A 113,082-nucleotide genomic window follows, 5' to 3' on the forward strand; every position below is an offset into this window, starting at 1 on the left:
ATTTCATTCTCCTCTTGTACACTTTTGAGCTCTTTCTCATAGGCTGCCAGTTTCTTTTTATACTCCGACGGAGTGAGCGGTATGTCTTCTTCCGGCAGGGCATTTTTCTTTTTTCGATCATTCTCTATCCATCTCATCATGGTCCCGTAAGGAATCTCCAGCTCGCGTGATACCTGTTTCGCTGGTCTTCCTTCTTCTCTCACCAGCTTGATCACATATTGTTTATACTCCGGTGTATAACTTTTTCCCATCGTGGACACGTCCTTTTTTGTAGTATATTCAGTATACTCATTTTTGAGGCGTTACTGTCCACTTTTAAGACTAACTCTAGCTTTACTCCGAACCGCCTATACTTTCATACCTTCCCTCTATTCTTTATTCCGAACGGCGTATGCTTTACTGACCACCCCATTAAATTTCACGCCAAAGCGTGAAAAAGCCATCTTCTGCTTGCAGAAGATGACCCGTAATCTTTATTCCTCTATCTCTTCTTCCTCCACATTTTCGCCGAATTCATCTTCAATCGAATCTACTCCTTCTTCGACTTCCGTGTAATAAAGGGTAGACCATTCTCCTGTTTCATAATCAAAGCGGTCGTAGGTTAATTCATCGAGCGTGCCGCGCCTTGCAATGCCGTAGCCGTCAAACATGTAGATGGAATCATACCCGTCCAGTTCCACCGGCTCGTCATCACCCTCTGCAGACATGTAATACATTTGCAGCTCTTCCCCCTCTTCTTCCGGAAAAGGAGAATAAAAAATATGATCATCCCTGGCATTAAAGTAAGCAATCGGCTCCTCAGAGAGCTGGGTCATTTCTTCCTCCTGCATGTTATAGCGCATCATTCCTTCAAAACCGTTGAAGTATAAGTCATGCCCATCTAAAAATACAGGTGCAGTAGCTTCATCCGTAATTGCATCTTCCTCATCAAACCCTCCACCATTCGCTTCATGCAGGTAAATTTCATACTGGTGGATTTCATACTGATTATTTACAGCAAAGTTCACTTCATGTACTTCCATGTTTTCGACTTCCCCGCTGTCTAAATCATATCGGTGAATGGCCATCGGGCTTCCTTCTTCTTCATCTATCACCGTCAAAAACCAGAGGCCTTCCTCTGTCATCTGCGGATTTCTTACCGGGCCATCTACAATTTCTTCAACGTCCCCGGTGCCGAAATCATAAAAATGAAGCCCGGTCGGTTCAAACATTTCTGCATGGTCAATATAAAACAGTCCATCTTCCACCGCATGAATGTGGGAGGCAAACACTTCAAGCAGTTTTTCCGGCTCTTCCTCCCCGTCCAGCGGCATTTCGAAGATTCCATATTCATTTTCGAAAAAATCTATCGTATAAAGCGTGTCATCCAGCACTGCCATATGACCGCCCTGCGCAATGTTTCCTGCGTAATTCCCGATTGGCGTTGCTTCTTCGGCACTCATCTCGTTTTCTTCCGGCTGATTGTTTTCCTCATTATTTTCATTCTCACCTGCGCTATTTTCCGCTTCAGATTCCTGCTCTTCGTTTTCCGGTGCATTGTTTTCTGCATTTCCTGGAGTATCTTCTGTTTCTGTTGCTTCGGTATTATTTTCTTCCGGCACTGTATTATTTTCTTCTGTGTCAGCACATCCGGCCAGAACGATTACACCGGCTGTGAAAAGCAGTCGTTTCATAAAAATAACTCCTCATTTCCTTATGTATTTCCGCTTCCGTTCTTAGAAAGCGGACCAAAGATTTCAGGACAAATTATCTTTCTTTTTATTCTAACATGAAAACATACAGCTTCCATTTGCTGCTTCACTTTCGCAAACGCTAACTGGAGGGCTTGTGCTAACGGGACACAAACCGGTTGCCTGTTTCCCAGTAGCGCCAGGGATAATCCTTTGCTTCTCCGCTGTTATCTATGCCGATCCGCGGACCGGCAGAAATGGAAACCGGCTGGTCGCCTGCTGCAATATAAATATCACTGTCCGTCAGTGCTTTCCCATAATCATCCATCGTAATTCCCAGCGCCTTAGTGAGTTTCCCCGGGCCGCTGGTCAGGTTTATTTCTTTATGGTGATGCCCTCTCCGCTCAAACATTAACTCCTTTCCAAGCACCGGCTCCACCCCGCGGACAAGGATCGCTTCCGGTATGCCTTCTGCGGCACTCACAACATTAAAAAGGCAGTGCGTATGCATAACATAGGTGTAGGTATGGCCGCACGGGCCGAACATCACTTCTGTGCGTTTGGTTCTTCGGTTGCGGTAGCTGTGCGCCGCCTGATCGAGCGGCCCTTTATAGGCTTCTGTTTCGATAATTCTTCCAGCCGCAGTCCCCGCTGGTGTTTCTTTTATAAGTATCTTTCCTAACAACGCCTGCGCAAGGTCTAACGTTTCCTGATGATAAAATGCTGCCGGCAGCGGCTTAAGTGCCATGCTATCTCTCCTGTTCCTGAAAAACCTGTTGAATTGAACGGTTCTATTATACGATAATCTATGCACAATTTACCAACCAGAACCGGTTTCTCCGCTTTAAAAAGCATCAAAAAAGCTGTCCCCTGTTTCTTCACCGCGGAACAGCTGAGGGTTTATTCTGTTTTTTGTGTAATTGCAAACGTAAGCATCCCGCTTTCCTCTACGCGGATAAACAGCTCCTGAAAATCATTGATTTCAATGCGGGAATTTTTCATCTCTTTCTCGGACGGAAGAATCTCCTCCCACCAGGCCTCCTCCAGAATTTCTTCATCGGCAGTCACAGTGATGGTATGTGCATCTCCTGTCTGGGAAAGATAGTACACGGACATATTTTCATATATATGACGGATAGCTCGCGTTTCTTCCTCTCCCGTAAGCGGGACAAAATCCTCGTATATCTCTGTCTCCTCGGGTGCACCAATCTGTTCCGTCACCTGATCCGGATTCATCCGCAGCGCAATTTCTCCATCTTTCCACTGCAGCTGCAGGTGTTCCTCATGAAACTGCAGACGAAAATCCTGCGTCACCGTGCTTTCACTTTCCTCTGATGTGCTATGTAACGCGGCTGCTCCAGTGTCCCCTGTTTCTGCAGTTGCCGCTTCGTTCGCTGCAATTTCGTTCCATAATGTTGGCCAAAGCCATAGATTTATTCCTATGAGTCCTGTGATCATGAGAATTCCTGTTGTCTTTTTCATGTTCCACCTGCTTTAGTAAAATTAAACCAGGTTTTATTATACAATAAAAAACCTATTCGGATAATGATTGAATATACAAGTGTATATTCCCCGGTTGTTTTATGGAAGCTAGCTGTATATACGGTCTCTCTGCCTCGTTCATAATATATTTTTCATGTCACCTATGCGTTTTTCTCGCTTAATTCCTGCCAGCAGACTACTTGATTCTTGCCGCTCTGCTTGCCAAGATACATTGCCTGGTCCGCCATTTTAATTGCATCTTCAATAGATGCAGCATTTGTCAGCTTCGCTAAACCCCCGGTAATTGTAATGTTCACAGTTGATTTGTCATAAGTGAATGCTTCTTCCTCACTCATCTCTGAGATAATCTTCCGGCTGAATGCAAGTGCTTCATACTCGTTCTCCCTGTATATCAGCGCCAAGAATTCTTCGCCGCCCCAGCGGGAGATATATCCACTTACTTTCACTTTTTGGTGAAGAGAGTTCGCTGTCTGCACCAGCACTTTGTCGCCGCACTCATGTCCGTAATTATCATTAATTTTCTTAAAGTCATCGATATCCAGCAGCAACACGTAGCTTTCCTGGCCTCCAGAGTATGCTTTTTCCAGCTCCTCATACATCGTCCGGCGGTTATATAAACCTGTAAGCGTGTCGTGAGTTGCCAGATTCTCCAGCTGCGTAGCGATTTTCACTCTTGTCCGGTGGTACAGGGAACTGATAAAGGTAAGGACGAATAAAAACACAATGAAATTAACGAAGTGAAAGATTTCAGTCATCTGCCCACTTAATAAGTCTGTTGTCTGCTGGCTGTAATGGTAAAGCCACAAATACAGCCCTGCGCTGCTTGCAATCACTGTATATTTTATTGTTCCAGTAACTACAATAAACACGAGCAGCGGAAATAAAAGCAGATAGTAGTGGAATCCTGCAGCCCATCCCATAAAATTTGTTGCAAGTATAATGTGAATACTTGTCTGCAGATAAACTGCAAAATAAAACAGCTGGAATTGATGGTGTGCAAGCAGCTTGCTATAAGCAAAATGCAGTGCCACTGTAACAATATTAGCCCAGATCATCAGCGGAACATCCAGCACTGTGAAAATAAAAATCCACATTACGTGCTGAAGTGCTATAATTTTATTGATTTTTTGCAGGTCAATGCTGATAAGATTATTGTATTTTTTCAACTGTTTAAATGGATATTCCATTCTTTCCGCCCCCCAGCGCAGATAAATTCCCTAATGAATTGTCCACTATAATGCATAAATTTACTATACCATTTTACCTACCTAATCCCTAGTGTTTTTTTCCATATTTTTCTGTAAATTTATGTGCAAGTGCAGTTGCTTTATCTTCTGCGTTATTTCCTATATTCTAAATATTAGAACGCTTACATAATGGAGGTATAACATGGAGAATTTTGTATTTCAAAATGGCACGAAGATTCTTTTCGGAAAAGACGAAGAACACCAGACTGGGATAGAGACTGCGGCATATGGAAAAAATGTACTGCTGCATTTCGGCGGCGGCAGTATTAAAAAAAGCGGCCTGTATGATACAGTCGTTGCTTCTTTAAAGGAACAGGACGCAAATATTGTCGAGCTCGGCGGTGTAAAACCGAATCCGAGTATTGATTTGGTCCGTGAAGGCGTTTCACTGTGCAGGGAGCATAATATTGATATTATTTTAGCTGTTGGCGGCGGCAGTGTGATTGATTCTGCGAAAGCGATCGGTATCGGTGCCTACCATGACGGAGATGCATGGGACTTTTTCACAGGTGACGCGCAGGTAACAGACTGCCTGCCGATCGGTGTCGTGCTGACAATTCCTGCAGCAGGCAGTGAAACGAGCGGCGGCAGCGTGATCACAAATGAAGAAGGAGAATACAAGAGAGCTGTAGGACACGGAACAATGCGTCCGGCCTTTGCGATTTTAAATCCGGTGCTTACTTATACACTTCCGGCGTATCAGACGGCATGCGGCATTACAGATATGTCCTCTCATATTTTCGAGCGCTATTTTACCAATGAAAAAAATGTAGATCTTACCGACCGTTTATGCGAAGCCACGCTGAAAACTATTATTCAACAGGCGCCCCTCGTGCTGGAGGATCCGGAAAACTATGCAGCGAGAGCGGAGATTATGTGGGCAGGTACGATTGCGCACAACGATTCTCTCGGAGTAGGAAGATCCGAAGACTGGGCGAGCCACGACATTGAGCACGAAGTGAGCGGTATTTATGATATTGCACACGGTGCAGGTCTCGCAATTATTTTCCCTGCCTGGATGAAATATGTGTACAAGCACGATGTAAATCGATTTGCGCAGTTTGCGAACCGCGTCTGGGACGTGGAAATTGATTTGAATGACCTGGAAAAAACAGCACTGGAAGGCATCCGGAAAACGGAGGAATTCTTCTCCTCGATCGGTATGCCGGTGCGTCTGAGTGAAATCGATATTGATGAAAAACACTTTGAAGAAATGGCGAAGAAAGCAACAGACCGCGGTCCACTCGGCGGTTTTGTGAAGCTCCAGGATGAAGACGTGAAGGAGATTTATCAGCTTGCGAAGTAAAAGAGAGTAGTAATTTCTCAGTAATATTCATTAAAAATAATTTCTCTAAGAGAGATACTTAGAATATGCTACTAAGATCAATTAGTCGATCTCCGTGTCAAAAATGCGCAGACATGTAAACATAGAAAGAGAAGATTGGCGCAAATGCGTCGATCTCCTCTTTTTTCTATTTATAAAGTGATTAAGATTTAACTAGATTCTTTCAAAAACAATGAAAGTCTAAAGTTACTTTGAAGAACGTAACATATTGTTCATGATAGCTTATTAGAATATCCATAGATTATACCTTCACCTACTGATAAAGGCAGTGAAAATATCCTCTTTTCATTCAAGATGGATCTTTTATTTGGGACGGGTTATTTTAGATGATTCTCAATCAAATAGTAAGTTCTATCTTTCGTTTCAAATGCCAGATAGTCCATTCCACTCGCTCTTTCTGATGCTGGTTCCTTAGGTCGTTCAGCAAAATTCTGCTCTTTCATCTGAATCCATTCAATCTGTTCCTGTTTTAAAGTCTCAAATTCACTTTCTGGCATGTTGGTTTTTAATTCGCCCCAGACTTCGTTTAATAAATCATCCCAGTCTTGATAATATTGTCCATAGAAACCGAGCTGTGTATCTTGTTCAAATAACTCTTTTGCTTCATTGTTTATCTTTTCCGTGAGGTTGTTTCCTTTTTGTAAATACTCATTTTTACTGCTTGCTGAAGCAATTTTTTGTTCAGCTTCTGCTTCTTCCACGATTTCACTTTCTACTGTATCCTGTGCCTCGTTTTCTTCTGTCTTTGCCATTTGCTGTTCTTTCTCTTCCTGAAGCCTCTCCTCTTCTTTTTCTCGTTCTATCTTCTTTTGCTCTTCTTTCTCCGCCCGTTCTTTCTTCTTTTCTTCCTCATGTTTCCTTTGTTCTTCTCTTGCCAATTCTTCTTCTTTTTCTTCCTGCAATCTTTTTTCTTCCTCTATCGCAAATTCCTTATCTCTTTCTTCCTGCAGTTTTTCCTCTTCTTCTTGTTTCCGCTTCTCATCGTTTGCCATTTCTGCTGCTAAATTATCAACTCTCACTAATTTAGCGTTTTCCGCTTCCTCCTCGCTTACTATTGCTATTGTGTCTTTATTTTCAAAGAATCCTTCGAACAAAAATTCAATAGTGCCATCTGGATTTATGATTTCTATCATAAAGTTATCATCCTGCATCTTTGTTAAGATATACTCTACAGATTCTGGAGTTTCGTCAGTTCCAGCTCTCGCAGTGAATCTGTCTTCGTTTATAATAAAGTAGGAAGATATTATTTCATTTCCGGAAACAGCTTTCCAGCTGCCAAGTATCGCTTTTTCTGGAGATTTGCCACAGGCTGATAAAAGTAAAAGGGTAATCATCATTATCCAAAACGCGATTTTTCTTTTGTTTAATAACATTTTTTCATCTCCTGAATTCATCTTTTTAGAATTAGTGCTATATTGCATATTTTTAAAAGTTTCATGAGTCTATAGGCAATAATTATCTTTGAAACATACAACCTGAATCTTGCCAGCCTGTTCAGTACTTTAAAGGGAGAGTATCGTTACCAATATTAATGTGTTTCCGGACTTTCGAAATATAGAGAGCTATTTTCTCCTGTGTTATAGTCTTCCAGCTGATAATCAATAACGTTCTGCCCGGTGAAGATAGGAATCATAAAGTCTTCAAAAAGGTAAATCTCACTCCATGGTTCTTCTGTTTGTTGCGCTTCTCCCTGGCTAGAAATATGATACATTTCCCGCTCCATCATAGTGTCTGTTACAGGAACGTAATAAATATCATCTCCCTTTACGTTAAAGGTTTCGATCTCATCTTCCACAAGCAAGGTCGTTTCTTCAGTTAACAGATTGATCTGCTTCAACCCGTTCCAGGAGGCATAGTAGAAATTGTCACCGTCGATAAAGGTTTCGCCTGATACATCATCTGCCAGAATCGCCCCTTCTTCTTCCAAACTGGCGTGGTCATGAATAATAAATGACTCTATCTGAACAATATGGTAATCATCAGTGATAGTATATTTCACACTATGATCATTTAAATCTGTCAGCTCTTCTGTATGAATGTCGTAAGTATAGTTAGAGAGAACACCGCCCTCTCCACCATGGGGTCCGGGGAACCACAGCAACCCTCTTGCCATTTGCAAGTGCTCGACTTGCCCTTCCATAATCGTTTCTGTCTCACCGGTTTCAAAAGAATACGCTTTGACCGCTCCACCTTTAAAAGTTTCTATATCCTGTTCTATGTAGTAAAGTTTGTCATCGGTAGCATGTAGGTGAGATACATCTCCTTCTACTAAAAGCTGAGGATTCTCTGTCCCTTCTAGAGGAAGCTCATATATTCCAAAAGTATCGTTAATTAAATTAGAAATGTAAACAGTGTCATTCTGCACTTCCACCCTTCCTCCTTGCGCGAGGTTGCCTCCGGAGTTACCAACTGAAATTGCTGCAGAACTCTCTGTTTGCTCCGCAGATTCCTCTTTCTCAAGTACTTCACTTTCATTCGTTTCATTATTATTGGCTGCCTCTACTTCGTTGTTGTGAATACGTTCCTCTTCAGAAGACGATATTTCCTTATATGTTTCCAGTTCTGCATTAATGTTTGCTTCAGTATTTCCTTGAACTTCTTCTGTCTGATTACTGCTTTCTACTTCCTGCTCTGGCTCATTTACAGGCTCTGCTTCAGAAGCCTGTTCCAACACATTATCTAAGACCCCGCACCCGCTTATTAATAATAAAATGCTTAATCCAATTGTTTTCTTCATTATTCTCCTCTTTTCTATCTTCAGTAAATAATGCAAGGTAACTGCCTACTATATATTTTTATTACCTCGATTATTCTTCCAGAATTATTCCACTTTAAAATATACCATAAATAGATAATTATAACTAGGTTAAAATGCTTAAAGTGACATTTTTTCAGTTAATTATTTTGTTTATTCATATGATAATTCCATAAATTATAAATATATAGGGTATAAATATTTACGAACTTAAGTTCTCATAATATAATTGTATTTATAAATAAAGGAGGTGTTTCTTTATGAACTCATTAGAAGAATTAAATGAAGTGCAGCAAAATGTTTTAATCGCAAGTATTTTAGGTGATGGAGAAATTACGAAAATTTACAAAGGAAGCAGAAGAAAACAAAACAGCTATCGAGAGCATTTTAGTATAGCACAACTGGAATACAGGCAATGGAAACAGAAGATTCTTGATCCGCTTATCTATTTTACTGCCAAAAATAATGTACTTCTCTCAAAATCCAATCCTCTTTTTACAGCTCTTTTTCATGACTTTTATGACGTGAAAGGAAACAAACAAATTCCTGGAGTACATCTTAAAAGATGCACACACCTTTCTTTTCTCACCACCCTGTACCTAGATGACGGATCCCTCTCTATCTCTAAAAGAATCAACCACCGTCTTAAGAAAATCTATCTTGTACCGAATATCTATTTATATCTCCAGTCCTTCCAATTAAAAGATCTGAAACTTCTCCAAAAACATATTGAAGTTCACTTCGGCTTTTCATTCACAATCAGTAAAAGAAGTGATGGCTTTCACCATATTCTGCGTTTTACTTCTGTTGGAAATACGTATCGTTTTCTAAAAAGTATTCATTCTCATACCAGGATGATATCTTCCATGAGATATAAAACCGACTGGAACTGGAGATTCACGCAGGAAAAAGAAAAATTCAAAGCTCTTTATCCTGATTACGAATTGTTTGCCGGTTCCGCTGAAAGAACAAAACCCTACAGTGAACTGGAAATCGCCAGGATTATTGATTTACTAAGAGATGGAACAAAAGTGAAGGATATTGCTGTAAAAACTGGTCGTACCTATTGGTCACTTGTTTATAAGATAAGAGAATTGAAACTAAAAGGAATTATATAAAAAAGATCCCAGCCAAAGGCTGGGATCCAGAATGAAATTTAATATTAACCAAGAAGCTGAAGTACGCTTTGTGGCTGTTGGTTGGCCTGCACTGCCGCAATGTCTTTCGATCATTGGTCAGACTATATCTTCACCCTGCAGTTTCTCAGGGGCTGGGCACTTCGAACAGCGTTAGCTGCCCTACGGATTTCATCATCGTAGCTCTCGCCTTAGATGGTTTATCCTAGTCGTTGAACCTTCTCCACGCTTTCGCGACAGGAGCTTGGCTGCTGATTATCCATACTATCCTCATCATTTTCAAACCGTGGCGTCTGCCGTTTCCAGCTCCGCGGTGGTTGACCAGGCTTTAGGAAGTTCCAGCAATTCACCCAGTGGTCCTCTTATCCGTTACCGGATAAGACGCCCGTGTCAATCATTATCCCAGTAGCTGTAACACGGACTGAGGCGCCTGATTGGCTTGAGCTAACATAGACTGAGATGCTTGAGAAAGGATGTTGTTTTTTGTCATTTCCATCATTTCTTTCGCCATATCAACGTCACGGATACGGGATTCCGCAGCAGATAGGTTCTCAGAAGAGTTGTCCAGGTTAGAGATAGTGTGCTCTAAACGGTTTTGGAAAGCACCTAATTCAGAGCGTTGTGCTGAAACATCTTCAATAGCTTGATTGATAACTGAGATAGCAGAAGCAGCTCCTTGAGCAGTTGTTAAGTCAACTCCTTCTACATTTAATGCACTAGCACTCATATTTCCAATTCCTACATTAATTGTTTGAGAAGAGTTAGCTCCAATTTGGAAAGAAAGTGCTTTATTTTCCGTATCAGCCACAGCTGCTCTAGTAGTAAAAGTAAGTTCTTGACCTACAAGCTTATTAGCTTCAGAAGCGTCAGTAAATGATGCTGTTGAAATTGTAATAGCACCGTCTTCCAATTCGATGTCTTCCCCAACATCAATCGCATCGTCACCTTCGAAAAGAGTCTCTACACCTTTAGAGTCAACAACTTTTACATTGTAACTTGCAATTGCTCCATCTTCGTCAACATTTACTCCAGTAATCTTCACATTATAAGTATTATTTGTTAATTCTGCATCTTCTCCGATAGCAACTTCAGTGAAGACCTTTGAATCATTATTATTGACAATCAATGATTGATCTTTAATTTTAGCTGTTGCTAGATCTCCATTCAATAATTTCTTAGTATTAAATTCTGTTGTATCAGAAATTCTATTAATTTCCGAAGTTAACTGGTTTACTTCTTTTTGAATTTCGTCACGATCTGCGTCAGTATTAGTATCGTTCGCTGATTGTACAGCTAGTTCTCTCATACGTTGCAGAATAGAATGAGTCTCATCAAGAGCACCCTCTGCAGTTTGAATTAGAGAAATACCATCCTGCGCGTTACGGCTTGCCTGATCTAGACCATTGATCTGGGCACGCATTTTTTCAGAAATTGCTAGACCTGCTGCGTCATCTCCAGCACGGTTAATACGTAGACCCGAGGAAAGCTTCTCCATTGAAGATTGCATTGCATTTTGGTTTGCACCTAACTGACGATGAGAATTTAGTGCGCTGATGTTAGTGTTGATAATCATGATTACATGACCTCCATGTGTTTTTTTGGTGAGCATACATCCGTTTATGCTCGCGTGAATAAACGACGGACAACTGTTTTCTGCTGTTACTTTTATTTAAGGAACGAGCAGAGGGATAATTAGAATTTATTATTCTACATATTCCTCTACTCATTCATCAGCAGCTTTAAGTAAGAGGAAGCTTTTCCTTCCCTATACTTTCATGCGTTGCAAGGAATTCAAGCGTTTTTTTCTGCTCTTCGTAAACTTCTCCACGTGTAATTGTCATTTCTCTTGGTGCATCTATGGCAAGCCTAAGCTGTCCGCCGGCTCCTCTTACTACTTTGACTGTAATTTCATCATTGATTACTACGTACTCTCCTGGCTTTCTTCCTAAAACTAACATGATATATACCCTCCTTGGCATGGTGAAAACAAAAAACGAGCAAACAAGTATAAGCCTACTGCATCCTGCAGTATCCTATGATCTCATTTGCTCGTCCTGAGCTTTCGTGTATCCTATTTAATTTTTAACACCTAAAAACGAAAACACCAGCATTATCTAGCTAACTAATGGCTTATTGGTATCTTGGCGCTTAATGGCTATTTCTCTTGGCGCGTCGAACGCCAGTCGTAACTGCCCTTGTTTGCCTTGAACCACTCGCACGGTGATATCATCACCAATTACAATAGAGTCTCCTACTCTGCATTGCATAACGAGCACGGGACAGCTCCTCCTTCCATGGAAGTTAAACAGCCGAATAAATGTTAAAATTTGACATTATAAGGTTATAAAAAACGAGAAACGATTGAACATTCATTGCGTCCTGCAATAAATAACAAACGAAACTCGTCCTGAGTTCTACGTCGTTATGTTGTTTTGCTGTTCTAATAGTATTATCGGAGGTAGTTGAAAGATGTTTAGCATTATTTAAAAGTTTTTTAAGAAAATATTTAATTATTTTAGTGTCCTTATTATTTTTTGTTCGTCATGCTGATGCTTCTGCCTGCTTTCTCCGGCCATTCGTCTTTTGATATAAGCAATTCTTTCACTTTATTCTCAACCTCTATTGGTAAAACAGCTGCTTTTCTGCTGCTTGCACTCACTCCAAGCAGCATCATTTCACAAGAAGCTGTTATTTCTCCAAGATTATTTTTCATTTCAAAAAATGCATGAATTCTTTTACTGTCATAATCCAGCAAATAAAATTCAATATATATGCTTTCCCCTACTTTCATTTCCTTTGTATACAATATATGTGATTCCAAGGTGAATATCGTATAATCCTTTTCATTTCTTCCTGTTTCATCAAGCGCTATTTGATCCATCATACTTTCCATTGCATTGCTGAATTCTTTCGCATAAACTGCATCATTCATATGATTATTAAAGTCGACTTTTGACTTTTCAACAATACTTTCATAACTTCCAGTAATCATATAGCTTCCATTCCTTTTTCTTCTTTCAATTTCTCCTGATTTTTAACCGTAAAAGAAGTTTCCGGGTTTTTAATATTTTTTATCAGTAAAAACAAGCTTTCCAAAGCAATAAGAAGAAAACTAATAGGAAGAAATACTAACACCGGCCAAATTGGATAATTGGCCCCGCCTGCAGAGAAGGCAATGCTGTCGATAATGCTCTGGGTAAAATAGTTAAAGCCGTATACAGCCAGCAGAGTAAACAGAAGGCACTCGACCGTATATATAACAACAGCTGTAGTTTTCTGAATAGAATTTCTTACTCTTGATATGAGCAGTTCAATTCTTGGCATGATGCCTCTGCCATAAGCATAAGCCAACGCCGGAAAGACTGCCATCGGCATAAAATAATTTTGAGAGAATTCATACGTGTTAAGTGAACCAAAATTAAATAAATTTCGAAGCAGCACATCTAAACACGTATAAGTCATCATTATAAAAATTGAAATTCCACTGAGCAGCATCCCTGCATATTTTACTTTCTCCAATAATTCATACATTGAATCATAACGCTTTGACATTGCTGACACCTCCTCTTATCTACATTCTTTCCGGCAGCCAGGTAACAAGCTGAGGAAATAAAATTAACAATCCGCATACTACGACAGCAATTATTATGGAGTAAGGGAGTGCGTACTGAAATATTTTTTCACTTTTGATCCCAGTAACCCCGGAGACAGAATAAATGCTTAGGCCGACCGGTGGAGTAAGCAAGCCAATCGTACACAGAATTCCTACGATGACCCCAAACCAGACTGTATCAACCTGCATCGTATTTATTAACGGAAGTACAATAGGTGCTGTCATAAGAATTACCGCCGCGCCTTCAATAAACATAAATAAAACAAAATAAATTAAACATAGAATGATGAGAATCAGTACAGGATATTCAATCAAGCCACTCAATAAATTGATAATTTCTCTTGGTAGCAGAGAAAGAGAGACGAACCTGCCGAAAATTTGCGCACCGATCATAATTAAAAGAATCATCGCAGTTAATTTTACTGTTTCACTAAATGACCTTACAATAAAGGAAATATTTACTCTTCTTAGCAGCAGTGCTGTAATAAAACTTACCATAGCACCGACAGCTCCAGCTTCCGTTGGGGTAAAAATGCCTGCATAAATACCATAAAAAACTGATACTGCAATAAGACCGATTAAAATAATCGCTAACGAAGCCCTTTTAACAGGAACTGATTCTTTTTCAAATGGCTTAATATCTTCTGAAGAAACGTGTTTATCCGCTCTTTTCAAAAATATCAGCATGCTCACACTGATAACTACCATAATAATAATTCCTGGTATTAAAGAAGCGATAAAAAGCTGTCCAATTGGAGTTTCTGTAGCTACTCCCCAAAGAATTAATACAATACTAGGGGGGATTACACTCGATAAAGAGCCGGCTGCGGCTGCAGTCGCTCCAGCTATTCCTTCGCTGTAGCCTCTTTTTATCAATTGCGGCACTGCAACCTGTCCCATTGCTGCAGCTGAAGCATTTGATGAACCCGATACTGCTCCAAGCATCCCGCCTGAAAATACTGTAAGAATCCCAAGAATACCTTTTCTGCCTTTGGAGATGTTATATATAATTGTAAATAGATCCTCAATGATGCCGGATCTGACTATAAACTGTGCCATCAATACAAACAGGGGAATCGTTGTTAATGAATAACTGGCTACTCTTATAAAAGGGTCTGACTGAAGAAACCCTGTAACGTAACCTGGACTTTCCAGTAACACAATACCGATGATCCCTGAAAGCAGGAGTATCGAATGAATATATAACCCCAGTGCTAAAAAAGATATCATCAGTAACCCTACAATAAGAAAAATTAACTCAACTGGCACAACTTGTCCCACCTTTCCATAGAATGGGGCGCTTAAAATATCGCTTTTTCCATTCCTTCTCTCTGCACTTACTGTTGAATGCCTTACTTCCCCAATTACTATAATATGCTCGCATAAATTTCTGTAGAAGAATTTAATTGGTAAGGAAAGCGGGAGCTGCCGCTTTCCTCCTATCTGCAGATAATCGTACTATTCTAATTCCATAATCGATTCGTGCACCGTTCCACCCTGCTCTATGATCAAATCTCTCCATAGAATCGCTGCTTCTTTCCCCGGCAGCCCTTCTTCTTCTTTTGCTTCAATCCAAATTTCCCATGTGTTCAGTACAGCTTGTTCAATATGCTCCTGTGCTTCGGGCTCCATATCTGCTACATCTGTAAATTCAATTCCCTGCTCTTCCGCATTCTCGTAAGCTGCTTCCATCGCTTCCAGCTTTGTAGTGCTTTCTGCCAGTTCATATGCTGCATCTTCCATTACTTCCTGCACATCAGCCGGCAGCTCATTCCATCTTTCTTCAGACATCAGCCATACGAATGGAAAGTGTCCTAAACTAACTCCTTCCAAGGCGTTTGTAATCATTTCATCAAAGCCATATGGTTCATAGTCGGAAATAGCTCGTACTGTTCCTTCAATCGCTCCTCGGCTCATTGCTTCAAATTCTTCGGAGAACGGCATGGATACAGAAGATGAGCCCAGCTGATCTACAAGAATTTCATGTGCCCGCCCTGAAGTTCTGAGCTGAAGGTTTTGCAGGCTTTCTACATCGCTGAATTCATGATCAATAACACCGATCGTATATTCAGGTACCGGCTGTACTGGTAACGCTTTCATTCCATGGGTGCCATATTCCATTTCCGTAAAAGTCTGTCCATCCTGCAGCTCTTCCTCACTTTTAATAAGTTCTGCGAAAGCCATTGCAGAGATTTGTGCATCCGACGATTCCAATGGTAAAAGTACTACATCAGAAAGCGGATATCGTGCTGGTTCATATGTTGGGAGAATTGGAGCTGCTACATCTACAGTTCCATCGTTTAATGCTGGAATTTCTTCTCCCATAGGAACCAGTTCCTGAGAGAAAAACGCGTCAAATGTGACTTGTCCATCTGTTCTTTCCTCTACCATCTCCATCCACGGGTGTGTAAATGCTGCTGTGTTTGCATCGGAAGGACTGAGCCCGGTAGTCAGTCGAAGGTTAATTTCTTCCCCATTATTGGTTCCTTCGGCAGATGCTTCGCTGTTGTTTGCCTCATTATTATTTGTTTGTGCACCTGATGCCTCTTCATCATTATTATTGTTGCCGCATGCTGTTAAAACAAGAACAGATCCCAATACAGATAACACCATTGATTTTTTCATTACCTTCACTCCTGCCTTTATATTTTTTGTATCCTTGTTTCTACCGTTAACTTTACTTAACGTTCCAGACGACCAGCTTTTCCTCTGTCATTTCCTGCATCGAATATTTAATTCCTTCTTTTCCGACTCCACTATCTTTCACCCCGCCGTAAGGCATATTATCGACTCTGAAGGTGGGGATATCATTGATAATAACGCCTCCTACTTCTAATGATCGAACTGCTTGAAACGCCGTTTGAATATCAGTTGTATAAATGCCTGCCTGGAGCCCATAGCTAGAAGCATTGATGGCTTCTATTCCTGCTTCCACAGATGCCACGGGATTAATTACCACAAGCGGAGCGAAAGCTTCCTGACAGGAGACACGGGCAGTTTCTTCTACTTTCGTTAATACCGTGGGTTCAAGGACTGCATTAGCAGTTTTTCCTCCGCTGACAATTTCCGCGCCCATTGCGGCTGCTTCCTCTATCCACGACAGGCTTCTTTCTGCTTCTGTTAAGGAGATAAGCGCTGAAATATCTGTATCTTCTTCCTGCGGATCTCCAATTACCAGCTTTTCTGTTTCTGCGGCTACTGCTTTTAACAATTCTTCGTATATATCCTTATGAGCATACACCCGCTGCAGTGAGATACAGACCTGGCCCTGGTTATAAAAAGCTCCGAATACACAGCGTGCTGCTGCAGCTTTAATATCAGTATGCTTATCAATAATTACCCCAGCATTCGAACCTAGTTCCAACGTAATTTTTTTCAACCCCGCTTTTTTCTGAATGCTTTTTCCTACTTCCGGACTTCCGGTAAACGTAATCATATCAACTTTATCACTGGTTACTATTTTATCGCCGACTATCCTTCCGCTTCCGGTAACGACGTTGATCCCCCCGGCAGGAAGCCCAGCCTCCTCAAACAGTTCAGCTAAAAAGTAAGCACTTAACGGTGTCTGGGATGCCGGCTTCAGAACCACCGCGTTTCCACAGGCAATTGCCGGACCAACTTTATGTGCTACCAGATTCATCGGAAAGTTAAAAGGAGTAATGGCCCCAATTACTCCTACAGGTTCACGTAGGGTATAGCCGATTTTTCCTCTTCCTCCTGCTGCGGCTTCCAATGGAACCATTTCTCCGGAAAGCCTTTTGGCTTCTTCCGCTGCGAACTGATACGTTTCTATCGTGCGGTTCATTTCATCTCTCGCATACTTTATTGGCTTTGCTGCTTCAGAAGCAATGATTCTTGCACCTTCTTCTTTGCGCTTGGTGAGCAATGTAACGAGATTGCTTAAAATTTCCGACCTCTCAAATGCAGTGAGATGTTCCATTTTCTTCCGGCACTGATAGGCTGCTTCTATAGCCTCCTCCACCTCTTGTTCATCAGCCACCGGAATCTCCGCAATTATTTCCCCGCTATAGGGAGAGCGCAGCTCAGTATAGGAACGCGCCTGTCTCCATTTACCGTTTATATACATATCTTTTCTCATACAGCAGATTCCTTTCCGGGTGTTCAGGTTTTAATATTTCCGTTTGTTTTCAACAGTCTGCGCAGCAGCTTTCCTGTAGTCGTTTTAGGCAGGGCCTCTGTAAATTCTATTTCCCGCGGATACTTATAAGCGGACATTTTTTCACGCGCCCACTGGATCAGCTCTTCTTCTGTAATAAAAGCTGCCTGCTCTTCCAAAACAATAAAAGCTTTTACAGATTCTCCTCTCTTGGCGTCCGGGATTCCCACGACCGCTACTTCTCCCACAGCTGGATGCTGCACCAGCATTTTTTCTACTTCTTCCGGGAAAACACTGTAGCCGGAGCTCTTGATCATTTCTTTGTTTCTGCCAAGGAAATGCAGATAGCCCTCTTCATCCATCAGCCCAATGTCCCCAGTGTAAAAAAAGGAATCGTGAAAACTTCGCTGCGTAGCTTCCTGTTTATTAAGATATCCTTTAAACACACTTGGACTTTTCACTACTATTTCTCCCTGTTTTCCTTGAGGCATTTCTTTTTCCGGTTCTTCCAGATCCATTATTTTTATTTCTGTCTCATAGGTAGGTTTTCCCACAGTACCGTATTTGACATTATCAGGAGGCATCAGCGCATCCCCTGTGTGAGTTTCACTCATTCCATAAGCAAATTCGAAGAGCGGAACACCTGAAACTTTCTCCCACTTATTTGAAATTTCTTCGCTTACCTGAATACCGAAGCTGGTCCCTAGATTCAATCGTAGAGAAGTGAGGTCATTCTTTTCCTGTTGCGTTTCAGACCGCTTTATCAGATCCAGATTCATCGGGGGTGTCGTATATAGAATTGTAGCTTTGTACTTCTCCACTGCCTGCAGGAAAGCTGCTGGATCAAATCTGGTAAGCAGCACGATTGTTCCACCGGCCATCAGCGGACTGTTAAGACCAACGAGCATACCGGCGATATGAAATACAGGCATCACACTTAAAAATATGTCCTCCGAAGTAAACGAATAAGTGTTCAGCATACATTTCGTTTTAAACTCTGCGTTATTAAACGTGAGCATCGCTCCTTTAGGGGCGCCTGTACTTCCCGAGGTATAAACAATTAAGCTGACATCCTCTTTCATCTCCACCGCTGGATATTTCGATATACTCAAGGAAGCATCTGTAATCAATTTAAACAAATCTACTGATTCAACAATTTCTTTTTTTGCCTTCAGCGGTTCCGGGAATACTGGATAAGGCTCTTCCGGCAGAAAATCTGCATAGCTTGTCGTAATCACCATTTCAACTTTTGTATTCGTGCGGATGTTATTGAATATCGGATACAGCGCATCAAGCATGACGATCACTTTCGCTTCCAGATCATTTAATTGATATTCCAGCTCCCACTCTTTAAACATTGGATTACAGGGACTTGTTACAGCACCCGCTTTCTGAATTCCCAGATTCGCAATAATGTACTGGGGGGAATTCTGCAGATACAGAGCCACTTTGTCTCCTTTTTTAATCCCTTTCTCCATCAGATACGCAGCAAACCGGTCAGAATATTGATCCAGCTCGTGGTAGGTGATTTCTCTGCCGTAGTAATTGATTGCCGCTTTTTCAGGGGTTTTTCCCGCATGTTCCTGTACGTATTTGTAAATCGGCTGTCTTTTGCTGCCTAATTTCATCACGGATCCCTCCTTCTTTACAGTCCTTTAAATACCGACTCCCTTTTTTGAGTAAAAGCTTCTTTGCCTTCCGAAAAATCTTCAGTATGGAAAGATAATGTTGTGAGATAAGACTGTTCATCAAAGGCTTCTTCCATTGTTTTATTCAATGAACGGTTCAGTCCCAGCTTCATCAGCCCAATTGCTCTCGTTGCAGCGGAAGATAAATTTCCCGTCAGCTTATCTACGCTTTCTTTCAATTTTTCATCTGAAGTTACTTCATTCACTATCCCGAGGCTTTCCGCTTCTTTTGCAGTTAGCATTTTTCCGGTAAATAACAGCTCACTCGTTTTGTGATAACCAATGATCTGCGGCAGCAGTGATGTTCCGGCTGCAATGCCACGTAATACAAACGGCAGACCAAGCTTTGTTTTTTCAGCAGCAATGATAATGTCCGCCCCTAACGCAATTTCCAGCCCGGCTCCGAGTGCGTGCCCATGAATCTTTGCGATAATCGGCTTTTCTGTCTTTCTCATCGCCAGGACGACTTCCGGATATCCTCTTCTAAATTCCGTCAGTTTTTCCTTGGGATTCGGGTGTTTTTCTGTGCCCATATCAATTAAATCATCCCCTGCGCAGAAAGACCTGCCTTTTCCTTCTAATACGATGACTCTTACGTGCTCATCTAAATTAAACTGCTGGAAAAGATGAATCAGATCGGCAATCATATCATTGTTCAGTGCATTGAGACTGTCCGGCCGGTTCAGTGCAATAGTAGCAATCCCTTTATTCAGTGAGTGCTGTACGAGTGCTTCCTTCATTATTTTCCTCCTCCACGGTGTGTTCGCTGAGCTTTCTTTTTATCACTTCAGGAATTGCTGCTGATTTTTGTGCAGCCAGGTCAAAGTTTACGTATACTGCTTCATTTTGCGCACAGAGTGTTTCATTCTGCCAAAGTTCTTCATACAGCTCCAGACTGGAGTTTCCTATTCTCTTCACCCAGGTTCTTACTTCTGCATCAGTTCCAAAGTGAACTTGATGCTTGAACTGAAGCGTAGTTTTTACAATAATCATCTTCCATTGGTGAAAGGATAAGTCCGGTGTAAACAGCTTGAAAATTTCCAGACGGCCTGCTTCAAACCAGACCGGCAGGGTGGCATTGTTGATATGGCCTACGCCATCTGTCTCGGAAACTCTCGGGACTATCACAGTTGTATACATACTCTTCCTCCTTTCTCTGCTTATGGGATATAGGACGTTTTCGGTGCTGCTTTCTCTGCGCCTTCCCAGGCACTCTTATATATAGAATAAATATCTTCTTTCGCAAGCGGATAAGGGCTTCTCTGCAGCAATCGCTGCTGCTCCATTGCATTTTCTGTCAGTCCCTTTAAGTCCTCCAGCTTTATACCGTAATGCTTGAGAGAGGCAGGAATATGAATTCTTCCAGTGAATTGTTTTAATAATGATAAATAATCGCTGGATGAATACTGTTTTTCTTCGGCAAAATAAGGATCAATCAGAGATGCTACTTTTTTCATTTTTTCGGGACAGCTTCCACTGATGTAGGAGATCACATACGGTAGTAAAACGGCATTGGACTCTCCGTGCGCCACTTGAAATTTACTTCCCAGTGGGTAAGCAAGCGCATGAACACCGGCCACACCGGCGTGAAAAAATGCCATTCCAGCAAGAAAGCTTCCTTCACTTAATGCTGCCCTTGCCTCCCGGTCATTTCCGTTTATTACTGCCGCTTCCAGTGATCCATGGATCAGTTCAATTGCTTTCAGCGCAAGTGCATCTGTTACAGTATTTGCCTGATTTGATAAGTATGCTTCAATTGCGTGTGTAATTGCATCCGCACCGGTAGCTCCTGTGATCGCGGGCGGCACTGACATTGTTAATGCCGGATCTACAAGTGCTACATCTGCCAGCATATGTTCATGTACAATGACATCCTTTGTCCCATCCAGCGACAATACAGAAATGTTGGTAACTTCACTGCCCGTACCTGAAGTAGTCGGTATTAAAATTTTAGGAAGTCCTTTATGCTTAATGCTCCGTTCTCCGCTTATGTTGAGATAATCTTTTACTTCTCCTTCGTGCGCTGATAAGACCGCTGCAATTTTTGCAATGTCCAGTATACTCCCTCCTCCCAGCCCGATCACGCAGTCCACACGCTGTTCTTTTGTGTAATCTACAATCGACTGGGCACATGCCAGAGATGGTTCTGCTTCTACATCGGAATAAATTTTCACTTCAAATTGTTTTTCCAGATGTTGAATTATTTCTTTAATTACATGTAATTCTTTTAAAATTTCATCTGTAATAATCAGTACTTTTGAAGCTTTCAGAGCATCCACTTCCTGATGGAGACTATCAGTAATGCTCCAGCCAAATTTCGAAACTGCAGGAAACTTAAGTTCATATGTCATTTTCTTCACCTTTTCTGCCTGTTTTTAATGTCCTTGGAAAACTGCCTTTCTTTTTTCAAGAAATGCCTCTATTCCTTCCTGCTTATCTTTCGTTTCAAACAAAACAGCCTGTGCCATTTTTTCTATTAACAATCCCTGTGCTCCCTCCCCCTGTTTCACAGCCAGTTTCGTTAACTCCGCGGCAAGAGGGCCTTTACTGGAGATTTTTTCAGTTAATTTCTTTACCCGGTCCTCTATGCTTTCCAGGGGATGAAGCTCACTTACGATTCCCCATTCCAGCGCTGTCTGTGCATTTACAATTTCACCGGTTAAACACAAATATAAGGCACGTCCTTCTCCAGCAACTTTGGTTAAGCGCTGGGTCCCTCCTGCTCCGGGAAGAATGGCGAGATTCAGCTCCGGAAACCCAAACTTCGCATTTTCTGCAGCAATCCGGATATCACAGGCAAGCGCTAATTCAAATCCTCCGCCAAGCGCATAGCCTTTTACTTTTGCAATGGTAGGCTTTCTGCACTGATAAATTGCTGTAAAAATTTCCTGCATACCACCCGGCTCCATCATTTCCTGCGATTTTTTATTTTTCAGTTCTTCAATGTCGGCTCCTGCAGCAAAAGCCTTTTCTCCTTCTCCCGAAATAACGATGCATTGCACATCTTCTCTCTTGTCACACTGCCTGACAGCATCTGCAATTTCTTCTGCCACTTTCAAGCTGAGAGCGTTCAATACTTCGGGACGGTGGATCGTAATATAGGCGGCAGTCTCTTTTATCTCACAGGTAACTTCCGATTGATTCATATGCATCCTCTTTTCTAATATTGATAAAAGCCTTCTCCACTTTTTTTGCCTAATTTACCTTCTTCATATTTCTGCACTAACGTTTTCTGCGGATAATCTTTTTCTTCACCGGTTTCTTCATATTTAATTTTTCTAATATGATAGTTCACATCGATGCCGGTGAGATCCATTAATTTAAAAGGCCCGATCGGATAATTTAATCCTTTCGTACACGCCAGGTCTATTTCTTCGATCGTTGCTATTCCTTCCTCCATTAAGTAGATCGCTTCATCGAATACTGCATTTAAAATCCGGTTGACTGTAAAACCGTAAATTTCCTTTTTAAGAAGTATGGGCGTTTTTCCGATATCTTCTGCAAATTTCATTGCTTTGGAAACTGTTTCTTCCGAAGTCTGCGGGTTCTTTACTACTTCTACCAGTTCCATTACCAGGGCCGGATTAAAAAAGTGGATGTTGCACACTTTCTCTGCTCTCGAAGTAGCATCCGCTAACTGGGAACTCACAATCGTAGAGCTGTTGGTAGCGAGTATCGCAGTGGCAGGTGCCGCCTTATCAAGTGCAGAAAATACTTTCCTTTTGATTTCTAAATTTTCTATCACGGCTTCTATTACCAGGTCCGCTTCCGCCACAGCTTCCTCCAGGTCTGTAGAGAAATTCAGCTTCTGAAAAGCTTTCTCTACTATTTCTTTAGGCATTCTTTTTTTCTCTACTTTTCGGTTAAGTATATTTTGCAGCTCTGCCTCGGCTTTTTTTAACTGTTCTTCTTTTATGTCATGCAGTGTGACTTCACATCCTCCTAAGGCAGCACTCATTGCAATCTGTGCTCCCATCGCTCCTGCACCGATAACACTTACCTTTTCAATATAGTTATTCATGCTTCTCCCCCTCCGGTCTCTTTAGAATCATTGCAATCCCCTGACCACCGCCGATACAGGCACTGACAATTGCCGTGCTTAAATTCTGCCTTTTTAATTCGTAAAGCACTTTGGTAATTAAGATAGCACCTGTCGCTGCAATTGGATGACCGTGTGCTATTGCGCCACCGGAAACATTCAGCATCTCCGGGGCTATCTTTAATTCACGCTGACAGGCGAGCACCTGAGCCGCAAAAGCTTCATTTATTTCTACCAGATCTATTTCCTCCAGCGTCATTTCTGCTTCCTCAAGCACTTTTTGAATCGCAGGCACCGGCCCGATGCCCATGTAATCGGGTGCTACTCCTACCACAGCCGTATGGATGATTTCACCTAAAACATCCAGATTTCTATTTTCTGCTTCTTTTTCAGACATTACTACGAGCGCCGCTGCCGCATCATTTAATCCAGAGGAAGAACCTGCCGTTACAGATCCTTCCTTTTTAAATACCGCCTTAAGATTATTTAACTGTTCTATGTTTATGTCGGGTCTCGGATGTTCATCGATTTGAAAATGGTTCACATTGCCTTTTCTATCTGTTACTGCAATTGGCAGGATCTGTTCCTTAAATCGTTCCTCTTCCATCGCTTTTTTCATTTTCTGCTGACTTTCATAAGCAAATTTGTCTTGTTCTTCTTTAGATATATGATATTTTTCTGCAAGATTTTCTGCAGTAAGCCCCATCGGCGTGTCGTTCCATTCTGGAGGTGTCAGCGCACGCGGCAGAAATTCCGGCGGCCTGGTATCGAAAGGTTTCGCTGACGGAGCAAGTAAATAGGGAGTGTGCGTCATACTTTCCGTTCCTCCTGCTACTGCAATTTTTCCGCTCGTCTGTACAAACTGCGCCGCGAGAAATACTGCATTGATTCCAGAACCGCACTGCCTGTCGATCGTAAGCCCCGGAGTGGTCTCCTCGAGCCCCGCGTGAAGTGCTGAAACTCTGGCAATGTTTCCATAGCTGGATAACGTATTTCCGAAAATAACATCTGCGACATCCTTATTTTCTATATTTACCCGGTTCAACGCTTCCCGGATGACGGATCCGCTGTATTCATAAGGCTGTTGCGAAGACAGGCTTCCTCCTTTTTTTGCGATAGCAGTTCTTACTGCAGATACGATTACGGGTTTATTCACCTGTATCGCTCCCTTCTTTTAAACTGTACTCTTAATATACGCAAGACCCGTGCCAACTTTTAAAAACGTGCACAGCGCCATTTCAATTTCGTCTGTGGTGTTTTTTTTAACCACTAAATATGGTATTTTAAATATAACAATCAAATTGATAGCGCTTACAAAGAGTTTTTCAGCTACGGTTATAAAAATAACCATGTGGTGTATTTAATAACCACGAGAAAGGAAAGCTATGAAAACACTTCTTTCGAAAGATTATATTAATATTCTCGAACTGCTGCAGGAAGGAATTTATGTTGTTGATGGTAAGGCGAACACGTTGATGGTGAATAAAGCTTATGAAAAGCTTTCGGGGTTAAATAGGGCTCAGCTGGTAGGAAGGAACATGAAGGACCTGGAAAAAGAAGGCTACATCAGCCGTTCAGTTTCCCTGTTGGTTTTCAAAGAACGTAAAATAGTTTCTCTCGTCCAGCAAATTAACGACCGGGTGGAAGCTTCGGTCACAGGACACCCTATTTGGAATGATAAAAACGAAATTGAAATGGTGATCACCACAATAAACGATGTTACGCAGTTGAATTCCGCTTCAAGAAAGCTGGAGAAAGCGCAGGGTATGCTTGAGCTGCAAAATAATGAATACGCTGTTACACAGAAAAACTTCGATCATCATTTAATTTTTAAAAGTAAAACTATGCGTGACCTTTACAGAATGATTGTACAGATAGCACCTTACCCTACCAGCGTCCTGATTACCGGCCCCACAGGAGCGGGTAAAGAAGTAGTTTCCAACGCGATTCAGGAATTAAGCCCATTAAAGGAAGGTCCTTTTATAAAAGTAAACTGCGGGGCCATACCCCATAGTTTAATGGAATCAGAGTTTTTCGGATATGAACCAGGTACATTTACCGGAGCAAAAAAAGAAGGGAAATTCGGTCTGCTGGAGCTGGCGCATGGAGGAACGCTGCTGCTTGATGAAATAGGAGAAATGCCGCTCGATATTCAAATAAAACTGCTCCGTGTCCTGCAGGAAAAACAGGTGCAGCGTCTCGGCAGCAGTGAAGCCAGGAAAGCTGATTTTCGATTAATATCTTCTACCAATAGAAATTTACCCAAGCTGATAGAAGAAAATAAATTCCGCGAAGATTTTTATTATCGGATTGCCGTAATTACGTTAGAAGTGCCTCCTCTGGCAGAAAGATTTGATGACGTAAATGAATTACTCCACACCTTTATGCGGCTCTTCTGTGAAAAGTACAAAATCCATAAACAGTTAACTGATAATGCATTTCAGGCACTGCTTCATTACCCTTGGCCGGGAAACGTAAGAGAACTAAAGAATACCATTGAAAATCTAGTTGTTTCCACTCCCGGGAAACGGATCGATATCACTGCGCTTCCCAGCCACTTCGTTTCCGTTCCATATGAAAATACTGACCTGAAAAACCGTGTCGGTCGCTATGAATCCCAACTTATTAAAGAAGCACTCCATCAGCACGGCTCCATCAGAAAAACAGCCAAAAGTTTAGGAATACACCATGCAACGCTCTTAAAAAAGATGCAGAACTACCAAATACATGCGGAAGACCACCAAAAAAGAGACTCCAGCTGAAGCTGGAGTCTCTAAATATGAAAAGAATATTAACCAAGAAGCTGAAGTACGCTTTGTGGCTGTTGGTTGGCCTGCACTGCCGCAATGTCTTTCGATCATTGGTTAGACTATATCTTCACCCTGCATTTTTGCAGGGGCTGGGCACTTCGAACAGCGGTAGCTGCCCTACGGATTTCATCATCGTAGCTCTCACCTTAGATGGTTTATCCTAGTCGTTGAACCTTCTCCACACTTTCGCGACAGGAGCTTGGCTGCTGATTATCCATCTATCCTCGTCATTTTCAAACCTTGACGTCTGCTGTTTCCAGCTCCGCTGTGGTTGACCAGGCTTTAGGAAGTTCCAGCAATTCACCCAGTGGTCCTCTTACCCGTTACCGGATAAGACGCCCGTGTCAATCATTATCCCAGTAGCTGTAACACCGACTGAGGCGCCTGATTGGCTTGAGCTAACATAGACTGAGACGCCTGAGAAAGGATGTTCGCACGAGTCATCTCCATCATTTCTGCAGCCATATCTACGTCACGGATACGAGATTCCGCAGCGGATAGGTTTTCAGAAGAGTTGTCCAGGTTAGAGATAGTATGCTCTAAACGATTTTGAGTAGCTCCTAGATTAGAACGTTCGGCTGAAACTGTTTCAATAGCATCATTGATAGCAGAGAGAGCAGCTCCTGCACCAGCTGCAGTTGTTAAATCCACGTTATCAACATGAAGAGCTGAAGAACTCATGTCATTAATACCTACATTAATCGTTTGAGAAGAATTTGCTCCGATTTGGAATGAAAGTGCATTGCTTCCACCTTCAGCTACAGCTTCTCTGGTAGTAACTGTAGCTTCTTGTCCTACTAGAGCACTTCCTGCTTCTGCGTTATCAGTACCATTAAATGCAAATGTAATGCCATTATGTTCGAAGTCTTCTTCGTCATGAGCAACAGTAACTGTATCAGAATTACCGTTGGAATCAGTAATATTAACTTGATACGACTCAACACTACCATCTTCCTCACTAACGGTTAAGCCTTCTACTTTCACATTGTAAGTTCCATTGACGATATCTTCAGTATCCGCTGTAATTGACATTTCACCGAAAGCTTGAGAATCATTATTATTTACTTTAATGGATTCATCGGAAAACTTCGCAGACCCAATATCTCCATTTAAAAGGTTTTGTGTATTAAATTCAGTCGTATCAGAAATACGATCTAGTTCAGAAGTTAACTGATTAACTTCTTTTTGAATTTCATTTCTATCTGATTCAGTATTAGTATCATTCGCTGACTGAACTGCAAGTTCACGCATACGCTGTAAGATAGAATGTGATTCATCTAAAGCACCTTCTGCAGTCTGGATTAAAGAAATACCATCCTGGGCGTTACGACTAGCCTGATCAAGACCATTGATCTGTGCACGCATTTTCACGGAAATTGCTAAACCTGCCGCATCATCACCTGCACGGTTGATACGAAGTCCAGAAGAGAGTTTCTCCATAGAGTTTTGCATTGCATTTTGGTTTTGTCCTAGCTGACGATGCGTGTTCATTGCAGAAATATTGTTGTTAATAATCATAATAAAATATCCTCCTTGATATTTGCTTCCTGTCACATCCTTGTGATGGAAGTTTGTGTATTTAGACATACGTAGTAACTGTCGGCCGCCAGTACTTTGTGTGCCTTCCTCACTAATATCGGAGGGCGAAATAAAATGTTTAGGGATTTAGGATTATTTATTTAAAAATATTTTGATAAAGATTTGTTTAAACTTATAATTGTTAATTGAAAAGTTGAGAGAATGCTTAGCACAGGGATAAAACACCTGAAGAAATGCGTAATTTTCTAAAAATCTCCATCCAGAAAGTGGAATTGAAGATCAACTATATAAATTATGGCTAACCGAAGCTGACCTGAACAACTTGATAACTCTCCAAAAATGAAACAACCGACACTCCATTCACAATGAAATGCAATAACTCTTTAATATCAAACAAAAAAATACACCAGAGTATTTTCACTCCAGTGTATTTTTATTCCCTGCGTTGTTTATTATCTGACTGCATCCACCCAGCCGTTTCGGATAATTCTTACCATCGCGTCTGTGCGGTCATTTGCTTCAAGCTTCTTCAGCAGGTGGCTGATCACAGTACTTACTGTAGATGGTGCAAGATACATCAGCTCTGCAATTTTTCGGTTATTGTGTCCGTCTAAAATGTGCTGTAGCACGGTCCGCTCGTTTTTTGTAAGCCGGTACTGTACCTCTTCTTCCCTCAAAATCAAGCGTTTAATCGGACGGTCGCGCAGCTTCTGTTCATGCAGATGCTTTACCAGTTCGGAATGGAGCCCTTGCTCAAGGAATACACCGAATTCGTCGATTGCCTTCAGCACGTTTGCGCCGTGCTTATACAAGCTATGTAAAGAAAGGATTCCGGATAGTTTTTGAGAAAGGTACGGGATAAAAGAAACATTTGGACGCCCTACGGTAACCACCAGTACGCGTGCATCTTTCGCACGGTGCAGGATGCTTTCCACCCATTTTAATACTTCCGTGGAGGTGTTTTCCACTAATAAAAATATGTTTCTCATATTTTCTACAGTGCAGGTGATGTCCTGCTCGATCATGACTCGCTTTGCAGCAAGCGTTTCCAGAAGACGCTTTTCGGACGTCTGGGATAGATAATGATCGTAATCTATAACAAGTACTTGATCATTTACAATGGTTTGTGGGACAGAGTAATTTTCGATCATGGGTAAGGATCCTCCCTTGGTTAATCAGTTCTATGTTAACACTACACGCTTAGAAATAAAGCGACAAGATTCGATAGGCATGATTTTTTCACAATTTTAATAATTAAATGATTAATATCAAGACTTAATACCTATATTTTTTGTTTGTTTCATCCATTTTATTCTTTTATTTGCTACTTTATTATAATTTATTTCCTATTTTAACTGCCGGAGATTCCATTCGACAAATTTTTCAGTATATCAAGATTTGCGTCAGATGCATTCGTGTTTTCTTCTTGTATCGCTAAATATATTTCTTTTCGGTGAATATCGACATTTTTTGGTGCATCGATTCCCAGCTTCACCTGGTCTCCTTCAATGCTGATCACGGTAAGCTCCATATCATCGCCAATTTTAATTGACTGATTTACTTTCCTGGAAAGGACGAGCATTTATTTCCCCTCCTTCACCAGTACCGGCAGTGCGTGCCGTGTCGTGTACTCAGTTTCATTCAGGATAATCTGCTTTCCCAGCTTTTTCACATGATTCATTACAATCGGTCCGCGCAGATTTGCAGATGATTCTTCCCACGTGTCTTTAAGAGTCAGTATAACAAAAAGAGAGACGTCTGTTTCTTCTGCAATTTCCATCGCTTCCACCGTCTGGTCGGAGAGCTTTGCTGCATAGTCCGGGAAAAACTGAAATGGATTCATGAGCACGAAAGCAAGCGCAGGCGTTTCTATCGACTGCAGTATGTAAAACGGTCCGGGTGCATCAGAAAATGGCAGCAGCACAAAAAGCTTTTCCTCTTCAAAGCTCGGAATGCCCTGCGGAAACTTAATGATCTCTGATTCCTCTATAATTAATTCGCCGCTGTATTTTGTATGGATATTCAAAAATAATCCCTCCAAGGGTTAACTCTATATAGTTTAACCTAAAATATGTGATCTGTGTCACTAAAATTTCAAAAGTAACTTACTTTCTACTGGAAATATATTGATATACTTTATTTTCTGTAAATCAATTTCACTATACAGTTTTACCTGCTGCGAAAGAGCACGATAAAAAATATGCTGAATATAAAAAGGGAATGAAGTGATGGCCACCGGTTTAAGGGCAGTTTAAAGAGCCGATTTGGCAATGGATAAGCCTGTTCAGAAGAAGACAGATCGGAAATCCTTTCTCTTTTATTCATCCTTCACTGTCTACATGTGATTTTTACGGTTATGAAAACATTATAAAGAAAGCATTCACATTTGAAAAGGTGAAGTTTTACCTGCAGTTTAACCCCGCAGCAAGTTCTCTGCGAGGTTTAAAGCTGCCGGTTGATACTGCTGCCGGCAACAGAAAATTGTATTTGATTTTTCTGCGCAAGATAGGTATTGATTTCCCAGCGCGGGATATCGGATACCGGCTGATGCTTCTGCACATCAATTTCCACTGCCGGCCAGTCAAAATGAATCGACAGCTCCGCAGGAACATGGCTGATCCGTACTTTGTCCATGCCTGTCGGGATGTTTCTCAGGTCAAACTGGCGCTCCGGCTGCAGGCCGCGTCCTTCGGCAAGCCGGGGAATTACCTCTCCTGGATTTTCAATACGCTTCATCTGCTCGCCGTCCCGGGCCACCTTCGCCACGTATTCCATCACGTTCTGGTTTGCCTTGTCGGCGAACTCTTCATTTCTGCGGAGGATATTTTTCACGTCTGCATCCGCAAATGCTGCGGACTGATCAATGTGAATTTCCGCATCTGTCGTCTGCATGGACAGATTATTATGCAGATCCTGATGAATTTTCATATCGGCACTTCGCTGCTGAATCGACATCTGCGGCTTATGTGACTGCATCCCAATCTTTGCATTCGTCTGGCTTATTTGAATTTTCGGCAGATCCATGCGCCGATCACCCGCTTTCTACATTAGCGGAGGAAGTCCATTAACGATGGCTGCATAATGCGGGAAGAGGAAGCAAGTGCTGCCCGGTGTACATTTTCCTGCGACATCAGCTGTGTAATAACTTCTTCCATGTTTGCGTCTTCGTTATTTGACATGATCCGCTTTGCGATAACTTCCTGCTCCTGCACGCGGCGGTCCATCATTTCCACCCGGTTCACTCTCGCACCAAGCTCCGCCCGCTCATTCACTGCATTATTTACGTGCGTATCTATCACTTCCAGCATTCCTGTCAGTTCTTTTGTCTGTGTCAGTGGATCGTTCAGTGCATTTTCCAGAGCTTTTAAATCACCGAACAGCTGGTTGTTAAACACATTCTGCGGCGAAATACTTACCCCTACCTTTACACCTTTCAGCAGTTCTATTTCGACATTGCGCCCGTTATTTGATACAGCGGTCCTTTCAGAAATCACTGCCTGTGTTTCCGAAAGGTTTTCTGTCCGGCGGACTGTTTCGCCGTCCATGTTCTGTTCATCATACCGGTAAGCAGCTCCGGTTACCGTCCCGCCCTCCATCGTGTACTCGATGGAACTTCCGTTCGGGTTGCTGAATACTGCAGTCCCGCCTTCGTTGCTCTGCAGCTGATACATCCTGCCGCGGAAAGAAACTTCCAGCGGGAACTCCTCCACCGCTCCTTCAAATTCACCCAGCTGATTCTGCAGGACTGTATAGCCTACATCCATCCCTGCGTTGTTTACCGGAGCATTTGTGGTGTTCGTACCGTTAAAAATAAACTTGTTATTATTTTTTGTATTCGCAAGCGATTCCAGATGCTCCCGCAGCTGCGCTACTTCCTTGGCAATGTTTGCGCGTTGACCGGCTTCATAGGAATCGTTCGACGCCTGTACCGTAAGTTCTCTGATCCGGTGCAGGGCCTGCGTTGTCTGATCAAGCGCGGAATCGGCAGAATCCATCCAGTTATACGCCTCGGAAAGGTTCCGCTTAAACTGCTCTGTCTCCGTGACCTGCGTGCGGTAGCGGATGCCGTTCATTGCTACCACGGGATCCTGGGAGGCCCGGGAGATCTTTTTTCCTGTGGAAAGCTGGTCCTGGGATTTTTTCAACTGTTCATAGCTGTTGCTTAAGTGAGATAACGAATTCATCGTAATCATCGATTGCGTCACGCGCATCGGTGCCACCTGCTTTCTTTAATTAAGCTTATAATCCGACTCTGCCCATTCTGTTGATAATACGATCAAGCAGATCGTCCATATTCGTTAAGCTTCTTGCAGCTGCGTTATACGCATGCTGAAACTGAATCATCATCGCCATTTCTTCATCCAGCGATACGCTGCTTACAGAGTGGCGTCTTTCTTCCACCGCGCCGCGGAGGGAAGCTGTATTTCTTTCCATACGTGCCGCTTCATTGGCGTCCACAGCCATTTCCCCGATGACCGCCTGGTAGTAGCTCTGCACATTTGTATTATTTCCATTAAAGTTCAGCGCAGCATCCTTCACTCCTGCGAGTGCCAGTGCACCGGAACCATCTCCGGCAAAAGCCACGCCATTTTCTGCAGTAGCTGCCGCAATATTATCCAGGCTTGCTTTAATGCTGTCGGAAATACCGAAGTTTCTTGCTGCGCCGACAAGATGCTCGCCTTCCGCCAGATCACCAAATGCAGTATTTCCACCAGTAGAAAAGAAATCTATATTTAACGTTTCATTATTCTTAATTTCTGTTAAGCTGTGATTCGCATTGTGCACCGCATTGAACTGCTTCGCGAAACTGGAAACTAAAATGTCCAGCTCCCGCAGCATATCCGGGAAGATTCCTGTAATGTCCCCCGGAGCTGCCGTGCCGCCTGCTTCAATCGGTGCTTCTCCATTGTAGTAGCCATAGGCTTCTGCAGTTCCCAACAGAGAGCCTGGAGAATTAAATTCGGATATTCTTACGCTTTGTTGTTCTCCAGCTGCGTTCGTGAAAGATATAGAATACAGCGGATCAAGCAGTTCGCCGCTTTCAGAAGCACTGTAATTCAAGCTGACCTGGGTGGCAGTTAAATTACTGCCGTTGACGAGAACGACATTCTCTCCATTCACCTGCAGTGGACTACCGTTTTTATCGAGTGCGGTAATCGTATATTTCCCGTCCGCCATATCCTTTGCCATTCCGCCGCTCGGCACACGGTCCACGCGGATATTCATAAAGCTAGACAGTTCATCAACGAGCGTATCCCGCTGATCGTATAAATCATTCGGCAGGTAGCCGTGCGGCTCCACCGAAGCGATCTGTTTATTCAGGCTGTCGATCTGCCGCAGAATAGAGTTCATGGAAGTCTGCTTTACGCCGAGTTCATTCTGGTAATCCTTTTGAATTGCCTGAATCGAAGCGTAGCTAGTGTTAATTGTTTCTGCTAGTGCAATTCCACGCTGGCGCACCACCGAACGGGCACCTGCATCCTCCGGATTCACTGACAGATCCTGCATGGACTGCCAGAACCGGTCCATTGTCTGTGCGATCCCATCAGCCGTCGGCTCGTTCATGATGTCTTCCATTTTCGTCAACGCATCAAGACGGGAATTCCAGTAGCCGTTTTTATGATTTTCCTGACGGAACTGAATATCCAGAAATGATTCCCGTACGCGCTGTATTTCTCCGGCTTTCACGCCGGTGCCCATCTGCCCGGGGATTCCCGGCTGGTTAAAACCAGGTCGCGGAAAAGCCTCCGTCTGCGTGAAATTCACGCGCTGGCGCGAATAGCCCTTCGTATTCGCATTGGCAATATTATGGCCTACTGTCTGAAGTGCCTGCTGATTCGTATGCAGCGCTCGTTTTGCGGTTTCTAATCCGCTGAATGTTGAAAGCATATATTGTTCTTCCTTCCTGGACGGGATTCTTTCGGGTCATTTATGTAATCGTTTATTTATTTCTATATTAAAAAAGGCTATTAGAAGCGGTTTCCTTCTAATAGCCTTGCGGAGAGCGCAGCCATTAATAAGTAACTTCTACTTTCAGGCTTTTGAATCAAATAAAGAGCGCCCCTGCTCGTCATCCTCGCCGCTCTCCCCTTTTCCGGAATAGCTCGCGAAATTTTTCTGCGGCTGCACTGCGTCTAAGGACAGGTTTACAAACCGCAGCGAATCTTCCAGCAGCTGCCGGTTGAGTTCATTCTGCTCCTGCAGCTGTTCCACTTCAGCAATTAATGCTTCCTGCAGTTCGCGGAACATTTCCTGTTCTTCCTGGGAAAAGGCAGGAGAAATCTGTTCCATTGTCGCATCCTCTGCGACAACCCCCTGCTCCTTCAGCCAGCTGCGCACGGTAATCCTGCGCGCATTTTCCAGCTTGGACAGCTGGGTGACGAGCGGCATTTCATCTTTCATCAGCTGATCAAGTGCAGGAATATCACCTTTTTTTACGATTTCTTCTTTTAACAGCGCCTGTTCATTCAGCCGTTTATGCACTACAATGAGTGCCTGAAAAATCTTTTTTAAATCCTCGGTCATGTCCTGCACCCCGCTTTAGCTGTTCCAGAAGTCGTACATTTTACGCGCGACATCCTGAGAATTCACCTGATATTTATCGTTCTCTACCTGTTCCTTTAATTCCTGGACACGTTCATTCCGTGCGGCCTGAAACTCCTGGGACTTGGCCATTTCCTGTGCTGCTTTGGAAATCTCAATGCGATCTGACTTCTGTGGCTGCTGCGTTTCTTTGCTGCGCTGTGTTTCCTGGCTGCGATTATAAGCGTTTAATGAATGCATCGGATTGATTTTCATCGGTTCCGCACCTCCTTTAGTTCCTTTGTTTCCTCCATGATAGCAAAAAATCCGCTCTCGTGCTCCTAATCTATATATCGGCAGTGCTGAAAAAATGTTAAGGGGGCAGAAGAAAAAATTCGTTTTTTAGCATCCAGCGCGAGTCGGGCGGGCTAAATTAAGACTCTTCTCCTTCTACTTTACTGCCGGGCTCCTTAATTTACTGCAACCCTTCTATACTTTACTCCGATCTCTTTATACTTTACTGCAATCCCTCTATATTTTACTTCACCCCCTCTATGCTTTATCCACTTCCTTCTATCAATTAACTTCCACCTGACTTCAACCAGCTTCCATTAATGCGCCACGTTCTATCCGGCGGCGCCCGCTAATTTATCCCTTTTCCCTTCTACTTTACTGCCGGGCTCCTTAATTTACTGCAATCCCTCTATACTTTACTCCGATCTCTTTATACTTTACTGCAATCCCTCTATATTTTACTTCACCCCCTCTATGCTTTACTTCAACCCCTCTATGCTTTACTTCAACCCCTCTATACTCCACTTCTCCTCCAGAAAAAAACACCAGCGAAAGAATCCGCCGGTGCCTGAAGCCTATCTTCTTCTATTCACGCGGTCATCCATTGAATGATACGTGGTGACCCGTCCTTTTTCTTCTGCTTCTTTCCGTTTTGCAAAGGCTCTTTCGCTTTCGTGCTGCTCCAGTCCGCTTTGAATGTTCCCCTTGCAGGCATCGCACAGCCGCCCTTCCTTAATGTCTTCTCCACAGGATTCACATGGATAGGAAAGATTCGGAAACTGGGAGACGAGAATCCGTCCCTCCCGGATAAACTGGAAAATTTGTTCTTTCGGTACTTCTGTCGCTTCCACGACTTCATTAATATCAGCTCTGCGATTATCACGTTTTCGGATAAATCGGTATACTGCATCAAATTGAGTTTCTACTTCCCGCGCACATTTTTCACAAACACTGCGCAGCGCTTTTACAAAAACGCCTCCGCATTTCGGGCAGTTTGCTAGCTCTGCCATAGTAACATCCCCTTCTTTCTCTTCGGCTTACTGTTACTATCGACAAATTTCGTTTTACTTTGAAGAGGACCTTTCTATTTTTTCTGCACTGCCCGTGCTGCCGTCACGCCGCAGACCGCAGAAGCTCCCGCTTCCCACAGCGGAGCCGCAGCGGCGTAAAGTGTTGCCCCCGTTGTATAAATATCGTCCAAGAGTAATATTTTCTTTCCTTGCACTTCTATTCCTTTCTTTAACGAAAAAGCACCGCTGGCATTTTCCTCCCGTGCCCCCGGACGTGATTTACTCTGCTTTTTTGAGGCTTTTGTTTTTTCCAGTATCTCTGCTGTCTGAAAGCTTTCGGCAAGCAGCTCTGCCTGATTAAACCCGCGTTCAAATAAACGGTCCGGATGCAGCGGTATCGGTACGATCAGGTCCGCACGTTTATGTACCTGAAAAGCAAGCTTCCGCAGATCTGCACAAAAAATTTCTGCCAGTGCCGCATCGCCGCGGTATTTAAAAGCCGCAAGCACCTCCTGCAGAAATGGCGTATATGGATAAAGAGAGCGCTGTATCACTACCGGTCCCGCCGCTTCCCGCGTGCTGCAGTCCCCGCATACAGGGGATGCCTCCGGCTGGCCGCAGAAAGCACAGCATCCCTTTAACGGCAGACGTTCCAGCTGACTTCTGCATAAGGAGCAGAGCGGAAGTTTCCGTTTCAGCAGCAGGGTGCTCCAGGAAGCCGGCTCTATTATTTGTTCCTGGCAATATAAGCAGTACTCTTTTGGATACAGCAGCTACCTCCCCTCCCTGTTCAGCGTACGGATCGTCCGTACCGCCCGGTTCATTTCTGTCGTTTTTCCGTAATGAAAAAACGCAACTTCTCCGTCAGGGTATCGGCTGCTTCTCCCGGCACGGCCGGCAATTTGAATCAGTGCCGTATTCGTGAAAATCGGCGCCTCCGCACCGAGCACCCCCACCTGCACATTTTCTATTGTAATACCGCGTTCGAGAATCGTGGTGGTTACCAGTACATCTACTTTCTTTTCCCGAAAAGCCTGGACCCGTTCAGACCGCTCCTCTTCTGCAGAATGCACCGTATCCACCCGGAAGTCCGCTTCCCATGAAAGAAGTGCTTGTTTCACTTCCTCCAGCTGCGTGATTTCAGGAACAAACAGGAGGATCTGTTTTTTCGCATGCCGCCGCAGGAATTGTTTTAGTGCTGCAGGCAGATATCCCTGCTGCAGCCTTTTCTTCCAGTTCCCGCACCAAATCATCCTCGGGAGCGGCAGATCAAAATTATGATAGCGTCTCGCGACTACCGCTGCAGGGAGCTGCTTATGCTTTACGAGTTTCTGCTGCTTCAGGGAAGGTGTCGCCGTCACGAGCACCGTAAATCCCTTCTCTTTCTGGGCTTTTTTGGCAGCGTATTTCAGCTTTTCGTCTACCGTATAAGGAAAAGCGTCCACTTCATCAATGATCAACACTTCAAATGCATCCCGGAAACGAAGCAGCTGATGTGTCGTAGCTACCGCGATGTCCGCATACTGAAACTTTTCCTCCGCCCCTTTACCTCCGTAAAACCCTGCAACTGCAGCTTTGGGAAAAGCTTTTCTCAGCCGGGGCTCCAGCTCCTGCACTACGTCCCGTCTCGGAGTGGCGATCATAACAGGCTTTTCATCAAGCAGCACCTGTGCAATCAGCGGAAAAAGCATTTCTGTTTTCCCTGCGCCGCAAACTGCCCACAAAAGCATTTCCTTATCTTTTCCTTCTTTATAAGCCGCAACTAATTGTTTTGCTGCTCCGGACTGCCGGGCAGAAAGTTCCCCCTCCCAGTGCATCCCGGCTGCTGTTTTTGCCGGCTTTCTCCGGGGTCCGCCCGCAAGCATATACAGCCTGCTGCAGCTCATCATTCTTCCCATCACAAAGCAGTTTCTGCAGTAGCTGCATGCTTTTCCGCAGCGGCCGCATTTTTTTACCAGCCCGAAGTGTTCATTATTGCCGCAGCGCTCGCATTGCAGAGGCTGTGTGGTGAGTGCCGGCATACTCTTCACTTCTCCTGCAGCTTCCAACACTGCCAGTACTTTTTTCACCTGCATATAACGGCCTGTTTCCTGTTCCGGCACTGCCGTAACCAGCTCATCCAGCAGCAGTCTCCGGTACTGCAGCATCGTAAGTATTTGATTTTCAAGCATAAAAAAGCCTCCTCAATAATTTGTATTGGGAGGGTTCTGTGTATTCATATAAGGACTATCTGTATGATAAAAGCAGCTGATGACGCTCCGCGAACCCCGTGCCATCAGCTCATAGGTACCGTATTAGGCTTTCATCCATCCGATGCCGAGACTTCCCGGACCGAGATGTGCTCCGATAACCGGGCCGAAATAGCTCAGATAAATCGTTGCATCCGGATACTTTTCCTCAAGTTCCTGCTTGATTTTTTCCGCCTTCTCCTCACAGTTTCCGTGAATGACTGCGATACTTACCCCTTTTCCGGAATCGAGATCTTCTTCCAGCAGCGATTTTATTTTTGCGACTGCCTTCTTTTCCGTACGCACTTTTTCATATGGAACGATCATCTTATTTTCAAAATGAAGCACCGGTTTGATCTGCAGCATGCTGCCGATAAAGAGCTGTGCCCCGTTCAATCTGCCGCCGCGGTGCAGATGAGATAAGTCGTCTGCCATAAAATACGCGCGCGTCGACTGCTTTAATGCTTCCAGCCGCTCCAGAATTTCTTTGGAGGAAGCTTTATTTTTCACCATCTTCGCTGCTTCCAGCGCATAAAATCCCTGAATCAGGCAGCTCGTTTCTGTATCAAACACATGTATCGGGAGGTCTTCATACATATGTGCAGCAGATACCGCTGTCTGATACGTCCCGCTGATGCCGCTGGAAAGCGTAATGACGATGATTTCATCAAAGTCACTGCCCAGGTCGCGAAAAGTTTCTTCAAACAGGCCGATACTTGGCTGTGAAGTTGTCGGGAGCTGTTCCTGCTGCTGCATTTTATAATAAAAGTCTTCAAATGTAATATCAATCTCTTCTTTGTAGGTTTCTTCACCGAATACCACGTTCAAAGGGATCATACAAATATCTTGCTGCTTCCGCAGGTCCTCTGGAATGTATGAGGTACTGTCAGTTACGATTGCTATTTTGCTCATAGTATTCTCCTTTACCATCCGTATGGCCAACTGATGCCTTCTTCTTATAGTATCAATTCCCTAATAGGGTGTCTATCCTTTCCCATAGATTCCCTGCGAATTAAATTTTTCCTCCTCTTGCTGCGATGTTGGAAAAATATTTTATTATTTGCTGCTTCACTTTCGGCGAAGGCTTGCTCGAGGGTTTCAGCTCCGCTGAACTTCTATCCTCATATATTAAACAGAGGCTTACCCAAGGGCTTAGGCATTGATAAGGTCCTCGTATTCTGTCATCAGCAGCAGTTATCTGTACACGATGGCGTATTATCTGCTTTTAGCAGCGGGTATTCTGTTATTAGTGTGTGTACCTGTTACTAAAAGGGAGGGATCTGATTTTAACAACGCAGTTTCCCTATGTATCTGTCATTAGCAGCTTCGAATCTGTTATTAGTAAATAAGTACTTCCCCTGCCCTCTTTTATCAGTCAGCAAGATACCCACAAAATAGCAACTTATAATGTCGTGCAGAAAGAAAAAAGGCTGCCCCTATAAAGAAGGACAGCCGCTGCTTTCAGCTATTAATTTACTTTTACCCAGCCGTTTTTAATCGCGTCTACAACTGCCTGGGTACGGTCATTCATGCTCATTTTCTGCAGAATGTTACTTACGTGGTTTTTCACTGTTTTTTCACTGATATACAGCGCTTCACCAATCGCCCGGTTGCTCTTTCCGTCTGTCATCAGCTGCAGTACTTCACACTCGCGGCGTGTAAGCAGGTGCAGCGGACGGCGGTATTCCACTTCACGGAAGCCGACTTCTGTTTCGCCGCCTCCATCAGTTGCCAGGCGCCGGTATTCCTTGATCAGGTTGTAAGTGACCTTCGGGTGAATGTAAGCTCCGCCTTCTCCTACGACCTTCACAGCTTCAATCAGTGCTTCTGTATCCATCTCTTTTAAAAGATAGCCGGAAGCGCCGGTTTTCAGCACGTGTGTCACGTAGGATTCATCATCATGTATGGAAAGGATCAGCACTTTTACATTTGGAAAAGTTTCCACCAGTGCTTTCGTCGCTTCCATTCCGTTTACTTCCGGCATGTTAATGTCCATCAGGACTACATCCGGCTGATTTTGACGGACAAGATCAATTACTTCGCTTCCATCATTTCCTTCCGCAACTACATCGAAATTGTCCTCCATTGAAAGAATCCGTTTTACTCCTTCGCGGAAAAGCTGATGGTCGTCTATAAGAACAATGCGCAATGGGTTTTCCATATTATATTCCTCCTGCATTTTTTATCATTTATCAGCATCGATCGGAATTTGAACGATGATGAGTGTACCTCTGCCCGGCTTCGAATCAATATTGATTTTGCCATCGAGCATATTAATACGTTCTTTCATTCCTATCAGTCCGAAACTGCCTTCTTTTTTCTGGGTCATGTCAAAGCCTTTTCCATCATCTTTGATCACTGCGGTAATAAGATCCTGCTTTACATCAATTTTCACTTGGATCAGGGAGGCATCTGCGTGTTTGACTGCGTTGTTTACGGCTTCTTGTACAAATCGAAAAATAGCGACCTCCATCTCCGAGGGATAGCGGATCTCTCTGCCCATCTTGCGCAGTTCTATGATAATGCCGGTCCTTTCTTCCACGTTTTTTAAATATTTCCCCAAAGTGGGAAGAAGACCAAGATCATCGAGTGCCATCGGGCGGAGATCATATATAATACGTCGCACTTCGGCGAGAGAGTCTTTGACCATTTCTTTCATATCACGGATTTCTATGCGGGCCTGTTCAATACCCTGTTTGTCGAGCACCCTTTCCACGATTTCAGAACGAAGCGCCACATTTGCCATCATCTGGGCAGGACCGTCATGAATTTCCCGGGAAAGCCGTTTACGTTCTTCTTCCTGTGCTTTTATAATCTGCAGACCAAATTCCTGCATCTGCTCTGCATTTTCGAGCATTTCCGAAACCTGCTTTAAATCACCGGTGAGGTAGTTTATTACGACATTAATCTGGTTGATCAACTTGTCTGCGCGCTCCATTGTTCCCTGAAGCTTGACTAAGCGGCGCTCAATCTGATCCCGCCTGTTACGCAGCTGCTTTTCTTCCTGCTGCAGGACGGCCAGCTGAACCTGAAACTCGTTCGCCTGTTCATAAGCATCCCTTACCTCTTTGTCTGTATAGCTGTCAAAGTGTTTACTGACTTCGGAAAGCCTGTTTCTGGCAAAACGGGAATTCAGCCGGACTCTTTCAGATTTGTCGATTGCCCTTACTACCTGTTCCTTGATGATTTCCAGCTCGTCTTTTAAGCCTTCGTACTCCTGCCGTGAATCTTCACCGATATCGAAAATCTGTTCTTTGCTTTTCCCTACAGTTTCCATCATACCGGCTAAAATTTGATCAAGTGATTCCAGGGAGCTCATTGTACCACTCACTTTCTCCACCATAAACAACTAGTCCGCAAGCCTCTTTTTTCAAGTATAGGGACCTAAATAGTTTATGAGGGTAAATCCGCATGTTACACTATTACAATAGTATGACATTATTACGCTTACATTAAATCAGTGGAAAAATAATCCATAAAATAAATATGAAGCCTTTTTCCTATTTTCTCTTATAATGACGTAATGGTCAAGCGAGAAGTTATTTTTGAGAAAACCTCGTATTGATAGTATCTCATTAATCATCATACCCTAAAATAAGTCTTTATTATCCACTTTACACAACTTTTATATATTTTTTTACAATCCAACTTAAGGTCTAAATATTAAGTAATTTTTCATAAAAGGAGACTTTCGATGCTTACATCCTATTTTACGGTCCAAACTTCTGGAAATTCCGAAACTGTCATTCAAAAGTCACGCTTTCTTGCATACGTGAAACGAGTGACAACGGAAGAAGAAGCGCAGGCCTTTATTGAAGAAATTAAGAAAAAACACTGGGATGCTTCCCACAACTGCTCTGCTTATTTAATCGGCGAAAATGATTTAATTCAAAAAGCAAATGACGACGGCGAACCTTCCGGAACAGCAGGGGTTCCGATGCTGGAAGTACTGAAAAAAAGAAACCTGAAAGATACGTGCGTAGTAGTAACCCGGTACTTCGGCGGCATTAAACTGGGAGGCGGCGGGCTTATCCGCGCATACAGCGCTGCCTGTTCTGCCGGCATTAATGCAACCGGCGTCGTGGAAAGAAAATTAAGTACGGTATGTTCCGCTGTGTTTGATTACACACTGCTTGGAAAAATAGAAAACGAAGTTCGTTCCTCGAGCTTTTTATTAAAAGAAATTACGTATGAAGAGAAAGTGACGCTCACCTGTTATGTACAGGCCGGTGAAGAAGAAAGTTTCGAAAACTGGATTGCGGATCTATCCAGCGGCCAGGCGGAAACTGCCCGCCTCGGTGTGGAGTATCTCGAAACAGAAGTAAAGCTGACAGGAAAAGAACGCGAATAGTTTCAGATGAAAGAGCCTGATTTATGCAGGCTCTTTTTTTATGTGAAAATGCGTTTCATGAAATTCATTTTCTGCCTGTGGTTTTAGCGATGATTGGAAAGATCATAATAAAGAAGGTGTGCGGACTCGTGCGAGGTGCCGGGGGAAAGTGGCCGTTTACTCTCATTTAAAATGATTTACTGTGCACTAACTGGCAGTTACTCATTTTTCACAGGGGTTTACTCTCAAATGGGCTGCTTACTCTTACGCAAAACTTCTTTACTCATTTTTCTAAAGCCATATTTTCCTTTATTCATCATTTCAGCTCCATTTACTCTCATGAAAAAACCTGCTGCTGCACCGCCCTCCATCCAGAAGCTCCTGCATAAGCCCGCTGCCTGCAAAAATAAGGCATCACGCCTGCACTCCCACACAGACATGATGCCTTTCTTCTATATTATTCTTACAGTCTTTTCGCTCCCATATAATTGCTGCTCCAGTAAGGATTGCTCATGTTGGAAATTGTTACACCGGTAGAAGAACCTGAGTGTACAAACTGGTTGTTTCCTACATAAATCCCAGCGTGGGATGGACCTGTACGAGTTTCAAAGAATACAAGGTCTCCTACAGATGGGCTGGATACATGAGATCCTGCGTTCCACATTTGAGAAACGGTACGCGGAATGCTCTGTCCGTTCTGCGCGAATGCGTACTGAATAAATCCGCTGCAGTCAAATCCTGCTGGGGAAGTGCCTCCCCATACATACGGGCTTCCAGTCAGGCTCTTCGCCGTAGATACAACGCCGCTGGAATTGCTGGATGTGCTCACTCCTGCTACTGCAGAAGATGTATTGGATGAAGTGCTAGTACCTCCAGAAGAAATTCCAAGAGATCCAAGTGTTGCTGGTCCTGCTACGCCAAAGAAGTTTCCTGCCGGGCTGGAAATACCGTTGGAACGCTGGTAATCCTGTACTGCTTTTAATGTAAGTGGACCAAATACGCCATCTACATTCGAAGAGCTGTTATACCCTTCACTTGCAAGTGTTTCCTGAAGCTGTTCTACGTCATTCCCGCGGTCTCCCATGCTTACGGATGCTTCTGATACTGTTGGTGCTGCTAGTAATGCTCCTGCTAATGCGACACTCATAACAAATTTCTTCATAATATAATCTCCCACTTTCTTATATTTTTTATATTTTTTGTTCTTTTCTTGGCTTTTATTTAATTTTTTATTTAGTTTTTGTTTGCTGCAGGTTTCATACTACATAAAAACGGGTATTAAAAAAACCTATTTTAGAAAATGTAATTGAACTTAAATCACATTGTCATTACTGTGTAATATTCTGTTGGTTTTATGGAATAAATTTGTTTAGAACGGTGCATTAAGTAGCATTAACTTTATATGTACTGCTACTTTCCTCTATATACACCTCGTTATTCTATATCCTTTATTGTTAAAATCTTTTTAGAAATTCCCTCCCTCTTTTTAATAAAATTGTTTTTTTATAATAATACTTTCATATTTCCCCTCCCGTGTTTCCTTTCTAAATCTTCTGAAACTGACGATTACACAAAATCACATACATGCTATACTGGAAAATGTACGTTTTATACCTGCTGCAACATGAGAATTGAAATTGATCATATACAACTGGAGGTTATATGCATGTCTTTCTTTCCAAACAGTAATAATGAAGAAATTACCTTGGACGGCCGGGAAACAATTATCTCCTCGAGAAAAGCCAGCCAGTCTGAAGAAGAAAATACAGAGAAAATAAATACGGAATTATCTTTTCACCCCGACTGGGACGTTTCCACTGAAGATGAAAAAGTTTTTCAGAGCCTTCATGAGCAGCTGTCTCCATTAAAACCACATCAGCTCTCTATCGTCGGAATCCAAAAAAGCACCGAGGAAGAAAATCACGTATTTACAGCTTTCATCCGTCATACACTTGAAAAGCAGGCTACCTTTAAAGAAACAACGGTAGAACTTTTAGGAGAAGATGATAAACTTCTCGGCAGAAAAACATTTAATCTGGCAGAAATCGGATCTATTCCGGAAAATATGTGCCGTCCCTGGACGTTTGAGTATTCTGTGAAGGATTTATTTACAGAGGACCTTCCTGAGACGGGCTGGAAGCTCAGATTTAAAAGAAAGCAGCCGGATCACCAGCACGAACTGGCATTAACGAAATCCTGGAACAAGCGCCTGACATCTGAAAACAAACGTCAGCTGCGCAGAATTGTCCGGGAAATGACTCCGCCAAAGCCGGGAGAAATTAATTTCAAAGGCCTGAAAGCGACGTATTTAAAAGAAAGAGATGAACTGCACATTTCACTTCTTATCCGGAATGGCAGCGACAAAAGTATTAACCTGGAAAAACTGCCTTTAATTGTAGAGGACGCAAGCGGGGAGATTGTTGCAAGAGGCGGCTTTACGCTTACTCCCAAGCTGCAGGTAAAAGCGCATACCAGTACACCCTGGAATTTTGTATTCCCATCTTCCATGATAATGAAAAAAGATCCGGACCTTTCCCGATGGAAAGCGTATCCGCCGCGCAAGAAAAAGAAAGACTGACCAAATAGAAAGCAGCCTGCTGAAAATCAGCAGGCTGCTTTTTGTTAAGGCGTATAATACTTTTGCGTATAGAACGGTCTGTCCCCTTCGGAAAAGACGACGCCAATTCCAAGTTCATCATAAGAAGGGTTTAATATATTTTCTCTATGCCCAAGGGAATTCATGAGCCCCTGCTCTGCGAATACAGCACTCGCCTGTCCGGAAGCAAGATTTTCCCCTGCCCGGGAATAGGTAAGTCCCGCTTCATTCATTCGATCGAATGGGGATAACCCTTCCGGTGACTCGTGAGAAAAGTAATTTCTTTCTGCCATATCCTCACTGTGCGCCTTGGCAACCTCGGCAACTTCCCCATTCCAGGCAAGCGGCTCCAGGTCATGCTTTACACGATCCGCATTCACAAGATCGAACATCTGCATTTCTGCGTCTGCCGCGAGATCTTCAGACCCCGGACCGTAAAAGCCCATTAAATTATGCTCTGTGTCCGTTTCAATCAGCTCTGCCGCTGTGACTGAGTGCTCCTCGTGAATATCGTAAAACACTGTTAAATAGCCTTCTTCAAGTTGAAATAAATCGAATTCATCACTTTGGTTCTGTGTATACTGAGTGTTCCCTTTCGTGATATGCTGCTCCGGTTCTCCTAAAGTATTCCTTATCTCGTCCCGGTCCAGCGCAGAAAGACTGCTGTCTTCCATTTTCCATTCATTATTCGTATACAGAGCAACTACTTCTTCATTTTCTATTCCTGCCATGCGATAATTTTCATATTCATCATGATAGGCATGCCAGGAAAATCCATAGTGGCTCATGGTAATGCGTTCCGCTTCGCCCCAGGTGTCTTCTAATTCTCCCTGAGAATCACCGATCGCAATTCCATCTACCTGGACTTTTCCAGAAAGCTCACGCAGCTCCTCTTCTTCCGGAACTTCCTCCGCTTCCTGTTTCTCTTCCTCCGGCTGCATGAAAACAGTAATCTCTTTTCTGCCTTCTTCAATTACAGCAGAATTTTCTTCAAGATCCCAAGTAATTTCAGAACCATATGCAGTGGCAATTAAATTTAATGGTACATATACTGTATCTTCAATTCTTTCCACCGCTTCTTCCAGCGGATAAAATTCCCCATTAATGTTCACTTCTGTATCATTCACTTCAAATTGAAGTAAATCTCCTTCACGGTCTGCCGTGTATATTTCTGAATCTTCGTTCCAGGTAATGTCTGCCTCCAGCTCCTGAAATGTTTCTTCAAATGGAACCATAGGCGTGTCATTTATTAATCGTCCTTCATTAATTGTTACTTCTTCAGAGCTCATCGTCGTTGTTATTTCAGGATCCTTTTCTCTTACTTCACTGATATCCTCAAACGGAAATAACCAGATAAAAGCAATGACTCCTGCGAAGAAAAATACAGAAAAGCCGGGACTTCTTTTATTTCTCATTTACGGTAATCCACCTCCGATTTCCATCTGCTTAATTTAAATTTATCACAGTCTGGATCAGCAGTTTTATATAATGCTTAGTTTCAGAATAAATCATTTGATCCATCTGGAAAGCACCTTTTGAGAATTTCACACAGAAAAAGAGAGCTTCGCGAGAGCTGCACTCTCGGAAGACTCTCTCTATATACCAATTAAATTTTAAAGTATTTTTTTAGATCTTCTAATTTTCTCGGTCCAATTCCTTTTACACGAATCAGGTCATCCACTGATTCAAAATTGCCGTTTGCCTTTCTTTCCGCAATTATTTTTTTAGCAAGATCCAGTCCGAGTCCCGGAATTACTGTTAAATCTTCCGCAATTACTCTATTAGGATTTATTTGCTCTTCTAATTTCTTTTCCGCTTCTGCAATAGCTTCAGGGTTTTCATCTTCATAATCCTCTTCTTCTTCCTGAGAATCTTTTTGTTTCTCTTCCTGTTCTTCCTCTTGCTCTTCTTCTTGTTCCGATTCCTCTTCCTGCTGGTCTTCTTGTTCTTTTTGTTCCGGCTCTTCTTCCTGCTCGTCCTCTTCTTCTTCCGGTTCCTCTTCCTGTTCGTCTTCTTGTTCCGATTCTTCTTCCTGCTCGTCCTCTTGCTCCTCTTCCTCTTGAGAGTCCTCTTCTTCTTCATCCTCTTGTTGTTCTTGTTCTTCTTTATCTTCTGACTGAGGTTTCTCTTCCTGCTGCTCTTCTTTTTCTTCTTTTTCTTCTTTTTCTTCTTCGTTCTCTTCTTCTTGTTCCGTCTCTTCTGCCTGCTCGTCCTCTTGCTCCTCTTGTTCCGGTTCTTCTTCCTGCTCGTCCATTTGCTCTTCTTCCTGGTCTTCTTCTACCTCTGATTCTTCCTGGTCTTCCTCTGACTCTTCTTGGTTTTCTGGTGGTTCCTGTTCTTTTTCTTCTGACTGTTTCTCTTCTTGGTTTTTCTGTTCTTGTTCATCTGAAGCTTCCTGAGAAGACTGTTTTTGTTGTTCCTGGTTTTTCTCCGTATCCAGTCCTTCCAGCTCCATCTGTTCAGATTGCTGTGCTTCTTCTTTTTCTTCTTTATTAGCATTCGTCTTCTTATTTTGGTTTTTCTTTACTACCTCTGTAGAGGCTTGTTTTTTCGTCTTTTTTGGTGCTGCCTTTTTGGGTGCTGTCTTTTTCTTGCCGGCACTCTCAGTCTGTTTACTCTTCTCTGGAGCACTTTTAAGTTTTTTAGATGCAGTGGCACCCTTTTCTTTTTTAGCTGAAGATTTTTTCTTTGACGACTCCTCTTTTCCTTTTGTCGGAGCCTTCGCTTCTTTCTCTTCTTCCTCCAGCCAATTTAATAATGCTTTCCTTACCTGCGGGGCAGCTTTAAATGCGGCAAAACTTGCACCCGCGCCAAGCATCGCAAACCATTTTTTCATCGAAAACGCTCCTCTCCGTTTCTGGACATTTTAGGTCATTATAACAAGAATGTAAGTATATTTACTAATGGATTCATTCAATCCTGCTCACTGCTGCTTAAGGAAAAGGATGCAGAGAGTAAAGCACGTCTCTAGGATTTTCAAAAAAATACAGTCCTATAAAATTATACCCTTACTCCCATTATCAAAACATAATGCGTCACAATCGCAGAATCTTATAGGAAGAAACTTCTTTTGAAGCTTCTGCAGATCTAAACACAGTGAAGAATGCTGAGAGAATCAAGTACTTCCACTTTGACAAGAATAACCCCTAAGGCAAGCCTCTCCGAAAGAGAAGCAATATGATTACTTCTTTTTAGCAAAACTTTTATTTTCAAGGTAGCCTTTGTTTAAATAATACAAGAAAGGTGAATTATTCTTTATTAAGGCAGGGTATGAGTGAAATAGCTTGAAAGAGAAAGGAATGGTTAGATGAAAAAAATCGGCATACTTACTTCAGGAGGAGATTCCCAGGGGATGAACAGTGCCATTCGTGCTGTTGTCAGAACCGGGATTGCCAGAGGATTTGAAATTATAGGAATAAAACGCGGCTATAAAGGACTGATGGAAAAAGAATTTTCCAAGCTTACTTCCAGAGACGTAGGAGATATCCTCTACCGGGGAGGTACTTTTCTGCAGTCGGCCCGTTCGGAAGAATTCCGCACGAAAGAGGGACAGAAAAAAGGAGCCTATAATTTGAAGGAAGCCGGGATTGATACACTCATTGTCATCGGTGGGGACGGCAGCTACCGGGGCGCCGCAGAACTGCAGAAGCTTGGTATCAAAACATACGGCATGCCTGGCACTATTGATAATGACATTCCGCTTACCGATTATACGATCGGATTTGACACTACTTTAAACGTAGTAATGGATGCTATTGGAAATCTGCGGGACACGATGAGCAGTCATGAACGTGTAAGTGTCATTGAAGTAATGGGCAGAAGCAGCGGCGATATCGCGATTCACGCCGGGATTGCCAGCGGTGTCGATGCAATTCTGGTCCCTGAACTTCCCTGGGATCTTAAAGACATCTCCCGTAAGCTGAAAGAAGGCTTTGATCAGGGGAAAACCCACAGTATCGTCGTTGTGGCTGAAGGCGCAGGAAAAGCAGAGGAGATAGCGCCGCTGATTCACGAGTACTGCGGGCTGGACACACGTCCTACAGTACTCGGGCATATCCAGAGAGGCGGTACACCTTCCGCATTCGATAGGGTATTTACAAGCCAGATGGGACACAAGGTTATTGAATTAATTGAAAATGATATTCATGGTGTCGCACTCGGTATAGAAAAAAATGAAATTACCTATCATTCTTTTGAAGACATTTTCACAGCTGATACTGAGCTGAAAGCAGACTTATATCAGATTTTCAAAGATCTTATTTAACACGCCTTATCCTATGATTTCCTTAGGCGCAAATAGGGAAAGTAAATCAAACAGGGAACTTTTTGTATTCCTATTTTAAAATGATACACTGGCGTTAGAACCTTTTAACGTATATAACTACAAAAAAGGAGTGGAATTATGCAAAAAAATCAAATGGAACAAATCAAAAACGGCAAGGGATTTATCGCAGCACTGGACCAAAGCGGTGGAAGCACACCGAAAGCATTGGCAGAGTACGGCGTACCGGAGGATGCTTATTCCAACGAAGAAGAAATGTTCGATCTGGTACACGAAATGCGGACAAGAATTATTACTGCACCGGCTTTTGATTCCGAGCACATTCTAGGTGCCATTCTATTTGAGCAGACGATGGACCGTAAAATTGAAGGTAAATATACCGGCGATTATCTTGCGGAAGAAAAAGGCATCGTTCCCTTTTTAAAAGTGGATAAAGGTCTCGCAGATCTTTCCAACGGCGTACAGCTGATGAAGCCGATTTCTGATTTGGAAGATACACTGAAGCGCGCCAACGAAAGAAAAATTTTCGGCACTAAAATGCGTTCCGTGATTAAAGAAGCAGACCGCCAGGGAATTAAATCCGTCGTAGATCAGCAGTTTGAAGTAGCAAAACAAATTATCTCCGCCGGACTTATTCCGATTATCGAACCGGAAGTTGATATTCACAGTGAAGATAAAGCACAGTCTGAAGAGATTTTAAAAGAAGAAATTATGGAGCATTTAAACAGTTTGCCATCTGACGAAAACGTAATGCTGAAGCTTACTATTCCGAATGAAGCAAATATTTATAAAGAGCTGATTGATCATCCAAGAGTTGTCCGTGTGGTTGCACTTTCCGGCGGATATTCCAGAGAAGAAGCAAATCAGAAGCTGAAGAAAAATGAAGGTTTAATTGCAAGCTTTTCAAGAGCGCTCAGCGCTGACCTGAGTGCGGATCAGAGCGAAGAAGAATTTAATGCAGCGCTGAAAGAAGCGGTCGAAGCAATTTATGATGCAAGTGTGAATAAAAAATAATTCAGTGCGGCTGCCCAAAAATTTTGGGCAGCCTTTTTTATTGTTCTGCCCATATTCCTAGTTGAGGAGAGCAGCAGCAAAAATTCTCTGCTTTTATAATTTTTATTTTCATGCCATATTTTTACATAAAAAAGAAGGACTTTTGTTCTTTATGTAGAATAGTACAAAAGATCATTTTTGCGGCACAGTCTTTAGCATGAGGACTGTATTTAACCACTCCCCGAGCATTCTTCAGATAGAGAGTCATCATTAATCCCATCAGATAAGCTTCAGCAGTCATTTATCATGACTTTTCACTGTAAAGGATGATACAGCAATGCCCCGATTAAAATCTTCCGTTTTCACCTGGCACCTCTATTTACAATCAAAAGACAGCATTCCTATTTTCAAAGATGCAGCAGATCAAGGACAATATCTGGATTTTGTGCTTGAAGCCAAAAAAGTATTTCAGTTTGACCTGCACGCCTATGTAATACTTGATCACAAAGTGCATCTTCTTCTGCATTCACGAACCAGGCAGCCGAGCATTATTATGCAGCGCATACATACGAATTATGCCGTATATTTTAATGACCGCTATAAGAAAAACCCGGAGCTTCCTTCTCTGCAGTTCAAACTGCGTCCGGTATCTTCTCTGCGCTACTTCATGGAAATCACCAAATATATTCACTTATGTCCTCTGTTTTATGCAGCTGCCGACGCTCCGGAAAGTTATCCCTGGAGCAGCTATAAACAGTACACGCAGCAGAACAAAGGACCCGTTGATAATGAGCTGATGCTCCGCTGTTTTCCAAAGGACTCGCAGACATCCTGCAGGCAATTTCACGAACGGGAGCTGGATGCTGTGCCAAGCCTTGCTGATCTGGAAGAAATACTCCAGGCCTACCTGCGCACCCTGGATTTGTTATACACAAAAAAGCAAGGAACCATGATGATCCGGGAGTCTGAGGTGGAAATTCAGACCGATACTTGAGCCTTTCAGCAGCGGGAACTGCTCTTTACCACCGGTTTGGTACCAGTTCCCCGAAAAACGCAAACTGTTTTATTGAAATAATTAAACTGTAATTTTCTCACTTTCTGTATTCTAATCTCAAACTTATTTAAATAGAGAGAACAGTGGGACTATTAACACTTTTTCAAAAGGTATTCATTTTTTAAAAATTTCCTTTTATACTGACGTTATATTAAAATATTAAACGCTTACTTAATACAGCGTCAGAAATGAGGGTTTCTTTTGTCTGAAAAACGTAGAGGTTTGTTTCAAAAGTTTCTGGATGGGATCGAATACACCGGAAATAAGCTGCCGCATCCAGTAACGATTTTTGCCATCCTTGCGCTGGCGGTAATCGGGCTTTCTGCAGTAGTTTCCAACTTGGGAGTGAGCGTCGAGCACCCGGGAGAAGAAGGCGAGATCGTTACCGTCACGAACCTGCTGAATGCAGAAGGGATACAATATCTTTTTTCCAGCATGGTCGATAACTTCATCGGTTTTGCTCCGCTCGGTGTAGTGCTGGCAACTATGCTCGGGATTGGTCTTGCAGAACGCACCGGGCTGATCAGTGCCTGCCTTCGCGGGTTTGTGCTTTCTATTCCGAAAGTATTGATTACCGCCGGGCTGGTATTTGCCGGAATCATGGCGAGTGTTGCTTCTGATGCAGGCTATGTAGTGCTCCCACCGCTTGGGGCTGTTATCTTTGCGGCGCTGGGACGTCATCCGCTCGCAGGTCTCGCAGCAGCGTTCGCCGGAGTTTCTGCAGGATTCAGTGCGAATTTATTTTTATCCGCTACTGATCCCATGCTCGGGGAACTGACAATTTCTGCGGCGGCGATCATTGATCCTGCATATGCAGAAGGCATGAACATTGCAATGAATTATTACTTCATTATTGCTTCTGTATTTCTCCTTACCTTTGTCGGTGCCTTTGTTACAGAAAAGGTAGTAGAACCTCGGCTGGGTGAATATACTGGAGATTACCGCGAAGACCTGAAAGGGTTAAGTGCTGTGGAGAAAAAAGGACTTCTCTGGGCGGGAATTTCTTTCTTCACCGGTATCATTCTGTTTGCATTAACCATTGTTCCTGAAAATGGGGTATTGCGGGCAGAGGACGGACAGATTATCCAGTCACCATTTATGGATTCTCTTGTGCCAATTATTGCAATTCTCTTCTTCATTCCTGGTCTTGCTTATGGTATTGCTACTAAAAATATTAAAAACGATAAAGATGTAGCAAATCAGCTTTCTGATACGATGGCTGCCATGGGAATGTTTATTGTGCTTGCGTTTACAGCAGGTCAGTTTGTTGCTTACTTCGCTGAAACAAACATGGGGCTTGTACTCGGTGTTTACGGTGCAGAAGCACTTGAAGCGATGAATCTGACTGGTATCCCGCTTATATTAGGATTTATTCTTGTCGCTGGATTTATCAACCTGTTTATCGGGAGTGCCTCCGCCAAATGGGCAATGATGGCACCTGTATTTGTTCCTATTATGATGCAGCTCGGCTACTCCCCGGAGCTCACACAGATGGCTTACCGGATTGCGGACTCTACGACAAACATCATTACACCGTTGATGACATATTTTGCGATCATTATCGCTTTTGCTCAGAAATACGATAAGAAAATGGGAATTGGAACATTGATTTCTGTAATGTTCCCGTACTCGATCTTCTTCACTATTATCTGGTCGATTATGCTGATTGTGTGGATGTTCTTCGGTCTGCCGCTCGGACCAGGCTCCCCGATTACCTATTAATATATGCGGTAGCACATCTGGTGATTATCCATTTATTTTTAGGTTAAATTGAAAATAAAAGTTCCGCTAAAAAGAAGTAATACTGCTGCTTCACTTTCGGAGAGGCTTACCCAAGGGCTTGTTCTCCTTCGTTACGCAGCAGTATTAATTTTCGTCTTTCATAGTGCAAAAATTATGCATGAGTGTCTCTGTTAAAGTCTGAGGCTCTTACGTGAAAAAAGTGAATTTATTTTATGGTTATTAATTTCCAGGTGTTCTTAAGCTCAAAAAGCCGTGACTAAAGGCTTGAACAGCTAAAAGTTAATTGATTATAGTTAGGAAATTTGTTAAATAAACCTTAGTTTCACTAAGTTTGCGTAAGAGCCAAGTCTGATGTTGATATAAGAAAAGTACGCCTGCGGCTCCTTTTTCTGCGCTTGCCGCGGAGAAATCCTTCAGCTATCCCTTGGAAATAAGCAGGGGTCCGCACAGCCAATCCAAGTAAGACAAAGATCGACTTTCTTGGATTCAAGATCCCGGCTGGCTTCCCACCTGCCTTACGAGGTCGTCTGCAGTTCGAGACGAACCTTCGATCTTCACGCTTTCTTTTTTCGCAGTCTCGAAATACACCTTACCACTGCGGAACGTCTTTTATTACGAGGAAAATATAATGGTAACTCTTCACTTCATAAAACTACAGTAACACTTTTCTAAAAGTAATAAAAAAGCAATGCAGCCTTTTACAAAAAAAGAGCGGCGCGCAACTGCCGAGAGGAAATAGGACGATTCGAAGATCCGGCTGCCGAAGGCAGACTAGCTGAGAAAGTCCCCTCCGGAAAGCGTGCAGTGGAAGCAAAGCGTCTTTCCGCTTTCCGCCAGCTGGAAAACTCTTTCTTTCGTTCTTAGATTGGAAACACGAGATTTTTTTGGATATATTGGCTAATCAACAAGCGTGATGCGATAAGCTCGATATGTTCAACCTTCCTGCTTGTCAGCAGGGAGGTTTTTACAAAATTTCTTGTAAAGGGTGTTTTCTCCCGGGTATGTTATGTATGATGGAGTTACAAAATCATTACAGCATTGAATCGTGTGATTTGTGACTATGTATTTACATCCTTTTCATGGGATTTTCAGCTGACACAGTGAAAGGAGAGAAAGCAATGAAGAAAGCCATTTATTATATCTGCGTGTGTATCTTCACGTTTTTCGCTTTGTTCTTTTTCTTTATTGAAGAGGCCGAGGCCGATCGCAATCTCCTGGAAACTTTTGTGGAATCCAACTTTTGGACCCACGGAAAAAGTGCGTAATTACAGCTGTCTAAAATTATTAATTACTAATATCGAAAAGGAGCCGCATCCCCGCGGCTCCTTTTCTCATATTATTTCATATCATCCAGAGGATAATAGTCTTCCTCAACTTCAGGCGGTCCAAAGTCAAAATCCTCTTCTTCATCTGCCGGTTTCTTATCTGCAGAACCTGATAAATTCTCCAGCATCTTCTGCACGTCCAGTCCGGAAGCTGCTTTTAAATTTTCCGGCAGCGTCGCCATGAGGTCTGTGACATAGCTGGACATTTTTCCAGCACCGCCGCCTTTTCCTCCGTTACTGCCGCCGGTATCCACGACTGTCACTTTATCGATCGCACTTAATGGCGCTGAAATTTCTTTCGCGTAAGCCGGAAGCATTTCAAGGATCATGCTGAGTTTTGCAGCTTCTCCATAGTGCTCGTAAGCTTCTGCAAGCTTTCTTTTCGCATCTGCTTCCGCTTCCCCTTTTTGACGGATAACTTCTGCTTCCGCTTCCCCGCGCTGACGGGTAACACTTGCTTCTGCTTCCCCCCGGTAGCGTTCTGCATCTGCGTTTGCTTTTGCTTCCGCTTCAATCTGGTACTGAGAAGCTTCGGCTGCACGCATCTGCTGTACCTTGGATGCTTCGGCACGCTGTTCCTGTTCGTAACGGTCTGCATCTGCTTTTTTACGAACTTCTGCGTCGTACTGCTTTTCCCGGCGGACAATCTCGCGCTCTTCCAGTTCAATCTGCCGGTCCCGCTCGATAATGCGGATCTGCATTTCCTCGGAAGTAACCTGCTGCTTCGATTTCGCTGTCTGCAGCTCATACGCCTGATCCGCTTCTGCTTTCGCCTGATCCTGCTCCCGCTTGTACTGGGCAACCTTTAAATCACGTTCCTTTTCAGAGTTCGCAATTTCCGTATCCCGGACAAGCTCCTGCGCTTTCGCTTCCTGCTCCGCACGGGCATTTTCAATCCGTGCTTCTTTTCTTCTCTCTGCTTCTGCAATTGCAGCATTACGCTTTACTTCTGCAATCCGCGGCTTACCTAGGGAATCCAGGTAACCTTCTGCATCTGTTACTTCCTGAAGCGTAAAGGATTTGATTTCCAGTCCCATTTTATTAAAATCCCGGGAAGCGACAGACTGCACTTCCTGATTGAACCTCTCCCGGTTATTGTTTATGTCTTCTACACTCATCGAACCGAGAATTGAACGAAGATGACCGCGCAGTACATCCTGCACTTCTTCTTCAAATTCTTCGGTCGGTTTTCCTAAGTACTGTTCTGCTGCTGTTGCAATTTCTTCCATTGTGGAGCCGACTTTAATAATCGCAACACCATCTACGGAAACAGGCACACCCTGCTCTGTATAAGCGCCGCTTGTGCGTACGTCCAGTGAATAGTTCGCAAGGCTGAACTTTGCATACTGCTGAAACACAGGTACCACAAAAGTACCGCCGCCGCGGATGATCTTCATTTTTTTGCCATCGGAATCCTCCGAGATGTTCCGGCCTTTTCCTAAATAACTACCGGTAACAATCAATGCTTCGTTTGGCCCGGAAGTCTGGTAGCGCGTGAAATAGACACCGAGCAGCACAAGAAATACAGCTGCAATAACGATTGCTACAATAAATATCATTTCCATTATTAATTCCTCCATTGCTTTGTTTTAAATTGTTTTTTACACTTCATACTCTGAAACGAGCAGCACTCCTTCTTCATCGATATCCACGATCAGTACGAAACGCCCCTCTTTTAACGGTTCTCCATCGAAGCTTTTTGCAGGCTTACTGACTGTTCCGTGCGTCCTGCGGATAATTACTTCGCCAAATCCATCTGCCGGGATTGAAGTATACACTTCCCCGACCCTTCCCTTTAAATCCTGAATAGATGAAGACATACTTTTTTCCGTGCGTTTCAGCGGCAGGATAATATAAAAATTTACAAGTACAATAATGACTGCGGAGAGAAGCAGATTCACTATGATTAACAGTCCGCTGGAGACTAGCCCGAGTACTTCTCCGATGTACCCCAGTCCGCCAAAAAGCGTGATGAAACCAATAATCGTAATTGGATTGACGATTCCATCGCCAGCAATGTCAAATAGCCCTTCTAATAATTCACCAACAAATATGTATAAAAATGTTAGAAAGACGCCGCTGACCAGGATGAAAAGGTACATCGCTGTGATCGGCATGCCGAATACTTCCACTATTTCCCCCTCCTTTCCTGCTTCAATTTCTCAAGCTCCTGCTCTACCGCGCTCTGCACGCGTTCCGCGGGAAAATTGAGCGTCTTCTGGTTTAAAGGAACCTCCTCTTTTACGCGATGTTCTTCATGAAAGTTTCGCCTTTCACTGCTTTTCCTGGAAAAAGTTTCTTCTTTTTCCAGCAGTATGCGCAGTTCTTTCAGCTGCTCCTCTGTTTTCTCTATTTCTCTCTCTGTCTCCTCTTCCTGCACCTTTAATTTTTCACGTTCCAGCAGGGCCCGCCGTGCAGCTTCTTCCTTTTCTTCCTCTAAGAAAGCTTTTGCTTTTGTTTTCTGTGCAGTAATTTTTTCCTGGAGTTCCTCTCTGTATTTTTCCAGTCTTTTCTGCGCTGCGAGCCGGCGGTTATATTCGATCCTTGCGTTAACTTCCGGCTCCTTGTTTTCTTCTTTCTCCCAGTCACGTTTTCTGCGGAATCTTTTCCACCAGGAAATCATGCGTCCTCCCTCCCCTTTTGTCTTTCTCTCTATTGTACCTCTTTCTTCACGTGCCAGTGAACTTAAAATGCAAAACTATTCCAATAAAGGGGAAAGCTGCACTTCCTGAAGCACATTGGAAATTGCAGCTGTCACTCTAAAACCGGTATTTCCCAGGAAATACTAAAGAAACCTGCCAAAGTATAAGGCAGGCTTCTTCCTAAGATTTATGCTGTTTTAAAATAATGCTCTGCAGCGGAGCGAGGGTAATCCGCCCTTTACAGTCCTTTTCTTTTCCGGCAGTGTCTTTCCATTTGCCGTCCGGCAGTTCTGCTTCTTCTTTTTTATCTATATTGTGATTGAGTACAGCAAGGTATTTTGTATGTTTCGTTTCTCTCTGCACTAGTTCCACCTTGTTTCTTAACCTGGTAGTTTCGAGCCCTGCATTTTGGAAAATTTCTTCATACAATGGAAGCAGCAAGCCTCTTTCCAGACCGCAGCCGATATAATATACAGTCCCTTTCCCGAAGGAGTTTTTCGTCACCGCAGCTTTATCCTCAAACCATTTCCCTTCATATACTGCTAAAACTTCTGCTTCTGCCGGCTCAATATAGTCTGCCCAGACGCTTCCTGTTCCCGAACGGTTTTTCATAGGGCCTGCAGTTCCTTTTATCTGAGCCGTTCCGTCGCCGGGCAGCGCTTCATATTCATGTATTTCAATACCGCAGAGCGAAGCCAGTTCTCCCGGCAGAGTTTTTTCATGTACCGCATTATCTGAATTTTTTACACCAGTGCGGTAGGTGAAAATAATGGTCCCTCCTTTTTCAGCGAATGACTTTAGTTTTTCATTCAGCGCAGGCTTAGTCAGGAAATATACCGGTACGATGAGCACTTTATACGCTGACAGATTATCTTTTTCCTGAATCATGTCTGTGTGTATATTCAGCGCGTGCGCAGGTTCATAAAAGCGAAGCACTTCTTCTTCATAGGAAAATTGCGCTGACTGCGGCTGAATCTGCCAGGCCCATTCATTTTCCGGATTATGATAAAACCCCACCTCTGCCGGGAAATCACTTGCAATGTATTCATCCGCAAATGTTTGGAGGGAGGCTGTCATCTCTTTTAATTCGTTGTATTTCCTTCTCGGCATTCCATCGTGATCAAGAATGCCCTGGCATAACTGCTCCGTTCCCCGCAGGGCCGCTCTCCAGCGGAAATACACGACTGCCTCTGCTCCCCTGGCAATCGCCTGATATGTCCAGAGCTTCAGATGCCCCGGCCGGGGAAGATAACCTGTCCGGTTATTGGATGGAGCACCAGAAAGCTCTTCTGTGACCCAGTAGCTTTTTCCCTGCTTTGTCCCCCGGCAGAGATCGTGTTTTCTGGCAGCTGCGGCCGGCTGCCTCGGCATCGTTACATCCGCAAGGACAGGATAGGTATGAAACGATGCCACGTCCAGTCCTTCTGCTATTTCCCGGTGCTCCTGCACAGTACCGCTGTATACCAAATTATGCGTAATAAACTGACGGCTGTCAGTCTGCTCCCGCAGCAGTCTCATCAGCTTATTATTAAAATTTGTATGTGTCTCTGCCCAAAAACGGTTAAAATCCAGCTGCATGGAAGGATTATCTTCCTGAGGTATCTCCGCAGGAACATGGATCTGCTCCCACGCTGAGTAGGTCTGATTCCAGAAAACGGTGCCCCAATGCTCATTTAACTTTTCCAGCGTTTCATATTTTCGTTCCAGCCAGGATTGAAAAGCCACCTGGTCTTCCTTTCCATAACTCAGGTGTACAGTTTCATTTCCCAGCTGCCACCCAACTACCGACTCTTCACTACCGTAACGTTCTGCCAGTGCGGAAGCTGTTTTGCTGCAAAAATCTCGATAATTTCTGCTGTTTACCGTATAATGCCGTTGGGCGCCAAAGCCGGTTTTCCTTCCATCACTGGTTACAGGAAGGATATCCGGATATTGATGCAGCATCCAGGCAGGAGGCGCACTTATCGGGAGTTCAAGCACAATGTCCAGATCATAGGAGGATATTACCTTGATTACTTCATCCAGCCAGCTGAAATCATACCTTCCTTCTTCCGGCTCAAGAATGCTCCAGGAAAATCCTCCAACCCTTACTAAATTCAACCCAGCTTCCTTCATCAGCTGAAGATCTGTCTCCCACCGTTCTCTCGGCCACTGCTCCGGATAATAATCCACGCCAAAGTACATTATGTAACCACTCCTTTAATGGAAGTAAAATAAAAAATTCTGATTCCCGAAAAAGATAGGAAAAACACAAGAATTCCCGGACACAAGGGCAGTCTGGGAATTCTATACTTTCGAAAAAAATCATCCGATGCTTCTCTGAAATTCGGTTTCAGCCGGTTTCTTCAGCATCCTGCATCAACTATCGGCGGCATCAATTTTCTTTTCAATATGATTTCCGAGCCTTGCCAGAATAATTGTTGCAATAACTGCTACGAGAACGAGGCCGTAAAATCCCGCCGCAATTCCAATACCGACGCCTCCCACAAAAAAGATCATCGCAGCAGACGTAAGTCCTGTCACGTTAAATCCATCTTTTAATATTACTCCCGCTCCTAAAAAGCCCAGTCCTGACACGATCTGCGCAGCTAAACGCATCGGATCCATCATAATGTTATCCGCTGATTCTGCAAAATGTGTCACGCTGTGTATGGAAACAAGCGTTATTAAGCAGCAGGAAGCACATACATACATATATGTTTTCATTCCTGCCGGTTTACTTTTTGTGTAGCGGTCCATCCCAATGAGAAATCCAATAACAGCACTGCCCAGAATCTGCAGGATCATTTCAAAATAAGGAGTGACATATTGCAAACCGCTTAGTTCAAGCATATGCTGCTCCTTTCTGATTCCTTTTTTATATTACTATACCTGAATTATACATTATTTAAGCATATTTCCTGTGAATTTTTAAGTCTCATATTTTCTTTCACTGTTTCTTTTTAGTATGATATAGATAAAGGAGGTGGCGAGTTATGAGTGATGAAAAACAAGAACTGAAAGACCGGGTTATGGCAGAACTCGAAAAAGTAGTTGATCCTGAGCTTGGCGTGGATATCGTTAATCTCGGTCTCATTTATGAGATTAAACTGGACGAGCAGGATAATGTAACAGTGTTAATGACACTTACCTCCATGGGGTGTCCTCTCGCCGGAACCATTGTCAATGATATTAAAATGGCGTTAAGCGAGCTGCAGGAAATTGGTGAAATCGGCGAAGTGGAAGCTGAAATCACTTTCAGCCCGCCCTGGGATAAAAAAATGATGTCACGGTATGCAAAGCTGGCATTGGGTGTAGCTGACAATTAAGGAAGAACGGCAAAAGCCGCTGTGTGATGGAAATCACGCAGCGGCTTTTCTATAATTTCGGGGGTTGCTTTTTAATATTGAAAGTTCTTCATATTGCCTTCCAGCTCATCAGCAATTCTTGCTAGGTCTTCACTGGAGGAAGCTACTTCCTGCATGGAAGCAGTCTGCTCCTCAATCGATGCTGAAATCTGCTCTGTACTTGCTGCATTTTCTTCAGAGATCGCAGAAAGATTTTCCATAATACGGATTATTTCCTGCTTTTCCTGCTGCAGTTTTTCCCCGGACCCGGTTAACAGCTCTACTTTTTCACGGATTTCCTCGATAGAAACCGCTACTCCTTCAAATGTTTCCGTTGTTTTCTCTACACTCTCTGTCTGCTTTTCAGATACAGATTTTGATTCTTTCATTTTTTCCACTGCCATGCTTGTATTTTGCGCAAGCTCTTGAATAATCGTGGATATTTCTTCTGAAAACTTATTGGACTGCTCCGCAAGCTTGCGGATTTCGTCTGCCACTACTGAAAAACCTTTGCCTGCTTCTCCTGCTCTTGCAGCTTCAATGGAAGCATTTAAAGCAAGCAGATTCGTCTGCTCTGAGATGCTTCGGATCATCCCGCTGGCGTTTTCAATTTTTCCTGTATTAGCATTTGTATCTTCAATCATTTCCTGCACCTGCTGCGTAGTGTTGTTGTTGATCTTCGTTTTTTCAATGAGTTCTTCTACTAAGTGCATGCCGCGGTCTTTCAGTGCCGCTATACTGTCTGTCGCTTTATTCAATTCTGCTACGTACTTCTGCTCCTCTTCAATATAGGAACCTAAATCATGCACGCGGGCTGCCCCGGACTCTGTGTCATTTGCCTGTGCAGAAGCACCTCTGGAAATTTCTTCAATCGTGCCGGCAACTTCTTCTGCCGCTTTGGAAGACTCGGCACTGGTAGCTGTCAGCTGTTCTGAAGAGGAAGCAAGCTGTGAAGAAGCCTGGGAAACCTGTACAAACAGGGTGCGGAGATTGTTTTTCGTCTGCGCAAAACTTGCAGATATCTGCCCTATTTCATCTCCTCCGGTATCTGCTTCGTGCTCCTGGAGATTTCCTTCCCCTGCCTTCTGCAGTTCCGTTAATAAAATCTTAATCCGTCTCTTGATTTTTCTAGTAAAAAAGAATAATACAACGCCGATAATTATTGTTAAAATAAGCACTGCTACTGCTACAAGAAAGATAATTTCCGACATCGTGCTGTTTATCGTTTCCTGGGACGTTGCGAAAAACAGCATTCCTATTACTTCTTCCTGGGGATTAAAAAGCGGCCGGTAAGCTGTCTGCATATCCGTACCTAAAATGTCCGCCTGGCCTGAATACCGCTCTCCCTCTGTAAGAACTGCATCTGACACTTCTCCAGTCGCCGGCATGGAAACAGCACGGTCTCCACCGATTATTAAATTTGTAGTAACCGGCATATCCTCCTGAAAGATCGTAATTAACCCTCCAGTAATATCCGTGATCTCGTCTGCAAGCTGATAATCTTCATTGATTACGTGATCACCTTTCATCAGAAGGCCATTTTGAATCTGCCATTCTCCCTCAAATCTTTCCTCCAGGTATTCATACGTTAAATCAAGATCACTCCGCGCTTTATCAGCGGCAAAGCTTTCTATCCCATTTCTCACCTCTGAAAAAGTAATCGCCATTAAAACTGAGGACAAAACTACTACAACAATAAAAATTACTGCGTAAAACTTTGATACAATCGACATATTCCGAAACATGTTATACCCCTTTCGTCATGAGAACAAACTCATACTAAGGTACCACATGCCACCATTTTCCACAATTGGTTTTTAAATAGTCGTAATCTTTGGATTTTAGCCCTCCTTATGATCATGTTTTATATCCGGAGACCCAGTGATGCATACTCGAGTATTTTTAAATATGTACTTTTTATTAACAGAACTCGGGAAAGTGATACAGGTGACGCGCTTTTTCAGCAGCAAGCTTCGTTTACACAATGATTTTTAAGCATGAGTATAAAAGACTCCAGTATGAACTCCCTCCGCTTTTTGGAGGCTGGAAGGCAAAGTTAGCTATTGAAGTAATTATCTCTTTTGATTTAGGGTATAGATGGAAGGGAGGAGGAGTGAATATGGTAACATCCATACTTGTAGGAATCACCATCGTTTTTCTAATTGGCAGCTTAGTTTATTTTTTTCTTGATAAACGTTTCATGGAGAGTAAGGTTCACGTAGGATTATTATTAAAAATGTTCTTTACACTGCTGGCACTTACCTTTGGTTTTACATTTTTGTATTATTTCTTATCCACTCAGGAAGTAATATTACATATTAATGACCCTTCTGATTCAGTAGTGGATCCTACGTTCATGGACCTTTTATATTTCAGCGGGGTGACACTGCTGTCGGTCGGTTACGGGGACTATGTACCTGTGGGAAGTGCCAGATTTTTCGCTCTGGTACAGGCAGCCCTCGGCCTGATTGTTCCTTCAGCATATTTTTTAACAATACTTGGACAAAAGGCACAGGAAAGAACAAAATAGGCAGTGTGTTCTCTTACCGAAGGAAACATTAGGTAACTATCACTGCGCAGCAAACACCCGTACCGGCAGCTACTGTCAGTACGGGGTTCTTTTTATGTCTGCCTATATGATGCTTCCTGTCTAGGAAGAAGCTTCACTTACGCTTCTTTTTTTTGTGCTGTTTAACATTTTTGTTCTTTTATCCCGTGCCTGCTGAAACAGCAGTTTATGTTCTTCAAGGGACTGGTCAAGAGAAACGACCGGGTAGGGATAATCATGTCCAAGCTCAAGAGCCGCTTCATTTTTTTGTGCCTGATTCATTTTAAAAGGAGCGTATAAATACTGCTTCGGCACATATTTTAACTCCGGGATCCAGAATTTGATAAATTCTCCGGCTGGATCATAGCGCTTTCCCTGCTGGATCACATTAAAGCCTTTCAGCTGGCGTGCATCTGTGCCGATACCGACTACATACTGCCAGTTGCCATAGTTGCTTGCAGGATCATGATCTAGTAAATGTGCTTCAAACCAGGCAGCACCCCATCTCCAGTCTACTCCAAGATTCTTCGTTAAAAAGCTTGCAGTATTCTGCCGTGCCCGGTTAGACATGTAGCCGCAGGCTTTCAGCTGACGCATCGAAGCATCTATTAACGGGTAGCCCGTCCTTCCTTCACTCCAGGCCTCAAATAATTCCGCATCCTGATTCCATTGGATAGGAAGCTGTCGAATTCCGAGCCTGCTGAACATTTTTTCTTTTTGAGACCAGAGAACGAAATGGTAGAAATCACGCCATAAAAGTTCCGTGTAGAGGAGATCTGTAGATTCATTCGCATGGTATTCTGTTTCAAATCGTTTCAGTTCATAATATACACGCCGAGGTGATAAAGAACCGTTCGCGAGCCACGGAGAAAGTTTAGAACTGCTTTCGAAATCAAGCATGCCCTGACGTGCCTCTTTATAACGAAGAATATTCTGAGTTTCAAAGAGGTAATTGTGGAGCCTGCGGAGACCTTCCTGCTCCCCGCCGTTTACTAACGTTTTTGCGCCGAGCTGCCGGAATTCTTTCATCAGGAGCTCCCCTGTGTTCGCATGATCTTCCAAATACAGCGGCTTTTGCTCCTGGGGGAAAGCTGCTTCAGCTTCGGGCTGAATGCCGCTCTTTTCAAACTTTTTCCGAAAACCAGAAAAGCTCTTCGGCATTCGAGAAGGAGAAAAAGGAAGATGCGCAGCTGAGAATAATGTATCGCCTTGATAGAATTCAGTTTCTGCATCAAATTCAGCAGCTGCAGCTTTTATCTGCGCTTCATCCTCGGCTTCTTCTGTGCCCGGATATGTATACGCATGAATTTTGGAAATATGATAATGCTGGATCCAGTTTCTCATTTCCTGGGCCGTGTCTCCATGCGCAATTACAAATGGAACGCCCAACTGCCCCAGCTGCTGATGCATTTCCAGCAGAGACTCTATTAAAAACCGGTATCTTTTTTCGTCCAGCCGTGGAAAGCCAGCTTCTGTAAGTTCATCAAATCTCCGTTCAAAAATAAAACCTGCCATCACCGGCCTGCCTGATGCAAGCGCTTTTTGAAGCGGCTTATGATCATGTACACGTAAATCCTGCCGAAGCCATATGAATTCCATCTTTCTCCTCCTCCCTTATCTCTTTGTTACGTACCGTTATTCCCTTGAAAGCCGCTTAAGAAACCAGCTGTGCTCAATTGAATGGAATCGTGTATACTAACATCAAAGGAGGCAGGAATATGTTACTAAAAACCGCGCTTGTACAAATGAATATTGCCTACGGAGATCCTGAAAAAAATTATAAAACTGTCGAAAGTAAAATTGCAGAAGCAGCAGCGCAGTATGCGGATGTTGTAGTACTGCCTGAACTATGGACCACAGGGTATGACTTTGATTATATGGAAGAAAACCCTGATGCAGAGGCTACGCAGGCGATGACTTTTTTATCTGAACTCGCACGCAGACACCGCGTAAATCTTGTAGCTGGTTCTGTTGCCAAGAAAACAGAAGACGGCCTCTACAATACGATGCTCGTTTTCAACCGTCACGGCGGATTTGTGAAAGAATACAGTAAAGCACATCTTTTTCGATTAATGGAGGAGGAAAAACACCTGTCTCAGGGAGATGCCGGCGGAATGTTTAAACTGGAACACGGTTATGCAGCAGGGTTCATCTGTTATGATATCCGTTTCCCCGAATGGATGCGCACCCACATGCTACACCCGGCACATCAGCCGGACGTTCTTTATGTGGTAGCCGAGTGGCCTAAGCCCCGTATAGAGCAATGGCGCGCACTGCTGATTGCAAGAGCTATTGAAAATCAGTCTTATGTCGTTGCCTGCAACCGTACCGGCGCCGACCCCAACAATACCTTCGGTGGACATTCCATCGTGATCAGCCCGCTTGGAACAGTGCTTGCTGAACTGGAAGAGGAAGATACGATTCTTTACGCAGAATTTGAAACGGAAGAAGTGCATGAAGTCAGAGAAAACATCCCGATTTTCCAGGATCGCCGCACAGATATGTATCGTTTGTAGAAAAACCCCCTTGTGATTTTTACTCACAAGGGGGTTTTGATGAATAATGGTTATTGGAAAAGCAGTAAATTCAGTGCAGCAAGTGCCACCACAGCTCCTGCCACTCTGCGCATGTTTTCCTGGGAAATATATTTAAAACAGATTACCCCAAGCTTTGTACCGATAAGCACAGTTACAACACCTACAAGAAAGTAAAGCAGAAATCCGCTGGTGAAGTCCCGGTTTACAGCGTGCAGCAGGATGGTGATCGCGTTCGTAAACATGAAGGTTACCTGCATATTTGCACTATACGCATATTTGTCATCTGCATAAAGAATCATCAGCACAAACACAAAGAACGGTCCGCCCACAGCAAAAATTCCGCCTACAAATCCACCGAGAAAACCGAAAAGTATCGGCAGCCAGAGGGCTTTGATCGAAACATTTTTTGCTTTTGCTGCCCCGAAAAATAAATAAGCCACGACCATCAGCAGAAATGCACCTAAAATATCTCTCATAATATCAAGTTCCCCGTAACGGGAAAGGACAAAAAATGCCCCTACCCGTCCCACAAGCGCAGCACCCAGCAGCACTCCAAGGGATTTCCACTTAATATGCTTCCACATCTGCAGACCGATGCTCACTGCTACTACGAGCGCCAGAGACACCACAAGCAGTGTGCTTTCCTTAATGGTAAACAGCAGCGGCAGAAAGCTCATGGCAATCAGGCCGAAGCCGAAACCGCTGACTCCCTGAATAAAGCTTCCTGCCAGCAGAATAATAAAAATTAATAACAGTTCTATAATCATAAAATAACCCTGATTTCTCTCTGAAATTCCCAGCGGTCCCTGCTGGTATTAAAGTAAATATTTTCTATTCTTCCCTCGCCGAAAACAGTTCTGTCATGCTATGCTGTGAGAAGCAAAAGTGTGTACGGGAGGTTGTTTTTGTATGGATGTCGCTGTTGTCGCCACCGCCATAACTGTCATGGGAATCATGATATTATTCGGTTATTTTCTTTCAGCAAAGATTCCTGTAAATAAAGAAACGAAGCAGGTTCTTGTAGTGGTTGTTCTGAATATTGCAGTGCCTTCCGTAATATTAAACGGGGTATTCAATACAGAAGTTTCCGGCGATCTGCTTCGGCAGGTAGGAATCATTCTGCTTATATCTATCTGCTTTCACCTGGCAGCAATTGTGTTCGCCCTTCTCTTTGCGAGGATAGCAGGTTTTCAATCTACTTTCGCGAAAAGAATGACAATTCTCGCAGCTCTTGGGAACACTGGGTTTATCGGCATACCGCTTTGTATGACAATCTTTGGGCCGACCGGCGGACTCCTTGCCGCTATATTTGACGCGGGACTGGATTTTGTCATCTTTACCGTCGGTTTGTACTTACTGCAATCAGGAAGCGGATTCCGTCTCCGGCAGCTGAAGTCCCTGGTAAACGTTCCGCTGGCTGCTGTAATTGTCGGCATCACTTCTGCCTTTTTAAACTTTGAACCGCCTGCAGTGCTGCAGCAGCTGGTTGAATTATTATCCGGACTCGCAGCTCCGTTGGCAATGCTCTACATCGGTATTTTACTGCAGCAGCTGTTAAAAAGAAATGGATTCCGCGTATTTCCTCAGATTTGGTTTCCTATAACCATACGGTTACTGCTGATTCCTGCTCTTACTTTAATTGTGCTTTCATTTCTGCCATTGCAGGAGCTTACCCGGAATGTAGTAATTTTATTATCGGGAATGCCTACTTTTATGCTTGCTGCGATTCTTTTCTCGCGCTATACAGATGATGAAGACACAGCAGTAATGACAATATCATTCTCTACGATATTATCGCTGCTGACAATCCCGCTCGTAGCTTATGCAGCTTCTTTTTTCTTTTAACTGACTTGAGTTTAAAAGAAGTAATACCGCTGCTGCACTTTCGAAGAGGCTTACCCAAGGGCTTGTTCTCGACTAATTTCTTTCACCGAGTACGGCTTCCATCGATCCACATCCAGAAGGCCCCCTGCTACCTTGAATACCAGGATCGATTCCGCTCGTGCTTCGTGACCAGGCCACTTGGATTCTCGAACTGCGCTTGCCGTGGAGAAATCCTTCAGCTATCCCTTGGAAATAAGCCGGGCTTCCCACCTGCTTTACTAGTTCGTCTGCAGTTCGAGACGAACCTTCGATCTTCACGCTTTCTTTTTCCGCAGTTCCCTAAACCAATTAGGCTTCGTATTGTTGATAGAAAATCTTGTAATAGAAACAATCTCTTTCTTTTGTTTCGCCAAGAGAAGAACGAAGCGAAAACCGGCGGACGCCTGTGGAAGAACGAGATGGGAAGATCCCGCAGCGCAGCGAGGAAGCTGAGGAGCTCGTCCACGGCAAGCCTGCCGGATTGCAGCGAAGTTTTATCATACCAATATACTACTTTTAAATAAACGCATCTCTCAGGAACCCATTACAGTTTCCATGGAGACGCGTTTATCTATTATTTCTTTTCCGCGCCTTTGTATGTTCCTTTTCTCCATAGGGCTTCCAGTGGCCCAAATTGATATTTATTCAATATGATCGGACTCCAGATCAGTTGCATGCCGATGACAGCCACAACTATCATCATATTCGTAAGCACAGAAATCTGATCAAACAGTCCTGTGACGTGAATAAAGAGAACGATAATCACGGTATGGCTCAGATAATTTGTTAATGCCATGCGCCCCATTGCTCCAAACCGTTGCAGCAGCGGGCTGATCTGTTCTTTCGTCGTCAAAAGCGTAATCACAGAAATATAAAATAGTGCCAGAGGCAGCGCTCCGATACGCAGATAAAAATCGTACGTATAATAAGCCGTTAAACTTCCGGCTACATCATTTGTTACCTGTACATACGCCATTAATCCCCAGAACGGCAGCGTCACAGCCAGAGAAATCAGTGCCAGCTTTTTGAAGAAAGGCCGATTCTCCCGCGCATGCTGAAACCAGCCTTTTTTCGCTGCATAAAAACCAAACAGGAAAATCCCCAGTACATATGGAATCAGCACAGGAAGCTGTCCAAGGATCATCGGAAGCTCTTCTGTCAGCCGGAACTGCCACCATTCTGCAGAAATAAACGGCATGCTGTATGCTTGCACTGCCTGCGCGACAAGTGCTTCCCCCTGTGCCTGCATTCCCTCAAGAAATGCTTCCGGTATCAGCATCTGCGTAGAGTAAAACAGGAAAAACAAGGATAGTAAAATAATCGACCAGGTAAGCAGCGTTTTTTCTTTCGCCTGATAAAAAAGCAGTAAAAAGAAGCCGCTGACTGCGTAAGTAAGCAGGATATCCCCGAGCCAGAATAAAACCAGATGCGCCAGTCCGAACAATGCGAGAATAAAAAGTCTTCGCGTAAAAAGCTTTTTTTCATTCCAGCCTTTTGCCTTTGCTTTTGTCATAAACAAGTAAAAGCCCATTCCAAATAAAAAGGAAAAGGTAGACACAAAAGATCCCTGCACAAAAAATTCAATAAATAAATTCAATATGTAATCCAATTGGCTCTGTGCCTCCGGCTGTATCCCATAGGCGGTTTTGAAAAAAGAGGTGGAAGTCATCATCTGTACATTGACGAGTAAAATCCCTGCGAGTGCTATCCCGCGTATAATATCAAGAGTCTGAATGCGATCTTTATGATCGATTTCTGCCATAACCAACATCCTTCCAAACTATTCTCACTTACCATCATACTACTTTCCGGAAAGCATCTGTCAAAGATTTGTATTTTTTTAGGGAATTAGAGAAACTCCGCTCCAGACCGGCAGGCTTGCCGTGGACGAGCTCCTCAGCTCGTTTTACCACGGGCGTCCGCCGGAGTCCGCTTCGTTCTTACAATTGTAAAACCAAGGCATAGGACCATCCACAGGATCAGCCCAGTTTGAGAATCTATTTTACGAAATTTCTATCCGCTAATATTCACCGAGAAAAATCCCTGGAATCAGCCTTCTCAAAAGTGAAGCAATAGCACAGCTTTTATAATAAAACTTTTATTTTCAAGCAGCTTGGTTCAAAGTGTTTCCAGAAAAATTACGGTTTTCAAAAAAAAAATAAGAAGCTGATCCAGGTTTTACCAGATCAGCTTTAGGTTGTTGATAAAACAAGGAATTATGTATATTGATGATTTATTGAAAAAGGGGTTATCTTCCGCTTTCCAGCGGACATTGTGGAGAAAAGTTATTCTCTTAAAAAAGGTGTGTTCCTACTTCTGCTGTTTCGTATAAAAATTGTTGTCTCACTTATGTATGCTGCAGTCGCAGAAGAGCGACTCCGAAAGGAGATAGAACGATTCGAAGATCCACCTGCCTAGGCAGGTTAGCTGAGAGAGTTCCCTTCGGAAAGCGCCTCTTCGGAGACAAAAGCATAGGACCGTATAACTTATACAGAAAAATCACTTTTTCAACAGCTTGAAGCTGCTCCGGCTTTCACCGGAACAGCTCCTTTAAACGATTACTGTTTTTCCACTTTTACATCATCAATCAGCAGGTGCTCTCCTGCAGTATTTCTTACAGAGAAGATAATTTCCGCTTCACCGTCTCCTGGAGCTTCATACTCCCAGGTTACTTCCTGCCAGTCACTTTCATTCAAGATAGTATAACTGGAGTAATTTGCATAACCATTCCCATGATAGCCTGGAGCATACATCGAGTTTCGTATCTCTCCAGTGCCTTTCACTTGGAACGTTATCGTATAGACCGCACCTTCTTCCATGGAATATTTTTCTGTGGTAAAGCGCTGGTGACCGGTATTATCTCTGATCAGCTGCGCTGAAAAGTCCCCATCGAAAGCTTCATCAGACTGAATCACTCTGCTTTGCGCAGTGTTTGAGGAAGAACCATACCAGTGCACTGGAAGTCCACCTTCCCATTCTTCAAAGCTGCCGTTTGCCAGGTTTTCCAGTCCTTCTGCCGTAGACTGAACAATGACGGTCAATGTCAGCTGCCCGCGGTTTCCGGCCTCGTCTGTCACTTCATAACGGACTTGGTAGGTTCCTGCATTATCGGGATCTACGTTGCTGGTTACCTCCACCTGATCCGTCACATCTCCGTCTACGTTGTCGACTGCAGTTACTTCCGGCACCTCGAATGCATCCCCGGCACTGATTTCCAGTCTCGGATTTTCATTTAAGGCTTCATCTGTAAAAGTAATTACCGGAGGCGTCACATCCCCCATGTCATAGTCCGGGTCAATATCCGGAATCTGGAGCTGTACCATAATCGGGTCATGGTCACTTGCGCGTCCGTGTGTTTCCATGAATTCAGAGTTAATATTCATGGCATCCACTTCCATCCCTTGCTGCAAATGATCTGCAACGAGAATAGAATCCAGCGACTGCGAGCTGCCATTATAATTATACGTGAACTGGCTTTCTCTTGGCAGTTCGTAAATAGCGTTATACAGATTGCCCATTTCCGCTAATGTTTCCACCGGCGGTGACCAAGGGAAATCGTTGAAATCTCCTAATACTACTACGTTCGGATCTTCTACTGCAGCATTCAGCTCACTGACGAATCCGCCGACAAGCGCTGCAATTTCCTCACGCTGCTCCCGGCTTCCCTGAACAGGAGGCTGGACCATGCCGTAAGGTGCGAGATCTCCCCGCTTCGAGTTCCAGTGATTTCCGATCACATATACTGATTCACCTTTAAAGATAAACTCAGATACAACCGGACCGCGGGAACTGCGGAGTGCTTCATTTGTCGGATCAATAAATCCGGTGCCGTGACTGAGCTCGCCATTTTCCCCGATCTGTATACCTTCCGTGGAATCCGCTGTGCTCTCATCTGCCAGATGCACCCGATCTGTACGGTAAATATGTCCGACGCGGATGTTTCCACCCGGAATTCCGCCGTCCATGCCGTCTACCGGTGCTACATCTGTATAAGCATACTGCGGACCGCCCTGATTGCGGATTTCATCAATCAGCGTCTGATAGCTTTCACTTGCTGATGTTTCTCCACTGTCTGTCGCTCCATCGTTATCCATTACTTCTACGAGCGTAATGATGTCCGGTGCGTTAAGTTCATTTGCCATGGAGTTCGCCAGACGCTCTGTTTTCTGCGCCGGCACTCCCGGATAATAATTTTCTACGTTATAAGTCGCAACTGTTAATTCATCTTCTTCAAATTCGATGACCGTTTCTTCCCGGCGCTCATTGCCGCCGTCGATCAGCTCCGGATAGCCGCCTGCTACAGGCTCCAGCTTAAAGTTGCCGAAGTTATAGCCAAGCACCCCGGTTACTGCTTCTTCAAAGTAATCGCCGGTTTTTGCAACTGTATTGAAAGGCGCATTGATAAACATTACTTCTGTATTCAATTCTGCGTCAAAGTCTGTTTCTTCTACGTAAATTCCACCGGAGGCTGTGCGGTTATCAATATCCCATTCCTCCGATATTACGGTAAGCTCGTTGTATTTCTGCGGACCTGTTACCGTCACCTGTCCGGGAATTTCTACGAGCATCCCTTCCAGACTTTCATAAAAATCGAGTGCATTATTTTCAGCATCGAATGTATCTCCATCATAAATATCATAATTTTCCGGATCTGCCACAAGTTCTGAAGGGATTTCCCGGTCTAAACCAATCACGATCGGATCAGGAAGATCATTTCCGGAAGAAATCACTTCCAGAGAAGCGTTGGAAATCTGCGTAGTTGTTAAATCATCCGCATCGTCATATCCATCTTCTTCCCATTCCGTCACTGTCCCATCCACCTGCACTTCATCTCCAACAGAGACACCGTGGCTTCGAAGGTATACGTATATTCCTTCAGAAGTATTTACATCGCCGTCCGACTCTTCCATCTGCATATAAAATGCGTTGCTGCCGGCCGTATGTGTCACAATTCCCGGTACACCGCGGACGGACTGCCCTTCATAAGGGGAAATATGCGAGCTTCCCTGAATATCAGCAATCTGCAGCTCGCCTGCTTCCGGCAGGATCGTATATTCATAGGTGCGGACCTCGCTTGGAGAAAGTCCATCTGCAACTGCAAGTGTTTTCAACGTTACAGGTTCACTGATCGTAATAGGTTCTGTATAAACAGTACTATCTGTGGTAGGTGTACTCCCATCAAGCGTATAGTAAATATCTGCTCCTTCACTTGCAGAGGACAGCGTTACTTCCGTTCCTGCTGCTACTGCTCCTGAGGAAATATTTGCTGCTGCCGGGCGGGTTACGCTTGCATCCTCCACTAAATCATCATTATTTCTCGGCATTAATTTATTCTCAAAAAAATGATAGTTAACGACGCCTGTAACTAGATCATACTCTGTATCCGCTGTCACATCAGAGAATTGGCCGAGCATCAGGAAACCCTCTCCTGCTGCGTCCAGTGCGTTGTAATCATTAAAAGCAATATTATCAAGTACAGAAACGTCTTCCATCTGGATCAGCTTTGCCTGTACATGGTCAGGCTCCTGCGTAAAGAACGACGCATCTACGAGCTCCGGCTCAATCTTTCCGGCATCCGCTTCTATCAGATTGGAACCTTCCACAAGCAGCTGGATCATATCACGGTAATGGTTCAGCTCTCCGGTGAATTCCACACGGTCGCCGATATCATAAAGCTCGCCAAGACCGCTGCCGCGCACCAGAATTGCAGCAGTCTCATCCTGCACGTACATATTGGTTTGTCCGCCTTCTTCAAAATGGGCAGTAACTGTTCCAGTCACCGTCTGTTCTGTTTCCAGGGCCTCCCCTCGCACTTCCAGAATCGTAGGGCCCGGTTCTTCTGTTTCTTCTTTATAATCAAATGCTGCAGTAACGCCGTTCACCGAAAGCTCTCCGGCCAGACCGCTTAAATCATCGTTTTCATGCGCGACTGTTACAACAGACCGGTTGTCTGCGGAAACTTCGTAATCAGTTAGTTCCGGCACTGCTTCTGTCCCGTCTTCCAAGGTAACGACTGCTTCAATCATTCGTTCAATTTGAATACCTGCAGGGTAGGTTTTATCAAACGCCACCTGGAAACTTGTTTCATCCAGGATGTTTACCTCCTGCACCTCCCGCTTCGGGCCATTTCCAGGCTTGTCAGCGCCCCCTCTGTCCGCCAGTGCTGCCGGGGCAAACGCTGTAACAGTAAGTAACACAGCCAATAAAATCATTAGAGCTTTTCGACCTGTACGCATCCACGATTTCAAATAGAACTCCTCCTCTGAAGAAATATGTAATTCACGCAAAGCATAGCATGGTTTAACAGATACTGAAAAAGTTGTCAGATATCTCTGAACGTTAACACATGTGCTGCAAGTCCCGGTTTTTTCCTTCATTTTGAACTTCTATAAATTATCCGTCCCTCTCAAAAAGTTGGCCTGAACAAATATTCATAAAAAACGACAGATTTCCTTCTCGCTTGGCATAAAAAAGCATGCTTTTCACATAGAAATAGTTCCCTTTACTCTTCTATTTCAGGGGAAGGCGTGATGGGGAGATGTCGCGTATTATTCTTTCAATAGGCTTCACGGCTTTTACCGGTTCTTCAAGTCCAACTTTCTGTTTTTCGAAGCATGATCAATTTCACGCCTGCTTTACGTTCCGCTGCAGAGGCAGTTTTTATTTGAGTTATGTACTTTATGGGCGGCTGCCATGGAATTATTTATGAGCAGATCATCACATGCTTGTATTTTCCAGGAAGGAACTCTTTTAAAGAAGTGAAATTAATTTCATTATTCAGATAAGAAATTAAAATACTAAAAAAGTGGAGGTATCTGGTAAAATACGCCCCACTTTTCTGGATTCTGCAGTATATATTATTTTATGTCGCCTTCCGCTGTATCTTTCGGCCCGGTTTTCTTTTCACCCTGAATTACCTCTCGAAAAAAAGTTAAATAGTCACAGCTGATGCATTTTTTTAAAATGCTGGAATCTGTTTTCTTTTCGTTTTAACAGGTCATGTGCTTCCTCCAGCGTAGTTTCTGTAAAGCGCACTTTTTTTCCCGGCCCGAGCTGCGCAGTTTTAGATAAATCCGCGTGAATGACACTCCCTATTCTCGCATAGCCTCCGGAAGTCTGGCGGTCTGCAAGCAGCAGCAGCGGATAGCCGCTTGCAGGGATTTGTATCGTTCCCATCGCAACAGCGTCCGAGATCATTTTTCCTTCCTGCGTTAAAGACAGCGGCGGTCCATCAAGACGGTAGCCCATCCGGTCCACCTCATTTGTGAGAGCATATTCCTTACTGAAGAATGTTTGCAGCGCAGTTTCCGGGAACATTCCTGTATCCGGACCGGGAAGAACGCGGATCGGGACAGAAATATCGTAATCCGGCAGCAGCGCCTGATGCAGCCGTTTCCGGCGTGTGCTTTTCATTGTCTGCGGACCAACCGGAAGTTCATCCCCGTTTCTTAATTCCCTGCCGCGGAAGCCTCCGAGTTTTGCTTTAATATAAGTGGAACGGCTTCCTAAGACGAGCGGCGTATCGATTCCCCCATGTATGGCAATATAAGCCCGCACTCCTTGACGAGGCTTGCCGAAATGAAGGCGCTGTCCGGCTTTCACAGGGATGGAAGTCCACAGCGGAATTTCTGTACCGTCCAGCTGTGCTGTTAAATCCGCACCGCCGACTGCAATCGTCGTATCTTCAGAAAACAGCAGCTGCGGTCCCATGAGTGTTACCTCAATTCCTGCGGCACTGTCGGGATTGCCGGCCAGAAGGTTTGCCCAACGGAGCGCCCATGGATCCATGACGCCGCTCTCTGTAATCCCATACTGCTGATAGCCTCTTCTCCCTTTATCCTGCACTGTCGTCATCATGCCCTGTTTCTCTACTTTTACTATACTCATACAGGTGCTCCCGGAGCTTTTACCTGCACGCCTTCTGCCTCTAATAACTCCCGCAGCCTCTTTGCAAAAGCTGCTGCCTGCTTTCCGTCTCCGTGAATACAGATAGAATCTGCCTGTATATCTTTTTTACTGCCGTCTACACAGGTGACAGTCCGCTCCTGTATCATTTCCATTACCTGAGCTGCAGCCTGTTCCTTTTCCACAATCACAGCATTCGCTTCTTTTCTCGAAGTAAGCGTGCCGTCGGGCTGATAGGTCCTGTCTGCAAAAACTTCCTGCACTACGTTTAAGCCTGCTTTTTTTCCAGCGGTAACCAGCGCGCTTCCGGAGAGGGCGTATAAGAAGGAGCCAGGAACTGCAGCCTGCACTGCTGCGGCCACTGCTCTCGCGGTCCCGGCGTTTACTGCCGCATAGTTATAAAGTGCACCATGCGGCTTTACGTGCTGCAGCTGTATTCCCTGCGTTTTACAAAAAGCTTCGAGGGCGCCAAGCTGATACACAACGCTGTTATATATATCTTTTTCACTCGTATCAATCAGCCGGCGGCCAAACCCTGCCAGATCCTGAAAGCCTGGATGCGCCCCCACTGCTGTATTCGTGTCCCGCGCCAGTTTTACTGTGTCAGCCATCACGTTGTGGTCCCCGGCATGAAACCCGCACGCGATATTTACGGAAGTTACCTCCGGCAGAAGCAGTTCATCATCTCCGAGTACATAAGCGCCGAAGCTTTCTCCCGCATCACAATTTAAATCTACTCTCATGATCATGCACTTCCTTCCTGCACTAATTCATAGGTTCCCTCTGCAATTTTCTTCTCGATTGTTTCAAATTCTTCTTTCGTTACAGCAGTAAATTGGATCCGGTCTCCTGCCTTCAGAAACACTGGCACTTCCGCCTCGCGGTCGCACAGCTTCACCGGGGTTCGGCCGATAATCCTCCAGCCTCCCGGGGTTTTCAGCGAATACACTCCTGTCTGCTCCCCTGCGATTCCCACTGCTCCAGCAGGAACGGCATTTCTCGGCGTTTCCAGTCTCGGTACAGCAATTGATTTATCCATCCCTCCCAGATAGGGAAAACCAGGAGTAAAGCCCATCATATACACGGTGTAGCAGGCGGATGTATGCCGCTGGATAATTTCTTCTTCCGACAGCCCTGTATAGGCAGCGGCTTCTTTCAGGTCAGGACCAAACTCCCCTCCGTAGCAAACCGGCAGTTTCCATACAGGTCCAGGGGTTAAAGAAATCTCCTTCATTTTTTCTGTCAGCTGCTGCAGCTCTTGTTTCAGGGAAGGGTAAGAACACTCTAATGGCTCATAATGCACAGTGACAGTAGTATATGCAGGCACCCATTCACTTACGCCCGTAATGTTTTCCGACTCCAGCAGCCTGCAGAATGCACGCACCTGCAGATGTATTTCCTCTGAAATTTCAGTTCCGAAATTCACTCTTACTGCTTTATCTCCCAATGGGCCGATATCTGGAATATGCAACGTCATTCCTCCTCTACCGGCAGCGGAAATTCCATGCGGAAAATCGTACCTTTCTCACTCGATTTATGCAGATAGATCGTGCCTGAATGATTTTCCATCATTTGCTCTGCAATAGGAAGCCCAAGCCCTGTACCGGTCTTTTTTGTCGTTCGGAAAGGATCAAATAATCTGGTTTTTTCTTCTGGTTTAATACCCGGACCGTCATCAATAAACTCCACACAGTATATATATTTCTTTCTTTCCCCAAAAATCGAAATAGAACCTTTTTTATTCATCGCTTCACTGCTGTTACGAATCAAATTATGAAAAATCTGTTTAATTTGTCTTTCATCCACCCAGAGCGGCTGTGGTTCGAGTGCCACATGAAAGGAAATATCCTGCATTTCCAGCGTTTCTTCAAATAATGGCAGAATTTCTTCTACAATTTTATCCAGTGAGACCATCTTAAACCTCGGTGCTCCCGGTTTTGCGAGCAAAAGCATATCTTCAATAATACCGTTAATCCGTTCTATTTCCTTCAGCAGGAGAGACAGATGAAATTTCTCCCGGTCTTCTTTTTTGAGGGACTGCTTCATTAAACCAAGGAAGCCGTCAATAACGGCAAGCGGATTTCTGATTTCATGCGCTGCTCCGGCAGCTAATTCGCCGATAACAGCAAGCTTTTCTGTTTTTCTTACCTGCTGCTCCAGGTTTTCTGTCTCTGTTATATCAATAAAATAAAAAACTTTTCCAATTGTTTCCTGACTTTCATTGACGAGCAGTGACTGGGAACACAAGTAGGTATACTCCTCATTCCCGTCCTCATATTTCACTTTTTCATTTTGAAAAATTTCCTCGGAAGTGAGCACCTCCCAAAAGCGGCGGGTGCCTGCAGCTTCCTCCTGCCTATGCGGGATCTGTGTTTTTCGGAAATCTTCTCCCATAATATCCCGTGCTGTTTTATTTAAAGAAATTTCCCCGCGCTCCTCGTCTGAGGTAACAATCCCTATCGGCAGGGAATCCAGTATTTGTTCACGGTACATTTTATCCAGCACCAGTAAATCAAACGACCGTTTTAATTCAAAAGACATCAGGTTAATAGATCTTGTCAGCGGAGCGAGTTCCAGCTGATCAGATTCTTCTACTGCAGCTCCGTAATTTCCTGCAGCGATAAACTGCAGCTGATCTCCCATTTTCTCCACCGGCCGGCTGAAGCTCGCACTGATCTTGTAGGAAATAATTAAAGCAATCAGAATAATTCCTGCGGTTGCAAGAACGAGCAGCTGCAGCGCCTCCGCAATAATTCCTTCAAATCTGTCCTGGTGATCATCCAGTGCCGCCGTTACTCCCTGCCTTTCCGCTTCTATTCCGGCGCGAAGCGCATTTAAATCAGTCTCGTACTCTGTAAGTATAAAAGCTTCTGCACTTTCTATGTTATTTAAATTAATTAATCCATTCACTTGATTTAATATGAGGAAATCAAGCATTTCCATTTCCCGTTCCAGGGTCTCAAGGGAAGCGGGCGGAGCTCCGTAAACTTCTTCCATTGAAGTACGGGCATCCTCCCGGAACATTTCGTACCGCTGCACAAACGCACAGCAGAATGCTGTCTCTATTCCGACTTCCATCAGTTCTTCCTTCATCATCAGCTGTGAATCCCAGTGGGACAGCCAGATCAGCTCGGGAACATTATCTTCTGTAATTACTTCGCTTACTTCATTCATCTCCCCCAGTGAATTAATAAAGAAAAACGAAAGACTGCTTAACAAAGCGGTAAGCAGCAGTAATACGATAAATATTTTAGAGCGAAGGCTCCATTTTCTTATTCTTTCATTCATGCGGACCTCCCTCTGCTAATCTCCGATCAGATCATATTCTGGAAATTGTGCATCCAATTCTTTTTTTTCGTCAAGAGAAAACATGGGTCCAAGAGGCGTAATTCCGTAAGTCTCTTCCTCCATTTTAAGCATCTGTTTTCCTCCGGGCAGTCCTTCTTCTGACAAATAATTTCTCATAACTCTATCATAGATATAAGGTACATTGATTACAACACTTGTAATAACCCGGTCTTTTGCCATATACCACTGGTCATCAATAAATCCGATGACATACAGGTCGTGTTCCTCCGCCTGATCGATAATCACACTGTTGAACTTATTGCCCCTCGTATAGATTACATCTATTTCCTGCTCCAGCAGCAGATCAAGCGCCTGCAAGGCTTCCTCTTCATCATTTCTGCTTTCCACTTCTTCGTGACAGATAGTGATGTCCAACTCTCTTACTGCAAGTGCTTCTTCTAAATGTTCCCGGCCGTGCCAGTCACCTGCTTTGCTCAGTACCCCGACTCTTTTCGTGCTGGATTTCTTTTCTGCCGCTGCTACTGCCATCACTTCAGCATCCGTAATATCAAACGTATATACCGTATGATTTTCGGCCGTTGTTTCTCCCTGTAACGTAACAAATTCCACGTCTGGATACTGTTGGGCATAAGTGGAAAAAGATTCTGCAAACTCCCGTCCGTGGCCGATAAGCAGATCTGTTCCATTTCCAATTTCATTTTCAATCCGGAAATCCACCAGGTTTTCTGTGGTCAGGTTAGGAAAAATTTCAATATCTGCTTCGTGATTTTCTTCCAGCAGGACCTTACTTTGAAAAGCAAGGCTCCCCCAGCTCTGATCTCTCAGTGCATCAGAGGTTAATATCGAAACCTTTGGCTGGGCTTCCGGACTCTCCTCCTCATCTGCTTCCGTCTCTGTAAAAACCTGCGCCGCATAATACCCTAACAGCACGATAAGAATCACTGCACCGCAAAGACCGGCTGTGAATATTCTACTATGCTGCTTTGTAACGATCCCCATGCGGCTTCCTCCCTCTGCTTCTTGCAAATTACGACAACGTTCGAGTTATTTCTTTCTATTCTACCTGAAATTTCAGGATTTCGTCTACTCTAATGAGAATAAAACTTTGGATATCTAACACTTATGAACATTTGTGGTAATAAAATGGTTAAAAAGCAGGACATAGAGGAGCTGGAATCAGGTGAAATGAAATATAAGCCCGGGAGAGTAAAGCATAGGCGGTTGGGATTAAATTATAGCGGGTTTCAGGTAAAATATAGCCTGGTTTGATGAAAGCATAGCCGGTTTTCATGAAATTAAGGTCCCTGACAGTAAAGTATAGACCACTATTAATAAATTAAGCCTGGCTCTTCCCTGTAAATCTTTTCATACAAAAAAGCCGGGAACCACCTCGATAGGAGGCAGTTCCGGCTTTCGATGCCGGCAGTTGGATCAGCCAGTATTTAATAGTCCTGCTGCCACACCACTGATTGTCAGCAGTACTTCTGTCAGCAATTCTTCTGTGTGCTCATCTTCTCCGGTCGCGCGCAGCTTCTGAATAAGATCCACTTGCAGGAAGTTCATCGGATCTACATAAGGGTTGCGGCGGTACACGGATTCCTGGATATTTGGTGAGAAATCAAGCAGTTCTTTTGCTCCGGAAATTTCAAGCAGGAACTTTCTCGTACGATCGTACTCTGCAGAAATATCTCCAAAGATACGCTCGCCGATTTCTTTATCTTCTACCAGGTTCACATATTCTTTTGCAGTCATTAAATCAGCTTTCATTAATGCCATCTGCAGATTATTTACAGTCGAACGGAAGAATGGCCACTCCAGATACATTTCTTTCAGCGTATCCATGTGCTTCTCATCTTCTTCCACAAGGTTTGCAAAGCCGCTGCCGGATGCGTACCAAGCTGGAATCATCTGACGGCACTGCGTCCAGGCGAATACCCATGGAATCGCACGGAGGTCTTCAAACTTTTCGCTTCCTTTGCGGCTCATTGGCCGGGAGCCGATATTCAGCTCACGCAGTTCATTTAATGGCGTCGTCTGCTTAAAGTACGTCAGGAAGTCCGGGTCTCCGAAGACAAGGCTCTGGTATTTTTTCAGAGAATACGCAGAAATTTTCTCAATCGCATTCTCCCACTCCGGCTTCAGTCCTGTGACCTTTTCCTGTTCATGATGAACTTTGGAAGTAGACTGGATCAGCGCAGAGGCTGCCTGCTCCAGGTTGCGGAAGGCAATGTCGCCGAGCATATAACGGGAAGAAAGAACTTCACCCTGCTCGGTAATCTTCACGCCGTCGCCCAGCGTTTCCGCCGGCTGGGACATAATACTGTTGTTCAACGGACCGCCGCCGCGTCCGAGTGAACCTCCACGACCGTGGAAGAACTTAAGGCCGATGTTATAATCACGGGCCATGTTGTGGATCTCCTGCTGGGCTTTGAACAGCTTCCAGTTTGCAGTAAGCGTTCCGCCATCTTTACTGCCGTCTGAATAGCCAAGCATGATTTCCTGATGCTCGCCGCGCTCTTTAATGTGGCTTCGGTAAAGATCCATATCAAACAGCGTCTGCATAATTTTTGGACCCGCAATCAGGTCGTCTACAGTTTCCAGCAGTGGCGCCACATTTAAGTTACTTTCCACGGTGCCATCCACATGAAGGCGGTAGATGCCTGCTTCCTTCGCAAGCACAAGAACTTCCAGAAGGTCACTTGCCGACTGCGTCATGCTGATAAGATATACTTCGATCGAACGCCGCCCGAATTCTTTGTGTGCTTTTTGAATCATTTTAAACACTTCAAAAATTTCCTGGGTTTCTTTCGAATAATCTTCATTCAGCAGCATCAGTGGCCGTGGATCCTTCAGCACTTTCTCCAGCACTTCCTGCTTTTTCTCTTCTTCTAGAGAAGCGTAGTCCTCTTCAATGCCTACTACTTTCAGCATCTCGGATACAGCAATCTGGTGCTCTCCGCTGTGATTACGCACATCAAGCGTTGCAAGGTGGAAACCGAATAAGCGGACCTGGCGAATTACTTTATTCAGCTTTTTCAGTTTTGTGCCTTCCAGCTGGTGTGCTTTTGCAGTATCCTCAATCATCATTAAATCACGAAGCAGTTCCTCAGCATGATCGTAGGCATGCTTTGATTTTGCTTCCACCTGTCGAAGGCGCTTTAAAATAACGGCAAACATGCGGCGGAAAACTTCGCCTTCTACCTGCCATTTTTCTTTTCCTGTTAAGTATTTTCTTTCCTGTTCTTCCACGTGTGTTACAAACTCCGGTGAGATACTCACCCGTGTTGTAGACTGGCTGAAGCGCTTCATGAGATCAGTAAGTGCCTCGTCATACTTGCGGAGTGCAAGTCCACGCTGCAGCTTTAGTGTTTCCCACGTTACCTCCGGCGTAACAAACGGATTTCCGTCTCTGTCTCCACCGATCCATGAACCGAAATTCAGGAAGTTCGGCACTTTCCAGGTCTTATCCGGATAATAATCGTTCAGCTGGTCTTCCAGCTCCTGGTGCACGGCAGGCAGAACGTCAAATAACGTCTGGTCAAAATAATAAAGTCCATTTTTCACTTCATCGAGTACTGTCGGCTTCCGGTGACGAAGTTCATCCGTCTGCCACAGCACTGTTACTTCATTAATCAAGCTTTCTTCAAGATTTCTGCGCTTCTTGTAAGGAAGCATCGGATGATCCAGCTTCTGTAGAATCGTGGAAATACGCTTTTGAATCTCCAGTACTGTCCGCTTCGTTGCTTCTGTCGGATGTGCTGTCATAATCAGCTCAATCGATAAATCATCAATAATTTCCTGGATCTTCTCTTCGGAGTGCTTATCAGCTTTCAATGCAAGAATTGCTTCTTGAATCGAATGCTTCTGCACATCACTGTCTCTATCCAGACGGTAAAACTGCGAACGCCGGATACGATGATTCTGCTCCGCTATGTTCACAAGGTGGAAGTAAATCGCAAATGCACGGATCACCTGCTGGCGCATTGGCGACTCCAGCTTGGAAATTTCATCTTTCAGCTGCGTATACTTAGCTGCGTCATAATTATCCCGCAGTCCTTTTGTGAGCTCCCGGATGTCTTCAACCTTTTGGAAGAGTTCCTCGCCACCATGTTTCTTTAACACTTCTCCTAAAATGCTTCCGAGCTTTTTCACGTCGCTTCTAAGCTGTACATTTTGATCTTGTGTTTCTGTCATAGCGATGCCTCCTAAAACATAATTTAATAAACGAACACCCAATGGCTTGCCCCTTCCACTGCAGCAGAAGGTATCAAGGTGGGACAGTTTATGTCCTTCATGACGTAAACTGTCCCACCAAGGCCATACATTCCTTGAGAGCGCTCGATAATCAACATAATAACAGAAAGACTGTTGAATAATCAATTTTTTCTTACTATTTAAACGTTTGTAGAGGTATATGCAGAAGTAAAACGTTTCCGTGGTTTATCCCTGCTGAAAACCTTCTCGATGCCTTTCTTTCCATGATACTACGTTTATCTCTGTTTGCTTTTAAGAAACATTCGTGCCTCATTTTCTAACAATACATTTTTGCAATGGCCTCCATTATTTTCATTCACGCAGATATGAAAACAACAGGGATTTCATGTAAGCCCTCCATTCGCTGCTTCATGTTCGGTGAAGGCTCTTGCTTTCCTTTAATTCACCAGGAAGACTGGCACTGCAGCAACTTCGTTTAAAATCCAGATATTCATAAAAGAGCCGGTCCCTGTGAAAGCTGACCGGCATATTGTTATTATTTTAAGCGTTATATTTAGATACCTTTGTGCATTTTACGCGCACTCTCGAAATCTGCTTCCATTTCTTCCGTCGGCGGTGCGCCGATATAACTGAATACGATAATCATAATGGAAGAAACGATAAATCCTGAAACAAGTTCGTACAGGTCAAAGATTCCTCCGGCTTCAATCTGTACCCATATGAGAACAGTTAAACCACCAGAAATCATACCTGCAAGTGCACCATTTCTTGTCATCCGCTTCCAGAATAAGCTGAATAAAATCAGCGGACCGAAAGTGGCCCCAAGTCCTGCCCAGGCATAGCTGACGAGTTCCAGTACAGTTGCGTCAGGATTCTGTGCAAGAATAAGCGCAACAACCGCTACTGCCAATACGCCGATACGACCTACCATTACAAGCTCCTTCTGGGAAGCTTTTGGACGGATCATACCTTTGTAAAAGTCTTCTGCAAGTGCAGAAGAGGATACAAGCAGCTGGGAGTCAATCGTACTCATGATCGCAGCAAGAACCGCCGCAAGAAGTACACCCGCCACTATTGGATGAAATAATACCTGTGTAAACTCAAGGAACACGGTCTCCGGGTTATCCAGTGGTGCGTCTGCAAAGTAAGCAATACCTACTAAACCAGTAAAAACTGCACCTGTCATAGAAAGAATAACCCAAGTAATACCGATACCCTGCGCTTTTGGAAGCTCTTTCATAGAACGGATCGCCATGAAACGAACGATAATATGCGGCTGGCCAAAGTAACCAAGACCCCATCCTAAAAGAGAAACGATCCCGATAAATCCTACACCTTCAAATAAGCTCAGGTTTGCAGGGTCAATACTTCGGATCGTATCAAACGTAGGCCCTACTCCGCCAAAATCCACAATTGCAAAGATAGGAATAACAATCAGTGCAAGAAACATCAAGATCCCCTGAACAAAGTCTGTCCAGCTTACTGCCAGAAATCCGCCGAGGAACGTATAAGCGATAATGATAACTGCCCCAACCCAAAGCGCTGTAGACTGGTCCAGCCCAAACGTGCTTTCAAATAAAACTGCTCCGCCTACAAGGCCGGAAGAGGTATAAAATGTAAAGAAAATTAAAATAAGTACCGCAGAAACTATCCGGAGAGACTTTGATTTATCTTTAAATCGGTTCTCGAAAAAATCCGGCAGTGTGATCGAATCATTCGCTATTTCCGTATAGGAACGAAGTCGACCTGCAACAAACATCCAGTTAATGATCGCACCGACAGCAAGACCGATAGCAATCCATGCTTCTACCAGGCCGGCTGCGTATAACGCCCCTGGAAGACCAAGCAAGAGCCAGCTGCTCATATCGGAAGCGCCCGCAGAAAGTGCGGCTACACCTGCACCGAGACGGCGTCCGCCAAGTACATAGTCAGACAAATTATCGGTCATTTTGTACGCGATCAGCCCAAGCGCGATCATACCGACTAAATAAACAATAAATGTAATAATAATTGGCATTGAACCTTCTACCATGATGTTGCCCCCTTATATCTTTGTATTTTCCCCACTCCTGCCCTCCTTTGAATTTTCAGATAATAGATCACTCTCTTTTATTATAGCCTGAAAGAAGGAAGATGACCACCCCGCCATTCAAGACGAAACGTTTAGTGTTTTTCAATAAATTGGAAAATGATCCAGGATATTTTATGTGCTGGTTGCTTAAAAACTACTGAAGGAATTTCAATTGAACGAAACCTTTTCTGTTCATTTTTCGAAAAAAGTCTCGTCTGTATATGGCTAGCTTCGCAGATCTGCTAAAGTTTGAAAGCTCAAGCAGTATGTGGTTTCTGCCCGACTGCTCCCTCGTGAAATGAAAGCAGTGCCGAATTTCAGCAAAATTCCTCCCATACATGCCTTTAAGCTGGTCTTTTCCGGAAACACCACCTGGGACAGAAAATTATCCTTTCGGTGAGAAAAGGCTTAATTTTAGGTTTACTGAAATGTTTTGTTCCTATATTACGCGGGAATAGTTTATTTATGTAACCTACTCACTTTTAAAAAGGAGTTTTCAAGCATGGAAAAATATGCAAAACAATTTATAAACGGATCCTGGGTGGACGGCTCCAGTGATAAACAGCTGGAAAACGTAAATCCATATTCACAGGAATCATTTTTTACAATGTCTTCAGCTTCAGAAGAAGATTTGGATAAAGCATATGAAGGAGCAAAAGATGCCTTTGCGTCCTGGAAGGATACACCGCCTTCTGAAAAGCGCAATCTGCTGCTGAAAGTCGCGGGTGTAATGCAGAACAGAAAAGAAGAAATTATCGACCTGCTGATCAGAGAAGCAGGAAGTTCAGAAATAAAAGCAAATATTGAATTCGGTGCTGCGTTAGGAATCGTGCAGGAATCCGCATCTTTTCCCTACCGCTCCAAAGGGCAGATTATGGATTCTGATTTTCCAGGAAAGGAAAACCGGGTGTACAGATCTCCAAAAGGAGTTATCGGGGTAATCGGGCCATGGAATTTCCCCTTTCATCTATCCATGCGCTCTGTAGCACCTGCCATTGTCGCAGGGAATACAGTAGTGCTGAAGCCGGCATCTGATACGATTGTCACGGCGGGAACGCTGATCGCAGATATTTTCAAGGAAGCAGGAGCTCCGGATGGCGTGCTGAATGTAGTGGCAGGCCGCGGGTCTGAAATCGGGGACGCATTCGTCACCCACCCTGTTCCGAAAGTAATTTCTTTTACAGGCTCTACAGAAGTTGGCTCCCATATCGCTTCTTTAGCAGGGGAACACATTAAGGAAACTGCGCTGGAACTTGGAGGGAACAATCCTTTCGTCGTGCTGGAAGATGCAGATATAGATCAGGCTGTAGAAGCAGCGATCTTCGGGAAGTTCCTTCATCAGGGGCAGATATGCATGAGTGCCAACCGAGTGCTTGTGCACGAAAATATTCATGAGGAATTTGTAGATAAGTTCAAGAAACGGGCGGCAAACTTAAAAACCGGCGATCCTTCTGAGGAAGGTGTCATCATTGGTCCTTTAATTAAAAAGGAAGAAGTGGATCGAATAAAAGAAGATATTAATGAATCCGTGAAAGCCGGTGCAAAACTCGAACTCGGCGGTGAAGCGGAAGGCAGTGTTTTCCAGCCCACAATTCTTACAAATGTAACGCAGGATATGCCGACTGCCGCAAAAGAAATGTTCGGCCCGGTTGCTTCTATTATAACGTTTAAGGACGAAGAGGAAGCATTGCAGCTGTCCAACGGTACACCTTACGGGTTGAGCGGCGCTGTGCACTCGAAAGATATTCACCGTGCCACGGAATTTGCGAAAAAAATGGAGACAGGGATGGTGCATGTGAACGACCAGCCTGTAAACGACGAAGCACATGCCTCGTTTGGCGGGGAAAAACATTCCGGCCTCGGCCGTTTTGGCGGCGAATGGGCCCTGGACAAATTCACAACCGTAAAATGGATTTCTGTACAGTCCGAAAAAAGAGAATATCCATTTTAAATAAGTTTAAAACCCGCAGAGTTTTATATCTGCGGGTTTCCTTTTATCGTTTCCACTCGAAGGTTCACCCTATCCAGCGGAGAGCGTCCTGCACACTCGTTTTAATATTAATTTCGTACGAAGTAAGATTCTGCTTATGCAGTGTTCTTGCCTGATCCGGACGGACTCCGGTAATAATCGCAGTCGCTCCTACGAGATTCAGGCTCGTCATTAAATGAACAAGCTTTTCTGTCATTGCTTCTTCATCCTGCACTAATCCCGAGATATCGAGGATCACGTAATCGGTCGCTTCTGTAGCACAGAATTCAAGCACCTGATCCAGAATCACCTGGGCCCTCTCCTCGTTTATAATCCCGGTGAGCGGCAGTATCACTACCCCTTCGCCAATTGTCACAATCGGAACTACTGCATTTTCCACCTGCTCTTTTTCAATATCAACTTCCACAACATAACCAAACAGGCGCCCCATGACGTCAAATAAATCTATTTCATTCTTCGTAAATTCTCTCGGCTTGTCTTCATACGCACAGAGCGTTCCGTAATGCTTATCCCCCTGAATCATAATCGGCACGCCAAGAAGCGTTCCTCCGCCAAGTTCCTCTGTTACCGGAAGATCTTTCGTCAATTCATGCGCTGCTAAATCTTTTACGACGAACGGCTCACGGCCGTTGCTTTGTATAAATTGTCAGAAAGAATTCGTGTAATCTTTGGCTAATCCTTCCTGCATCAAAACTTTATCACTATTATAGACATGCTGAATACACGTCTCTTCTTCTGTAGTTCTCGCAATATAGATCGTATTAACATCTATTAAATCACTTAACCGGTGTAATACTGTTACTGCTGCTTCCTTCAGCTGATGATACGAACCACTGTGTAAAGGCATTGCAATTCGCCTCCTTTCGACAGACTGGATTCATTTTAACACTTTTATTCTCTCAGTGTCAGTTTTAAAGATTTTTTACTCAACCAATTAACAGGATAATACCATTTTCGACTGTATATATACTTTTAATAGCTCATACGTTGCTTCCAGAGACTCTGCGTGAGTGCGTTCATAGGCATGGGAGGAGTCTATCCCGGGACCAATCAGTCCGTGCACGATGTCGTGTCCTGCCCGGATCGCCTGGGAAGCATCAGAACCATAGTAAGGATACATGTCTACTTTGTAGCCAATGTGATTTTCTTCCGCAAGCTGCACCAGATGCTTTCGCAGCTGCAGATGATAAGGGCCGCTTGCATCCTTTGCACAGATAGAAACCGTGTGCTCATCTGTTGCCTGTCCTTCTCCCATGGCCCCCATATCTACAGCAAGATATTCGACTGTTTCCGGAGTAATACTTGCATTGCCCCCGTAGCCGATTTCTTCATTATTGGAAATCAGCAGCCGCGTCGTGTAAGGCAGCTCAATGTTCTCTTCCATTACTGTCTTTGCCAGCCGCAGCAGCACTCCGACACTGGCTTTATCGTCTAAATGCCGGGATTTAAGATATCCATTCGGTAAATGCTGCACCCTGGGATCAAAGGAAACAAAGTCTCCAACTTGAATCCCAAGTTTCTCAGCATCAGCAGCGGAATTTACTTTCTCATCAATTCGAACTTCCATATTTTCCTGATTTCTCGGTGCACTGCCTGCATCCTTATAAACATGCACAGACGTTTGCTTCATCAGTACTGTTCCGCAGTATGTATTCCCTTCACTTGTTTCAATTTCACAATATTCGCCTTCAATCGCGTTAAATTTAAAACCACCGATTAAATCAAGCTTCAGTCTTCCATTTGCTTTAATTTCCTTTACCATGGCTCCGAGCGTATCTACGTGTGCTGTAAGCATGCGGTGGGAAGAATCTGAGGCTCCGGGAAGTGTGGCGATAAGACCACCTTTACGGTTTCGTTCTGTTTTTACCCCCATCTGTGCAAAGCAGTGTTCTACATAGCCGATGACCCTTTGGGTGTTTCCGGAAGGACTTGGAATTCTCACCAGCTCTTTCGTTAATGCAATTATTTCTTCTGTCTCTCTTTTTGCCATATGAACCACCCTTTTTTAAAATTTCATATTTTTACATAATATAAAAGTCACTATCTTTTTACCAGTGCCGGAAGTCTGCTTTTTCCATTTTAAGTGCATTTGGCTGAAACCGTCACCTTTCGTTCCATTTATTTCCACGGGAAAGCAGCATATCAATGATGTATTCTTGAAACGCCGCTCAAAACAATGCATATACATTCGGTTCCCTCAAGCTTCACATCATCAATTACCATAATTAGTTAATTTCCAGGATGTTTCTATCAGTCTATCTATTACTCCCGGGGGTTTTAAGTTGTTTTTTCACTGTTTTTATCGCGGGTAGTTTATAATAGAAGCGATAGAGAGGTTTTCAGGAGGAGGAAGATGCACAATGAATATAGTAATCTCCCCGGACAAATTTGGTGATAATGTGACTGCAGTTCAAGCTGCAGAAGCAATGAAGCGAGGAGTACTCCGTGAAGTTCCCGAAGCTTCCATCACGCTCACTCCTATGGCGGATGGCAGTTTAGGAACAAGCGAGGCACTTTTATATAAGGAAGAGGCAGAAAAGAAATATATAAAGGTACTGGATCCCCATCTGCGCCCGATCGAAGTGCCTTATTGGATAAATAAAAAAAATGTCGTATATATAGATAGTGAGTCAGTACTCGGCTTACATTTTCTTGAAAAAAATGAACGTAACCTGCTTGCCACTTCAAGCTACGGCCTCGGTGAATTGCTTGCTGCAGCATCAAAAGAAGCTTCTCATATCGTGCTTTCGCTCGGCACGTCAGCTTCTGCAGACATGGGACTCGGAATGCTTGAAGCGCTGGGTGCTCGTTTTCACGGGGAAAATGGGCAGCTGCTGCAACAAACAGGGACAAAGGACCTTTCCGGCTTAAGCCATGCAGATGTATCTGGTGTTACGCTGCCCCCGATGACCATTCTCTGCAAAGCTTCTCTTCCGCTTACCGGCCCTCAGGGTGCTCTTTCTACGTTCGGCTTGCAAGCTGGAGAATCAGATGGGGTAATTGAGTTTCTCGAGAGCGCAGTAAACCGCGCAGCCACCTTATTTAACAAAGGCACCGATAAAAAAGATCAACCAGGTGCCGGCGCTGCAGGCGGTCTCGGCTTCGCTTTCTTATCGTTAAATTACTCTCTTCACCACGCTTCATCTTTTGTGGCGGAAAAGCTGCTCCAGAAACATTTAAATAATGCAGACTGTATTTTCACCGGAGAAGGCCAGGTAGACCACCTGGAGCATACCAGCAGAGTTGTCCCGCTGATCAGAAAGCTGGCGGAAAAAGCAGATATTCCGTATTATGTTGTAAAAACATTTACCAATAACACCACTGTGGAAGCAAAAGAAGAAACTCTCTCTTTTGAATTCCCAGATGAAGTATCACCAGAGGAAATAACATACAGGGATACACTGCAAAAGATAGAGGACGCTGTTGCCGAGATAACATTAAAATTCCACAAAAAACCATATCAATAGGTTAATGAATGATTTTTTATTTTTATTTTCCTTTTTTTACAAAAAAATAAGTCCTTTAGCTTATAATTATTTCCCACCCTCTTCATCATAAAGTGATACAATATGTATAGTGAAACTGAACCACTGTTCAAGAGAGGAATGAAAACATTGGCAAGACTTCGATCTTTTAGAGGAGACTTCTTTACAGGAACCCTCGTCATATTAGATATCGGCGAACCTGCAGCAGATGACTCCATCTATTATTCAGGCGTTCTTCTTAGCGATACTGAAGAACCCGTTTTTGAATGGATACACGAAAATGATCCGCGCATGCAAGACGGCAGAGAGAGCCACATGTACGTAAGCCCCTATTTAAAGCCATTCGGCGGCAGAGTTGGGTTGGGTACAAAGCTGAGAGAGATATTGGATAATGAACCTCTCCCAGATCCTCCAAAAGCAACACAATAAAGAAACCCGGACTTCTGTCCGGGTTTCTTTCTATTTATTTACAACCTGGGCACTCTGCTCAGATTCGCCGCTCCGATCACGCCGACATGTCCGCCGAGCGCAGCAGCCACCAGGTTAATTTTATCAACAGCACTTGCATACACTTTACCTTTCAGTGCTTCTTTCAGCGGCGGAAGAATTAGATCCGCCTTATTCAGCACTCCTCCCCCAAGAATAATCACTTCCGGATCCACCGTGTGAATAAGATTTGCAAGTCCTCTCGCTGTAAAATCAACCCACTCATTAAATATTTCCTGTGCTTCTGCAGATCCCTCTTCAATCTTTTCAAATAAGGCAGGAGCACCGCCTGTGAGCTGGAGTTTTTCCGCAGCTCTTTTTCCTAAAGCTTTTCCAGAGGCAAGCGACTCCCAGGAGCCGATATTCATTCCCTGCTGCGAAGGACCGTTATCAGCAATTATCATATTGCCAACTTCTCCTCCGTTACTGTAAGCACCGCTCAATAAATGACCGCCTGTAATAATTCCAGCTCCCACCCCAGTACTGATCGTCACATAAACAATACTCTCAGCACTTTTTCCGGCTCCTGCCATAAATTCGGCTACCGCAGCAGCATTCGCGTCATTCTCCACAATACACGGATGCTCCAGCAGTTCCTCGAGTCTTTCTTTTAATTTAAAATTATGCCAGCCCGGTAAATTCGGCGGGTCAAGGAATATACCGGTTTTTGTGTTTAGCGGCCCCGGCGCTGCCACGCCTACAGGCTCGCTTGTTTCTTTCAGCCATGCTCCGATAAATGTTTTAATCATATGTATACCCTGTTCCGGAGACTCCGGCGTATCTTCCTTTTTAAAGCCAGACAAATTGCCGTGCTCGTCAATCAGCGCAGCTCTGATGGATGTTCCTCCAATATCAATGCCAATTCTTTTTCCCATCAAATCCCCTCCTGGCTTAATTATATCCATTTCAGCCACAAAAAAATACCTTAAGCAGGGATGGCTTAAGGTAAATTAAGGGGGTGTTCAGAACTTGGGCAAATTCTGAACACTGATAAGGGTAGGACAGTGGATATGGAGGACCGGGTAATGCAAATCATTTGGGGGATGAGTTTGCAACGGTTACCTCTATATTCAATATAATCAGAGTATATGATAGATCTGAAAAGCATGTATTTCCGTTCTCAGGCTTTTACAGGCGAAAATTCCTGATTTTCAGCTCGTAAGCTACCGATGCGCAATAAAAATATTCATATAGGAATATTTTTATTCTGATTTCCTGATTGACAATAGAACGCATTTTAGTAAAATAATAGATGAATTAGCACTCTGTTGGCCCGAGTGCTAAAAGACTGAATTCAATATTAAAGGAGATTGTTTAATATGGCGAAAAAAGAATTTAAAGCGGAATCCAAACGTCTGCTGGAGATGATGGTAAACTCCATTTATTCACAGCGGGAAATTTTCCTGCGTGAGCTGATCTCCAACGCAAGTGATGCAATTGACAAAATGTATTACCGTGCATTGACAGATGATGCTATCCAGTTTAACCAGGAAGACTTTTATATCCGCGTTCATGCGGATAAGGAAGCTCGTACGATTACGATCGAAGACACCGGGATCGGAATGAACGAAGCTGAACTGGAGAAAAATCTCGGTACGATCGCAGAGAGCGGTTCCTTGGCATTCAAGAAAGAAAATGAAGCGGAAAACGGCCACGATATTATCGGCCAGTTCGGCGTAGGTTTTTACTCAGCCTTTATGGTCGCAGACCGCGTAGTCGTAGACACAAAACCTGCCGGCAGTAACGAAGCATACCGCTGGGAGTCAGATGGTGTGGAAGGATATACAATTGAAGCAGGCAGCAAGCAGGAAACCGGTACGACGATTACTGTATACGTAAAAGAAAACGAAGAAGAAGAGTCCTACGATGAATTTCTTGATGAGTCCCACCTGCAGTCCATCGTAAAAAAATATTCAGATTTCATCCGCTATCCTATTTTAATGAATACCGAAGTGCAGAAACCTAAAGAAGATGACAGCGAAGAAATTGAAACAGTGACAGAAGAAAAAACTGTGAACAGCATGGTGCCGATCTGGCGCAAAAATAAAGCGGACCTGACAGAGGAAGATTATAACAATTTTTATCATGAGAAGCACTATGGTTTTGATGAGCCTTTAAAGCATATTCATATTAATGTAGACGGAGCAATCCGCTACAGTTCGATTCTTTTTATTCCGGAAACTACTCCTTTTGATTTTTATTCCAAGGAATTTGAAAAAGGACTGGAACTGTATTCCAGCGGTGTCCTGATTATGGATAAGAGTCCGGATCTTCTGCCAGATTATTTCAGCTTCGTGAAAGGTATGGTGGATTCGGAGGACCTTTCCCTGAATATTTCCCGGGAAATGCTGCAACATGACCGCCAGCTAAAAAGTATCGCAAAGAATATTAAAACGAAAATCAAAAAAGAACTGCAGAACATGCTGAAAAATGAGCGTGAAAATTACGAGAAGTTCTATGAGTCCTTCGGCCGTCAGCTGAAGTTCGGTGTATATAACGACTTTGGCCAGCATAAAGATGACTTAAAAGATCTGCTGTTGTTCCACTCTTCCAAAGAGAAAAAGCTTGTAAGCCTTGCTGAGTATGTGGAAAGAATGCCGGAAGATCAGAAATATATCTATTATGCGACCGGTGAATCCATCGACCGCATCGAAAAGCTCCCGCAGACAGAGATGGTTAAAGATAAAGGGTACGAGATTCTTTATTTCACAGAAGAAGTGGATGAATTCGCGATCAAAATGATGCGTGAATATGAAGGCAAAGAATTTAAGTCCGTATCCAGTGGCGACCTCGGCCTGGAGTCAGAAGAAGAAAAGAAAGAATCCGAAGAAACTGCAAGCGAGCACAAAGAAATGTTTGACCGCATGAATGAGCTGCTCGGAAACAAAGTAAAAGACGTCCGCATTTCCAAACGTCTGAAGTCACACCCTGTCTGCCTTACTGCAGAAGGGGAAGTGACGATTGAAATGGAAAAAATTCTTGCACAGATGCCGGAAAATCAAGGGGTGGAAGCAGATAAAGTCCTTGAGATCAATCATCAGCACGATGTGTTTAATTCCCTGCAGAATGCTTATAAAAATGATGATCAGGCAAACTTTGAACTGTACACGAACCTTCTTTACAATCAGGCACGCCTGATTGAAGGACTTTCCGTAGAGGATCCAGTTGCCTTCACAAATGATGTATGCAGAATGATGAAATAATGAGGAGCAGGCAGCGCCGCATATGGCGCTGCCTGCTTTTTTGCCCCCCTGAAAAGTGTTTATGCTTTTATACTGCTCAGGGACTGTTATAATTATCTTATAATTTGAAGAGCACGTATAAACTAATTTTTCAGGAGGTTTTTATGTACGATCATTTAATGAATTCCTATGACAAATCTCTATCCCACAGCGGCGTCAGCGGAGAAAGACTGGCCAAAAGGCTGCATGCTGTTTCCAGAATCGGACTTACGGGTGATGATGGAAGCCGGAGGATTGCGTTCTCTCCGGAAGAGCAGCAGGCAAAAGACCTCGTGAAAGACTGGATGAAGAAAGCCGGGCTTCAAGTGACACAGGACGGTGCCGGCAATGTAATCGGCCGGATCGAAGGGAAAAGTTCCACTGCAACAGTAATGTCCGGATCACACCTCGACAGCGTACCGAATGGCGGGCATTTTGATGGACCGCTTGGTGTATTGGCTGCACTGGAAGTAGCGCAGAGCTGGAAAGATGAAAATATCGTACCTGAAAAATCATATGAAGTAATTGTATTTACAGACGAAGAAGGCGCACGCTTCAACAGCGGCCTTACCGGCAGCCAGGCAATGACAGGAGAATGGACAGAGGAAGAAAAACAAAACCTTCGGGATGAAAATGGCCTTACCTTTGAACAAGTTCTCGAAGAAAATCAATTGAGCTTGCAGACGTTCCGTGAAGCAAAGCGTTCCTTTGATAATATTGAAGCATTTGTAGAAGTGCATATTGAACAAGGGAAAAAGTTAGAAAAAGCTGACCTTCCTGTAGGAGTAGTGCAGGGAATTGCTGGGCCTTCCTGGCTGAATGTAAGTTTCAAAGGCGCTGCAGGGCATGCCGGTAATACTCCTATGGACGATCGGCAGGATGCCCTGGTAGCAGCCGGTAAATTTGTTTCATTAGTAGAAAAGCTTCCGCGCAAATTTAACCGCACATGTGTTGCTACCGTAGGAAAACTGGAAGTGAAGCCGAATGGAGTTAATGTAATTCCAGGCGAAGTGAATTTAACAGTGGACATCCGTGACATTCATGAAGATACAAGAGATACACTGCGGGATGCTATCATGCTTCTTGCAAAAGAAATTGCTTCCGCACGGAAAATCCTGATTGAAGTAGAGGAAATAATGAATGTCGCACCGGTGCAGGTCACAAAAGAAATGCAGCAGAAAGCAAGCAATGCCGCAGAAACAGTTTTAAACAAGAAGCCGCTTTTCCTGCCAAGTGGTGCAGGACATGACGCTATGATTATCGGACGTAAAACGGATGTAGCGATGCTGTTTACGCGAAGCAAGGACGGTGTCAGCCACAATCCGGCAGAATGGTCTTCTTTAAATGACTGCGTGGAAACAGTCCATGTGCTCAAAGTGCTTCTTGAAGATCTCTGCAGCGCTTCCAAGTAATGAGTAAATTCACAAGAAGAATTTTGTTTTATTAAAAGGCTTTGATGGTGATATAAGAAAAGTACGCCTGCGGCTCCTTTTTCTGCGCTTGCCGCGGAGAAATCCTTCAGCTATCCCTTGGAAATAAGCAGGGGTCCGCACAGCCCATCCAAGAAAAACAAAGACCGTCTTTCTTGGATTCAAGATCCCGGCTGGCTTCCCACCTGCTTTACGAGTTCGTCTGCAGTTCGAGACGAACCTTCGATCTTCACGCTTTCTTTTTCCGCAGGCGTCTTGAAAATCGCCTTGTCTCCGTTTTGTTGATAAAAAAGCTTGTATAGAAATAATCTTTTTCTATTGTTTCGCAAAGAGAGGAACGAAGCGAAAACCTGCGGACGCCTTTTTTAGAGGTAGCATTGCTGCCCTCGGCCAGCAGTAATCTGCACAAAGACCGTAAAGATGACTTTAAAATCATTTGGTCCGCTGTGCTAATGCTTTCGACGGAGAAAGTACACACAGCCTCTGGAAGAACGAGCTGGGTAGATTCTGCAACGCAGCGAGGAAGCGCAGGAACTCATCCACGACAGGTCAGTTGCAACGAAATTTTTTCCTATCAATAATGAGCATTAACAGTGCTTTTTAAAAATAGCTGTCTTAAAAATAAAAGTTTTGCTAAAAAGAAGTAATACTGCTTCACTTTCGGAGAGGCTGACCCAAGGGCTTGTTCTCGACTAATTTCTTTCACAGAGCACAGCTTCCATCGATCTACAGCCAGGATCGATTCCACTCGTGCTTTGTGACCAGGCCACTTGGATTCTCGAACGGCGCTCGTGCTTCCTCTCCTTCGTTACACAGCAGTATTAATTTTTATCTTTCATGGTGCAGTTTTTTTTCATGAAGGTCTCCCTTGAAAATAATGCAATTCAATCGCAAAAAAAGACTGCAGAGAGATTTATTTCTCCTGCAGTCTATCTGCTTCTTCTTCCATCGTTTCTGCTTCCGCCATAGGCTCACGTTCCAGCATTTCCTGTATCACATTCTGCCACACCCATAATAAAGCAGCCGCAGATATTACACCGGAGGCATTCAGCAGCACATCCAGCGCCAGTGCCTCCCTTGTGAAAAATACCTGCATCACCTCAATAAAGGTAACTACGAGCAGCAAGAAGACTACTGGCAAAAACCTTACCCCCATCCAGTGAAAGAATAAGAGTCCAAGAATAAATGAACTGAGGACGTGAAATACTTTAAAAAGCAGCAGCAGTCTGCTGTCCATCAGCACGCCTGTGTAGCTGACAGACCAAAATCCAGATAAAGAAGGTTCTGAGACCAGCTGAAAAGAAACACTTAATTCTCGTAAAAACGCTGTGGAACTTTCTGTCCACATCCCGATGGTATATAATGCCAACCATATAAAAAAGATAAGACCTCTCACAATAAGACCCCTTTTTATTTAAATCCCCCTGCATCAGCTGGAATTACAGTAATAGTGAAGAGGTTCATTTTATCACACAAGTTTTTTGGAAGAAACTGTTTCCTCTGTTTATAAATACTTCTCCACAATTTTATATTTTTAATTTTGATTCTTCCATCGCGCCAATTCATCTCGTGTAGGCATCGCAGGCGCGGTCCCTTCTTTCGTAACGGAAATTGCCGCAGCGATATTCGCACGTTCGCACGCTTCTTTTACCGGCAGCCCTTCCGCTGTAAAGTACGCAAAAGCCCCATTAAAAGCATCTCCTGCACCAGTAGTGTCTTTTGCTTCCACCTGTACACCAGGTAAAAAGTACAGTTCTTCGTTATCTGCGACGCAGCATCCCTGCCTGCCCATCGTGATGATCACTGTTGAAATACCTTTCCCCTGCAAAATACCGGCTGCTTCCGCTGCCGACTTCCTGTCCGTCACTTGTACTCCGGTCATTTCTTCTGCTTCCGTTTCATTTGGAGTAATCACGTCTATTTTGGCGAGAAGATCTTCCGGCAGCTCCTGGAAGGGGGCAGGATTTAATATAATCCGCTTTCCTTTTTCAAATGCAGTCTGCACGCAGGCTTCAATTGCCTCCATTGATATTTCCAGCTGAAGCAGAATGATCGCAGCTTCTTCTATCGCGGAAGAAGCCCCTGCTATTTCTGCTTTTGTGATTTCTCCGCAGGCTCCCGGGGAAACAACGATGGTGTTTTCCCCTGCCTGATCAACTGTAATTAAAGCTGTTCCTGTAGGCGCAGCCGCAGACTGATATATGAATTCCGTTCGAATATTTTCCTTTGTAAATGATTTTAAAGCTTCTTCGCCAAACGTGTCTTTCCCTACCTTGGTTACCATCGTCACTTCTGCTCCCAGCCTGGCAGCTGCCACCGCCTGATTGCCTCCCTTGCCTCCGGGCCCCATGCGAAAAGAGTTTCCAAGCACTGTTTCCCCAGGCTTGGGGAAATGCGAAGTCCGGGAAGTGAGATCCGTGATATAGCTTCCTGCCACTACAATTTTTGCCATTCCATTCACCTGCTTTTTCTTTATTATAGCAGAATCAATTTCCTGAAAAATATCCGTATGATTAAACTTATTATCTTAGAATTCTTCTTCCTTCTTACTTTAGGGACTAAGAGCAGTTTCTTTTGGGTACGAGGTCTTCAAGGAGGCTCTTATATGTTCTTAATACTTAGCTTTTTATGTGTTCTCGGTTTTATAGCCGTCCATTTATTTTCTGAGCGGTTAACTTTCCTTCACACCGCACCGCGCAGCAAAGTACTTTCTGCAGCAGGCGGCGTATCTATCGCGTATGTATTTATGCATCTGCTCCCGGAACTTCATATGTTTCAGGATCAATTGAATGAAGCGGGTTACGAGCTCTGGGTACTGGATCAGTATCACGTCTACCTCGCCTCTCTTCTTGGTCTCGTGGTTTTCTATGGACTGGAACGCATGGCAAAAAAAGCCCGCACCGGAAGTGAGAAACCTGAGGTGGAAAGCAACTGGGTCTTCCGGGTTCACGTGCTGTCTTTTTTTGTTTATAATTTCCTGATTGGTTACTTAATTATTCATGGAGAGTACCAGGAGCCGGGAGATCTTTTACTTTATTTCGCTGCGCTTTCCGTGCATTTTATTTCCAATGATTATTCACTGCGCCTGCATCACGAACATCAATACGACCATTTTGGCAGGTACATGCTTGCGGCTGCCGTGTTTTTCGGATGGCTGCTGGCGCTATTTATTGAGGTGTCTGAAGTAACCGTAACGATGCTGTTTTCCTTCCTCGCCGGAACAATGATTTTAAATATATTAAAGGAAGAACTCCCGGCTGAAAGAGAAAGCAACTTTTGGGCATTCGGCATTGGTGTTTTATTATACACGCTGCTGTTATACGCCCTTTAATCTACGAAGCCCCTCCTGCAGCATATTTTTCTGCAGCAGAGGGGATATTATTTTGTTATATATTTTTCCGACAGCTAATCTATCCTGTCATGAACCATCTGCGAAAAAGCGAAGCACATGATTGGTCCGGTAATATTGTTTTGAAACTGTATGTTCAGAAACCGGAACCTCCAGCACCTGTCCGTTCATCATAAATAAACATGTAACCCCGGGTTTTGTTGGTGACTTTTGAAAAGTACGTATGTGTGCCGGAAAAATCCAGTGGCAGTTCAAATGATTCGATGCGTGCGTGGGAAAGGTGATAATACCGGTCTTTTCATATACGAGGACCGGCGTTCTCTTAAGATACATAAGAAATTTACGGACCGCTTTTACTCGTCCTTCGTAGGATGAACTCCCTAAATAACAATTGGCATGGATAATGTCCTTAGGCTCCTGGGAGACGTGAAAAGTACGATTCACTTCATGTACTATTGTGCCCCCATCTATCTGTCGTGCGGGTTCCAACATCATCGTGTCAGAAGAAATTCTATATTCAGTTGTCGTCTTCATGAACGCTGCTCCTCTATTAAGGTTAATGGTGTGGCTAGAGTGGATCCGTAATCGCATAAGGAGGGAATTACAGGGTGCAATGTATGTCTTTCATCACTTCCTATCTGACACCATGAATTGTAAGCAGCGGACTTTTGTGGAAAAAGCACTACGAAGAAGTTGAGTATAGTCACAGGAAAAGCTTACGAGGCTGATTTATATTTACATAATATATCATAATATGGGAACGATCAACTTATATTTTCAGATTTTTCTTATTATGGTATTTAATTAACTATTTTCGGGGTAAAAGTTCATTTTTATCCGGGTGAAACTTAACGTTTACTTTCGTATAAACAATAAGAAAAGCCATTCGCCTGCTTTTATTATATTCTATACGATGAATGTACCGCGGAATACATGAGGGAGCGCGCCCCTCTGAAAAGGTACATTCATGAAAAAGGAAAAGGAATTCGAAAAAGTTTTAAGCCAGTTTATGCCGATGGTTTATGGAGTGATTCATAAGTGGAATCTAATGCGGGAAAAAGAAGAGTATGAGCAGATCGGCAGAATTGCGATTTACGAAGCATGGCTCAAGTATGATACGGCTGCGGGTCCCTTTGCTCCGCTTGCGAAAAGCTATATCTACGGAAAAATCCGCCATGAACTGACAAGACAGGATAAGCGGAAGTCACGCGCTTACTCCCTGGAGCCGGAATTACTTTTCAACATAGCAGATAGTCAGCATAGTGAAGAGATAGTGCTGCTGCAGCAGTGGATTCTTCAGTTAGATCTTACCCCACGTGAAAAAGACTGGGCAGCTGCTTATATTATTGAAAATTTAAAACCAGCTGATATTGCAGTAAAGTACGGGGTCTCTGTAACGACTGTGAAGAGCTGGAGAAAAACTGCATTAAAGAAGCTGCGCAGCGGCAGCATGCAGGAATGTGAACCAATTCTATAATTTTACTTCCTCAACAAACGAGCAAATAGTAAGAAAAAATCCTGAACTACAAGCTGAGTTTTCCGTCAGCCTGATTCCATCATTATTAATGGAAATATAATATGTAATCCTGTCCAGCGGAGGAAAACCAGCCGCTGGGCATTTGCTGTCCCTTTTATAAAAGTTCTATTTATTCATGCGCGTTATTTATCCAATATAACCTAAATAATATCCTGTGTTTCCGATCTAAAAAAGCAAGAAAGGGCTTCTTATCTGGAATGCAGTAAGACGCTCTGCTCCCGCCGGACGCTTTCCGGAGGGGACTCTCTCAGCTAGTCTGCCTTCGGCAGCCGGATCTTCGAATCGCCCTCAATCCTCTCGGAGTCACCGGCTTCGCGCCGCTCTTTTTTTGAAAAAGATTGCATTCCTTTTTTAATTGTTTGAAAAAAGGAATGCTGTAGTTTTACGAAGTGATGAACTCTCATTATTTCTTAGTCAGAAATAAAAGACATCCCGCATTAGCAGAGTGAGACTTTGGAAAAAGAAAGTTTGAAGATCACTGGACCGTCCCGCATTCTGGCTGTGCGTAACCATACCTTCTATTCGGAAGCCGAAAGCTTTCTCCACGGCATGCGAAGAAATAGAAACCGCAGACACTGCAATACTGTATCCTATCGATAATCGACAGACGTGATATTTATTAAAATGCTTCGGCTCTTTCTTTCTCTAAATACATTTTTTTCGATCTTGCGTCTGCAAAATCAATGATTTCAACTTCTTTTGATTCTTCCGCTGAAAGCATTTTACCCTCTACATATAACATCGGATGCTCCATATTCTCCAGGGGAATTTGAATAATCTGCCCAATTCTTCCGTCTGATAAGTAAGCGTAGGAACCTGTGTAGGAACTGAGCATGTGTCCTACAAACGGCATTCCCAATTTACTCGAAAGACGCCCTGCGAAGATATCATCTGAAATTACTTTTAATGCAGTAAGCGGTGACCTTTTTCTCTTGTAGGAACGGTCGGAAGATATTGCGTCAAATACGTCCGCAATCGCTACGATTCTCCCTGTCTCAGATAGTTTTTCTCCTTTTTTCCTGTGAGGATAGCCACTTCCATCTATTCTTTCATGATGTTCCAGCGCCCCCAGAAGCATCATTTCTGAAACAACCGGATTTGTTTGAAGCAGGTCATATCCTTTTTCGGGATGTTTTTTAATCTCAGTAAACTCTTCATTTGTTAAAGCTCCAGGTTTCTGAATAATATCATTTGAAATTTTCAGCTTGCCGATATCATGCATCAGGCCACTCTTGCCTATTTCAAGTACATGCTCTTTTGAAAAATTCTGAAGCTGGGCAATAAGCGAAGATATCAGCCCTACGTGAATGCTGTGCCGTAAAGTATATTCGCTGTGTCCCTGCATCTGCTGTAAAACTTCCAATAAATTAATACCATTTAATGCTTCTTCAATTAGATCTTCAAATAATACCAGAGGTTCTTCCAATGGTAATAATTCGTTATTTTCAGCTGCTTCAAATACCGGCCGCAGACTTTCATACTGCTTCTGATACAACGCTAAAAATGTTTGATGCTTTTCGCCCAGCTTTCCCGTCATCTGTTCAAGTACTGATGTTGATTCTCCTAAGCGTATTTTCCTGATATCATGCTGCAGAAGCTGTGCCACATGGTGCGTTGTTAAAATCATACCTTTTCTTAACAGCAAATGTCCTGCTCCGGAAAATATATCTTCTTCTACTTTGCGGTCAAGCGCTAAGTAAGGAAACTGTTTTATATCCACCCACTCCACTTTCATAACCTCCCGATACATTCATAAAGTTCACTTAAAATCTACATATTGCAGCTGGCGTTTCTTAAAAAGTTGAACCACTGCAAAAGACGCTGTTCAATAAACATGTTAACAAGACTTTAGATTTACATAACATGTATAAATTACATTAATTAGATATATAATATCACAAAATACCTATTATTCTATTTTTAAATTCTTATTTTTTATTAATTATACTTTATACAAAACAAAATACCCATTAAATATTCCTTGTTGATAAAGAATTACATGACTTTCTATGAAATCATTTCGTCTCCGTACAAAAAAAGCTCCCACCAAATTGGTGGGAGCGGACTTTGCAACTATTAATTTTAAGACATTTTTTTATGAATATTAATTTTTATTTGCCCCTCCGCGGCCCGGCCGGTCTGCCGGCGGTCCTGGATTCACCCATTCCGGGGGACCAGGCGCCCAGGATGGCGGTCCAGGTGCATCAGGTCTGCCCGGCTTACCTGGTTTTTGCGGACCGCTTTCTTCCACTTCTCCAGTTTTCACTATTACCGCTGTTAATGGATCAATGGTGATGGAAGAAGCAGTCAGTGCGAATCCATTTTCCTCTGCTACTGGTCCTGCGCCTGCTTCATCCGCATCTGCGACAATGACTCCCTCTGTAAGATCCTCCTCGAGAGAAAGCGTGCGCTCCTGCGCATCCGCATTAATAAACACATGATACGTCTCCTCTCTTTCCAGAGACTCGGCGCGGTAGCCGATAAGAAGATCTTCGGCATTAATTTCCGGCGCTTCAATCAGTGACACCTGCGCATCGATTTCCTCCATAGTGCCGAAAGTAAATGCGTCCGTGGAACGGCGCAGTTCAATCATGCCTGCAGCCATGTCCTGCGTTACATTATTAATCGGATATTCTTCTGCATCCGTTGCTTTTTCCCAGTCAAACAGGTTAATTGCATCCGTAGAATCGTAGGAATCATGAATGAAATATGGATATTCAAACGGATTACCATCTGCATCCTCCATATAAGTGGATTTATACGGCTCCTCTCCTTCTGGAACAGGCGCAATATAATCCTCATGACGGAACTGTTTCGTACGGCCGAATTCCTGCCCGCCGTGCAGAAATGCTGTTCCCTGTGCAGTCAGGACCATCGCATTTCCTAAACGGATACGCTGATGAATTTCTTCCTGATGATCTTTTGGATCTTTTTGAATTGACTGTGCAATTACATCGTGCAGCGTCAGATTGTCATGCGCTGCAATATACGGTACGACATCCCCCGGATTCGTTGCGGTGAAATTCGCCGGATTTGCGGTGAGATTATTGTAAATCCGCTCAATATCACGCGCCCCGCCGGTAAGAAACCTCGGTTCTCCTTCACTGCCGAAGCCTGATTTCAATTCATTCCGGAAATCATCTGAGAAAGAACCGACACTTTCTGTATACTGCATCCACTGCTGGTCCGCAGGCTGCACGTCAGGATAATTTTCATCCCCTGCATACGTGACCCAGCCTTCGCCGATCATGACGATATTGGGATTTACTTCTTTTGCTTTATCGTACGCGATCTGAATAGTTTCTGCATCATGGTCTCCCATCATATCGAAGCGGAAGCCGTCCACCTTAAATTCCTCCACCCAGTACATGATCGAGTCTACAAGAATACGGCGGGCCATTTCATGCGTTGTGCCGAGACGTCCTCCGCCAAAGCTTACGCGGGACGTGCCGTCCGCATCCATGAAGTGGTAATAATTCGGCTCCAGATCTTCGAAAATGTGTACACGTGCAGTATGGTTGTACACTACATCAAGCACTACTCCCATATCGCGTTCATGAATTTCATGAATCAGCTGCTTAAATTCTTCAATCCGCTTTTCTGCATCTTCCGGATCCTGTGAATACATACCCGTTAATGAGAAATAGCTGTGCGGGTCATAACCCCAGTTGTAATTATTCTGTGTAGAAGAATAATTGAGCATCCGCTCTCCTGCCGTAAATTCATTCGAGAAGAAATAGCTCATTACCGGCAGCAGCTGTACGTGCGTCACTCCTAAGTCCTCCAGGTAATCCAGCCGCTCCGCAAACGCGCCGAACGTGCCGAATTCATTTTCCAGCTCGTCTTCAATCGAAGGATCGGAGGTGAAATCACGGACGTGCAGTTCGTAAATAATTGCATCTTCCCGCTTTTCAAATCCTTCAATTTCCGCAAAATCAAGCTCCGGCCCAATCGATGAAGGGTCTACGATTGCTGCTTTCCCAATGTAGCTGTCCTCATCATCACTGTTCCAGGCTGCCATTGAAGGAGCATACGGATCAAGCGCCTCAACTGTTTCTCCGTCTCTTTCAATCATATAGTGATAATAGTATCCTGTATGATTTTCTACGCCTGTATTTCCTGCATCAAGCGTCACTTCCCAGACACCTCTGTCCTGGCGCTCCATGTCTACATCTTCTGCTACTATGCTGTCCTGATCGTCTTTATCGTATAATGTAATGCTCACATTGTCCGCGCTCGGTGACCAAAGCTTCAGCGTGACGGATCCATCCTCATGAAGCTCCGCTCCAAGATTCCCGTCATAGCTGTAGAGCTCGTCCTTCAGGCGCCAGCCGATCATCGCACTCGCCGACCGGTTGTTGAAAGTAACCGTAAACGGCGCAAGATCCAGATCAAACGTGCCGTGGAGGTTGACTGTCACTCCATCGTCTTCTATCGTTACTCGGTCAAATGCGACAGCATCCCCATTACGGTCTGTAATTTGTATCCCTTCAAAAAGCTGATTTTCCGTTAAATTTTCTGTGCCTGAAAAAGTCAGCTCAATTCTTTCTTCAGAAAGGACTTCGGCATTTCTTAACCCGTCCTGCGTCGTATAGTAAGGGTTGTTGAAAGCTGTGTCGGTGCCTTCCTGTACGAAAATCTGATTGTATCTTTCCAGATCGGAGAAGCTCATATCATTCGTCTGTTCTCCAGTCTCTTTGTTTAAAAAGAGAAATCCTATTTCTTCCGCATCTTCTGTCAGCTCCACGTCCAGATAGGCACCGTATCTTCCTGTACCTTCAAATTCTGTAGCACCGTCCGGCCAGTCTCCCAGTTCGCCAGAAGGAACTGCAACGTCTTCAAAAGACCAGACTGCCCAGTTTTCATAATCATCGTTTTCCCGGTCATAATGAACACGGACCTCATTTTCGCCGAGATTTACAGGCTCTGCCAGTACGTAAGAGCCGTCTTCATAAAGCCAGATCTCATTCATTCTTTCTGAAATAAGATCTACCTGTACGTCTCCTGTAATATTATCGCCGCCTGTATTATTAATGAGCATGCTCAGCCTGTCTGCCCCGGGCTCCAGCTCAATATCAATATACGGTCCGAAATCGGTGCTGTTTTCTTCACTGAACCGCTCATCTCCCGGCCAGGAAGCATTTTCTTCAGACGGCACTGCCGCTCCGTCCCAGTACCAGACACCCAGGGTAGAAACGTTCGTGTCTCCTGCATCATAATGCACACGCAGGTGATTTTCAGGAATCTCACTGGAAGGCTCTTCCGGTGCCGGTGCTTCCTCTCCTACTATCGTTCCGTTATCTGCAGTAAGAAGAACCGTTCCTCCGTCTGCTTTTGCCGGAAGGGTAATAGTTACCTGATTGTTTTCTGAAGCGTACGTTTCCCCGGAGTATGCGTCCGTTACTACCGTATCTGCGCCTTCCACACCTAGTGTTACTTCCTGCGCCTCATCCGCCACGTTCAGGCCTACAAAGACACTCTCTCCATTGTGGGTGCGGTCAAACACGAGAAACTCTTCCTCATCAGATCCCGCTGTCTCGCTGCGGCCGCCGCGGGCAAAAATTTCTGAATGTTCTCCGCGGAACTGAAGCAGCTTCTGATAATGTTTGTGAATTTCGCTGTCTTCCACTTCGCTCCAGGCAAAGTCATAGCGGTTATCATACTGCGGCCAGTTATCGTCGCCGGACTGCCCCAGTTCTTCCCCATAATAAATGACCGGCTGTCCTTTCGCCGTGATCTGCAGTGCTGCGCCGATCAGCAGTGCCTCTTCTCCGTGGTTGTAAAGGAATCCTTCTTCATCGTGACTTCCTAAAAACTGCCCTAATAAAGACGTATTATCCATTCCTGCATTACGTTCCTGCAGATCTTCATTTACCGATTCCAGGTTACCCCGTGCAAAATCGCGGGCACTGTTTTTAAAGCCGAAATCGAGTAAAGAATCCATCGTTCCTGTCTGTAAATATCCCTGATCGTCGTTCTGGTTCGCACCCCAGGACTCGCCAATCATTTTAAATTCACTGTCTTTCTCTGTTAATTCATTTTTAAAATGCTGCCAGGTCGTATCATCCACATGCTTAACAGTATCTACCCGGTAATAGGATATGGCATTCCCATTTTCCGTCGTAGAACGGTCCAGCCATGCTGTCTGCCAGTCGACCAGCTGATTGCGCACCTCCGGGTTTTCTGTTTCAAAATCAGGCAATCCCGCAAGCTCCATCGTCTGGTCATCCGAGCCTGGATTGTCACGGATCATGCCGTCAAAACGCTCGACTATTTCCGGTCCGGGATAGCCATCCGGCGCTTCTCCTTCCGGCAGTTGATCGCTTTCGCGCACGTCATAGCCCGGGTGATTGAGCACCACGTCCACCATGATTTTCATATCTCTCGCTGCCGCCTCGTCAATCAGTGTATGAAACTCCTCGAGCGTTCCAAGGTGCGGATTTAACTCTTCAAAATCACTTGCCCAGTAGCCGTGGTAGCCAAAGTAGTTTCCAGCAGAAGCATCCCACTCTACATCGTGTGCAATGTTTTCTACAATCGGAGTAATCCAGACCGTGTTTACTCCCAAATCATCCAGATAGTCAAGATTCTCTGTTACACCTGCGAAATCTCCCCCTTGATATGTACCGCGGGGATTTTCATCATCGTACTGCGCGTAATCCAAACCGTAAGGATCATTGTTATCAGGATTTCCATCTGCAAAGCGGTCTGTCAGCATAAAGTAAATCATCGCTTCGTCCCAATCAAACTCGCCTTCTTCCTTACTGCGCTCAGTTACTTCCGCAGTCGCTGACCCCTGATACATGCCGCCTTCTTCATCAATTGCTGTAATTGGAAGATCGTATGTGCCGGGTTCCGTGTCGTAAGCTGCTGCGATCGACACTGCCTCGAGCTCCGGCGAAACAGCAAGTTCACTGCTCCCTCCAAGCGCACTCGTATCCGCATAAATCGTATCCACTTCGACATCGCTGTTGTTTTCTATATGCACTTCGAGCACTGCATTTTCGTTGTAATGGAATGCTTCCTTAACCGAACCGCTTACGCTGATGTCATATTCTCCTTCTTTCAGCTCGCGGTCCTCTTCTTCTGCGCCTGTGGAAACAAAGTAAGGATTCGTATAAACTTCATCGTCCCCTTCCCGCAGAAAGATCTGGCTGTGCGTGTCAAAATCACCGAAGTTCATGTCGCCGGACTGCTCTGCACTTTCATCCCGTTTCACAAGCAAAAAACCAATGCCGGAAGCGTTCGGCGCAAGCGCCAGGTCGTGGTAGGCTCCGTATCTTCCTGTCTGCTCACTTGAAAAAGCGTGTGCATCCATCGGCCAGTCGGAAAGTTCCTCCGCTACGCTGCCCCAGGTCCAGAGGCCCCATGGCTCATACTCTCCTTCCGCCTGAAAGTTAACCCGCAGCGTATCGCCTTCAAGCGCCTCCGGCTCGTAGTAATACACCTGCTCCTCCTGCGTAATCCATACTTCATCCATCTCTTCTGCAAGAATATCTATGTCAATGTCACCAGATACGTTTTCCCCACCCCGGTTATTAATTACCAACCCCAGAGAGGAAGCATCTTCCGCCAGCTCAATATCTACATAGGCACCGAAATCCGTCGTGCCGTAATCAGAAAACCAGCTGCCGTCCGGCCAGTCCGTCGGTTCTTCTGCAACGTCTCCCCAGAACCATACACCGAGCTGTGTGACATCCTTATCACCGTAATCATAGTGGACGCGAAGCGAACCTTCGTCTACTCCACTATCTTGCTCTTCTTCTGCCACAGCCGCCGGGGCAAACCCTGAAAAGATACTGAGTCCCATTACTCCCGTCATCATCAAAGCACTTCGTCGTGTTTTTCTTTTATACAAGAGCTTTTCTCTCCCTTCAAAATACATGAAATTATTTCCTGAAACAGTTCAGACCTCCTTTTCCTGTGAGTGCCGAAATCCCGTGTGCAACACTGTGCAAATTATGGAAACGTTTGCACAAACGACAAAATAAAAAGCGCCCTTCTGGTATTTTTATTAAAAATAACAATGTAAGCGCCTTCTTGTTTTCAATCATAGCCTAATTATTTTGACAATTCAATAGATTTTCTTTATATAAGCTGTTTAACGTATTTATTGGGAGTAATTAGAAAAAATCTGGACGAGGTTATTGATGGAAAGGTGAATCTCGCACTCAGCCCGGGGAATGCGGTGAGGGGGGAGGTCTTATTTTACTGTCTCGGTCGCTATTTTACTCCGAATCGCCTATACTTTACTCCGATGCCGCTATACTGATATGAAAACACGCTATGCTTTACTCCGATCCGCTTATACTTTAATGAAATCACGTTATACTATATCGTCCGCCCCCGCACCCCGGAAAAGCATATTACCTTCTTCATTCAACCCCTCCACCTCTGGAAACTGCAAAATGGAGCAGCTAATTTACGCTCGGGCCCGCTATTTTACTCCGCTTCACCTATACTTTACTCCGATCCCGCTATACTGACATGAAAACGCGCTATGCTTTACTCCGATCCCGCTTATACTTTAATGAAATCACGTTATACTGTATCGTCCGCCCCCGCACCCCGGAAAAGCATATTACCTTCTTCATTCAACCCCCTTCCCCACTGGAAACTGCAAAATGGAGCAGCTAATTTACGCTCGGACCCGCTATTTTACTCCGCATCACCTTTACTTTACTCCGCCCCCGCTATACTGATATAAAAACGGGCTATGCTTTACTCCGGACCCACTATACTGACATCACCTTCCGCTATGGCGACTCCCGGTCCACTAATCATCCACCTTCCTCTAAGTCAATGTTTAAGTAAATTAATTACTAAAATAATTACTGAATAAGATTGACTATTTTACCAATCATATTTAGTATTAAATTTGAAAGTGCTTTCATTAAGATGTTTTCAGGGGGAGATATTATTTGGCTACTATTAAAGATATTGCTTTCAGAGCAGGCGTTTCGGCCGCCACTGTTTCCCGTGTATTAAATTATGATAAGACCCTATCTGCGACGGAAGAAACGAAGAAAAAAGTGTTCGAAGCAGCAGAAGAACTTTCCTATACCAAAATCCGCCACAAAAAAGCCGCGGAGCAAAAAATTGCTTTTTTACATTGGGTAGATGAAAAAGAAGAGCTGAATGATATCTACTATATGGCCATCCGCTTCGGCATTGAAAAGAGAGCAGCAACTGCCAACACTACTCTTTTCAGATTTAATGATATTGAATCAATTGATCAGGACGTGGATGGAATAATTGCTGTCGGGAGATTCAATCCCGCACAAGTTAAGGAGTTAAAAGAAATCAGTAACCACATTGTTTTCGTTGATACCAATCCCGATGAGGAAAACTCGGATACTGTGCTTGCTGATTTTGAAAGAGTTACTACCTCAGTACTCGACTATTTTACACATAAAGGATTTCAGGAAATCGGATTTATAGGCGGGTATGAAACTTATAAAAATGCTATTTCTCCTATAACCGATGTCCGGGAAAGATATTACAGGAACTATATGACGGAAAAAAATTTACTTAAGGAAGATCACATTTTTATAGGAGACTTTTCTGTAGAATCCGGCTACAAGCTGATGAAAGAAGCAATTCAACAATTAGGGGATCAGCTGCCGCAGGCTTTTTTTGCTGCAAACGATCCGCTGGCAATCGGCGCGCTGCGCGCCCTGCATGAGGGAGGAATTTCCGTGCCTGAGCGGGTGAGGTTAATAGGAGTGAATGACATTACTGTATCCAAATACGTTTATCCGCCTTTGAGCACTGTAAAAATATATACGGAACTGATGGGTGAAACTGCAGTGGATCTTATTTCCGAACAGATAAATGAAAAAAGAAATGTAGCGAAAAAAGTCTTTCTCAGCAGTAAATTAATTATTAGAAAAACGTAAAAGAGCTGCTTTATAAAATAATTTTCACACTGGAGGAGAACTTATGAATATATTTACTTTGGATAACAACAGGCGCTTTGTACTTGAAACCCGCCGAACTGCTTATGTTTTCGACCGTCATGACAGTGGGCATATGCAGCATATTTACTGGGGGAAAAAGTTAAGTAAAGCAGATTATGAAGCCATCGACGCTTTTGTCATTCCCCATTCTTCCTTTGAAGACTCCCGCGGTGTAATGGGCTATGACTTTATTCCCTGGGGTGAATTAGTGTATTCCGAACCTACCTTGAAGGTATCGAATACAACCGGCGAGCGCGGATTTGACTGGAAGTTCCAGGATTATAAAATTTCGAAGTCCGGAAAAGCTGAACGCCTTTCCATTCAGCTTACTGACCAGGAAAACCGCTATTTGCTGGAGCTGCATTATGATGTCTATCCCGAATATGACATGATCGGCAGGAGTCAGACGATCCGGAATCACGCTGGAGAAACGCTCCACCTGGAAGCTGCCAGGTCCCTTCAGGTGAGTTTTACTCCCTCTCAAACTTACCAGTTCAGTCATCTGGCTGGAAAGTGGGTAGGCGAATTTCAGCTGATCCAGGAAGAAATCAGGGAAGGCCGCAAAACGATAGACAGCCGGCGCGGCAGCACTTCCCACCATGCAAATCCATGGTTTGCCATCGACGACGGTGCAGACGAACATCACGGAAACGTCTGGTTCGGCCACTTCGCCTATTCCGGCAACTGGGACCTGCATGTAGAAAAAGACGCCCACGGGTTCGTTCATGTCAGCGGCGGCCTCAATGACTTCGACTTTTTTCAAAGTCTGGATAAGAATGAATCCTTTGAAACCCCTGTCTTTTATATCGGCTGCAGCGATAAGGGATTTACGGGAATGAGCCAGCTATCACATACCTTTCAGCAGGAAGTGATTCTTCCGGAAGAGCACCGGCACCAGACAAGAAAAGTACTTTACAACTCCTGGGAAGCCACTTATTTTGAAGTGTCTGCAGCGGATCAGATGGCCCTTGCAGAAAAAGCAGCGGACATTGGCTGTGAAATGTTTGTCGTAGATGACGGCTGGTTTGGGGAGCGCCATTCTGATGAAGCGGGACTTGGAGACTGGGAGGTAAACAAAAGTAAATTCCCGGAGGGCCTTGACCCTCTTATCAAGCGTGTCAGCGAACTCGGCATGGATTTCGGCATATGGGTCGAGCCGGAAATGGTAAACGAAGACAGCCAGCTCTTCCGGCAGCATCCCGACTGGATTTATCAGTTTTCCGGCAAAACTACAACAAAAGCCCGGAACCAGTTTGTATTAAACTTCGGCAAAAAAGAAGTGCAGGAATATATTATCAAATCTCTCGAACAGCTGATGGATAATCATAATATCAAGTTTTTCAAATGGGATATGAACCGGGCAGTTTCAGAGCCTGGGCTCACAGAGATGAGAAATGGAAAAGCGGTACACACCAGTTCTCCCGCTTCTCAAAAATCGCTCTGGCAGGATCATGCGGATGGACTTTACCGCGTACTGGATCACCTTAAGAAAAAGTACCCGTCCCTTCTTATTGAAACCTGTTCCGGCGGTGGCGGACGCATAGATTTGGGCGTCCTGCAGCGAACGGATCAATTCTGGACGAGTGACAACACAGACGCAGTGGACAGGCTGCCAATTCAATACGGCTGTTCCTATGCTTATAATGCGAAAACGATGATGTGCTGGGTAACAGATTCTCCTAACTGGCTGAATCAGCGGAAAGTCCCTTTGTCCTACCGTTTCCATTCCGCGATGATGGGCTCTCTCGGCATCGGCGGCAACCTGAATCACTGGCCGGATGAAGAGAAAGAAGAAGCGGCACAGTGGATATCCCTCTATAAACAAATCCGGGAGGTGGTCCAGGAAGGCACGCAGTTTAGAATAAGTTCTCCTGATTCTGTCCAGGCAGTCACGAGTATGCAGTACGTATCAAAAGACATGGAATCTTCTGTCGTCTTTTTACTGGAAAGCGGCCTGAAATACGGTGCGCGGCCGGTGAGATTGAAGCTGAAAGGCCTGGATCCTGAAGCTGTCTATCAGCTCAACAACGAAAAAACGGCTTCCGGCGCTTATTTTATGAATATCGGCATAGACTGGTTCCTGGAAAAGCAGTATCAAAGCGAAGTATTGCAACTGAAGAAAATCAAATAAAATAAACCGGCTTACCGCATTTTTGCGGAGCCGGTTTATTTTTTCCGCCACCATTGACTGACGAGCAGGTACAGCGCGATTCCCGCCGCAGCGCCTGCGCTGTCGATCGCTACATCGGTGATCGTCCCAGCCCTCCCGGGAATGAACAGCTGATGGACCTCATCTGTAATCGCATATAGTATACAGATACACAATGCATATACGACTGCAGACGCTCCGTGAATGCGGGAAGAATGCAGAGCACGGAGCGTAAGTATTCCGAGCACAAAATATACGAAGAAATGCGCACCCTTTCGGATTAAAGTGTGCATTGCTTCTTCTGAAAACGTCACAGGCAGCACGCTTTGGAGTATGTAAAGCAGCGTCTCTGTGATGCCTCCGCTCAGTTCACTGGAGGTATCACCGGGTTGGTGGGAAAAATAAAAAATAAGGCTCATCCATAAAAGGACCAGCACCCAGGCAGTAATTTGTTGTTTTCGCAAAAGGAGAACCCTTTCTTTCTATTAAATAGTTATTTACTTAGGAAGAACTTTCGGCGAAGCGGCTATGTATGTAGCTGCTGCAATGATAGTACAATTATAACGACTAAATATGATACGCTGTTGCTTATGTAGTGGCAATGTAATCCCTTCGAATAAACTTCACCAAAAATCGCTCTTCCATGGACTTGAAGGGCAGTCCTTCCTAAGAAAATAACAAACTTATTATATCATGTAATTCCAGCTGTGCATTAAATATTTGAGAAAAAATTAATATAATTGGAAAATTTACATATTTTTCTATTCAGACTTTTGTTGGAGCTGGTTTGTGGCATGCTTATTTTACTGTCGCACCCGCTATTTTACTCCGATCGCCCTATAATATACTATAAACCTGCTATATTAAACCATCCGCGCCTTATAATGAACTTCACAGCTCCTGTGCTGGCTTCCCGACCGAGATTCTACCTTTGAAAAGCACATTACCTCCTTCATTCAACCCCCACTTCCGCTGAATCAAAGAAAATAGAGCAGCTCACCTGTGCTCTTGCCTGCTTATTTTACTGTCGCGCCCGCTATTTTACTCCGAATCGCTTATGCTTTACTATGAACCGGCTATACTTTACTCCGATCCACTTATATTTTACTCCGATCGCCCTATAATATAGAGTTAGTCTTAAAAGTGGACAGTAACGCCTCAAAAATGAGTATACTGAATATACTACAAAAAAGGACGTGTCCACGATGGGAAAAAGTTATA

General features: G+C 44.0%; 90 protein-coding genes. 22 read left to right on the forward strand and 68 right to left on the reverse strand.

Annotated elements, in window-relative coordinates; all coding sequences use genetic code 11:
- The 5 genes from BLP92_RS14775 to BLP92_RS14795 form a co-directional block, all read right to left on the reverse strand.
- A partial coding sequence (locus BLP92_RS14775) for a transposase (protein WP_139148967.1) occupies window positions 1-251 on the reverse strand: 251 nt, incomplete at its 3' end.
- Window positions 252-473: 222 nt separating this feature from the next.
- Window positions 474-1,673, reverse strand: coding sequence for a DUF5050 domain-containing protein (locus BLP92_RS14780; RefSeq protein ID WP_090843728.1), 1,200 nt, complete (start codon window positions 1,671-1,673; stop codon window positions 474-476).
- A 157-nt stretch (window positions 1,674-1,830) separates the two neighbouring features.
- Complete coding sequence (locus BLP92_RS14785) at window positions 1,831-2,418, reverse strand: DNA-3-methyladenine glycosylase (protein ID WP_090843729.1); 588 nt, start codon at window positions 2,416-2,418, stop codon at window positions 1,831-1,833.
- A gap of 152 nt (window positions 2,419-2,570) precedes the next feature.
- A complete protein-coding gene (locus tag BLP92_RS14790; protein WP_090843730.1) occupies window positions 2,571-3,152 on the reverse strand; it encodes a hypothetical protein in 582 nt (193 codons plus the stop codon).
- A gap of 161 nt (window positions 3,153-3,313) precedes the next feature.
- A complete protein-coding gene (locus BLP92_RS14795; protein ID WP_090843731.1) occupies window positions 3,314-4,360 on the reverse strand; it encodes a GGDEF domain-containing protein in 1,047 nt (348 codons plus the stop codon).
- Between the two features lie 202 nt (window positions 4,361-4,562).
- Between BLP92_RS14795 and BLP92_RS14800 the strand changes: the two genes are divergently transcribed.
- Window positions 4,563-5,726 carry an iron-containing alcohol dehydrogenase gene (locus BLP92_RS14800; protein ID WP_090843732.1) on the forward strand — a complete coding sequence of 388 codons (1,164 nt, stop codon included), beginning with the start codon at window positions 4,563-4,565 and terminating at the stop codon, window positions 5,724-5,726.
- A gap of 356 nt (window positions 5,727-6,082) precedes the next feature.
- Here BLP92_RS14800 and BLP92_RS14805 read toward each other — a convergent pair whose 3' ends face one another.
- Window positions 6,083-7,138, reverse strand: a complete 1,056-nt coding sequence (locus tag BLP92_RS14805; RefSeq protein WP_175444318.1) for a lysozyme inhibitor LprI family protein — start codon at window positions 7,136-7,138, stop codon at window positions 6,083-6,085.
- A gap of 155 nt (window positions 7,139-7,293) precedes the next feature.
- On the reverse strand, window positions 7,294-8,502 hold the full coding sequence (locus BLP92_RS14810; RefSeq protein ID WP_090843734.1) for a DUF5050 domain-containing protein: 1,209 nt from the start codon (window positions 8,500-8,502) through the stop codon (window positions 7,294-7,296).
- A gap of 278 nt (window positions 8,503-8,780) precedes the next feature.
- Between BLP92_RS14810 and BLP92_RS14815 the strand changes: the two genes are divergently transcribed.
- Window positions 8,781-9,638, forward strand: a complete 858-nt coding sequence (locus BLP92_RS14815; protein WP_090843735.1) for a hypothetical protein — start codon at window positions 8,781-8,783, stop codon at window positions 9,636-9,638.
- Between the two features lie 415 nt (window positions 9,639-10,053).
- On the opposite strand, the gene BLP92_RS14820 is transcribed toward BLP92_RS14815, so the two are convergent.
- From BLP92_RS14820 to BLP92_RS14890, 15 genes are all read right to left on the reverse strand, one after another.
- The gene (locus BLP92_RS14820) at window positions 10,054-11,229 is read right to left on the reverse strand and encodes a flagellin N-terminal helical domain-containing protein (RefSeq protein ID WP_090843736.1); all 1,176 of its coding nucleotides are present in this window, start codon (window positions 11,227-11,229) and stop codon (window positions 10,054-10,056) included.
- Window positions 11,230-11,395: 166 nt separating this feature from the next.
- Window positions 11,396-11,614, reverse strand: coding sequence for a carbon storage regulator (locus tag BLP92_RS14825; protein WP_090843737.1), 219 nt, complete (start codon window positions 11,612-11,614; stop codon window positions 11,396-11,398).
- Window positions 11,615-11,770: 156 nt separating this feature from the next.
- The gene (locus tag BLP92_RS14830; RefSeq protein WP_244516882.1) at window positions 11,771-11,923 is read right to left on the reverse strand and encodes a carbon storage regulator; all 153 of its coding nucleotides are present in this window, start codon (window positions 11,921-11,923) and stop codon (window positions 11,771-11,773) included.
- 260 nt (window positions 11,924-12,183) lie between these two features.
- A complete protein-coding gene (locus BLP92_RS14835; RefSeq protein WP_090843739.1) occupies window positions 12,184-12,648 on the reverse strand; it encodes a thioesterase family protein in 465 nt (154 codons plus the stop codon).
- Window positions 12,645-13,208 (reverse strand): TRAP transporter small permease, encoded by a 564-nt coding sequence (locus tag BLP92_RS14840; protein WP_090843740.1) that lies wholly within the window; start codon window positions 13,206-13,208, stop codon window positions 12,645-12,647. Before BLP92_RS14840 ends, BLP92_RS14835 begins: the two co-directional genes overlap by 4 nt.
- Window positions 13,209-13,227: 19 nt before the next feature.
- On the reverse strand, window positions 13,228-14,538 hold the full coding sequence (locus tag BLP92_RS14845; protein ID WP_090843741.1) for a TRAP transporter large permease: 1,311 nt from the start codon (window positions 14,536-14,538) through the stop codon (window positions 13,228-13,230).
- A gap of 189 nt (window positions 14,539-14,727) precedes the next feature.
- Entirely contained in the window at window positions 14,728-15,894 is a 1,167-nt protein-coding gene (locus BLP92_RS14850; protein ID WP_090843742.1) for a type 2 periplasmic-binding domain-containing protein, read from the reverse strand.
- Between the two features lie 52 nt (window positions 15,895-15,946).
- Window positions 15,947-17,368, reverse strand: coding sequence for an aldehyde dehydrogenase family protein (locus BLP92_RS14855; protein ID WP_090843743.1), 1,422 nt, complete (start codon window positions 17,366-17,368; stop codon window positions 15,947-15,949).
- Window positions 17,369-17,391: 23 nt separating this feature from the next.
- On the reverse strand, window positions 17,392-19,014 hold the full coding sequence (locus BLP92_RS14860; protein WP_090843744.1) for a class I adenylate-forming enzyme family protein: 1,623 nt from the start codon (window positions 19,012-19,014) through the stop codon (window positions 17,392-17,394).
- 17 nt (window positions 19,015-19,031) lie between these two features.
- Window positions 19,032-19,814, reverse strand: a complete 783-nt coding sequence (locus BLP92_RS14865; RefSeq protein ID WP_090843745.1) for an enoyl-CoA hydratase/isomerase family protein — start codon at window positions 19,812-19,814, stop codon at window positions 19,032-19,034.
- A complete protein-coding gene (locus tag BLP92_RS14870) occupies window positions 19,780-20,214 on the reverse strand; it encodes an acyl-CoA thioesterase (RefSeq protein WP_090843746.1) in 435 nt (144 codons plus the stop codon). The genes BLP92_RS14865 and BLP92_RS14870 overlap by 35 nt, the downstream gene beginning before the upstream one ends.
- Window positions 20,215-20,234: 20 nt before the next feature.
- Window positions 20,235-21,425 carry an iron-containing alcohol dehydrogenase gene (locus BLP92_RS14875; RefSeq protein ID WP_090843747.1) on the reverse strand — a complete coding sequence of 397 codons (1,191 nt, stop codon included), beginning with the start codon at window positions 21,423-21,425 and terminating at the stop codon, window positions 20,235-20,237.
- Between the two features lie 24 nt (window positions 21,426-21,449).
- Entirely contained in the window at window positions 21,450-22,220 is a 771-nt protein-coding gene (locus tag BLP92_RS14880; protein ID WP_090843748.1) for an enoyl-CoA hydratase/isomerase family protein, read from the reverse strand.
- Between the two features lie 14 nt (window positions 22,221-22,234).
- The gene (locus tag BLP92_RS14885; RefSeq protein ID WP_090843749.1) at window positions 22,235-23,095 is read right to left on the reverse strand and encodes a 3-hydroxyacyl-CoA dehydrogenase family protein; all 861 of its coding nucleotides are present in this window, start codon (window positions 23,093-23,095) and stop codon (window positions 22,235-22,237) included.
- Window positions 23,088-24,269, reverse strand: coding sequence for a thiolase family protein (locus BLP92_RS14890; protein WP_090843750.1), 1,182 nt, complete (start codon window positions 24,267-24,269; stop codon window positions 23,088-23,090). Before BLP92_RS14890 ends, BLP92_RS14885 begins: the two co-directional genes overlap by 8 nt.
- A gap of 229 nt (window positions 24,270-24,498) precedes the next feature.
- On the opposite strand from BLP92_RS14890, the gene BLP92_RS14895 reads away from it, so the two are divergent.
- Entirely contained in the window at window positions 24,499-25,875 is a 1,377-nt protein-coding gene (locus BLP92_RS14895; RefSeq protein WP_090843751.1) for a sigma-54 interaction domain-containing protein, read from the forward strand.
- Window positions 25,876-26,274: 399 nt separating this feature from the next.
- Here the strand turns inward: BLP92_RS14895 and BLP92_RS14900 are convergent, their stop codons facing one another.
- The 15 genes from BLP92_RS14900 to BLP92_RS14975 form a co-directional block, all read right to left on the reverse strand.
- Complete coding sequence (locus BLP92_RS14900) at window positions 26,275-27,441, reverse strand: flagellin N-terminal helical domain-containing protein (RefSeq protein WP_090843752.1); 1,167 nt, start codon at window positions 27,439-27,441, stop codon at window positions 26,275-26,277.
- 473 nt (window positions 27,442-27,914) lie between these two features.
- Window positions 27,915-28,613, reverse strand: coding sequence for a helix-turn-helix transcriptional regulator (locus BLP92_RS14905; protein ID WP_090843753.1), 699 nt, complete (start codon window positions 28,611-28,613; stop codon window positions 27,915-27,917).
- Window positions 28,614-28,813: 200 nt separating this feature from the next.
- Window positions 28,814-29,044: a carbon storage regulator CsrA gene (gene csrA, locus BLP92_RS14910; RefSeq protein ID WP_090843754.1), complete on the reverse strand. Its 231-nt coding sequence runs from the start codon at window positions 29,042-29,044 to the stop codon at window positions 28,814-28,816.
- Complete coding sequence (fliW, locus tag BLP92_RS14915) at window positions 29,045-29,488, reverse strand: flagellar assembly protein FliW (protein WP_090843755.1); 444 nt, start codon at window positions 29,486-29,488, stop codon at window positions 29,045-29,047.
- A gap of 416 nt (window positions 29,489-29,904) precedes the next feature.
- The gene (locus BLP92_RS14920; protein WP_090843756.1) at window positions 29,905-30,486 is read right to left on the reverse strand and encodes a DUF6470 family protein; all 582 of its coding nucleotides are present in this window, start codon (window positions 30,484-30,486) and stop codon (window positions 29,905-29,907) included.
- Between the two features lie 23 nt (window positions 30,487-30,509).
- Entirely contained in the window at window positions 30,510-31,673 is a 1,164-nt protein-coding gene (gene flgL, locus BLP92_RS14925) for a flagellar hook-associated protein FlgL (RefSeq protein ID WP_090843757.1), read from the reverse strand.
- 28 nt (window positions 31,674-31,701) lie between these two features.
- Entirely contained in the window at window positions 31,702-33,351 is a 1,650-nt protein-coding gene (gene flgK, locus BLP92_RS14930) for a flagellar hook-associated protein FlgK (protein ID WP_090843758.1), read from the reverse strand.
- A 144-nt stretch (window positions 33,352-33,495) separates the two neighbouring features.
- Window positions 33,496-33,987 (reverse strand): flagellar protein FlgN, encoded by a 492-nt coding sequence (locus BLP92_RS14935; protein WP_090843759.1) that lies wholly within the window; start codon window positions 33,985-33,987, stop codon window positions 33,496-33,498.
- Window positions 33,988-34,002: 15 nt separating this feature from the next.
- The gene (gene flgM / locus BLP92_RS14940) at window positions 34,003-34,260 is read right to left on the reverse strand and encodes a flagellar biosynthesis anti-sigma factor FlgM (protein ID WP_090843760.1); all 258 of its coding nucleotides are present in this window, start codon (window positions 34,258-34,260) and stop codon (window positions 34,003-34,005) included.
- Window positions 34,261-34,853: 593 nt separating this feature from the next.
- The gene (locus tag BLP92_RS14945) at window positions 34,854-35,288 is read right to left on the reverse strand and encodes a TIGR03826 family flagellar region protein (RefSeq protein ID WP_090843761.1); all 435 of its coding nucleotides are present in this window, start codon (window positions 35,286-35,288) and stop codon (window positions 34,854-34,856) included.
- Between the two features lie 74 nt (window positions 35,289-35,362).
- Entirely contained in the window at window positions 35,363-35,842 is a 480-nt protein-coding gene (locus BLP92_RS14950) for a ComF family protein (RefSeq protein WP_139148968.1), read from the reverse strand.
- Between the two features lie 219 nt (window positions 35,843-36,061).
- Complete coding sequence (locus BLP92_RS14960) at window positions 36,062-37,459, reverse strand: ATP-dependent helicase ComFA (protein WP_090843764.1); 1,398 nt, start codon at window positions 37,457-37,459, stop codon at window positions 36,062-36,064.
- Between the two features lie 123 nt (window positions 37,460-37,582).
- A complete protein-coding gene (locus BLP92_RS14965) occupies window positions 37,583-38,428 on the reverse strand; it encodes a DegV family protein (RefSeq protein ID WP_090843765.1) in 846 nt (281 codons plus the stop codon).
- A 556-nt stretch (window positions 38,429-38,984) separates the two neighbouring features.
- Window positions 38,985-39,677, reverse strand: a complete 693-nt coding sequence (locus BLP92_RS14970) for a response regulator (RefSeq protein ID WP_244516880.1) — start codon at window positions 39,675-39,677, stop codon at window positions 38,985-38,987.
- A 24-nt stretch (window positions 39,678-39,701) separates the two neighbouring features.
- Window positions 39,702-40,847 (reverse strand): sensor histidine kinase, encoded by a 1,146-nt coding sequence (locus tag BLP92_RS14975; protein WP_342028399.1) that lies wholly within the window; start codon window positions 40,845-40,847, stop codon window positions 39,702-39,704.
- 363 nt (window positions 40,848-41,210) lie between these two features.
- On the opposite strand from BLP92_RS14975, the gene BLP92_RS14980 reads away from it, so the two are divergent.
- On the forward strand, window positions 41,211-41,867 hold the full coding sequence (locus BLP92_RS14980; protein ID WP_090843767.1) for a YigZ family protein: 657 nt from the start codon (window positions 41,211-41,213) through the stop codon (window positions 41,865-41,867).
- 442 nt (window positions 41,868-42,309) lie between these two features.
- Here BLP92_RS14980 and BLP92_RS14985 read toward each other — a convergent pair whose 3' ends face one another.
- The gene (locus tag BLP92_RS14985; RefSeq protein WP_090843768.1) at window positions 42,310-43,008 is read right to left on the reverse strand and encodes a C40 family peptidase; all 699 of its coding nucleotides are present in this window, start codon (window positions 43,006-43,008) and stop codon (window positions 42,310-42,312) included.
- Between the two features lie 504 nt (window positions 43,009-43,512).
- On the opposite strand from BLP92_RS14985, the gene BLP92_RS14990 reads away from it, so the two are divergent.
- On the forward strand, window positions 43,513-44,424 hold the full coding sequence (locus BLP92_RS14990; RefSeq protein ID WP_090843769.1) for an accessory Sec system S-layer assembly protein: 912 nt from the start codon (window positions 43,513-43,515) through the stop codon (window positions 44,422-44,424).
- Window positions 44,425-44,468: 44 nt separating this feature from the next.
- Here the strand turns inward: BLP92_RS14990 and BLP92_RS14995 are convergent, their stop codons facing one another.
- A complete protein-coding gene (locus BLP92_RS14995) occupies window positions 44,469-45,857 on the reverse strand; it encodes a CAP-associated domain-containing protein (protein WP_090843770.1) in 1,389 nt (462 codons plus the stop codon).
- Window positions 45,858-46,048: 191 nt separating this feature from the next.
- The gene (locus BLP92_RS15000) at window positions 46,049-47,278 is read right to left on the reverse strand and encodes a ComEA family DNA-binding protein (protein ID WP_090843771.1); all 1,230 of its coding nucleotides are present in this window, start codon (window positions 47,276-47,278) and stop codon (window positions 46,049-46,051) included.
- Window positions 47,279-47,749: 471 nt separating this feature from the next.
- Between BLP92_RS15000 and pfkA the strand changes: the two genes are divergently transcribed.
- From pfkA to BLP92_RS15020, 4 genes are all read left to right on the forward strand, one after another.
- On the forward strand, window positions 47,750-48,706 hold the full coding sequence (gene pfkA / locus BLP92_RS15005; protein ID WP_090843772.1) for a 6-phosphofructokinase: 957 nt from the start codon (window positions 47,750-47,752) through the stop codon (window positions 48,704-48,706).
- Window positions 48,707-48,844: 138 nt separating this feature from the next.
- Window positions 48,845-49,738, forward strand: coding sequence for a fructose bisphosphate aldolase (locus BLP92_RS15010; RefSeq protein WP_090843773.1), 894 nt, complete (start codon window positions 48,845-48,847; stop codon window positions 49,736-49,738).
- 316 nt (window positions 49,739-50,054) lie between these two features.
- Entirely contained in the window at window positions 50,055-50,711 is a 657-nt protein-coding gene (locus BLP92_RS15015) for a transposase (protein ID WP_090843774.1), read from the forward strand.
- 261 nt (window positions 50,712-50,972) lie between these two features.
- Complete coding sequence (locus BLP92_RS15020; protein WP_090843775.1) at window positions 50,973-52,493, forward strand: AbgT family transporter; 1,521 nt, start codon at window positions 50,973-50,975, stop codon at window positions 52,491-52,493.
- A gap of 1,357 nt (window positions 52,494-53,850) precedes the next feature.
- On the opposite strand, the gene BLP92_RS15025 is transcribed toward BLP92_RS15020, so the two are convergent.
- From BLP92_RS15025 to BLP92_RS15045, 5 genes are all read right to left on the reverse strand, one after another.
- Window positions 53,851-55,404 (reverse strand): flotillin family protein, encoded by a 1,554-nt coding sequence (locus BLP92_RS15025; RefSeq protein WP_090843776.1) that lies wholly within the window; start codon window positions 55,402-55,404, stop codon window positions 53,851-53,853.
- Between the two features lie 36 nt (window positions 55,405-55,440).
- The gene (locus BLP92_RS15030; RefSeq protein ID WP_090843777.1) at window positions 55,441-55,971 is read right to left on the reverse strand and encodes an NfeD family membrane protein; all 531 of its coding nucleotides are present in this window, start codon (window positions 55,969-55,971) and stop codon (window positions 55,441-55,443) included.
- Window positions 55,971-56,462: a hypothetical protein gene (locus tag BLP92_RS15035; RefSeq protein ID WP_090843778.1), complete on the reverse strand. Its 492-nt coding sequence runs from the start codon at window positions 56,460-56,462 to the stop codon at window positions 55,971-55,973. Before BLP92_RS15035 ends, BLP92_RS15030 begins: the two co-directional genes overlap by 1 nt.
- A 199-nt stretch (window positions 56,463-56,661) precedes the next feature.
- On the reverse strand, window positions 56,662-58,665 hold the full coding sequence (locus BLP92_RS15040) for a beta-galactosidase (protein WP_090843779.1): 2,004 nt from the start codon (window positions 58,663-58,665) through the stop codon (window positions 56,662-56,664).
- Window positions 58,666-58,839: 174 nt separating this feature from the next.
- Window positions 58,840-59,313 carry an MgtC/SapB family protein gene (locus tag BLP92_RS15045; RefSeq protein WP_090843780.1) on the reverse strand — a complete coding sequence of 158 codons (474 nt, stop codon included), beginning with the start codon at window positions 59,311-59,313 and terminating at the stop codon, window positions 58,840-58,842.
- Window positions 59,314-59,456: 143 nt separating this feature from the next.
- Here BLP92_RS15045 and BLP92_RS15050 point away from each other — a divergent pair, with 143 nt between their 5' ends.
- Window positions 59,457-59,789 (forward strand): metal-sulfur cluster assembly factor, encoded by a 333-nt coding sequence (locus tag BLP92_RS15050; RefSeq protein WP_090843781.1) that lies wholly within the window; start codon window positions 59,457-59,459, stop codon window positions 59,787-59,789.
- A gap of 71 nt (window positions 59,790-59,860) precedes the next feature.
- Here BLP92_RS15050 and BLP92_RS15055 read toward each other — a convergent pair whose 3' ends face one another.
- Window positions 59,861-61,552 (reverse strand): methyl-accepting chemotaxis protein, encoded by a 1,692-nt coding sequence (locus tag BLP92_RS15055; RefSeq protein ID WP_090843782.1) that lies wholly within the window; start codon window positions 61,550-61,552, stop codon window positions 59,861-59,863.
- Between the two features lie 374 nt (window positions 61,553-61,926).
- On the opposite strand from BLP92_RS15055, the gene BLP92_RS15060 reads away from it, so the two are divergent.
- Window positions 61,927-62,337: an ion channel gene (locus BLP92_RS15060; RefSeq protein ID WP_090843814.1), complete on the forward strand. Its 411-nt coding sequence runs from the start codon at window positions 61,927-61,929 to the stop codon at window positions 62,335-62,337.
- Between the two features lie 120 nt (window positions 62,338-62,457).
- Here BLP92_RS15060 and BLP92_RS15065 read toward each other — a convergent pair whose 3' ends face one another.
- On the reverse strand, window positions 62,458-63,954 hold the full coding sequence (locus BLP92_RS15065; protein WP_090843783.1) for a cryptochrome/photolyase family protein: 1,497 nt from the start codon (window positions 63,952-63,954) through the stop codon (window positions 62,458-62,460).
- Window positions 63,955-64,073: 119 nt separating this feature from the next.
- On the opposite strand from BLP92_RS15065, the gene BLP92_RS15070 reads away from it, so the two are divergent.
- On the forward strand, window positions 64,074-64,871 hold the full coding sequence (locus tag BLP92_RS15070) for a carbon-nitrogen family hydrolase (protein WP_090843784.1): 798 nt from the start codon (window positions 64,074-64,076) through the stop codon (window positions 64,869-64,871).
- A 50-nt stretch (window positions 64,872-64,921) separates the two neighbouring features.
- Here the strand turns inward: BLP92_RS15070 and BLP92_RS15075 are convergent, their stop codons facing one another.
- Window positions 64,922-65,659 (reverse strand): sulfite exporter TauE/SafE family protein, encoded by a 738-nt coding sequence (locus BLP92_RS15075; RefSeq protein WP_090843785.1) that lies wholly within the window; start codon window positions 65,657-65,659, stop codon window positions 64,922-64,924.
- A gap of 142 nt (window positions 65,660-65,801) precedes the next feature.
- Here BLP92_RS15075 and BLP92_RS15080 point away from each other — a divergent pair, with 142 nt between their 5' ends.
- Window positions 65,802-66,737: an AEC family transporter gene (locus tag BLP92_RS15080; protein WP_090843786.1), complete on the forward strand. Its 936-nt coding sequence runs from the start codon at window positions 65,802-65,804 to the stop codon at window positions 66,735-66,737.
- A gap of 72 nt (window positions 66,738-66,809) precedes the next feature.
- Here the strand turns inward: BLP92_RS15080 and BLP92_RS18135 are convergent, their stop codons facing one another.
- The 10 genes from BLP92_RS18135 to putP all read right to left on the reverse strand — a co-directional run bounded on the left by BLP92_RS18135 (window position 66,810) and on the right by putP (window position 84,216).
- Complete coding sequence (locus BLP92_RS18135) at window positions 66,810-67,034, reverse strand: hypothetical protein (protein WP_210184574.1); 225 nt, start codon at window positions 67,032-67,034, stop codon at window positions 66,810-66,812.
- Between the two features lie 295 nt (window positions 67,035-67,329).
- Complete coding sequence (locus BLP92_RS15085) at window positions 67,330-68,517, reverse strand: DUF418 domain-containing protein (RefSeq protein ID WP_175444319.1); 1,188 nt, start codon at window positions 68,515-68,517, stop codon at window positions 67,330-67,332.
- Between the two features lie 796 nt (window positions 68,518-69,313).
- Window positions 69,314-73,003: a chitobiase/beta-hexosaminidase C-terminal domain-containing protein gene (locus BLP92_RS15090; protein WP_175444320.1), complete on the reverse strand. Its 3,690-nt coding sequence runs from the start codon at window positions 73,001-73,003 to the stop codon at window positions 69,314-69,316.
- Window positions 73,004-73,694: 691 nt separating this feature from the next.
- Window positions 73,695-74,642 (reverse strand): 5-oxoprolinase subunit C family protein, encoded by a 948-nt coding sequence (locus BLP92_RS15095; protein WP_090843789.1) that lies wholly within the window; start codon window positions 74,640-74,642, stop codon window positions 73,695-73,697.
- Window positions 74,639-75,406, reverse strand: coding sequence for a LamB/YcsF family protein (locus tag BLP92_RS15100; RefSeq protein ID WP_090843815.1), 768 nt, complete (start codon window positions 75,404-75,406; stop codon window positions 74,639-74,641). The genes BLP92_RS15095 and BLP92_RS15100 overlap by 4 nt, the downstream gene beginning before the upstream one ends.
- Complete coding sequence (gene pxpB / locus BLP92_RS15105; RefSeq protein ID WP_090843790.1) at window positions 75,406-76,131, reverse strand: 5-oxoprolinase subunit PxpB; 726 nt, start codon at window positions 76,129-76,131, stop codon at window positions 75,406-75,408. The genes BLP92_RS15100 and pxpB overlap by 1 nt, the downstream gene beginning before the upstream one ends.
- A 2-nt stretch (window positions 76,132-76,133) precedes the next feature.
- A complete protein-coding gene (locus tag BLP92_RS15110) occupies window positions 76,134-77,948 on the reverse strand; it encodes a sensor histidine kinase (protein ID WP_090843791.1) in 1,815 nt (604 codons plus the stop codon).
- Window positions 77,949-77,963: 15 nt separating this feature from the next.
- A complete protein-coding gene (locus BLP92_RS15115; RefSeq protein WP_090843792.1) occupies window positions 77,964-78,968 on the reverse strand; it encodes a BMP family ABC transporter substrate-binding protein in 1,005 nt (334 codons plus the stop codon).
- A gap of 432 nt (window positions 78,969-79,400) precedes the next feature.
- Window positions 79,401-82,163, reverse strand: a complete 2,763-nt coding sequence (gene ppc / locus BLP92_RS15120; protein ID WP_090843793.1) for a phosphoenolpyruvate carboxylase — start codon at window positions 82,161-82,163, stop codon at window positions 79,401-79,403.
- Window positions 82,164-82,737: 574 nt separating this feature from the next.
- On the reverse strand, window positions 82,738-84,216 hold the full coding sequence (gene putP / locus BLP92_RS15125; protein ID WP_090843794.1) for a sodium/proline symporter PutP: 1,479 nt from the start codon (window positions 84,214-84,216) through the stop codon (window positions 82,738-82,740).
- Between the two features lie 541 nt (window positions 84,217-84,757).
- Between putP and BLP92_RS15130 the strand changes: the two genes are divergently transcribed.
- Window positions 84,758-86,206, forward strand: a complete 1,449-nt coding sequence (locus BLP92_RS15130; protein WP_090843795.1) for an aldehyde dehydrogenase family protein — start codon at window positions 84,758-84,760, stop codon at window positions 86,204-86,206.
- Window positions 86,207-86,270: 64 nt separating this feature from the next.
- Here BLP92_RS15130 and BLP92_RS15135 read toward each other — a convergent pair whose 3' ends face one another.
- The 3 genes from BLP92_RS15135 to BLP92_RS15145 form a co-directional block, all read right to left on the reverse strand.
- Window positions 86,271-86,885 (reverse strand): STAS domain-containing protein, encoded by a 615-nt coding sequence (locus tag BLP92_RS15135; protein WP_090843796.1) that lies wholly within the window; start codon window positions 86,883-86,885, stop codon window positions 86,271-86,273.
- Between the two features lie 6 nt (window positions 86,886-86,891).
- Complete coding sequence (locus BLP92_RS15140; RefSeq protein WP_090843797.1) at window positions 86,892-87,092, reverse strand: hypothetical protein; 201 nt, start codon at window positions 87,090-87,092, stop codon at window positions 86,892-86,894.
- An 87-nt stretch (window positions 87,093-87,179) separates the two neighbouring features.
- On the reverse strand, window positions 87,180-88,235 hold the full coding sequence (locus tag BLP92_RS15145; RefSeq protein ID WP_090843798.1) for a M42 family metallopeptidase: 1,056 nt from the start codon (window positions 88,233-88,235) through the stop codon (window positions 87,180-87,182).
- Between the two features lie 370 nt (window positions 88,236-88,605).
- On the opposite strand from BLP92_RS15145, the gene BLP92_RS15150 reads away from it, so the two are divergent.
- A complete protein-coding gene (locus BLP92_RS15150; protein ID WP_090843799.1) occupies window positions 88,606-89,712 on the forward strand; it encodes a glycerate kinase in 1,107 nt (368 codons plus the stop codon).
- A 102-nt stretch (window positions 89,713-89,814) separates the two neighbouring features.
- The gene (locus BLP92_RS15155; protein WP_090843800.1) at window positions 89,815-90,159 is read left to right on the forward strand and encodes a hypothetical protein; all 345 of its coding nucleotides are present in this window, start codon (window positions 89,815-89,817) and stop codon (window positions 90,157-90,159) included.
- 38 nt (window positions 90,160-90,197) lie between these two features.
- Here the strand turns inward: BLP92_RS15155 and BLP92_RS15160 are convergent, their stop codons facing one another.
- Window positions 90,198-91,091 carry an ROK family protein gene (locus BLP92_RS15160; protein ID WP_175444321.1) on the reverse strand — a complete coding sequence of 298 codons (894 nt, stop codon included), beginning with the start codon at window positions 91,089-91,091 and terminating at the stop codon, window positions 90,198-90,200.
- Between the two features lie 444 nt (window positions 91,092-91,535).
- Here BLP92_RS15160 and htpG point away from each other — a divergent pair, with 444 nt between their 5' ends.
- Together htpG and BLP92_RS15170 are read left to right on the forward strand one after the other, a co-directional pair.
- Window positions 91,536-93,419 (forward strand): molecular chaperone HtpG, encoded by a 1,884-nt coding sequence (gene htpG / locus BLP92_RS15165; protein WP_090843802.1) that lies wholly within the window; start codon window positions 91,536-91,538, stop codon window positions 93,417-93,419.
- 143 nt (window positions 93,420-93,562) lie between these two features.
- Window positions 93,563-94,849 carry a Zn-dependent hydrolase gene (locus tag BLP92_RS15170; RefSeq protein ID WP_090843803.1) on the forward strand — a complete coding sequence of 429 codons (1,287 nt, stop codon included), beginning with the start codon at window positions 93,563-93,565 and terminating at the stop codon, window positions 94,847-94,849.
- A 931-nt stretch (window positions 94,850-95,780) separates the two neighbouring features.
- Here BLP92_RS15170 and BLP92_RS15175 read toward each other — a convergent pair.
- Together BLP92_RS15175 and rbsK are read right to left on the reverse strand one after the other, a co-directional pair.
- Window positions 95,781-96,263 (reverse strand): hypothetical protein, encoded by a 483-nt coding sequence (locus BLP92_RS15175; RefSeq protein ID WP_090843804.1) that lies wholly within the window; start codon window positions 96,261-96,263, stop codon window positions 95,781-95,783.
- A gap of 138 nt (window positions 96,264-96,401) precedes the next feature.
- Window positions 96,402-97,319, reverse strand: a complete 918-nt coding sequence (gene rbsK / locus BLP92_RS15180; RefSeq protein WP_090843805.1) for a ribokinase — start codon at window positions 97,317-97,319, stop codon at window positions 96,402-96,404.
- A gap of 153 nt (window positions 97,320-97,472) precedes the next feature.
- Here rbsK and BLP92_RS15185 point away from each other — a divergent pair, with 153 nt between their 5' ends.
- Window positions 97,473-98,198 carry a hypothetical protein gene (locus BLP92_RS15185; RefSeq protein WP_090843806.1) on the forward strand — a complete coding sequence of 242 codons (726 nt, stop codon included), beginning with the start codon at window positions 97,473-97,475 and terminating at the stop codon, window positions 98,196-98,198.
- An 87-nt stretch (window positions 98,199-98,285) separates the two neighbouring features.
- Here the strand turns inward: BLP92_RS15185 and BLP92_RS15190 are convergent, their stop codons facing one another.
- Window positions 98,286-98,750, reverse strand: a complete 465-nt coding sequence (locus BLP92_RS15190; RefSeq protein ID WP_175444322.1) for a competence protein ComK — start codon at window positions 98,748-98,750, stop codon at window positions 98,286-98,288.
- Between the two features lie 433 nt (window positions 98,751-99,183).
- Here BLP92_RS15190 and BLP92_RS15195 point away from each other — a divergent pair, with 433 nt between their 5' ends.
- Window positions 99,184-99,693 (forward strand): sigma-70 family RNA polymerase sigma factor, encoded by a 510-nt coding sequence (locus BLP92_RS15195; RefSeq protein ID WP_090843808.1) that lies wholly within the window; start codon window positions 99,184-99,186, stop codon window positions 99,691-99,693.
- A 679-nt stretch (window positions 99,694-100,372) separates the two neighbouring features.
- Here the strand turns inward: BLP92_RS15195 and BLP92_RS15200 are convergent.
- Both BLP92_RS15200 and BLP92_RS15205 read right to left on the reverse strand, forming a co-directional pair.
- Complete coding sequence (locus BLP92_RS15200) at window positions 100,373-101,482, reverse strand: HD-GYP domain-containing protein (RefSeq protein ID WP_175444323.1); 1,110 nt, start codon at window positions 101,480-101,482, stop codon at window positions 100,373-100,375.
- A gap of 375 nt (window positions 101,483-101,857) precedes the next feature.
- A complete protein-coding gene (locus BLP92_RS15205; protein ID WP_090843816.1) occupies window positions 101,858-107,611 on the reverse strand; it encodes a pullulanase in 5,754 nt (1,917 codons plus the stop codon).
- Window positions 107,612-108,674: 1,063 nt separating this feature from the next.
- On the opposite strand from BLP92_RS15205, the gene BLP92_RS15210 reads away from it, so the two are divergent.
- Both BLP92_RS15210 and BLP92_RS15215 read left to right on the forward strand, forming a co-directional pair.
- Entirely contained in the window at window positions 108,675-109,652 is a 978-nt protein-coding gene (locus BLP92_RS15210) for a LacI family DNA-binding transcriptional regulator (protein WP_090843810.1), read from the forward strand.
- A 43-nt stretch (window positions 109,653-109,695) separates the two neighbouring features.
- On the forward strand, window positions 109,696-111,843 hold the full coding sequence (locus BLP92_RS15215; protein ID WP_090843811.1) for an alpha-galactosidase: 2,148 nt from the start codon (window positions 109,696-109,698) through the stop codon (window positions 111,841-111,843).
- A 35-nt stretch (window positions 111,844-111,878) separates the two neighbouring features.
- On the opposite strand, the gene BLP92_RS15220 is transcribed toward BLP92_RS15215, so the two are convergent.
- On the reverse strand, window positions 111,879-112,325 hold the full coding sequence (locus BLP92_RS15220) for a VanZ family protein (RefSeq protein ID WP_090843812.1): 447 nt from the start codon (window positions 112,323-112,325) through the stop codon (window positions 111,879-111,881).
- Between the last annotated feature and the right edge of the window lie 757 nt (window positions 112,326-113,082).

The organism is Alkalicoccus daliensis (genome assembly GCF_900103955.1).
Classification (GTDB): domain Bacteria; phylum Bacillota; class Bacilli; order Bacillales; family Salisediminibacteriaceae; genus Alkalicoccus; species Alkalicoccus daliensis.

Coding starts and splice junctions, on each gene's coding strand:
- BLP92_RS14780 (WP_090843728.1), bottom strand. CDS start 1,673: ATGAAACGACTGCTTTTCACAGCCGGTGTAATCGTTCTGGCCGGATGT.
- BLP92_RS14785 (WP_090843729.1), bottom strand. CDS start 2,418: ATGGCACTTAAGCCGCTGCCGGCAGCATTTTATCATCAGGAAACGTTA.
- BLP92_RS14790 (WP_090843730.1), bottom strand. CDS start 3,152: ATGAAAAAGACAACAGGAATTCTCATGATCACAGGACTCATAGGAATA.
- BLP92_RS14795 (WP_090843731.1), bottom strand. CDS start 4,360: ATGGAATATCCATTTAAACAGTTGAAAAAATACAATAATCTTATCAGC.
- BLP92_RS14800 (WP_090843732.1), top strand. CDS start 4,563: ATGGAGAATTTTGTATTTCAAAATGGCACGAAGATTCTTTTCGGAAAA.
- BLP92_RS14805 (WP_175444318.1), bottom strand. CDS start 7,138: ATGTTATTAAACAAAAGAAAAATCGCGTTTTGGATAATGATGATTACC.
- BLP92_RS14810 (WP_090843734.1), bottom strand. CDS start 8,502: ATGAAGAAAACAATTGGATTAAGCATTTTATTATTAATAAGCGGGTGC.
- BLP92_RS14815 (WP_090843735.1), top strand. CDS start 8,781: ATGAACTCATTAGAAGAATTAAATGAAGTGCAGCAAAATGTTTTAATC.
- BLP92_RS14820 (WP_090843736.1), bottom strand. CDS start 11,229: ATGATTATCAACACTAACATCAGCGCACTAAATTCTCATCGTCAGTTA.
- BLP92_RS14825 (WP_090843737.1), bottom strand. CDS start 11,614: ATGTTAGTTTTAGGAAGAAAGCCAGGAGAGTACGTAGTAATCAATGAT.
- BLP92_RS14830 (WP_244516882.1), bottom strand. CDS start 11,923: ATGCAATGCAGAGTAGGAGACTCTATTGTAATTGGTGATGATATCACC.
- BLP92_RS14835 (WP_090843739.1), bottom strand. CDS start 12,648: ATGATTACTGGAAGTTATGAAAGTATTGTTGAAAAGTCAAAAGTCGAC.
- BLP92_RS14840 (WP_090843740.1), bottom strand. CDS start 13,208: ATGTCAAAGCGTTATGATTCAATGTATGAATTATTGGAGAAAGTAAAA.
- BLP92_RS14850 (WP_090843742.1), bottom strand. CDS start 15,894: ATGAAAAAATCAATGGTGTTATCTGTATTGGGATCTGTTCTTGTTTTA.
- BLP92_RS14855 (WP_090843743.1), bottom strand. CDS start 17,368: ATGAGAAAAGATATGTATATAAACGGTAAATGGAGACAGGCGCGTTCC.
- BLP92_RS14860 (WP_090843744.1), bottom strand. CDS start 19,014: ATGAAATTAGGCAGCAAAAGACAGCCGATTTACAAATACGTACAGGAA.
- BLP92_RS14865 (WP_090843745.1), bottom strand. CDS start 19,814: ATGAAGGAAGCACTCGTACAGCACTCACTGAATAAAGGGATTGCTACT.
- BLP92_RS14870 (WP_090843746.1), bottom strand. CDS start 20,214: ATGTATACAACTGTGATAGTCCCGAGAGTTTCCGAGACAGATGGCGTA.
- BLP92_RS14875 (WP_090843747.1), bottom strand. CDS start 21,425: ATGACATATGAACTTAAGTTTCCTGCAGTTTCGAAATTTGGCTGGAGC.
- BLP92_RS14880 (WP_090843748.1), bottom strand. CDS start 22,220: ATGAATCAATCGGAAGTTACCTGTGAGATAAAAGAGACTGCCGCCTAT.
- BLP92_RS14885 (WP_090843749.1), bottom strand. CDS start 23,095: ATGAATAACTATATTGAAAAGGTAAGTGTTATCGGTGCAGGAGCGATG.
- BLP92_RS14895 (WP_090843751.1), top strand. CDS start 24,499: ATGAAAACACTTCTTTCGAAAGATTATATTAATATTCTCGAACTGCTG.
- BLP92_RS14900 (WP_090843752.1), bottom strand. CDS start 27,441: ATGATTATTAACAACAATATTTCTGCAATGAACACGCATCGTCAGCTA.
- BLP92_RS14905 (WP_090843753.1), bottom strand. CDS start 28,613: ATGATCGAAAATTACTCTGTCCCACAAACCATTGTAAATGATCAAGTA.
- csrA (WP_090843754.1), bottom strand. CDS start 29,044: ATGCTCGTCCTTTCCAGGAAAGTAAATCAGTCAATTAAAATTGGCGAT.
- BLP92_RS14920 (WP_090843756.1), bottom strand. CDS start 30,486: ATGGATCTGCCGAAAATTCAAATAAGCCAGACGAATGCAAAGATTGGG.
- flgL (WP_090843757.1), bottom strand. CDS start 31,673: ATGCGCGTGACGCAATCGATGATTACGATGAATTCGTTATCTCACTTA.
- flgK (WP_090843758.1), bottom strand. CDS start 33,351: ATGCTTTCAACATTCAGCGGATTAGAAACCGCAAAACGAGCGCTGCAT.
- BLP92_RS14935 (WP_090843759.1), bottom strand. CDS start 33,987: ATGACCGAGGATTTAAAAAAGATTTTTCAGGCACTCATTGTAGTGCAT.
- flgM (WP_090843760.1), bottom strand. CDS start 34,260: ATGAAAATCAATCCGATGCATTCATTAAACGCTTATAATCGCAGCCAG.
- BLP92_RS14945 (WP_090843761.1), bottom strand. CDS start 35,288: ATGGCAGAGCTAGCAAACTGCCCGAAATGCGGAGGCGTTTTTGTAAAA.
- BLP92_RS14960 (WP_090843764.1), bottom strand. CDS start 37,459: ATGCTTGAAAATCAAATACTTACGATGCTGCAGTACCGGAGACTGCTG.
- BLP92_RS14965 (WP_090843765.1), bottom strand. CDS start 38,428: ATGAGCAAAATAGCAATCGTAACTGACAGTACCTCATACATTCCAGAG.
- BLP92_RS14970 (WP_244516880.1), bottom strand. CDS start 39,677: ATGGAAAACCCATTGCGCATTGTTCTTATAGACGACCATCAGCTTTTC.
- BLP92_RS14980 (WP_090843767.1), top strand. CDS start 41,211: ATGCTTACATCCTATTTTACGGTCCAAACTTCTGGAAATTCCGAAACT.
- BLP92_RS14985 (WP_090843768.1), bottom strand. CDS start 43,008: ATGAAGAAATTTGTTATGAGTGTCGCATTAGCAGGAGCATTACTAGCA.
- BLP92_RS14990 (WP_090843769.1), top strand. CDS start 43,513: ATGTCTTTCTTTCCAAACAGTAATAATGAAGAAATTACCTTGGACGGC.
- BLP92_RS14995 (WP_090843770.1), bottom strand. CDS start 45,857: ATGAGAAATAAAAGAAGTCCCGGCTTTTCTGTATTTTTCTTCGCAGGA.
- BLP92_RS15000 (WP_090843771.1), bottom strand. CDS start 47,278: ATGAAAAAATGGTTTGCGATGCTTGGCGCGGGTGCAAGTTTTGCCGCA.
- pfkA (WP_090843772.1), top strand. CDS start 47,750: ATGAAAAAAATCGGCATACTTACTTCAGGAGGAGATTCCCAGGGGATG.
- BLP92_RS15010 (WP_090843773.1), top strand. CDS start 48,845: ATGCAAAAAAATCAAATGGAACAAATCAAAAACGGCAAGGGATTTATC.
- BLP92_RS15015 (WP_090843774.1), top strand. CDS start 50,055: ATGCCCCGATTAAAATCTTCCGTTTTCACCTGGCACCTCTATTTACAA.
- BLP92_RS15025 (WP_090843776.1), bottom strand. CDS start 55,404: ATGGAAATGATATTTATTGTAGCAATCGTTATTGCAGCTGTATTTCTT.
- BLP92_RS15035 (WP_090843778.1), bottom strand. CDS start 56,462: ATGATTTCCTGGTGGAAAAGATTCCGCAGAAAACGTGACTGGGAGAAA.
- BLP92_RS15040 (WP_090843779.1), bottom strand. CDS start 58,665: ATGTACTTTGGCGTGGATTATTATCCGGAGCAGTGGCCGAGAGAACGG.
- BLP92_RS15045 (WP_090843780.1), bottom strand. CDS start 59,313: ATGCTTGAACTAAGCGGTTTGCAATATGTCACTCCTTATTTTGAAATG.
- BLP92_RS15050 (WP_090843781.1), top strand. CDS start 59,457: ATGAGTGATGAAAAACAAGAACTGAAAGACCGGGTTATGGCAGAACTC.
- BLP92_RS15055 (WP_090843782.1), bottom strand. CDS start 61,552: ATGTTTCGGAATATGTCGATTGTATCAAAGTTTTACGCAGTAATTTTT.
- BLP92_RS15060 (WP_090843814.1), top strand. CDS start 61,927: ATGGTAACATCCATACTTGTAGGAATCACCATCGTTTTTCTAATTGGC.
- BLP92_RS15065 (WP_090843783.1), bottom strand. CDS start 63,954: ATGGAATTCATATGGCTTCGGCAGGATTTACGTGTACATGATCATAAG.
- BLP92_RS15070 (WP_090843784.1), top strand. CDS start 64,074: ATGTTACTAAAAACCGCGCTTGTACAAATGAATATTGCCTACGGAGAT.
- BLP92_RS15075 (WP_090843785.1), bottom strand. CDS start 65,659: ATGATTATAGAACTGTTATTAATTTTTATTATTCTGCTGGCAGGAAGC.
- BLP92_RS15080 (WP_090843786.1), top strand. CDS start 65,802: ATGGATGTCGCTGTTGTCGCCACCGCCATAACTGTCATGGGAATCATG.
- BLP92_RS15085 (WP_175444319.1), bottom strand. CDS start 68,517: ATGGCAGAAATCGATCATAAAGATCGCATTCAGACTCTTGATATTATA.
- BLP92_RS15095 (WP_090843789.1), bottom strand. CDS start 74,642: ATGAGTATAGTAAAAGTAGAGAAACAGGGCATGATGACGACAGTGCAG.
- BLP92_RS15110 (WP_090843791.1), bottom strand. CDS start 77,948: ATGAATGAAAGAATAAGAAAATGGAGCCTTCGCTCTAAAATATTTATC.
- BLP92_RS15115 (WP_090843792.1), bottom strand. CDS start 78,968: ATGGGGATCGTTACAAAGCAGCATAGTAGAATATTCACAGCCGGTCTT.
- ppc (WP_090843793.1), bottom strand. CDS start 82,163: ATGACAGAAACACAAGATCAAAATGTACAGCTTAGAAGCGACGTGAAA.
- putP (WP_090843794.1), bottom strand. CDS start 84,216: ATGGTAGAAGGTTCAATGCCAATTATTATTACATTTATTGTTTATTTA.
- BLP92_RS15130 (WP_090843795.1), top strand. CDS start 84,758: ATGGAAAAATATGCAAAACAATTTATAAACGGATCCTGGGTGGACGGC.
- BLP92_RS15140 (WP_090843797.1), bottom strand. CDS start 87,092: ATGCCTTTACACAGTGGTTCGTATCATCAGCTGAAGGAAGCAGCAGTA.
- BLP92_RS15145 (WP_090843798.1), bottom strand. CDS start 88,235: ATGGCAAAAAGAGAGACAGAAGAAATAATTGCATTAACGAAAGAGCTG.
- BLP92_RS15150 (WP_090843799.1), top strand. CDS start 88,606: ATGAATATAGTAATCTCCCCGGACAAATTTGGTGATAATGTGACTGCA.
- BLP92_RS15155 (WP_090843800.1), top strand. CDS start 89,815: ATGTATAGTGAAACTGAACCACTGTTCAAGAGAGGAATGAAAACATTG.
- BLP92_RS15160 (WP_175444321.1), bottom strand. CDS start 91,091: ATGGGAAAAAGAATTGGCATTGATATTGGAGGAACATCCATCAGAGCT.
- htpG (WP_090843802.1), top strand. CDS start 91,536: ATGGCGAAAAAAGAATTTAAAGCGGAATCCAAACGTCTGCTGGAGATG.
- BLP92_RS15170 (WP_090843803.1), top strand. CDS start 93,563: ATGTACGATCATTTAATGAATTCCTATGACAAATCTCTATCCCACAGC.
- rbsK (WP_090843805.1), bottom strand. CDS start 97,319: ATGGCAAAAATTGTAGTGGCAGGAAGCTATATCACGGATCTCACTTCC.
- BLP92_RS15185 (WP_090843806.1), top strand. CDS start 97,473: ATGTTCTTAATACTTAGCTTTTTATGTGTTCTCGGTTTTATAGCCGTC.
- BLP92_RS15190 (WP_175444322.1), bottom strand. CDS start 98,750: ATGAAGACGACAACTGAATATAGAATTTCTTCTGACACGATGATGTTG.
- BLP92_RS15195 (WP_090843808.1), top strand. CDS start 99,184: ATGAAAAAGGAAAAGGAATTCGAAAAAGTTTTAAGCCAGTTTATGCCG.
- BLP92_RS15215 (WP_090843811.1), top strand. CDS start 109,696: ATGAATATATTTACTTTGGATAACAACAGGCGCTTTGTACTTGAAACC.